Genomic DNA, 109,940 nt, shown 5'->3' with positions numbered 1-109,940 from the left:
GATGATCTACCTGTGCCTCGGCGGGCTCCACATCAAGCTCCCCACGAAAACCTGAGGAGTAGCACGTATGTTCGAATCATGACCACGGCGACGGTGCGAGTGACGGAGGCGGTAGCGAATTTGCGTGCCGCCTTCGACGCGTTCGCCGCCACCGACCTCGAGTCGCTGAGCGGTGCCGAGTTGATCGCCGTCATGGACGAATACGAGATGTTGACCTGCCGGCTTCCCGCTCAGCGGCATCGTCTGCTGACGCAGTTGCAAGCCGAGACCACGGCCCGCGAGATGGGTGCGAAGTCCTGGAACGAGGTGCTGCGGATCCGGTGGCGGCTCTCGACTGCAGAGGCCGACCGGCGGCTGCATGAGGCCGCCGACCTGGGGCCGCGACGGTCGTTGACCGGCGAACCGCTGCCTCCGCTTCTGCCAGTGGTCGCAGTCGCCCAGGCGGCCGGGCTGATCACCGGCGAACACGTCAAGGTGGTACGTGCGGCGGTGCGGGACCTGCCCGGCTCGGTCAGTACCGCCGACCGAGAGAAGTTCGAGGTCGCCCTGGTGCGCGAGGCCGTCGGGGCGGGGCCCAAGGCACTCGCCGAGTCCGCGGCCGACCGGTTGTTCCTGCTCGATCAGGACGGCCCGGTGCCCGACGAGCGTGAGCGGCAACGCAAGCGTGGGGTGATCATCGGCAACCAACGCCGCGACGGGACCACACCGATCACCGGGAACCTCGATCCGGAAGCGATGGCGGTATGGGAACCCCTCTTCGCGAAGTTCGCCGCCCCCGGGATGTGCAACCCCGCCGATGACCGACCATGCACTCTCGGTACGCCCAGCCAGGATCAGATCGACCACGACCACCGCACCCAGGCCCAACGCCGGCACGATGCGATGATCGCCATCGGACGCATCGCCCTGATGTCCAACCCCGGTCAGCTCAACGGCCTACCGGTGGCGGTGATCATCCGCACCACCGTGCAGGAACTGCACTCGCTGGCCGGGATCGGCACCTCCGGCGGCGGCACGAAGATCCCGATCCGCGATGTCATCCGGATGGCCGGGCACGCCTCTCACCACCTGGCCATCTTCGACGGTGCCACCGGCGCGGCCCTGAACTACTTCCGCACTCGGCGCACCGCCAGCGCGGCGCAGCGGATCATGCTGATCGCCCGCGACGGGGGTTGCACCAAACCGTGCTGCACCAAGGGCCCGTACTTCTGCCAGGCACACCATGGAAAAGCCGATTTCGCCCGCGGTGGCAACACCAATGTCGATGACATGACGCTGGCGTGTGGCTGTGACAACCGGATGGTCGACGAGAATGGCGGCTACACGACGAAGTTCAACGCCCGCAACGAATGCGAATGGCATCCACCACCGGCACTGGAGCACGGCCAGGCCCGGGTCAACTACCACCACCGCCCGGAACTCCTCCGGCACCGGCCGCACGACGGTTCGGAATGGGCTGAACGCGTCGGGCAACTGGATCGACTGCTGTTTCCAGCCGAGTACCCGCCCGAGGATGCGTCCGAGGACAGGTGCGATGACGCCGGCTGGCCCGCAGACCCCGGCTGGCATGAAGACGATGGCTGGCATGAAGACGACGGCGACGACCTCACCGAGGAGAGGTTGCTCGAACAGTTCCGCGCAGTCACCGCCGATATCGACTTCTGGGAACTGGTCACCGGCGACCACCACCACGGCGGCACCGGTCTGCGCGGACCGTGACTCACCAGCCGTCGAGGTGGCCCTCGATATTCAGTCCGGCGGCCACCTCGACCAGCGCGGACGCCACGATGGAGGCCGGCACCCGGTCGAGCACCACGAGACCGATTGCCGGCTGGGCGCCGTGCTGCACCATCGGTCGTGCGGAAAATCCCTGCGGCAAGCCGAGAGTCGGCAACCAGGCCGTCGAGGCGATGGTCGCCCGGCCCGAACCGGTGAGATGCGCGTACAGCGCGTCGACCGAATCCGCCTCCACGGCCGGGCGATACTGCACTCCCTCGGCCGCCATGTTGGCGTCCAAGATCCGGCGATTGCGCATGGTGGTGGTCAGTACGCACAACTCCAACCTCGCGGCATCCACCCAGGCCACCTCTGGGGCCGCCACCAACGGATGGTCCGCGGGAGCAAGCAGCACATACCGTTCGCGATACAGCTCCACCGAACGGGTGCCCGGCGGTGCCTCGTCGTCGAGATACGTCAGGCCCGCGTCGATCTCGAAATCGGCCAATCGCCGCGCGATCTCCCGCGACGACAGCGCCTCGATGCGCACCGACGCCGCCGGGTTACGCACCAGGAACTCCGCGGAGATGAACGGGCTGACCGGCACGGCCGTCGGAATGGCCCCGATGCGGGCGGTGACGGTCAACCGACCGCGCATCCGGTCGATATCGGTGAGCATGTCATCGCGTTCGGCCACGATGCGCTGGGCCCAGGCCACCACCCGGCGCCCCTCTTCGGTGAATCCCTCGAAGCGGTGGCCGCGCTGGACGATGACGATGCCGAGGTCCTTCTCCAGCCGGCGGATGGCCACCGACAACGTCGGCTGACTCACGTGGCACCGCGCCGCCGCACGGCCGAAATGCCGCTCGGCGGCCAGCGCCAGCAGGTAGTCCAGATGCTGCAGCTGGATATCGTTACCCATCGATAGCAAGCGTCTATCACTGCATGTGAAATGGCAAATATGATCTGGCCTGCACCGGACGCGGCCGGGTCTAGGTTGGAGTCATGACCGATGTCGACGCCATGTACCACGAGGACGATCTGGTCGTCAGCTCCCCCAAGGACGAGGCCGCCGGCGTCAAGGCGGTGATGGTCAGCATGCATCGAGCCCTTGAGCAGATGGGCCCGCTGCGCACGGCGGCCACCCTGACCAGACTCAACCAGCGGCACGGCTTCGACTGCCCAGGATGCGCCTGGCCCGAGGAGCACGGCGGCCGCAAGGTCGCCGAGTTCTGCGAGAACGGCGCCAAGGCGGTCGCCGAGGAGGCCACCAAGCGGACCGTCACCGCCGACTTCTTCGCCAGGCACACCATCGCCGACCTGTCCGAGAAACCCGAGTACTGGCTGTCCCAGCAGGGCCGACTGACCGAACCGATGGTGTTGCGGCCGGGCGACGAGCATTACCGTCCGATCGGCTGGGACGAGGCCTACCGGCTGATCGCCGACGAGATGCGGGCCCTGGACAGCCCGCACGAAGCGGCGTTCTACACCTCAGGACGCACCAGCAACGAGGCCGCCTTCCTCTACCAGCTCCTGGTCCGCAGCTTCGGCACCAACAACCTGCCCGACTGTTCGAACATGTGCCACGAGTCGTCGGGCACCGCGTTGATCGATTCCATCGGTATCGGCAAGGGCTCGGTCACGGTCGAGGACCTCACCGTCGCCGACCTGATCGTCATCGCGGGCCAGAACCCGGGCACCAACCACCCGCGCATGCTCTCCATTCTGGAGAAGGCAAAGGCCAACGGCGCCAAGATCATCGCCGTCAACCCCCTCCCCGAGGCCGGGCTGATCCGGTTCAAGGATCCGCAGAAGGTGCGCGGCGTGGTGGGCGATGGTGTGCCCATCGCCGACGAGTTCGTGCAGATCCGCCTCGGAGGGGACATGGCACTGTTCGCGGGACTCGGCCGGTTGTTGTTCGAAGCCCAGGATGCGGCCGGTGACAGCGCACAGATCGTCGACCGGGACTTCATCGCCCAGCACACGTCCGGATTCGAGAGCTACGAGCGCCAAACCCGGGCGGTCGATCTGGACACCGTGCTGGCCGCCACGGGTATCGACCGCGCCCAACTCGAGAAGGTGGCCCGCATGATGGCCACCTCCCAGCGCATCATCGTGTGCTGGGCGATGGGTCTGACCCAGCACAAGCACGCCGTACCCTCGATTGCCGAGATCACCAATCTGCTGCTGATGCGCGGCATGATCGGTAAGCCCGGCGCGGGTCTGTGTCCGGTCCGCGGGCATTCCAACGTCCAGGGCGATCGCACCATGGGCATCTGGGAAAAGATGCCCGACTCGTTCCTGGATGCCCTCGACGCCCGTTTCGGCATCGTCAGCCCGCGTGAGCACGGTTATGACACCGTGGATGCCATTCGCGCCATGCGCGACGGCCGGGCCAAGGTGTTCATGGCGATGGGCGGTAACTTCGCCTCGGCCACCCCCGATACCGAGGTCACCGAGCACGCGTTGCGCAATTGCACGCTCACCGTGCAGGTTTCGACCAAACTGAATCGCAGCCACCTCGTGCACGGCCGGACCGCACTGATCCTGCCGTCGCTGGGCCGCACCGACCGCGATATCCAAGCCGGCGGCAAACAGCTTGTGTCGGTCGAGGATTCGATGTCGATGGTGCATCTCTCCCGCGGCAGCCTGCACCCACCCAGTGATCAGGTGCGCAGCGAGGTGTCCATCATCTGCCAGCTCGCCCAGACGCTGTTCGGGCCGGAGCATCCGGTGCCGTGGCGCACTTTCAACGCCGACTACGACACCATCCGCGACGCCATCGCCGCCGTCGTGCCCGGCTGTGAGGACTACAACCGCCGGGTCCGCCAACCGGACGGATTCCAACTCCCGCATCCGCCACGGGATTCCCGCGAGTTCCCGACGATCACCGGCAAGGCCAACTTCGCCACCTACCCGCTGGAATGGGTACCGGTGCCGCCCGGCCGTCTGGTCCTGCAGACCATGCGCAGCCACGACCAGTACAACACCACCATCTACGGTCTCGACGATCGTTACCGCGGCGTGAAGGGTGGCCGCCGAGTGGTGTTCGTCAACCCGGCCGATATCGCCGCCTTCGGCCTGACCGAGGGTGACACGGTCGACCTGGTGTCCGAGTTCGAGGGTCAGGAGCGCAGGGCCGAGTCGTTCCGTGTGGTCGCCTACGCCACTCCGGTCGGCAACGCGGCGGCGTACTACCCGGAGACCAATCCGCTGGTACCGCTGGACCACGTTGCGGCCCGGTCGAATACGCCGGTGTCCAAGGCGATCGTGGTGCGCCTGGAGAAGGTGTGCGTCCCGGCGACGGGAGGCGGCCATGGGTAGGGTCACCACCCGGGTGCGGGCCCAACACGTGACCGCCGGCGGCGCCGGCAATCCAGCCACCGCCGAGCGCGCGGTCGCCCGGCCCGAGACGCTGGCCGTCGAGGAGCCGCTGGAGATCAGGGTGAACGGGACCCCGCTGACGGTCACCATGCGCACACCGGGCTCCGATGTCGAACTGGCGCAGGGATTTCTGCTCACCGAGGGATTGATCGGCCGCCGTGCCGACATCGCCACCGTTCAGTACTGCAGCGGGGCGGGACCGGACGGGCTGAACACCTACAACGTGCTGGACGTGACGCTGGCACCCGGTGTCACGCTGCCGGATGTCGATGTCACCCGCAACTTCTACACGACCTCGTCGTGCGGTGTCTGCGGTAAGGCATCGCTGGAGGCGGTGCGGTTGAGCAGCAAGCATGGCCCCGGCGACGATCCGGTGACCGTCAGCACCGAAATGCTGGCAGCGCTGCCCGACCGGTTGCGCGCACGCCAGAAGGTGTTCGCCGCCACCGGCGGCCTGCACGGGGCGGCGCTGTTCGATACCGACGGCGAGCCGCTGGTGGTCCGCGAGGACATCGGGCGGCACAACGCCGTGGACAAGGTCATCGGCTGGGCGCTGGAAGCCGACCGGGTGCCGTTGACGGGCACCGTCCTGCTGGTCAGCGGTCGCGCCTCGTTCGAGTTGACCCAGAAAGCGGTGATGGCCGGTATCCCGGTGCTGGCCGCGGTGTCGGCCCCCTCCTCGCTGGCGGTGGATCTGGCCAGCCAGTCGGGTCTGACGCTGGTGGCGTTCCTGCGCGGGGATTCGATGAACATCTACACCCGGCCCGACCGGATCGTCTGATTCCGGGCCGCAAGCCCGACACACAAGGAGCCAAACACAAAAGCCCCCGCCGATCCGGCGGGGCCTTTTGTGTACGGCGTGCTAGGCGCTCTTGTCGCGACGTTCGCTGCGCGACGGCTTGCGCGGCACGATGGTCGGCAGCACGTTGTCCTGCACGGTCTCCTTGGTGACGACGACCTTGGCCACGTCATCGCGGCTCGGGATGTCGTACATCGCCGGCTGCAGGACCTCTTCCATGATGGCGCGCAGGCCACGGGCACCGGTGCCGCGGTGGATGGCCTGGTCGGCGATGGCGTCCAGGGCCTCCGGCGTCATCTCCAGTTCCACACCGTCCATCTCGAACAACCGGGTGTACTGCTTGACCAAGGCGTTCTTCGGGGTGGACAGGATCTGGACCAGCGACTCCTTGTCCAGGTTGGTCACCGAGGCGACGACCGGGAGACGGCCGATGAACTCGGGGATCAGACCGAACTTGATCAGGTCCTCGGGCATGACCTCGGCGAAGTGATCCTGGGTGTCGATCTCGGCCTTGGAGTGCACCTCGGCGCCGAAGCCCAGGCCACGCTTGCCGACCCGGTCGGAGACGATCTTCTCCAGGCCCGCGAACGCACCGGCCACGATGAACAGCACGTTGGTGGTGTCGATCTGGATGAACTCCTGGTGGGGGTGCTTGCGACCGCCCTGCGGGGGCACCGAGGCCTGGGTGCCCTCCAGGATCTTCAGCAGCGCCTGCTGCACACCCTCGCCGGAGACGTCGCGGGTGATCGACGGGTTCTCGCTCTTGCGGGCGATCTTGTCGACCTCGTCGATGTAGATGATCCCGGTCTCGGCACGCTTGACGTCATAGTCGGCGGCCTGGATCAGCTTGAGCAGAATGTTCTCGACATCCTCGCCGACATAACCGGCTTCCGTCAGTGCCGTCGCATCCGCGATGGCAAACGGGACGTTGAGCATCTTGGCCAAGGTCTGCGCCAGGTAGGTCTTACCGCAGCCGGTGGGGCCGAGCATGAGGATGTTGGACTTGGCCAACTCCACCGGCTCGGCACGCGAGTCGCGTGACTTCTCCTGCGCCTGGATGCGCTTGTAGTGGTTGTAGACCGCTACCGCGAGCGTCTTCTTGGCGGTGTCCTGACCGATGACGTAGCCCTCGAGGAACTCGCGGATCTCGGCAGGCTTGGGCAACTCATCGAGCTTGACGTCGTCGGCATCGGCCAACTCCTCCTCGATGATCTCGTTGCACAAGTCGATGCACTCGTCGCAGATGTAGACACCGGGCCCTGCGATGAGCTTCTTGACCTGCTTCTGGCTCTTTCCACAGAATGAGCACTTCAGCAGGTCTCCGCCATCTCCAATGCGCGCCATGTGGGAGGGTCCTACTTCCTGTTTGCAATCACTCAAAGGTGGGTTTCACCGGGTGTGAACCCGACGCTACCCGTTCGTTCCGTCACGGTGCGACCGAAGGGCCGAATCGCGTCGGTGGTATTTGTTCGCGTGCAGGAGAACATATCTCTCTTGTTGCCTTGCCACCCGGCGGCACGCGGACCGTGTCCCTGGCGTGTCGCCGTCGTTACTCCGATCGCGGTGGAAACAACCAGGTCGCGCCGTGCAGTGCGCCGCTGTCCACAATACCGTCGGCGGCAACTGGCAAACATCGGCAGTTCGCGGTCAGCGGGGCCCCAGCCCACCCGGACCCACCGGTCCCGGCCCGACAGGGCCCGGTCCCACCGGCCCCGGCCCCACCGGGCCGACGCCCACGGGACCGACCACGCCGCCGACACCTACCGGCCCGGCGGGTCCGACGACGGGGTTCACCCCGTAGGGCAGACACTCCACCACCGCCGGGTTCCAATATGTGCCCACCGGGCACACCGGCTCCTCGGCCTGGCCCACCGCCGGGTTGGCCAGTGTCATCCCCATCGCCGCGGCGATTCCCGCCATGCTCCATGCCAGCTTGTGCGCGCTCTTCACAGCCCACTCCCCTCGGTCTTCCCCGACCTGACGACAGCTTCGCATCACCGACGCGCGAGCGCATCCTTTTTGACGCAGACGTCAAGCAAGATCACCCGGGACAGCACACACCCCGGTCCGCGAGGCGAACCGGGGTGTGCGTGAAAGCTCTGATCAGGCGTTCTGGGCCGAGAGCTTGCGGTACTCCAGCACCGTGTCGATGATGCCGTAATCCTTGGCCTCGGCGGCCGTGAGGATCTTGTCCCGGTCGGTGTCCTTGCGGATGACCGCAGGATCCTTGCCGGTGTGCCGGGCCAGGGTGGAGTCCATCAGGCTGCGCATGCGCTCGATCTCGGCGGCCTGGATCTCCAGATCCGACACCTGACCCTGGATGGCCCCACCGACGGCGGGCTGATGGATCAGCACGCGGGCATTCGGCAGCGCCAGCCGCTTACCGGGGGTACCGGCGGCCAGCAGCACCGCGGCGGCCGAGGCGGCCTGCCCGAGGCAGACCGTCTGGATGTCGGCGCGGACGTACTGCATGGTGTCGTAGATCGCCATCAACGAGGTGAACGAGCCACCCGGGGAGTTGATGTACATGGTGATGTCGCGATCAGGATCGAGCGACTCGAGCACCAGCAACTGGGCCATGATGTCGTTGGCCGAGGCGTCGTCCACCTGCACGCCGAGGAAGATGATGCGCTCCTCGAACAGCTTGTTGTACGGGTTGGACTCCTTGACACCGAAGCTGGAGTGCTCGATGAACGACGGCAGGATGTAGCGCGATTGCATCGGGTTCATTTGATACCTGCTCCTGGTCCCTCGCCGTTGACGCTGACACTGGTGATGATGTGGTCGACGAAACCGTATTCCAGGGCCTCCGAGGAGGTGAACCAGCGGTCGCGATCGGCGTCGGTTTCCACCCGCTCCAGGGACTGACCGGTGAACTGGGCGTTGAGCCGGTTCATTTCCTTCTTGGTCAGTGCGAACTGCTCGGCCTGGATCGCGATGTCGGCGGCGCTACCACCGATACCTGCCGACGGCTGGTGCATCATGATCCGGGCGTGCGGCAGGGCGTACCGCTTACCCTTGGTGCCGGCGGCCAGCAGGAACTGACCCATCGACGCGGCAAGGCCCATCGCGTAGGTCGCGACATCGCACGGAGCCAGCACCATGGTGTCGTAGATGGCCATACCCGCGGTGACCGAGCCACCGGGTGAGTTGATGTAGAGGTGGATGTCCTTGGTGGGGTCCTCCGCGGCCAGCAGCAGAATCTGCGCGCACAACCGGTTGGCGATGTCGTCATCGACCTGGGTTCCCAGGAAGATGATCCGCTCGGCGAGCAGTCGCTCGTATACCGAATCGATGAGGTTGAGCCCCGACGTGCCACCACGCATGTCAGTCACGGCTGGATACCTGCTTTCTTCGAGTTGTCGTACTCGTTCACCGACATTAACGAACGCGCGGCGAAGAGCACGCCCCAACAGGCGCGCTTTCGCTCACAGCGTCACTCCGAGGAGTCGTCGCTCTTCTTGTCGGACTTTTTCTTGGCCTTCTTCTTATCCTTCTTCTCCGCCTTTTCGGCGGCAGCATCCTCGTCGGCAGCGGCCTCGGACTCGGACTCTGCGTCAGCGGCCGGAGCCTCGACAGCCACGTCCTCGGCCACCTCGACCTCGGCGGTCTCCTCGCCACCGGCCGGTCCGAAGAACTCGGCGGTGTCGACCACGTTGCCCTCGGAATCGGTGACCGTGGCGCCCTGCACGACGGCGGCGATGGTCAGGCCGCGGCGGACATCGGCGAACATCGCCGGCAGCTGGTTGTTCTGCTGCAGCACCTGAAGCAGCTGCTGCGGCTCGATGCCGTACTGCCGCGACATCAGCACCAGCCGCTCGGTCAGGTCGGCCTGGCCCACCTGGATGTCGAGCTTGTCGGCGACGGCGTCCATCAGCAGCTGGGTCTTGACGGCCTTCTCGGCCTCGTTGCGGGTGTTCGTGTCGAACTCCTCGCGGCTGCTGCCCTGCTCGGTGAGGCTCTCGTTGAACTTGTCCTCGTCGTGGTCGAGGCCGTGGATGGCGTTGTGCAGGGTGTCGTCGATCTGCGCCTGCACGATGGCCTCGGGCAGCGGCACCTCGACATCGGCGAGCAGCACCTCGAGCGCCTTGTCGCGGATCTGCTCGGCCTGCTGGATGCGCTTGACCCGCTTGACCTGCTCGACGAGGCTCTCCTTGAGCTCGTCGATGGTGTCGAATTCGCTTGCCAGCTGCGCGAACTCGTCGTCTGCCTCGGGCAGCTCGCGCTCCTTGACGGACTTGACGGTGACGGTGACCTCGGCCTCCTGGCCGGCGTGCGGGCCGGCGGCCAGCGTGGTCGTGAAGACCTTGGACTCACCGGTCTTGAGCCCGATGATCGCCTCGTCGAGGCCGTCGATGAGCTGGCCGGAACCGATCTCGTGGGACAGGCCCTCGGTGGCGGCCTCGGGCACCTCGGTGCCGTCGACGGTGGCCGACAGGTCGATGGAGACGAAGTCGCCGTCGGCGGCGGCGCGCTCGACACCGGTCAGGGTGCCGAAGCGGGCACGCAGATTCTGCAGTTCGGTGTCGACCTCGTCATCGGCGATCTCGATCGGGTCGACGGTGATCTTCAGCGCGGTCAGATCGGGCAGCTCGATCTCGGGGCGGATGTCGACCTCGGCGGTGAACACCAGCTCCTCGTTGTCCTCGAGCTTGGTGACCTCGATATCGGGCTGGCCGAGCGGCTGGATCTCCGCGGACGTGACGGCCTCGCTGTAGCGGCTGGGCAGCGCGTCGTTGACGACCTGCTCCAGGACCGCGCCGCGGCCGATGCGAGCCTCGAGCAGCTTGCGGGGGGCCTTGCCGGGACGGAATCCGGGCAGCCGCACCTGGCCGGCCAGCTGCTTGAACGCGCGGTCGAAGTCTGGCTCCAGCTCGGTGAAGGGCACCTCCACGTTGATCCGGACCCGGGTCGGGCTCAACTTTTCGACGGTGCTCTTCACTGCGTTACTCCTCGTAGATGGTTCGGTGTTGCTCGTACGGTCGGGGTGACAGGATTTGAACCTGCGGCCTTCCGCTCCCAAAGCGGATGCGCTACCAAGCTGCGCTACACCCCGTGCCTCTTCGTGCCTGTCTTCGGTCGACACGCACGCACGCCGACCACGCGAGATACTACGGGCATGTGTCGCGACGCCATCAATTGGATTTGATCGCGCCTTCGCTAGTACAGTCTCCGATGCACCGCATGCGGGCGTAGCTCAATGGTAGAGCCCTAGTCTTCCAAACTAGCTACGCGGGTTCGATTCCCGTCGCCCGCTCCATGCAACGCAGGTCAGGGCCATTTCGGAGTTTGCCAGCAAACCCGAGGTGGCCCTGATCCCGCATTTTCCCCGCACAATCACTTTTCAAGGCTGGTTGCTGGCCCACGACTCAAGCACCGCCCGCGTGTCCGGCCCGACTGTGACGCGCTCCACATAGTGCCCCTCGGTCGTCGCCAGCTGCGTGTGCGAGAGCTGACGTTGCGCCGCCTCCACGCCGAGCCCGTCCCGGACCACCGTGGCCACCGTGCGGCGGAAGCTATGCGGTGTCACCCACCGGAGATCCTCATGATCGGCCAGCGCCTCCCGCAGAGCCGACCTGATGTTGGTCAGGGCCACCAGGCCGCCGTCCCGGTTGGCCAGCACCGTGCCCTCCGGGCCGGTCACCGCGTACAGCTCTGTGAGCACCTCGACGCCGAACGTCGGCAAGCTGACGGTGTGTGCTGGAGCGCCGCCTTTGCGTGAGTCCTGGCGATGCAGAGGCTTCCCAGCGACCCTGCCCGAGTCAACCACCGTCCCGGTCACCGTGACGGTTGGCGGCGTGCCGAGCAGGTCGACGTCCTCCCAGCGGATCGCCAGCACCTCCCCCGGCCGCGCCCCGGTGGCCGCGAGCAGCTCCACAAACGCTGGGAGCATCCGCCCGCGCCGCGGCCCCGGCCCCTTGCGGTTGCAGAACGCCGCGACGGCCGCGCGCACCCTCTCGAATTCCATCGTCGTGAGCGCGCGGGCCGGCTTCCGCTCGGCCTTATTGGTCCGGGTCTCCCGGATCGGATTGTGCGCGATCACGTCGAACCTGACGGCCAGCGAGTACATGCCCGAGAGGATGACGCGCATGTAGGTCGCCGGCGCTGGCAGCAGCGCCTTCAGGTAGGCATCCGCTCGGCTCGTCGACAGCTCTCCCACCCTCAACGCGCCGAGCTGACCGTCACCGTGCAGCCGCCAAGTGTCGCGGTAGAGCGTGGCGGTGCGCTCGCCGATGCCGTTCTCTGCGACCTTGGCCGGCAACCACACCTCGAACAGCTCGGTCAGCGTAGTGCGCTGATTGATCGCGCCCGTGGGCTGCCCGGCGGCAAGCTCAGCCTGGATCCGACGTTTCAGCTCCCGCCGCGCATCCTCGGCCGACTTCCGTGACGACGCCTCACGCTCACGCAGCTTTCCATTGTGCAGCCGAACATAGGTTGTGGCACAAAATAACTCGCCGCGTCGTCCCACGGTAATCTTGCCGTGCTCGCCCGGCGCCATCCGCTGCCTAGGCATGATCCCTCAGCACAGCACCGGGAATCCGACCAAGGTCCGCCTCAAGTTGACTGAGCTTGTCCTCAGCGCTGATCAGCTCGTCCATCGACATGCCCCGTTTCTCGGCCTGAGATGCGGTCTCGCCCTTTGCTATTCCTGCCCGCTCGATCATCCTTTCAATGTGGCGGTCTAGCCGCTCGTGACGGTGCCGAACTTCAGCTAACTCCCTGGATTTGAGGAGCAGTCGGGCGCCATCCGAACCACCCGACCTCTCCTCACCCGCAAACCGGCGGACTGCGTCAATCGACGAAATCGACTCACCAGGAACAACTTCCACCATGCCATCCGGAAGCTCCGGATACAGGAGAGCAATCGGCGGCACATCCAGCGCGGCCGCAATGACAATCAGTTCCGCGATGCTCAAGACGCTGCCGCGATGTCCGGAATCTAGCTTCGCAATCACCGTCGGCGACACCCTGTAGCCAAGTTCAGCCGTTCGAGCACTTAGCCATGCCGCCGACTTCCCTCCCCGGGCTTGTTTCATCGCCTTGCCTATGCGCTCAACAAGCTCGCTTGCCCAGCGCTGACCCGAATCTTCATTCGCCATGCGACGAGTATGACGGACTTTCTTGCGTCTGTAGAAGATCGTGTTAGTCTCGTCGCCAAGCGAAGATCAAACCGATAGATCTTCGTTACACGAAGGAATCGAGGGGATGAAAGCAATCGCCGAACCACAACCGGACGACGATGACCGACTCAGTCAACTTTGGCCGGTAGAAGCAGTGATGGCCCGGCTGTCAGTTGGCAAGTCGACCGTCTTCGCACTGATCACGAGCGGGGAGCTGCGCAGCGTCAAGGTGGGTCGACGCCGACTGATTTCCGAGGCCGCCATCCGAGAGTTCATCCAGAAGGTCGACAACGGGGGCAGCGCCGCCTGATGTGGCCACAAGAGACTCACGCCGATCTGGGGCTGGTCGACGACGACCACACCCCGGATATGCGAATGGCGCCGGTTGCAGCCGACGCCATTCCGAACGAACAACCCCCCAGCACATATCGGAAGGAAGTTCAGCACCAATGATGACACAGAGCACGAACACTGACCACGACCTGTTGGCCGAAGTCTCGACCCCGGACGGTGTGACCGCGGGCCCGTGGCGCACCGACAGCCAGGGCCATCTCGAACGTGACTTGTCCGACGGGCGCATCCAGCGCGGAAACGGTGATATCGCCGAAGCGGCGGCTGGCGATGCATGCAGAATCCGCGTCGGCACGGTTACAAGCTGGCACGAAGTGGCAACCCACCTGACGCCCACGCAGAACACTTTCCTGCGTGACTCGGAGTCCCGCGGCGCCGAACCCGAAGATTTGGCAGAATACGCCCGCGGGCTGGCAGAACAGAATGTGCGCGACGCTGCGGTATTCGGCGATCTACCTGTGCCGCCGGATGCCACGGCCGTGTACACGTCCAACCAAATGCCTGACGGTCGATACTCCCGTGATTTCGTCGGAGCTCGACGCAGGATAGGGCTGTTGTGCCTCAGCGTCGAAGGCACCCAGTTCGATGACGGTGCTGTCCGCCGCCGGCTGCATATAGGCTTCGACAGCACCGACGGATCAGAACCCGAGTTTGACAGTCATCAGGTGCATCAGCTGATTTTGGTGCTCGGCCAGCTCGCTAGCGCCATTGAGCAGACGCAATGAGCGCGAAGGAAACTCCCGAGGTCAGTAGAGTCCGACAGCGCGCGTACCGGCTCAACCTGCGACTGATCAAGAGTGGCGAGGCGGTGCAGCTTCGCGACCAGGACGGCACGATAAAGCACAGCGGCAGCCTCGCCAGTGCAGACGCCTACATGGAACGCATCAGGTCATGGCAACGCGGGGGCAGTGTTCCGAAAAGCGTTCCAGTCGAATGGGTCCCATTGATAGACGGATACCTGAAGGAACAAGACGCTGCAGGCTTCTCGCAGAGCACTGTCAAACTACGACGCGAACAGCTCGGCAACATGGCCCGCGAGATCGGCGTTACTCCCGATAACGCCACTCGCCAAACCCTTACAGCGTGGCTCGCCCGGCATCGCGAGTGGAAACCTGAGACCCGCCGCAGCATGTTCAGCACACTCAAGAGCTTCTGCATCTGGGCAAGTGACAACGGGTGGTTTGCGACCAATCCAGCAGCAGAACTTCCGAAAGTGCGATTACCGCCGCCAGCAGCGCGGCCTGCACCCGACGACATATGGCACACATCGATCGCCCGGGCCCGCGGTAACCCCAGGGTCACACTTCTGCTGCGGTTGGCGAGCGAAGTCGGCCTGCGCCGAGCTGAGGCCGCCCGTGTCAGCACAGACGATCTGATGGGCGGCCTCGGCCGAGCGCAACTGCTGGTGCACGGCAAAGGCGGGAAGAAACGCGTCGTTCCGATCAGCGATTCGCTCGCCGCTGCGATCGCAGCAGGCGCTGCTGGACACACAACAGGGGCACCTTCGACCGGCTGGCTGTTCCCCGGGTCCAAACCGGATGCTCACCTGACACCAAAGCAGGTGGGCGACCTCATCCGGACAGTGATGCCCGAGGGCTGGAGTATGCACACTCTGCGGCATCGGTTCGCCACCCGCGCGTACCGCGGCAGTCGCAACATCCGGGCTGTGCAAACGCTTCTCGGACACGCTTCGGTGGCCACGACGGAACGGTACACCGCGGTCGATGACGACGAGGTCCGGGCCGCTATGTTGTCCGCGTCCGACTGGGGGGACGTCTCCGACTCGTGAACGACCAAGAGACCGAGGCGCTGCGCGGAAACCTTGCCGTTGTGACGGCCACATGAGTGGTCAGCTCGTCGGTGAGGTGATTGCTGCGTCGGACAGCCTGCGCGCACGTGGGCTGTCCGAGCGCGGCTTTCACGCACTGATCGCTATCGCAGAGAAGGCAGGCACCGAGAGCCGTCAGGGTTCGGTCCGCTGGGACCACATCCGGGCGGTGCTCTACGGTGCGTCGCAGCGCACCGCCGAGCGTGCTATCGCAGACCTGAAGAACGCCGGGCTGATCCGCGTGGTCAGGGTCGGGTTCAACAACAACCACGGCCGTGCGGCGGCGCCGATATACGAGATCCAGCAAACAACCGATTCCGCCACTCAGGTGTCGGCATCGCTTGCCGACGATACCGACACCCAGATGGCGGAATCGACCCGCACCGATGCCGACACCCAGATGGCGGAATCGCCTGACACCCATACCGATACCCACGAGGCGAACGCCCGATACCGACAAAACGGGGACCGATACCGACAAAACGGGGACCGATACCGACACCCAGATGTCGTACTTGACGTTTCTATTGACGGTTCTATTGACGAAAAGAAGGGGTTACGTTTCAGGGGTACGTCACCAGGCGGCGGCAGCTGCGCGCCGACCGCCGGCGGCTACGACATCGCCGACATGACGATCGAGTGCCCGCACTGCCACGCGCCCGCACACCATCCGTGCAAACAGGAAACCGGCGAACCCAAACAGCTCCCGTGCATGCGACGCTGGCGATCCGAGCGAGTCGCCGCGATATGAGCACCACCACGATCTGCAGGCGCGCCTACGCCGGCGCACTCACCGATGCGTGTCCGCAGTGCAAGGCACCAGCTGGCGAGTACTGCACCCGCCTCGATGACTTCGGGCACCGCCACCTGCGCAGGATTCCGTGCCTGCATCGCATCCATCCGTCGCTCGTCGACGTCGACGAGCACCATGACGAGCCCGTCGACTTCACCGAGCCCCGACGGCCACCGAACGAGGGCGGGAGACTCCCCTGACTCAGCTGACCGCTGTAGAGCGTTTTGAGTGGCTGGATCGTGTTCTCGGGCACTGCGACCTGACCGCGACTCAAAAACTCGTCCTGGTGGCGCTGGAGACCTACACCGACGATCTGGGGATGAACGCGAGGCCTGGAACGTGGACCTTGGCGCAAATATGCCGGGTCGGGCCCCGCGCCGTGGACGGAGCACTGGCCGCCGGCCGCCGCCACCAGCTGATCGAACAGACCGCCCGTGCCAACCCTCGCCGCCACCTGATGGCCGAGTACCAGCTGACGCTCCCACGACCCGCGCCCCCGCGCAGATAGACGAGGTCCAACACGAATAGCCATGCAGATAAAACACTTTTAGACCGCACCGCCACGCGCATTGAAATGGGGTTGCATTTGAGCTGCGACCCCCATGACCAAGGGTGTCGGTTCGACAGACACCCTTCGCGACTCGCCAGCGCGTCGCTTAACAATCCCGCCGCCGTGCTGACCGGCTGGTCTTGGTCGGATCTGAAATCCGACCAAGCCGAACTCTTCGAAAGGGAACGACATGCCTCACGACCCACAAGCACTGACCCACGCTGACTTCCAGCGCGCGGCCACCCTGATCAAGTTCGCCGCCGAGATCGATCGCGCCGGTATCAACTTCGTGTTCAACGAGGCCGGCCGCGAGAACCGCTCAGCGCAGCTGCTGCTGGCCACGATCGACGGCTACCGGGTCATCACCCGCGAGCTGCGCTCCGAGAGCGCGTTGCCCGCGGTCGACGAGATGATCCGCGGCGCGGTCACTACCGCACCGGATCCGGATATGCGCCTGGCCGCCGCGGCGGTCGTCGCCCGCGCCGACAGCGATACCGACGCGCTCAACGCCGTCATGATCAAGGCGAACAAGTCAGGCCGCCCAGCCGAGCTCGTCGCGGCCCTCATGGGGATGTACGCCACCCTGCTGCCCGAGCTGGTCACCGACCACTGCACGGCGAATCTGGCGACCTGGCCGGCCCGCATCGCGGGACACAGCGGCGGCGCGTGATTGATCATGCCGCCGAAATCGCCTATGGTTTCGGGTAGCTCGGTATCCGCAGCACGCCAGGCCCCGCACGTCGCGGCCCACCTGGACAGCCCCGGTCACCATGCACCCGTCAGCGCGTATCCGCCTGTTCACGGTCTGGTGATCCTTTGAGCGAAACACTCACGCATTCAGCTGTTCTCACAGTCGGCGAAGGCCCCACAGTGAGCGGTCTCCTCGTCCCCTACGACCACACCGCCATCCGCGGCTGCTTTGCCCGCACGATCGCTGAGCGGGCGACCAAGGTTCGGCTACTCGCCGACCTCGGCAAGGCACGTCCTGTCGTGCTCGGTGAAGGCGCCCAGCTGCGGGAGACTGACGAAGGCCTGCATGCGACGTTCACTGTGCCCGAGGCGCTTTCCGCGGCCCTCGACACGGCCACCGACTGGCCGGTCACGGTCCGCACCCAACGCGTCGGCGCCAGCGAGTTCAAGCTAATCGACATACGCCTGGGCCTCCCAGGTCAGTCACCGGCCCGCTCCCAACCAGCCGCGAGCACTACCGAACGCCGCATCTCCGCCGATACCGCCCGCCGCCGGTTGGCCCTGCTGGACCTGGAGCGCGCATGAGAACCCTAGTGCGCAACAACCTCTGCCGATCGCTGCCGTTCACCGCGGTCCGCACTGCGGGTGACACCGGTGACGCCGACAACGACGATGGCCGCAACTTCCAGGGCTACGGCGCCATGTTCAACACCCCCACCCGGATCGACTCCTGGGAGGGCACATTCGACGAGCAGATCGCGCCCGGCGCGTTCCGCAAGTCGCTGCGCGAGCTGGCCCCGAAATTCCAATTCGACCACGGCCGGCACTCACTGTTCGGCTCACTGCCCTGCGGAGTGATCACCGACATTCACGAAGACGAACGTGGCCTGTACGTCGCAGCGCGGATGGCCGCGGCCGCGCTGTGGGAACCACTGCGCGAGGCCATCGCCTCCGGCGCCGTCGACGGTATGAGTTTCCGGTTCTCCGTGGTCCGGGAGGAGTGGCGCGACACCAAGGGCAAGCTCGTCCAGCCCGAGGACGTCAAGCGGATCCTGTACAACGGCGAGCAGCCCGAACGCGCACCCCTGCTACGCACCCTCAAAGAGGTCCGCATGGCTGAAGTCGGCCCGGTCGTCTGGCCGGCCTACAGCAGCACCAGCGCAACTCTGCGCGCCCACCAATCTGGCAGCACTATCACCAGCTCCACAGCCCGACGCCGCCTCAAACTGCTCTCCCTGGAAAGGAACTGACTCCACCATGACCATCCGCCTCGAGACCCGCCCCGACGCTCTGGAACGACAGATCGCCGACGCCCGCAAGGAAGCCCGCACGCTGCTCGACCGCGCCGGGGGTGCCGACCTCACCGGCGCCGAGGCCGAACGCTTCGACGAACTCACCGAGCTCATCGAGGCTGGAAACCGTCAACTGGAGGGCATCGATCGCAACTTCGCCGCCATCCGCGACGCTGCGAGCGACCTGCGCTTCTTCCCCGGCAGCACCGGCGGCGGTGACAGCACCCGAGACGACGGAGACCAGCGTGGCCGAGCAGGTGGTGCCCGCCTCCGACACCGCGACCCCTGGGACACCAGCCACCTGACGCGCATGGGTGTGTTCGGCCGCGACGAGGAATCGATCGGCAAGGAGCTGCACGAACGTGCCCTCGACGCTGTCGAGGACATGCCCCAGGCCACCGACAAGGTCCGGGAAGCGGCAACCCGGTTCATTGAGCGCGACGACCCCGACCTTGGCAGTCCGACAGCACAGCTGGTGCTGGCCACCACCAGCCCGCAGTACATGCGGTCGTTCATCAAGATCATCCGCGCCAAGGGCAACATGGCAGCGCTGCGCGCCGAAGACCAGGAGATGCTGGCCCGCGCGATGTCGCTGGTCGACCTCAATGGCGGCTTCGCCGTGCCGTTCCAGCTCGACCCGTCGGTCATCCTGACCGCCGACGGTTCGGTGAATCAGGTCCGTGAGATCGCTCGCGTGGTCCAAGCCACAGGCGACGTCTGGCATGGCCTCTCCTCGACTGGGGTGTTCGGCTCGTGGGACGGTGAAGGCGAAGAGGTCTCCGACGATTCCCCGACGCTGGAACAGCCCGCGATCCCGGTGCACAAGTACCAGGCGTTCGTGCCGCTTTCGCATGAGCTGCAGATGGACGCCCCCGGGCTGGCCGACGACATCGCCCGAATGCTGGCCGACGACAAGGACACCAAGGAATCCATCGCGCACGTCACCGGGACAGGCGTGGGCCAGCCGACCGGCATCATCACCGCGCTGGCCGGAACCGCCTCGGTGAGGCCGGCCATCACGGCCGACACCCTGACCGCTCAGGATGTGTACGACCTCGATAGCGCGCTGCCGCAGCGCTATGCCGCCAACGGTTCCTGGCTGGCGCACCGCAAGACCTACAACGCCTTGCGCCAGTTCGATCAGGGCGGCGGCAACGCACTGTGGGGCCAGCTCGCCGACGGCCGGAAGTCCGAGCTGCTCGGCCGGCCCAACTACATTGCCGAGGCGATGAAGAGCACCATCGCCGCCGGCCAGACCAACCACATGTTGGTGTTCGGAAACTTCCGCAACTACGTCATCGCGGATCGTTTGGGCGCCACCATGTCCTACATCCCCCACCTGTTCGGACCCAACGGTCGTCCCACCGGCAAGTCCGGCTGGCACGCCTGGTTCCGCAGCGGCGCTGACAGCGTGAACGACGCAGCCTTCCGCGTTCTGGATTGCTAACGACTGCAACAGGTGTCGCGGTGGGGTGCGCCTGACGCACCCCACCGTTAGGGCACCGAGTGACTTGTCAGCCATCGAGCCGATAGGAGGTAGCGATCTTGGCGATCCATGTGGACGTCTTTACCCGGCTCAACGAGCGGCGGGTGAGACAGGACGCCAGGACCCTTGTCGACGAGTTCGATAGCGCAGGCGAGCGAGCCGGTAAGAACTTCGGTGAGAACCTTTCCGCCGGCATCGAACGTTCGGCACCACGTGCGGAGCGGGCGGCCGCCCGGATGGAGCGGTCGACTGATCGTGTCGCGGACTCGCTCGGGCGGGTCAACGTCGAGCAGGCGAAATACGATGAGCTGAGCAAGAAGTCGACTGCATCTGATCGGCAAAAGATCCAGCAGGCCGAGGCTTTGGCGAAGGCTCACCGCGCCTACGCGGCTTCCGTCCGGGACGCAGCCAGAGCCACACAAGAGCACCTCCGGATCCAGCGCAGCGCCGAGAGTAGTTCGTCGATTGGTGGCGACGGCCCTGCATCGTCGTTGCGCAATACGACGACCGCCATGGCGGCGCTCGGTGGGGCTGCGCGCTCACCGGCGGCGATCGCGGCCGTCGCGCCGGTTCTGCTGCAGATCGGTAGCGCCGCCGTTGCGGCTACCGGCTCACTGCTAGTGCTGCCGGGCGTTCTCGGTGCGGTCGGTGCGGCGTTCGGTTCGCTGAAGCTGGCTACCTCGGGGTTCTTCGACGCCATCGAGAACGTCAACGACCCAGAGAAGTTCGCCGAGTCGCTGCGATCGCTGTCGCCGAACGCGCAGCAGGCCGCACTCTCGATTCAGTCGTTGATGCCCGCCCTGACCGAGCTGAAGACTGCCACCCAAGATGCGCTGTTCGCCGACATCGGACCCGGGCTCGAACGGCTGACGACGGCCATGCTGCCGCAGATTCAACAGCTCACCACGACTGTCGCAGCGTCGTTCAATCAGATGTTCGACGGTGTCAGCAACACTCTGTTGTCGAATCCCGTTCTCACCGGGCAGATCACGCAGAACTTCGGGCAGGCCTTCCAAAACCTGACTCCGGCCGCGGCTTCACTGACGCAGGCACTGACCTCCCTTATCGCCGTGGGCAGCACCTTCCTGCCCGATCTCGCCCGCGGGGCATCGGAAGCCGCGGCGGGGTTCGCCGACATGATCGAGGAGTCCGCCCGCAGCGGTGAGCTGCAGGCCACGATCCGCGACGGCATCACCATCGTCGGCATGCTGATCGACGCGACCAAGTCGGCCGGCGAGATGTTCGGCGCACTGGCCACCGACGGCGTGGCCGCGATGGCTGACATAAAGCTCAGCGTCGAAGCCGTGTCGACCGTCATCCGGATCGCCAGCGGTGACCTGGAGGCATGGGGTGATGTCTTCCCGACCATCGGCAAGATGGCGGCCGGGACTTTCGCAGACATCGGCAATTCCATTGACACGCACGTGCTCGGGCCACTGCGGTGGGTCGTAGACACGCTCAACGAGCTCCCCGGGGTAAGTCTGCCGGAGATACCGGACTTCCAGTTCACCAACGAGGGCTTCTCGGCTCGTAGCAGTTCACCGATACCGGGAACCAACACCCCCGGCTTCGCCGGCACGCCAGCTCTCGGCGGCGAAGACAACGCTTCTCGACGGCGCCGCGGGCTCGCTCCAGTGGAGACCGGAGAAGAAGCTGCGCGTCGTCGCGTGGCTGGCCTGCCTCCGGCTGGTCGATTCTTGCCGTCCGGACAGCCCGGCGGGTGGTGGCCCGGTCTCGGGGTGAACGGCCAACCGGGTGGCGGGTTCTACACAATCGGCCAAGAGGGATACCGCGCTGGCATGGCGCCGGACTGGCGGACGGCAGGCAGCGGCGGCGGGAGTGGTCCGCGCCTGCCCGACGCCCCGGTGCTGCCCTACGAGCCGCGCACCAGCACCGCGCCCACGGCAGCGTTGTTCTCCGCTGAGAACTCGCTCTACGACGCACAGCACACGCTGGCCGAGAAGCGCGCGCGGCTCACCCAGCTCGAGTCCACCTCCACCGCGACGGCCGAGGACGTCCAGGACGCGCGCAACGATGTCCGAGAGGCCGAGCAGGCCGAGCACGAAGCGCAGCTGCGGTTGAACGAGGCGCGGATGTCTGCGACCGAGAAGGGCATCAAGCAGCTCAACTCGGCTTCCGACCAACTCGGTGACGTCGGCGCGAAACTGGACCGCGACTTCGGACTGTCCCGCGGGCTGCCCGGGCTCGCGGAGAACCTGATCAAGTTCGTGGCCAGTCTGGCTGCGGCGGGCCCGATGGCTCAGCTCGGCGCGATCGCTGCGGCCTCCCCGTCCCAAGGTGGCTACGGCGCGATGGGGATCCTCGGTGCCCAGGGCGCGTTCGGGGATCGATTCACCGGCATCGACCCGCAGCGGATGTACGGCGGCGGCTACGGGCCGTCGGGGATCGGTCCGGCCGCGATCGGTGGCGGCATGGGATATGGGGCCTACCCCGGAGACGCTGCGCTGCTGGCCAACGTGCCGTCAGGTCGCTACACCCAGGAAGAACGCGGGGATCTCACTCAGGGCCTGGCCGACTGTTCCAGTGCCGTTGAGGACCTGGTCAACATGCTCGACGGGCGGCCCACCGGTGGGGCGTCGATGACGACCTACAACGCCGACGAGTGGCTGCAGTCCCGCGGGTTCCTGCCTGGCATGGGCGGACCGGGCGACATGCGCGTCGGGTTCAACCCCGAGCACATGCAGGCCACACTGCCTGGCGGAACGCCCTTCAACTGGGGTTCCAAGGAGGCCGCGGCCCGCGGGGGCGTCGGCGGCACCGGTGCATACGACCCGTCATTCACGTCGCATTACTACCGGCCGGCCACCGGCGGCGTGCCGTCACTGACCCCCCGCCCGGCATTGGCACCGAGCCCGTCACTGTCCACCAGCGGTGTGCCGTCGTCGGCCGCGCTCAACAGCGACCCCGCGCTGACCAACCCGGCACTCACCCCCGATCGTCCCGCCAGTGGCCCTGCGGCCCTGCCGCCTCTCGGATCGGTGCCCAGCAGCGGGGGCCCTCTCAGCACCGGGATGCCGCAGTCCCCGTTCCTCGGGGCACCGGCCGGCCCTGGCGCCGGTGAAGGAGCAGGCGCCACACCAATTGGTGGGCTCGCCCCGCCCGGCGGATCCGGCGGTGGCGGCGCGGTCGGACTTACCGGCGGCGGCGCGATCGGTCTCGGCATGCAGGCCGGCGGCATGGCCCTCGACGTCATGGCGCCAGGTGCCGGGCAGGCCGCGCAAACCGTTGTCAAGCTCGGCTCCCGCGCCATCGAGTTCGGATCTCAGGTGGGCGGCATCGCGGCCAGCGGCGCGATGGAAACCCTTCTGCCGACCGGTGGTTCGGAGCTGGCCAACAACAACTGGGCAACCAAGCTCGCCGGTGGCTTCGCCGGCATGGGCCCGGCGTTGCCGAACACCGCTGGGGGAAAGTCCGCCGCCCAGCTGGCCGGCCAGCCCGGGCAGAACGACCAGAACGCACCGAACGAAACGAACAACAACTACGACGTCAAGATCGACGCTGCCGCAAGGGATTCCGGAGGACTCATGCGCGACTTCGAGTACCACACCACCGCGGCCGCAGCCGCCCCCGGAATGTGAGGCAAGCAGACGATGAACTGCGAGCCGTGCACACTCCACTCCGCTGGCGAAGCACAGCATGCCGACAGAATCGAACAGATCCGCGCTCAGCGGCTCCTACTGGCCGTGCTCAACGGCGTCGACGACGTCGCCGAACTGATCGCCGCCGAGCTGCGTACATGCCAACCCTGCTCGGGACGGCTCGCCAGCATCTACCTCGGACTAAGCATCGCCACCGTTGTCCACATCCACGGCAGCCGCGACGCCGCGGCGCGAGCTATCGAGCACACCCTCGCCGAGGACCTCGACGCACATACCCGACGCAACGGCAGCTGACCTCGTGGTGCGCAACACTTCAATCCTCGACGGCAGCATTCGTTTGCTGATAGCAACGCTATGTTTGCTGGATCGCGCCGGCACCCCCGGGGGGCGGGTCAAGATCGCGGGGAACGCCCAGGCGGCAAGACCCGTCGGGGGCAGTCGTCTTTCGCGGAGAGTCGTTGACCTGCACATGTGCACTCCCGCTTGGGTGACCAACTGTTTGCTGCGTGTTTGCTGGATGGGTTGCTGATGCGGTATGGCGAAGGCTCATAATCGCACGACCTACAACCAAGGTTGCCGCTGTGACGTGTGCGTACAGGCGAACTCCGACTACCGCAAGCAACGCCGCATGCGGAAGAACGGCGACGTTGCTGAACGGAAACCGAAGCGGCTGGCCGTGGTCAAAAATGTGCAACCCGATGTGCACACAAAAGTGCACATTTCCGGCGAGCCCACACCGGACTCGCCAGAGCCCGCCGAATGGTCCGTCGAGGCCGAAGTCCGCGCCCAGCTGGCGGAGCTTTCCGCCACCACCACACGCCGCGGCGAAGTTGCTGCCGCGATCGCGATGGCCCGCCTGCTCGACAACCCACGTGCGATCGCGCAGCACCCCGCCGCCACGGGCCGCCTTGTCGAGATCATCGAGCGTCTACGCAAGGGCTCCGATCGAAAAACCGGCAAGCTCGCCGCCGTTCGCAAGATGACCCGCGGCACGGACGGCGCACCTAACGTTGATGGCCATGGGCAAGCACAGTAGGCACCGAGCCGCGGCCGGCCTGGATCCGCTAGTGGCTCTGCCCGGCGGTGACCAGGCGTTCGAGCTGGTCGACGATGGCCCCGTGTTGGCCGGCACGCTGCGTCAGCTCGCCGGCAGAATCATCGACTGCAACGACTGGGCCGACATCCGATTGAACGCGCAGATCATGGACACGCCCGAAGCCCGCGTCCAGGCCCCCAACGCCGCCGCTACGCTGCGCGAGTTGTTCGACCGCTATCACCCCGTGTGAACGGACTTTCCGGTGGGGATGATGAGAAGGGTTGCGACTTCCTCCTCCTTGCCGGCCTCCCGGAGCTTCTCGGAAACGCTCTGAACCCACGCGGTCACGTTGGCAGCCATGAGTTCCTTCATGGCTGGGTTCTCGATGAGATAGTCGACTGTCGACGCGGTGACGGAGTCGGGAATCGCTGCACGCGCCTGTTCGATCACCTTGGACTGAATCCCCGCGATTACCGGCAGGGCCGTGCAAGCTCGGGAGGCCTCGGCAATTACCGAAGACATGTCGGCCACCGCCGCGGGCGCCACAGCGGTCTTCGATGCCAGCTTGTAGATCAACAGCTGGTTCACCGAAACCCCCTGCTCGGCCGCCTCGATGGCGAGCTTGCGGTGCTGGGCCGGGCTGGTGCGAAACGACAGGTTGCCGCTGTAGCGCCGCTCGGTGAGCGGCTTAGGCGGGGTTTCACCGCTCTTGTCCATGTCGGCGAGGATTCCGTCGACCAGCTCGGCGGCGCCGGCGACGGCCTCAGCCGCGGTGGGTGCCAGCCAGGACAGGCTTGGAAACTCCGCGACGAGGCCGACGTACTCGTCGTCCTCGGCCGACCATTCGGCTCGGTAGGTGTAGTGGTTCGACATGGGCCTTTCCTTCCTATTCGTTGCCGGTGATGGTGTTGAGCTTGTCGATCGCTTCCAGGACCTGTTTGACCTGGTAGGGCTTGGCCTGGCCGTTCTTGTTCTGGATGTTGACGCGCGGGTCGCCGGGCCACGGTGTCTTAAAGACGGCATGGCTGCTGTTCTGTTGCCGCGGCGTCCCGAAGTGGTGGGTGCAGACCTTGAGGAGATCGTTGTAGGCCACGTTGTTCGCGCTCTCGCGCATCTTGGCTTCGATCTTCTCAACACTGGCCATGGAATTATGATAGCACCCGCGATATCATTTGATCCAACAATGTGATAGCACTGACGCTATCAAGTGCATCCGAGGCTCCGCGTCACGTGATCGGCACCGCAGTCCACTCAGGATGTCCACTCCAACGGACGTAGAGCTGATTGGGCAACGGGTGCCCCCAGGTGGGCATCAGCAGCATGTCGTGCCCCTCGTTCGGACGGATGGTTGTGTCCCGCGGAAGATTCCTGTTGACCGGACCCGCTTGCGAAGCGTCGACCTCGACTCCCTCGGCAGTTTCCGTGCCGATGTTTCGCAGTACGTATCGGTTCTCCCTCGGGTTCTCGATCCGCCAACGAACCTCCGTAGGCCGCTCGTGATCCTCAATCTCCGGCTCGACACTGGCGGGATCGTCATCGGACGAGCCCACAGGGGCCGTCGGGCCGACGTCGCCCAATTCCTGCATCTGCCGGCGGACGGCAAGCTCGGCTAGACGGTTCGAGCGTTCAGCGGCTTCTGCGCTCCGCAACGCGGCCTCGGCTGACAACTGCTCCCACCGAAGCGACTTGCGAGACAGAGCCGCGGACCACACTGAAACAAGTAGCGCGACCACCGCGGTCACAGCGGCCCAGACCGCAGGATCAGTCCAATCGATTCCTTCGCCCACCTCGGTGAGGCTACTCAGGTTCACCGACACGGAGTTGCTGGTGCTCCGCAGTTTCCCCGTATAAACGCCCACAACCCTTGGCGATCTTCCACAGACTTTTACAGGCAGTTGATCGACGAAACCTCTTGAACTGCTTGGACTTCCACAGCTTACAGCAACCGTCAGCGGACGCCTCAGCGCCAAACTAGCTACGCGGGTTCGATTCCCGTCGCCCGCTCAGATGCAGACCGGCCCTACCGGCGGAAACGCTGGTAGGGCCTTTTTCGAGGGTACAGCTGCGGGCAGGCGGTCAGCCGTCCAGCTTGGCGGCGAGCTCGGGGCACTCGTACTTCACAGCCACCGTGACGATCGTCGTCAGCGCATCCGGCCGCAGCTGACTGCCCATCTGGATCAGTACATCGACCACGTCCTGGACGGAATCGTTGAAACGGCTCTCGCCCATGATGCAAGCCAGCGACAGCTGGTCGGCAATCGCATCATCCGGCCCGTCGATACCGGCGGCGCGCACCTCGTCCAGGGCCTGCTGCGAGACACCGGGCGTCGGGCTGCCGGTGCTGGGTGTTCTGGTTGACGGCGTCTTCGTGGTGGTCCGCTTCGGCGTGCTCGTGGTGTAGGGCGCGACGTCATCCGGTGCCGTCGCCACCCCGGTGGTGCTGCCACCGCACCCGGCGATCAGGACCGCCCCGGCCACCCCGCACGCCGCAACCGCTGTCTTGCCCATGTTGCCTCCCCCGCCCCGCCCCCGCAGTGCGGCTACCACCGTATCGCCGCCGTGAGCGGTCGGCCGCCGTCATGCGCAAGATGCTTGTCGCGGAACGGTTGTCGAGACGTCGGCCGTAAGCCGATCGTCACCGAACCGCGACGCAACGGCCGCGCGGTCGTCACCTGGGCCATCGGCGCAGGACGTACGGTGGCCGGAGTCATCGGATGCGACTGGAGGTCGAGCTGTGCACCGCTCCCCCGTCGTGTCACCCACCGTGTCCGTGAACGGCATCTGCGTCCAGGATTTCACCGGCGTGCGCGATGCCTTCGAACGGAACTTCAGCGAGCGCGGTGACATCGGTGCCGCGGTCGCGGTCTGGGTCGACGGCGATCTGGTGGTCAACCTCTGGGGTGGCAGCGCCGACGCGGCGGGGACGCGGCCCTGGCGGTCCGACACGTTGGCCAGCATCTACTCCGGGTCCAAGGGTCTGACGAGTACCTGCATCCACCTGCTGGCCGACCGCGGCGAGCTCGACCTGGACGCGCCGGTCGCCCGGTACTGGCCGGAGTTCGGCCAGGCCGGCAAGGAGAACATCACCGTCGCGATGGTGCTGGCCCACCGGTCCGGGGTGATCGGGCCGCGGCATCGGCTGCGTCCGGAACAGACGCTCGACTGGGACGGCGTGTGCGCGCGGATCGCCGGGTCGCCACCGTGGTGGGAACCGGGTACCGCGCAGGGATATCACATGGTGACGTTCGGCTTCATCCTCGGCGAGCTGGTGCGCCGGGTCACCGGGCGCACCCTGGGCAGGTATCTGCGCACCGAGATCGCCGAGCCGCTCGGTATCGACGTGCACGTCGGACTGCCCGCCGCCGAGCACCACCGATGCGCGGAGATGATCAACAAGCCCCACATCCGCGACGTGCTGGCCGGCGGTGGCGCGCCGGGGCAGCCGGCCCGCCTTGACGAACACCCGATGGCCGGGCTCGCCGTGGCCATGGGATTCGTGCCCGACGACGAGCTGGGTTCGACCGATATCGACAGCTGGCGCGCCGCGGAATTCCCGGGCACCAACAGCCACGTCAGCGCGCACGGTCTCGCGACGTTCTACAACGCACTGGCCCAGGAGAAGCTGCTCAGCCGCGAACTGATGGAGCGGGTTCGGGTGTCCCAGGGCGGATTCGACACCGATGTCGTCCTCGGCGCCCGGGTCGCCGACCACGGGTGGGGCCTGGGTTACATGCTCAACCAACGCGGTGTGGCCGGGCCGAACACCGCGATCTTCGGCCACGGCGGTTCCGGTGGGTCGTTCGCCTTCGTCGACCTGGAACACCGCATCGGCTACTCGTATGTGATGAACTATTTCGACGCCACGAAATGCAATGCCGACCCGCGCACGCTGGCGCTGTCCGACGAGGTCTATATCGCGCTCGGCGTGAAAAAGGCCTGACCGCGCCGGACTTCGCCGCGGTCGAGCTTCGCTGTGATCGAGCACAGGAACCCCGATGCGCTGTCGGTACGCTGGGAACATGAACGGCGTACTCGTCATCCTCATCGTGCTCGTCATCGCGGCGATCGCCTTCGTCGTGTTCAACTCGTCGCAGGCCAACGACCGCAAGGCCGCCGAGTCACTGTCCGATGCGAAGGCCGACGCGCGCCGGGTGATCGAACGCCTCGGCGGGCAGGTGCTCAACATCACCGGCAACGACGATGCCTCCAAGCAGGCGATGGCGGACGCCTCCGAGCGGTACACCGCCGCGTCCTCGCAGATCGACCAGGCCACCACCGCCAAGCAGGCCGAGCTGGCCAAGGAGAGCGCCATCGAGGGCCTGTACTACGTGCGCGCCGCGCGCACCGCGATGGGCATGGATCCGGGTCCGGAGCTGGAATCCCTTGCCGGACAACGCACCGCCGGTGCCGTCACCGAGGATCGCCGCGTCGAGTTCGAGGGCAGGCAGATCGAGGCTTCCCCGACACCGTCGGAGCGCACCCCGAATTACTATCCGGGCGGGCGCGTCGCGGGACGTCCGGTGCCCGCGGGCTGGTACTCCGAGCCGTGGTGGAAGCCGGCCCTGGTGGCCGGCGCCTGGGGTCTCGGTTCGGCCATGTTGTTCAGTGCCATGTTCAGCGGGATGTCCGGTGTCGGTTACGACGCGCAGGCGTTCGAATCCGGTTACGGCGACGGGTTCCAGGACGGCCTGGCCCAGGGTGAGCTCGGCGATGGCGGCGGTATGGACCAGAGCGGCTGGGATGGCGGGGACCAGGGCGGCTGGGATTCCGGCGGCTGGGATTCCGGCGGCTGGGACGGCGGGGGCGATTTCGGCGGTGGCGATTTCGGCGGGTTCGACTTCTAGCCGCGACGCGAGATCGTTAGGGTGCTCGTATGAGTCCGAAGACGCATGAGGTGGGGCTGCCGGTCCCACCGCCAGCCCCGTAACTCCAGCATTTATCGGCACGTGTGTTCGCTGCGCGCGTGCGGGTGCCGGCCGTGGTGACGAGATGAATCCCCATACCTCTCACCGTGGAAGCGTCGATGTCTCGTACCCTCTATCTACTTGCCCTGGCCGTATTCGCCATGGGCACTTCGGAATTCATGCTCGCGGGCCTGGTGCCCGATATCGCCGCCGATCTCGGCATCCCGGTCGGCGCAGCCGGTCTGCTGACCTCGCTGTTCGCCGCCGGTATGGTGATCGGCGCACCGGTGATGGCGGCCTGCGCCCGCCGATTCCCGGTCCGCACGAGCCTGACCACCTTTCTGCTGGTCTTCGCGGCCGCTCATGTGGCCGGCGCGGCGACCACCAGCTTCCCCCTGCTGCTGGGTACCCGGGTGCTCGCCGCCCTGGCCAATGCCGGGTTCCTGGCGGTGGGACTGCGGGCGGCCACCGCCTCGGTCGCGGCCGACCGCCGGGGGCATGCGCTGGCGGTCCTGCTCGCCGGTACGACGTTGGCGATGGTGCTCGGCGTGCCCGCAGGGGCACTGCTCGGAATCCTTCTCGGTTGGCGAGCCACGTTCTGGGCGGTGGCACTGTTGTGTGCGCCCGCCCTCATCGGCATCGTCGCCGGGATCCGCAGCGGCCCGCAACCCGAGCCTGAACGGGTCTCGCTGCGCACGGAGTTGGCCCAACTCCGCTCCCCCGCGTTGGCTGCGGTGATGGTGCTCGCCGCCGCCGTGAACGGTGCGACCTTCGCGGCGTTCACGTTCCTGGCGCCCGTGGTGACCGACACGGCCGGGCTGGACCGCTCGTGGATCACCGTGGCGCTCATGCTTTTCGGGATCGGTTCATACCTGGGGGTGCGGCTGGCCGGCCAGTTGTCCGATGACCGGCCCGGCACCGTGATGTTCACCGGCGGACCGCTTTTGGTTCTGGGCTGGGTCTTGCTCGGGACCTGGGCTGGACATCCGTGGGTGCTGCTCGTCCTGGTGTTCGGCCAGGGTGTGCTGTCCTTCGCGGTGGGCACCACGCTGATCACCCGCGTGCTCTATGCCGCGTCCGGAGCACCGACGATGGCCGGTTCGTACGCGACGGCCGCGCTCAACCTCGGCGCGGTGTGCGGGCCCGCCGTAGCCGGGCTGACATTGACCAGCCCCGCCGGCCCCCTCGGGCCGGTGTGGACCGCGGCCGTGTTGTCCACGGCCGGGGTCGTGTGTGCGCTGCTCGCGCCGCACCTGGTGGCCGGGCCTAGAGGCGGCTCTCCAACCGCGCGGTGACACTGGCCTCCTGCAGATCGAGGCGTTCGAGCATGGCGCGCACGGCCTCGTCCTCGATGCGACCGTCTTCGAGCTCGGCGATCAGCGCGGCCCGCTGGGCACCGAGCACCGCCCGGTAAACCGTCGAGAACACCTCGGCCCGTTTGGTGGGCGCACCGGGATCGGGCATCTCGTCGGCGTCCTGCGCGTGCCGGGCGATGACGGCGCGGATCTCGGCGACCAGTTCCTGGTTGATCCCCGCCGGCGGGTGGGCGTGAAAATCGGCAAGCACATCGTCGGCGGCCCGCTGGACCACCTGCTCGGCCTTGATCTCCTCGGCCCGGTCGTCGGCGTGGTCGTCGTTGAATCGCGACAGGTGCAGCCGCCGGATCAGCCATGGCAGCGTCGACCCTTGGATCAGCAGCGTCCCGACGCTGACCACGAACGCGATGGCCTGGATGGTGGCGCGCTCGGGGAAGGGCTCACCGTCGATCGTGGTGGCCGGGATGGCGGCGGCGGCCGCCAGGGTGACCACCCCGCGCATCCCGGTCCAGGAGACCACCACGTTCTCCTGCCAGCTCAGCGAGCGGCGGTCGATCCGGGAGCGCCACTTCGCCAGCGGCCGGTCCCGCGTCGTGCCGCGGCCGGTATCGGGTACCGGGACACTCCATTTCGCCTCGACGTGGCGGGCGAGCTTGCTGCGCCCGAACATCAGGAACACCGACACCGGGCGGATCACCAGGACCAGCACCAGCACGATCGCCGAGGCGATAGCGACCTGTGTCAGTGATTCGTGTGCCTCCTGCAGATCCTGCAGCACGAACCGCAGATGCAGGCCGATGTAGGCGAAGACGAACGCTTCCAGCAGGACGTCGACGGAGTTCCACACGTAGCGTTCCTGCAGTCTGGTCTGATAGCCGGCCGACAATGTCCCGCTGCCGACGACGAACCCGGCCACCACGACCGCCAGCACACCCGAGGCGTGCAGCTCCTCGGCCACGATGAATGCGGCGAACGGGACCACCAGACCCTGCACCGTCTCCAGGCCGGGGTTGGCCAGCCGCCGGCGGATCCACAGGGTGATCCACCCGAGCAGCGCACCGACGACCGGTCCCACCACGGCGCTGTAGGCGAACAGCAGCACCGGATTGTCGATGAACGTGCGGGTACCGGCCACCTGGGCCACCGCGATGCTGAACAACGTCAGCGCGGCGGCATCGTTGATCAGGCTCTCCCCGGTGAGGATCGCCATCACCTTCTTCGGCAGCCCGAGCTTGCGGCCCACGGCGACGGCGGTCACCGCGTCCGGCGGCGCGACGATCGCCCCCAGCACCAGTGCGGTGGCGAAGGTCAGCGGCACCAGCACCAGCCACGCCGACACCGCCGCCACGGTGAACGCGCTGATCACCACCAGGCCCACCCCGAGGCCGAGGATCGGCCGGATGTTGCGCAGGAAGGTCGGGAAGGAGAAGTTCAGTGCCGCCGAATACAGCAAGGGCGGCAGCACCACCGTGAGCAGGATGTGCGAGTCCAGCTCGGGCGGTTCGAAATCCGGCGCGAACGACACGGCAATGCCGACCATCACGATGATCAGGGCGGGTTCCAACCCGCGCCGATGCGCGATGGCGGTCACGACGATGGCCCCGACGACGACGAGAATCAACTCCACCGCAACGATTCTCCCTGCCCGCCGGTGTGTCTGCCGGGCAGGCTCAGCTCTGGCAGGTGGGGCACCAGAACACGTTGCGCGCCTCCAGTTCGGCGGTGCGCACCGGTGTGCCGCACACCCGGCATGGCTCGCCGGTGCGGCGGTAGACGTAGGTGCGCGGCCTGCCCTCGCGATAGGAGGGCGCGCCGCGATCGTGTTCGGGACGGACGACGACGATCTTGCCGCGGCGCACCCCGACCTTCATCAGCGCGACGAGGTCGGTCCACATGTCCTCGAACTCGTCGCCGCCGATATGGGTGCCGGGCCGGTACGGGTCGATCCCGTGGCGGAACAGCAGCTCGCTGCGGTAGACATTGCCGACCCCGGCCATCACCTTCTGATCCATCAGCAGCCCGCCGATGGTGCGGCACGACTTGGTGATTCGCTGCCATGCCAACTCGGGATCGGCATCGGAGCGCAGCGGGTCGGGGCCGAGCCGGGCGAGTACATCATCGACTCCCCCGTCGTCGATCACCTCACACGCCGTCGGTCCACGCAGATCGGTGTAGTGGTCGGCACCGACCATTCGCATCCGCACCGCACCCACCGGCGCGGGCAGTGCGCCGTCCTCGCCGAGCGGTGCCTCGGTGAAGCTGCCGTACAGGCCGAGGTGGACATGCACCACCGCACCGCCGTCGTAATGGTGGAACAGGTGCTTACCCCAGGCATCGGCGGTACGCAGCACCCGGCCGGAGACGGCGGCCGCACCCTCGGTGAAGCGACCCTGCGGGCTGGCCACCACGACCGGGGCCCGGCCGAACCGCTTCTGGTGCAGCCGGGCCAGCCGATGCAGCGTGTGGCCCTCCGGCATCGGTCAGACCGCGATCAGGCCGGAGCTCCGGGTACCGGCGGTGCGACGTGGTCGACCTCGTAGGCGGCCAGGATGTCGATACGACGCTGGTGGCGTTCGGCCTCCGACCAGGGGGTGGCAAGGAAGGCATCGACGATCGCGAGCGCCTCCTCCTCGCTGTGCATGCGGCCACCGAGGCCGATCAGCTGGGCGTTGTTGTGCTCGCGGGCCAGCTTCGCGGTCTCCACGCTCCACGCCAGCGCACAGCGGGCACCGGGCACCTTGTTCGCGGCGATCTGCTCGCCGTTGCCCGATCCGCCGAGCACGATGCCCAGGCTGTCCGGGTCGGCGACCGTCTTGACCGCGGTGTCGATGCAGAACGCCGGATAGTCGTCATCGGCGTCATAGCTGTAGGCGCCGCAGTCGACCGGCTCGTGGCCACTCTTCCTGAGGTGCTCGATGATGGTCTTCTTGAACTCGAACCCGGCATGGTCGGCACCGATGTAGACGCGCATGGCGGTAACCCTACTGACCGGGCTCCGCGGCACCGCTGCCCACCTGCTGCACGGACAGCCCGTCGAGCAGCACGCCCAGCAGGCGTGGTGTGCGTTCGGCCCACTCGTCGGGGTCGACGTGGGCGAGGAACCAGGACAGCAGGATGACATCGCGGGCGTCGACATCAGCGCGCAGAACGCCGGCCTCACGCCCGGCGGCGAGCAGGGCGCCGAGAGCGTCACCGAGTTTGCCCGGCGTGCGCGAGGCGATGTCTCGCCACACCGACGCCTCGACCGCGGCCATCACACCGAACTTCACCCTGGCGTACGCGGCGAGGTGCCCGAACCACTTCCGCAGCGCCGCCACGGGCGGCTGCTGTTCGACCAATGCGTATGCCAACGAGACCAATTCGTCGATCTCGTCGTCGTAGAGCGCGCGCATCAGATCATCTCGGGTGGCGAAATGTCGGTACAGCGTGGCCTGGCCGACACCGGCGGCCCGCGCGACGGCGCTCAGCTTCAGTTCACCGGGTTCGGTGACCAGCCGCCGCGCGGCATCGATGATGGCCGACCGGCTGCGCGCGGCGTCGGTGCGCTCGGCCATGTCCACCCCCCGTCTTGAAAACGGACAACTTGTCCGTTTAACTGGAAACGGACAACTTGTCCGCATCACTTCGGAGGCTAGGCCATGAATTCAATCGCCGACAAGGTCGTGGCGATCACCGGCGCCAGCAGCGGTATCGGCGCCGCCACCGCACGGCGGCTCGCCGGCCGCGGTTGCGCCGTCGCCCTCGGCGCGCGCCGCACCGAGCGGCTCGACGAAGTGGCCGCGGAGCTGCGTGCGGCGGGAGGCCGGGCCGCCGCCGTTGCCGTCGATGTCACCCGAGCCGACGATCTGCAGCGCCTGGTGGCCTCGGCGGTGTCGGAGTTCGGCCGCCTCGACGTCCTGGTCAGCAACGCCGGAATCGGCCCGATCTCACCGCTGACCGATCGGCGTCGTGGCGACTGGGACGCCATGATCGACGTCAACCTGCGCGGTGTGTTGCACGGTATCGACGCCGCCCTACCCGTGTTCGAGGAGCAGGGCCGCGGCCACTTCGTCACCATCGTCTCGACCGCGGGCCTCAAGATCGTGCCGACCATGGCGGTGTATGCCGCCACCAAGAACGCCGTTCGCACCGTACTGGAGGGCCTGCGCCAGGAGTCCACCGACGGGACGCTGAAGACCACGGCCATCTCACCGGGGTATGTGCGCACCGAGTTCGGCGATTCCATCACCGACCCGGACATCCGCGCCGAGATCGACGACGGAATGCAGGCTTTCGCGCTCGATCCCGATGCGATCGCCAGAACCGTCGAGTTCGCGATCGACCAGCCCTGGGAGGTCGAGATCGGAGAACTGGTGATCCGCCCGACCGTCCAGGGTTAGCCGACCGTGATGGCGTCCAGGCGCTCCTTGATGAAATCGGCCGAGGTCACCGGATCCAGGCCCGCGACCCGCCCGATGGGCGGCTCCAGCGGAGTGACCAGCGCGTCGTGATTGGCCTCGTAGAAGTAGATCAGCGATACCAGATCCTCTTCGGGGGCGTGTGGTTGCGGCGGCAGCACGCGATGCCGACCAGAGGGCCAGCGTCGGCCGCTCCAGTACTCCAGCAGGTCCCCGATGTTGACGGTGAGCGCGCCGGGTTCCCACGGCGCATCCTCCCAGCCGGCTTCCTCCGAATACACCTGCAGGCCACCGGCACCGGGTTCACGGTCGAGCACGGTGACCGTGCCGAAATCGGTGTGCGGGCCGATCCGGAACTGGCCCGGTTCCGGCTCACCGACCACGCTGACCGGCGGGTAGTGGTTGATGTTCATCGTCCACGTCGGTGTGCTGGCCAGCGCTGCGAACGGGTTGTCGGACAGGCCGAGAGCTGCCGCGAACAATGCGAGCAGGTCATCGGAGAGCGTGCGCATCGCGGTGGTGTACTCGTCGACAAGGCCCTGCAGCTGCGCCACCTCGGCGGGCCAGACGTTGGGCGCGAACCAGATTCGGTCGATCTCCGGATCCCCGGTCGCGGTCTCCGCGCCCAGGCTGAAGCTCTCCTTCAGATCCGGCGGCGTTTCGGTGCCCTCGGCGTAGGCGTTGGCCTCCGCACCCGGCCCGATCCACCCGTGCCCGCCGACGGGCACCGAATAGCGCTGCTTCACCTCGGTGGGCAGGGCGAAGAACTCGCGGCTGGCGGCGCGCACCCGCGCGGCCAACCCGGGATCGACACCGTGGCCGGTGACGATGATGAAGCCCGCCCGCTGCAGACCCTCGTCCACCTCGGCGGCGAGCGCCCGCGCGTCCGCACCGCCGGCATACCAGCGGGAAAGGTCAACGGTTGCAATGGCACTCATTCAGCCACTCCGATATCTTCGTTCCACAGTTCCGGCCGGGCGGTGATGAACTCCGCCATCATCGACACACACCGCTCGTCTTCCAGCAGCGTCACCTGCACGCCGTTCTCGGCAAGCCAGTCGTGCCCGCCGGAGAAGGTCTTGGCCTCCCCGATGACCACCGCGCCGATGTTGAACTGACGCACCAGACCGCTGCAGTACCAGCAGGGCGAGAGCGTCGTGACCATCACCGTGGACCGGTAGTCGCGTTGCCGCCCGGCATTGCGGAAGGCGTCGGTCTCGCCGTGCACCGACGGGTCGTCGTTCTGGACCCGCCGGTTGTGTCCGCTACCGAGCAACACACCGTCGCGGGTGAACAGGGCCGCGCCGATCGGGATTCCGCCCTCGGCCAATCCTTTTCGCGCCTCCTCGACGGCGACGTCGAGCATCATCTCCGGGGTCACGCAGGCACCCGCTCGGCGGCGATCTTGGCACGGCACAGCACGAGATAGCTGCCCGCGGCCAGCAGGAAGCCCACGAAGAAACCGATATCACCCAGATCGGGCACCGCCCGAACGACAAACCCCACGAACAACTCCTGATTACAGAACAGCAGGAACGAGACCACCAGACCGATCAGGAACGACAGTAGTCCCGGCCAATTCGAATAGGAGTGGTCATAGAGGAATCCATCCACCCGCTGCCCGCGGCGCAGGTACTGGTCGGCGAACACCACGCCGAGCCAGGGACCCACCCAGTAGGCGATGAGCAAAAGGAAGGCCTCATAACTTGCCGCGGCATCGGCCAATGCCCACCACGCCACCAGAAAGCCCGCGATGCCGAAGAAGACCGTCGCCGTCGCCCGGGCGATGTGCACCGGCAGTTTCACGCCGGTGGTGACGAACGCCATCCCGGCCGAATAGACGTTGATGGCGTTGGCGGCCACGGCACCGATCGCGATGGCCAGCAGGGTGGCGGCGGCCAGCGCGCCGGGCAGCGAACTGGTGAAGACGTCGGCCGGATTGTCCGAACTCGCGTTGGTGACGATGGTGACCGACGCCGCCCCGACGATCGCCAGCACCGAACTGGCGAGGAACAGCCCGCTCGCGGCGAGCAGCCCGGTGCGCACCGGCGACACGGTGCTGGGCAGATAGCGGCTGAAATCGGCGGCATAGGGCGTCCAGCCGGCCACATAGCCGAAGGTGGCACCGACCGTCAGCAGAAAACCGCCGATCCCACCGACGCCGCCCTCGACAGCGGGTGCACCCAGGTCGGCCTTGCTCATGATGACAACCGCGGTGATCGCGAAGATGACCGCCAGCACCGGGAACGCCCACCGCTCGAAGGCCTGCACCAGGTTGTGCCCGAAGAAGGCCAACGCGGTCTGCACGATGACCACCAGAACCAGCGCCCACACCGGGGCGATGCCGAACAGTGTCGCCAACGCGAAGGCCGCGCTGATGCTGTTGGTCGCAAACCAGCCGACGCCGGCGGTGATCGCCATCAGCGTCGATGGCACCGCGTTGCCCCGGTATCCGAAGGACAACCGTCCGATGACCATCTGCGGCACCCCGAGCTGCGGGCCGCGCGCGGACAGGAAGAAGTGCGCCACCGCGCCGAGCCCGGCACCGACCACGATGCCCGCGACCGCCTGCCAGAACGTCATGCCGAAGTAGGAGACCGCCAGCACGCCCAGGAAGATGGTGGCGAATTCCAGATTCGGCGACGCCCAGGTCCACAGCAGCTGACTGGGCCTGCCATGGCGATCGGCCTCTGCGATGAACTCGTTGCCACCGGGTTCGACCGCGACGATCCGGTCCCGGTAGCTACCGTCGGTGGTGGGTTCGGCCGCTGTCATTCTGTGCACTTTGACGGCCCGGCCACCGGCGTGCAACCGGAACAACGGAATCTCACACCTACGAATTTCGTTGTCGGACACCTGCCGGACACCCGCGCGCCAACGCGTGTACACCAGCTAATGCGCTGTTGGACAGGTGTTCTGGTGAAAACACGAGCGCGCTAGATTGACCTTCGCAATCGGCAGAGATGGAGACTGGCATGGGCAGCACCACCGCGACCGCACTACGCTCGGCGATCGCGAAACGGGATGTGGCCGCCTGGCTCAGATCGTTCAAGGATCCGGCCGAACGCTCCCATCAGCTCGCCAAGTGCAGCGCCGACGACCTACGGGCCCTCGGCCCGCTGCTCGACTCCGACGGCGCCACCGAGCTGTTCGAGTCGATCGACGACGAGTTGACGGCCTATGTGCTGGCCGCGATGGCCGCCCCTGATGCCGCCTCCCTGGTGGACGCGCTCGACCTCGACCATGCCGCCGATGTGCTGCGCGATATGAAGGACACACCACGCGAGCAGGTCCTGTCGGTGCTGCCCCAGATTCGTGCCGACGTGCTGCGCGGTCTGCTGAGCTGGCCGCCCGATTCGGTGGCCGCGCACATGGTGCCCGAGGCGCTGACCGTCCGCCCCGACATGACGGTCGGCGAGGCCGTCGCGTCGATTCGCGGTGATGCCGCGACGCTGCGCAGCGACTCGCGCACCGGTGCCTATGTGTACGTCACCGACGACGACAACCGGCTGCTCGGCGTCGTCGCGTTCCGTGATCTCGTGCTCTGCGATGCGCAGGACACCGTCGCGGCGCTGACCAACAGCGATGTGCTGTCGGTGTCGCCGCTGACCGATGCAGAGGAGGCCGCCCAGGCCTTGGTGGACTACAACCTGGTCGCGGTGCCGGTGGTCGATGCCGACAACCGACTGCTGGGCATCCTCACCGAGAACACCGCCAACGACATCACCGCCGAGGAGGCCACCGAGGACGCCGAACGCCAGGGCGGCTCGGAACCACTGGAGGTGCCCTACCTGCGGGCCTCACCATGGCTGCTGTGGCGCAAGCGGATCGGCTGGCTGCTGCTGTTGTTCATCGCCGAGGCCTATACCGGCACGGTGCTGCGCCATTTCGAGGAGGAGATGGAGGCCGTCGTCGCACTGGCCTTCTTCATCCCGCTGTTGATCGGCACCGGCGGTAACACCGGAACGCAGATCACCACGACCCTGGTGCGGGCGATGGCCACCGGTCAGGTGCGGCTGCGTGACGTGCCGGCGATCCTGGCCAAGGAGATGTCCACCGGCATGATGATCGCGCTGACCATGGCGCTGGCGGCGCTCATCCGGGCCTGGATGCTCGGTGTCGGGCCGGAGATCACGCTGACGGTCTGCCTGACCGTGGCCGCGATCGTGCTGTGGTCGTCGTTCGTGGCCTCGATACTGCCGCCGGTGCTCAAGAAGTGCCGGGTCGATCCGGCCGTGGTGTCGGCACCGATGATCGCGACCATCGTCGACGGCACCGGGCTGATCATCTACTTCATGATCGCCCACGCCACGCTGTCACAGCTGCAGGGGCTCTAGGGTTCATCCCCCGAGTCGCTTCGCTCCTGCCCGCCGGCGCGGTCAGTCGAACTCCGGCGACTCGTGCCGAGTGCGCTTGAGTTCGAAGAAGTGCGGATAGGACGCGAAGATCACCGAGGCGTCCCACAGCTTCCCGGCCTCCTCCCCGCGCGGGATCCGGGAGAGCACCGGACCGAAGAACGCGACGCCGTTGACGTGGATGGTCGGCGTGCCGACATCGTCACCGACCGCGTCCATGCCCGCGTGGTGACTCTTGCGCAGCGCCTCGTCGTAGGAGTCGGTGGTGGCTGCCTCGGCGAGTTCGGCGGGCAACCCGGCCTGCGCCAACGACTTGGCGATCACGTCGTCGAAGTCCTTGTTGCCCTCGTTGTGGATCAGCGTGCCCATCGCGGTGTAGAGCGGGGACAGCACCTCCGGGCCGTGGGCCTGTTCGGCGGCGATCGCCACCCGCACCGGACCCCAGGCTTTCTTCATCATCTCCTGGTAGTTCTCGGGCAGGTCGCGGCCCTCGTTGAGCACCGCAAGGCTCATCACGTGGAAGTTGACCTCGATATCGCGGACCTTCTGCACCTCGAGAATCCAGCGGGACGTGATCCAGCACCACGGGCACAGTGGGTCGAACCAGAATCCGGCGACATCTTTCTGGGCCATACAGATCGATCCTCTCGATTGCGACAGAGTCCTCTTCTGGACCGCACAACTATTGCCGTCCGGCATATGTTCCCGCCAGGGGACCAGGTCGGTCGACGTACTAAGTTAGGTCCTGTGGCTCTCCCCAATCTGACTCGCGACCAGGCCGCCGAGCGCGCCGCCCTGGTGACCGTGGACAACTACCGCATCGATCTGGATCTCACCTCATCCGGTGAGAGGACCTTCGGGTCGAAGACCACCGTGACGTTCTCCGCGCTGGCCGGCTCGGACACTTACATCGACCTGGCCGCGGCCACCGTGCGCAGCGCGACCCTCAACGGCCACGCCATCGACGTATCCGGGTATGACGAAGCACGCGGTATCGCGCTGACCGGGCTGGCCGAGCACAACGAACTCGTGATCGACGCCGACTGCCTGTACTCCAACACCGGAGAGGGGCTGCACCGGTTCGTCGACCCCGTCGACAACGAGGTGTACCTGTACTCGCAGTTCGAGACCGCCGATGCCAAGCGGATGTTCGCCTGCTTCGACCAACCCGACCTGAAGGCCACCTTCGACGTGACGGTCAAGGCCCCGGAGCACTGGCAGGTGATCTCCAACGGCGCCACCGACTCAGTGGACAACGGTGTGCACACCTTTGTCACCACCCCGCGGATGAGCACCTATCTGGTGGCGCTCATCGCCGGGCCGTACGCCCGCTGGGACGACGTCTACACCGACGACCACGGCGATATCCCGCTGGGCATCTTCTGCCGTGCCTCACTGGCCGAATTCATGGACGCCGAGCGGTTGTTCACCGAGACCAAGCAGGGATTCGGGTTCTACCACCGCAATTTCGGTGAGCCCTACGCGTTCGGCAAGTACGACCAGCTGTTCGTCCCGGAATTCAACGCGGGTGCCATGGAGAACGCCGGCGCGGTGACCTTCCTGGAGGATTATGTCTTCCGGTCCAAGGTCACCCGGTACAGCTACGAGCGCCGCGCCGAGACCGTGCTGCACGAGATGGCGCACATGTGGTTCGGCGATCTGGTCACCATGGCGTGGTGGGATGACCTGTGGCTCAACGAATCATTCGCCACCTTCGCCTCGGTGCTGTGCCAGGCCGAGGCCACCGAGTACACCCAGGCCTGGACGACGTTCGCCAACGTCGAGAAATCCTGGGCCTACCGACAGGACCAGCTGCCCTCCACCCACCCGGTGGCCGCCGACATCCCGGACCTGCACGCGGTCGAGGTCAACTTCGACGGCATCACCTACGCCAAGGGCGCCAGCGTGCTCAAGCAACTGGTGGCATATGTAGGCCTGGAGGCATTTCTCGCCGGGCTGCGCGACTACTTCCGCGACCACAAGTTCGGCAATGCCACCTTCGGTGATCTGCTTGGCGCCCTTGAGAAGTCGTCGGGCCGCGACTTGAGCGGCTGGGGCCGCCAGTGGCTCAAGACCACCGGTCTGAACACCCTGCGCGCCAGCTTCGACGTCGACGACGACGGTGCGTTCACCCGGTTCGCGGTGCACCAGTCCGGTGCCGCACCCGGTGCCGGTGAAACCCGGGTACACCGGCTGGCCGTCGGCATCTACGACGAGGATGACGCGGGCAAGCTCGTGCGCGTGCACCGCGAGGAGCTCGACGTGGAAGGGCCGGCCACCGACGTCCCCGGGTTGGTCGGTGTCGGGCGCGGCAAGTTCATCCTTGTCAACGACGATGACCTGACCTATTGCTCGCTGCGGCTGGACCCGGCATCGCTGCAGACGCTGCTGACCCGCATCGCCGATATCGCCGAGCCGCTGCCCCGCACGCTGGCCTGGTCGGCGGCCTGGGAGATGACCCGCGAGGCCGAGCTGAAGGCCCGCGACTTCGTGACGCTGGTGATCGCCGGTGTGCACGCCGAGACCGAGGTCGGCGTGGCGCAGCGTCTGCTGATGCAGGCGCAGACCGCGTTGGGTTCCTATGCCGATCCGACGTGGGCCAAGGAGAATGGCTGGCCCGCATTCGCCGACGCCCTGCTGGACCTGGCCCGTGAGTCGGCACCCGGTTCGGATCATCAGCTGGCGTTCGTCAACGCGCTGACCACCTCGGTGCTGGCCCCCAATCACGTGGCCGTGCTGTCCACCCTGCTCGACAACGAGCCGGCGGCGGTGAACCTGGCCGGTCTGGTGATCGACACCGATCTGCGCTGGCGCATCGTGACCGCGCTGGCGCGGGCCGGGGTGATCGACGCCGAGGGCGCCGAGACACCGTTCATCGATGCCGAGGCCGAGAACGACCCGACCGCGGCGGGCAAGCGCAATGCGGCGGCCGCCGCCGCGGCCCGCCCGCAGGTGTCGGTGAAGAACGCCGCCTGGCAGCGGGTGATCGAGGACGACACGCTGGCCAACATCACCACCCGCGCCATCGTCGGTGGCTTCGTGCAACCCGGTCAGGCCGAGCTGTTGACGCGGTTCCGCGACCTGTACTTCGCCTCGATCCCCGGGGTGTGGGAGCGGCGGTCCAGCGAGGTCGCCCAGACCGTGGTGATCGGGCTGTACCCGTCCTGGGATATCAGCACCGGCGGGCTGGGTGCCGCGGACGCGTTCCTGTCCGGCCACGATGTGCCGCCCGCGCTGCGCAGGCTGGTACTCGAGGGTCGGGCCGGCGTGGAGCGCGCGCTCAAGGCACGCGCCTTCGACGCGTCCTGACCCCCCGGCGAGCGCGCGTGTCTGCTCCCCGACACGCCGCTCGCCCACCCGGGTTATCGCACGCTCACCGCGCATGATTTCCCGGTGGCCGTCAGCAACTCGCGCAGAGCCCGCGCCGCCCGTCGGCGCACCCGCCGCGTCAAGGCGGTCGTCAACGACCTCACCGCGGCGCAGTGGACGGCCATCCAGGACGCCTGGGGCGGCTGCGCCTACTGCGGGGTGACGGGTCGACCGCTGCAGCGTGATTGCGTCATGGCGATCTCGCGCGGCGGGCGCTACACGATCGAGAACGTGGTGCCCGCCTGCGGCGCATGCAATGCCAGCAAGTGCAATGACGAGGTCACCGGCTGGATGCGGCGCAAGCGGCTCGACGAGCGGCTGTTCCTGGAGCGCTACGTCGCCATCCGCGCACAGCTGGTCTGAGACAGCAATCGGCCCCGGTACCAGTAGGCACCGGGGCCGATCGAACAGCGTGGTCAGGCCGGCGAGATCGCCGCAGACATGACGTTGACGGCGCTGACGAGCGCGTCGATGAGGTTGCCGTCGCGCAGCGATCCGAGCGCCGCGGAGATCCCCAGCGGTGCGGCGGTCTCGGCGCCACGGCCCTTGACCTCGGAGCCATAGACGACCTCGATCGCCTTCTGGTTCGGCGAGACGGCCAGCAGCACCGCGTTGTCGGCGGTCGGCACCTTGGCCAGGATCTCGCGGGCGGTGGCCGCGGTATCGGCACCGAGGTCACCGATGAACACCGCGAACCGTGCCTTGGCGTAACGCGATCCGTACTTCAGTGCGTTGTCAAGGGCGACCAGGTCCTTCACCGAGAACGGGTAGTGCACCGAGAGTTCGCCGGGCTCGGTGACACCGGAGATGCGCCCGCTACTGGTCAGCGCGTAACCGTAGGGCAGGTCGACATCGGTCGTCGTCCTGGCGATCTCGTTGGTATGGCTACCACTTGCCACTTGCGCCACCTCCCACCGTCACGTGATCGCCGTGGCCGCCATGGCCATGGTCGGCAGGCTCGTCTGCGGCCCACAGGATCGGATCGTGGGTCCACTCGTCGCCGAGTTTGTATGACTTCGGGTGCGGTCCCTTGTGGCGGTAGGCCAACGCGGCCAACACCAGAAACAAGACCAGCGGGACCCCACCCAACAGGGAATGGGTAAGTGCTGTGCTCACATGCCAAACCTAGCGCAAGCCTCGGTCACGCCGCGCCTTCACCCAGATATCTCATCCAGGCCGGATCGAGTTCCTTCACCGAGGACAACAGCCGCCAGTGCTGTCCCTTCGGCGGCATCGGTGCGGCACGCAGCGACCAGCCCAGCTCGGAGAGCAACCGATCGGCCTTGCGGTGGTTGCAGGCCGAGCACGCCGCGACGCAATTCTCCCAGGAATGCTCGCCACCTCGGCTGCGCGGAATGACGTGGTCGACGGTGTCGGCCTTACCGCCGCAATAGGCGCACCGGAACCTGTCCCGATGCATCAACGCCGCCCTGGTCATGGGGATACGTGCCCGGTAGGGCACGCGGACGAAGGTCCGCAACCGGATCACCGAGGGCACCACGATGGTGCGGGTGGCGGAGTGGATGACGGGCCCGCTGGGGTCGTCGTGCACGACATCGGCCTTACCGCACATGAGCATGATGACCGCACGCCGCATCGGCAGCGCGGTCAGCGGCTCATAGGTGGAGTTGAGCAGTAGGACCCGACGTCGACCCCACACCGAACCGTGATGGACGGCCGTTGCGATATCGGCAACCTGCAGGGAGCGCGCGCCGGTAGAACCGACCACGGCCGTGGAGCTCTGGTAGCCCGCTCGTCGAGCAGGGCTTTTCGTGCGCTGCGACATTCGTCCTCCGCAGGACAGTCCACCACGATTTGTCATCGCTCGCACGGCAATTTCACCGGTGTTCGCTGGTCAGTCGGGTGAACTTCCGGTGACCAGCCTGTTGGGCGCACCAAGCGGCGGGCTGCGCAGCCTGCGCGAACCGGATCGGGAACAATGGGTGCGGTGACCCAGCCGCAGCATTCGTTCTACGACGACGTCGGTGGCCACGAGACGTTCACCGCGATCGTGGCCAAGTTCTACGAACTGGTGCGCGAGGACGAGATCCTGCTCCCCCTCTATCCCGAGGACGATATCGACGGCGCCGAGGAACGGCTACGGCTGTTCCTCGAGCAGTACTGGGGTGGGCCGCGGACCTACTCCGATCGACGCGGGCATCCTCGGCTACGGATGCGCCACGCACCGTTCCGGATCGGATTCCTGGAGCGCGACGCCTGGCTGCGCTGTATGCACACCGCGGTCGCCTCGATCGACTCACAGACACTGGACGACCGGCACCGCAAGGCGCTGCTGGACTACTTCCAGATGGCCGCCGACTCGATGGTGAACTCGGCATTCTGATGCACCACCCGACATGGTGGTCGCGGGCGGTGTTCTATCAGATCTACCCACGGTCGTTCGCCGACAGCAACGGCGACGGGGTCGGCGACCTCGACGGCATCACCGCCCGGATGGACTACCTGGCCGCGCTCGGCGTACAGGCGCTGTGGCTCAACCCGGTGATGGTCTCGCCGATGGCCGACCACGGATACGACGTGTCCGACCCGCGCGATATCGACCCGCTCTTCGGTGACCTGGCCGCACTGGACGGGTTGGTGGCGGCGGCCCATGACCGCGGTATCCGGGTGACCATGGATCTGGTGCCCAACCACGTCAGCTCGGCACATCCGTGGTTCGTCGAGGCGCTGGCCGATCCGTCCCGGCGCGACCGGTTCATCTTCCGCGACGGCACCGGAGCCGACGGTGCGTCACCGCCCAACAACTGGGTGTCGATCTTCGGCGGTCCGGCCTGGACCCGGGTGCCCGACGGGCAGTGGTACCTGCATCTGTTCGACTCGGCCCAGCCGGATCTGAACTGGGAGCACCCCGAGGTGTTCGCCGATATCGAGGCGACACTGCGGTTCTGGCTGGACCGCGGCGTCGACGGGTTCCGCATCGATGTGGCGCACGGGATGGCCAAACCGGCCGACCTGCCGGACATGGACCTGACCGAGAATCGCTTGCTGCGCAACAAGGCCGACGATCCGCGGTTCGACGATGACGCGGTGCACGATATCCACCGGTTCATCCGCCGGGTGCTCGACGACTATCCGGATGCGGTCACCGTCGGCGAGATCTGGGTGCACGGCAACGAGCAGTTCGCCAAGTACCTGCGGCCCGACGAACTGCACCTGGGCTTCAACTTCCAACTGGTGCAGGCCGATTTCGCCGCCGACGCGGTGCGGACGGCCATCGACAACTCACTCGCCGCGGCCGCACTGGCCGGCGCGCCACCGACCTGGACCTTGTCGAATCACGATGTGGTACGAGAGGTCTCGCGCTACGGCGACGGTGCCGTCGGCCTGGCGAGGGCGCGGGCGATGGCGCTGGTGACGCTGGCGTTGCCGGGTTCGGTGTTCGTCTACAACGGCGCCGAACTGGGCCTGCCGAATGTCGACCTGCCCGACGAGGTGCTCCAGGATCCGGTCTGGGAGCGTTCGGGCCGCAGCGAGCGGGGGCGCGACGGCTGCCGCGTGCCGATACCGTGGAGCGGCTCGCACCCGCCTTACGGGTTCGCCGCGACTGCGGACACCTGGTTGCCGATGCCCGCCGGCTGGGAATCGCTGACCGTGCAGGCGCAGTCCGGTGACCCGTCGTCGACGTTGGAGCTCTACCGACGCGCGATCGAGTTGCGCTCCGCCCGAACGGAGTTCTCCGGTGATGGTGTCGAATGGATTGGGCCTCAGACATTTCGGCGCACCGGCGGACTGATGTGCGTGGTCAACACCGGCGACGCGCCGTTGCCGCTGCCGGCCGGCGAGGTGCTGCTGGCCAGCGGACCCCTCGCCGACGGCGCCCTGCCACCGGACACCGCCGCCTGGGTGGTGTGATTTCGGCGCGCTCGCGATCGGTGAGCGAGCGTCGGCGCGCCGAAATCAGCGCAGCACCAGCGCCGGGTCGCCGAGACGCCGATAGACGCTGCCGAACCGGGCATCGATGCGCAGCCAGGCCGGGTGGGCACGCACCCGCACGATCTCATCGGAGGCCAGCACATCGGCATTTGGCGGAAGGAAACCCATCGCCGTCAGCGCGAACACACAGCGCATCGGGATGCCGACACTGGACTCCCCCTCGCTGACGGCCAGCACCTCCTGGTCCAACAACGACGCGGGCGGGCCGTGCGCGCTGCTGTGTTCCTTGGCCAACGCCGTCCCCCGTTCGGCGAGGTCGAGGATCGCCCAGGCGGGCACATCGTCATAGTGGGCGAAACCGGTGTCCGGCGGCAGCACACCGCGCCACGCCGAATCCATTGCGTAGCCCGGTTCGACGAAACCCGTTGCGTCCATGGCGGGCAACGTCCGTGACAGCGTGTCGGCACCGGCAGACAGATCGGTCGGGCGGACCCGGCCGTCGACCACCCGGCAGGCCAGCACGTCGAAGCCGGTCGACACCCAGGCCACCACCTTGCCGGTGCCGGTGCGTTCCCGGAACCGGATCACCGCCGCGTCGTCGAGGCGCAGCGAGCGGTCGACGAAGGTCGCGAGATCGTCGCGGTGAGAACCGTTGTCGAGCCAGAGGCCGCGCTCGGGTGAGCTCATCTGGTGTGCTGTCTGCTCTTCGCGCAAGCGCTCATCGCCGGAACCGCTCCAGGTACTCACGGTGGTGCGGCAGCAACCGCACCAACTTCTGTTGGGCGATGTTGAACGCCACCAGCTGGGTCTCGGCGATGACGGCCGGTTTGGAGTCCGGATCGGCACCAGCGGAGCGCACCTCATAGCCCAGGGTGAAGTCGACCGTGCGCAGCCGGTTCACCCAGATGGTCACCTGCAGCGGCGAATCCATCAGCCGGACCTGGCCCTTGTACTTGACGTTGACCTCGGCGATCAGCAGGCCGATGGTGTCGATGTCGTTGACGAAGGGCTCGTGCAGGAAGGGCACCCGCGCCTCTTCCAGCAGCGTGACCATGGTGGCGTGATTGACGTGCTGGTACATGTCGATATCCGACCATCGCACAGCCACCGGCGTGACAAAACGTTCAGCCACTTGTCCCCGTTCCCGAAGTCCTTGTCATGCTACGAATTTGGCGGGCCGCCACCGACAGCGTGGCGAGGTCGCGCTGCCCCTCGGACTGGATCTCGTCGAGCGTGCGCTGTGCGCGGTCGACCCGGGAGCTGTTGGTGAACTCCCACTCCTCGATCTTCTGCTCACCGGTCTCGTCCGGCTCGCCGACCGCCAGCACATCGAAGCACAGCGCCCGCAACGAACCGTAGATATCGTCGCGGATGGCCAATCTCGCCAACGAATGCCAGCGATCATCGCGTTCCAGGCCCGAGATCGCGGTCAGCAGACCGTCGATACCCAGGTGATCCATCAACGCGAAATAGGTGTCGGCCACCTCCACGGCGTCCCGGTCGGCGATATCGGCGATGTCGATGACGTCGAGCAGGCTGTACCGGTACAGGCCGTTGGCCACCGTGTAGGCCAGTTCCTTGGACACCCCTTGGGCCTCGAACTCACCGGATTCCTTTGCCACGATGGCCTTGTCGTCACCGCGCAGCCATTGCGGCATCAGCGGGGTCAGCGTGGCCACCTGCTCGGCGAAGCGGTTGATCTCCGCACCGACGGCCAGCGGCTGCGGGCGGTAGTTGACCAGCCAGCGTCCCGCCCGGTCGATGAGCCTGCGCAGATCAAGGGTCATCCGGTCGGTGACGGCGGTAGGCAGTCCACCGATCCCGGCCTCCTTGATATCCCGCCACACCTCGCCGACCTTGAAGATGGCATCGGTGGCGGCGTAGGCGCGCACGGCGTCGACCGGTCCGACGCCGGTGTCCTCGGTCATCCGGTAGGCGTAGGTGATGCCGCTGGTGTCCACCAGATCGTTGACCAGCATGGTGGTCACGATCTCCCGGCGCAGCTGATGCGAGCGGATCTCACCGACGAACCGGTCCCGCAACTCGACCGGGAAGTATTGCGGTATCCGCGCCGCGAACACCTCCTGATCAGGCAGATCGGTGCGCAGCACCTCGTCCTTGAGCGTCAGTTTGACGTGCGCCATCAGGGTGGCCAACTCCGGTGAGGTCAGCCCGATGCCGATCTCGCGGCGGCGCAGGATCTCCTTCTCCGAGGGCAGCGCCTCCAGCTCGCGGTTGAGCCCGCGCTCGGTGACGAACTCACGGATCTGACGGGCGTGCACGGCCAGCAGGCTGGCCGCGTTCGCCCGGCTGGTGCCCATCAGGTCGTTCTGGTCGATATTGTCGGCCAGCACGAGCCGGCCGACCTCGTCGGTCATCGACATCAGCAGCTCGGTGCGCTCGTCGGCACTGACCTTGCCGGTGGTGACCAGGGAGTCGACCAGGATCTTGATGTTGACCTCGTGATCGGAGCAGTCCACCCCGGCCGAGTTGTCCAGCGCGTCGGTGTTGATCCGGCCGCCGGCCAGATCGAATTCGATACGACCGCGCTGTGTCACCCCGAGGTTGCCGCCTTCCCCGACGACCTTGACGCGCAACTGGTTTCCGTTGACGCGCACCGCGTCGTTGGCGCGGTCGCCCACATCGGCGTCGGATTCGGATTCGGCCTTGATATAGGTGCCGATGCCGCCGTTCCAGAACAGGTCCACCGGCGCGAGCAGGATGGCCTTCATCAGGGCGGGCGGGGTCATCTCCTGCACGCCGTCGGGCAGGCCGAGTACCTCCCGCACCTGCGCACTGATCGGGATCGACTTCTGTGCGCGGCTGAACACCCCGCCGCCCTCGCTGATCAGGCGGGTGTCGTAGTCGGCCCAGCTGGACCGCGGCAGCGCGAACATCCGCTCGCGTTCGGCCCACGAGGCCGCCGGATCGGGATCGGGGTCGAGGAAGATGTCCCGGTGGTCGAAGGCCGCGACGAGCCGGATGTGCTTGGACAACAACATACCGTTGCCGAACACGTCACCGCTCATATCGCCGACGCCGACGACGGTGAAGTCCTGGGACTGGGTGTCCACCCCGATCTCACGGAAGTGCCGCTTCACCGATTCCCAGGCACCTCTGGCGGTGATCCCCATCGCCTTGTGGTCGTAGCCGACCGAACCGCCGGAGGCGAAGGCGTCACCGAGCCAGAAACCGTAGGATTTCGCGACATCGTTGGCGATATCGGAGAAGGTCGCGGTGCCCTTGTCCGCGGCGACCACCAGATAGGCGTCGTCGCCGTCGCGGCGTACCACCCCGGCGGGGGTGACCACCTCACCGGTGGACTTGTCGACGTTGTCGGTCAGGTCGAGCAGCCCCGAGATGAACAACCGGTAGCAGGCCACGCCCTCGGCGCGGGTGGCATCCCGGTCGACGGCCGCGTCACCGGTGGGCACCGGCGGCGACTTGACCACGAACCCGCCCTTAGCGCCGACCGGAACGATGACGGCGTTCTTGACCGCCTGCGCCTTGACCAGACCGAGGATCTCGGTGCGGAAATCCTCACGGCGGTCCGACCAGCGCAGCCCGCCACGGGCGACGAAGCCGAACCGCAGGTGCACGCCCTCGACGCGCGGCGAGTAGACGAAGATCTCGAATTTGGGCCTTGGCAACGGCAATTCGTCGATCAGGCCGGGGTTCAGCTTGAACGACAACACATCCTGGGCCCGCGCCGAATCCGGCGATCCGACGAAATAGTTGGTGCGCAGGGTGGCCTGCACCAGACTGGCGAAGGCCCGCAGCACCCGATCGGTGTCCAGGCTGACCAGCGCGTCGATATCGGCCGCGACGGCGGCCGCGGCGGCCTGGGCGTCCAGCGTCCGGCCGGATTCGGCGAGATCGGCCTCCGGGGTGAACAGCGCCTCGAACAGTTCGACCAGCGACCGCGCGGTGCTGGGATTGCCGTTGAGAACCCCCTCGACAAAGGACTGGCTGTACGGAAAACCGGCCTGGCGAAGGTATTTCGCGTAGCCACGCAGGATGGTCACCTGTTGCCAGGTCAGACCGGCGCGCAGCACCAGTTCGTTGAAGTGGTCGATCTCGGCGCGGCCGTGCCAGATCGCGGTGACCGTGTCGGCGAACCGTCGCGCCACATCCTCGATCTGGGAGTCGGGAGTCGACGGGATGGACTGGTGTGGGGACACCCGGAACTGGTAGATCCACACCGGCAACCCGTCGGGGCGGGTGACCATGAAGGGTCGCTCCTCGAGCACCACCACACCCATGCACTGCAGCATCGGCAGCAGCTCCGACAGTGACGCCGAGCGCCCACCCAGGTACCAGGTCAGCCAGTCGACGCGGTCCTGTCCGCCGTCGCGGAACACCAGCTTGACCGAATTGTCCTGCAGTTCCTCGATGATCGCGATGTCATCGATGGCTTCCTTGGGTGTGAACGCCTGCTTGTACACCTCGGGGAAGGCGTTGGCGTAATGCTCGGCCGACCCCTGGCTCAGCGAACCGGATTTGACCGAACCGATCAGCCGGTCCGCCCAGGTGCGCGCCGCCTCGGTCAGCAGCTGCTGGATCCGATCCTCGTTCTGAGCAGAGGTGTCGATATCGGAGCGTTGCACCCCGTCGGGCATCTTGACGGTGAAGTGCACCAGCGCCCAAGGCGATTCGCTTACCCGTGCCGCATAATCGATGCTGGCGCCGCCGAGTTCACGCACCAGGATGTCCTGCATCGACAGCCGCACCGCGGTGGTGTAGCGATCGCGTGGCAGATACACCAGTGCCGAGACGAAATGGCCGAGCTGATCAGCGCGTAGGAACAACAGGGTGCGCCGCAGCGACCCTAGATCGACCACGGCACGCGCCATCTCCATCAGATCCGGAGTGTGCAGCGCGAAGAGCTCGGAGCGCGGGATGGTCTGGATGACGTCGAGCATCAGTTGGCCGGGATGGCTGGGATCCGAATGTGACTGCGCCAGCACCTCATCGACCCGCCGGGAGATCAGCGGGATCTCCAGTACATTGGCATTCATGGCGGCGATGGTGAACAGGCCGACGAACCGATGCTCGATGGCCTGGCTGGACGACGCCCCCGCCGGGTTCTCGCGGACCACCACGATATAGGGATAGGCGCCGTACCGGACGAAACTGGGCATGGTCGCCTGGGCGAGCACCAGCAGGTCCTCGGCGTCGGTCAGCTGGGGCAGCACATCGGTGCGCAACTTGAGCACACCGAGCCGGCTGGCCGGATCGACGGTGGCCGCACCGTGCTGCACGGCGCAACGCTGGTAACCGAGCAGGACGAAGTGGCCGTCGCCGAGCCAATGCAGCAGCGCGGCCACATCACGGCGATCCGGGCCGAGGAAGTGCCCGGCATGGTCGGAGTCCAGCGCATTGGCCAACCCGATCAACGTCGCGTTCAGCGCCGCGGAATCGGCGGCCACCTCACGCGCGTCGGCCAGCACCGAGGGCAGTAGCTCGGTCACCCGCGCGACGGCGTCGGCATCGGCGGAGGCGGCCAGCCGGATGTGCACCCACATCTCGTGCGTACCGTCGACCGCCGTATCGGGATCGCCCGCGGCGGCCAGCTCCACCAGGTCTCCGTCACCGTTGCGGCTGACCCGCAGCACCGGGTTCATCACGCCGACGTAGGCCACGCCGAGCCGATGCAGCAGGACGGTGACCGAGTCCATCAGCATCGCGCTGTGGTCGGTCACGATCTGGATGGCCGGACCGAAACCGGCTGGGTCGTCGGCGGCGTACACCGCCACCAGGGTCTCCCCCGGTGCGCGGCGGCGACCGAGCGTCGCGTGGGCGGTGATCAGCTCCGGGGGCACCGCCGTGGTGGTGGGTCGGGCGATCGGCGCGGTGATCGCGGTATCCGCGGCCGGTGCGTCACCGAAGGGGCCGTGATGGGTCTCGGCATAGGCATCGGACAGCCGCGCCAGAGCATCTCCGTCCAGATGCACCTGTGCGGTCGTTCCGGGGTTCACCGTCATGGGCGAAGGCTCCTCACTGAGACTTCTCGGGACTTCTCGGGGACTTCTCGGTCGTACGCGTTGCCTGGCGCGGCAACCACTCGAGCGACCCTATCGCCCTCGTGCGGCCTTTGGTCGCAGTCCCGCCGGTTCACCCCCTCCTGAACGACGAAATGGTCGCCGGATGTCATCATCCGGCAACCATTTCGTTGTTTTCAGTCTTCGTGACCGAGGTTTTCAGTCGCGAGTCAGCTTGCGGTGCGTGACCCGGTGTGGGCGGGCCGCGTCGGCGCCCAGACGGGCGATCTTGTTCTCCTCGTAGGCGCCGAAGTTGCCCTCGAACCAGTACCACTTCGCCTCGTTGTCGTCATCGCCCTCCCACGCGAGGATGTGGGTGCAGGTCCGGTCCAGGAACCAGCGATCGTGGCTGATGACCACGGCGCAGCCGGGGAAGTTCTCCAACGCGTTCTCCAGCGAGGACAGCGTCTCGACGTCGAGGTCGTTGGTGGGCTCGTCGAGCAGGATCAGGTTGCCGCCCTCTTTCAGGGTGAGCGCGAGGTTCAACCGGTTGCGCTCACCACCGGAGAGCACGCCCGCGGGCTTCTGCTGGTCCGGTCCCTTGAAGCCGAACGCCGACACATACGCCCGCGACGGAATCTCGTTCTGGCCGACCTCGATGTAGTCCAGACCGTCGGAGACGACCTGCCAGACGTTCTTCTTCGGATCGATGCCGGCTCGGCTCTGGTCGACATAGCTGAGCTTGACCGTCTCGCCGACCTTCACGGTGCCGCTGTCGGGCTCTTCGAGGCCGACGATCGTCTTGAACAGCGTCGTCTTACCGACACCGTTCGGACCGATGACGCCGACGATGCCGTTGCGGGGCAAGGTGAAGGACAGGTCCTTGATCAGGATGCGGCCATCAAAACCCTTGTCCAGGTGACTGACCTCGACCACGGTGTTGCCCAGTCGCGGCGGGGCCGGGATCTGGATCTCCTCGAAGTCGAGTTTGCGGGTCTTCTCGGCCTCGGCAGCCATCTCCTCGTAGCGGTCGAGGCGGGCCTTGTTCTTGGCCTGACGGGCCTTGGCACCGGAGCGCACCCAGGCAAGTTCTTCCTTCAACCGCTTCTGCAGCTTCTGGTCCTTCTTGCCCTGCACCTCCAGGCGCTCGGCCTTCTTCTCCAGGTAGGTGGAGTAGTTGCCCTCGTAGGGGTAGGCGCGACCGCGATCGAGTTCCAGGATCCACTCGGCGACATTGTCGAGGAAGTAACGATCGTGGGTGACGGCCAAGATGGCGCCCTTGTAGGCGGCGAGGTGCTGTTCCAGCCACAGCACGCTCTCGGCGTCGAGGTGGTTGGTCGGCTCGTCGAGCAGCAGCAGGTCGGGCTTGCTCAGCAGCAGCTTGCACAGTGCGACGCGGCGCTTCTCCCCACCGGAGAGGTGGGTGACCGGCTCATCGGGCGGCGGGCAGCGCAGCGCATCCATGGCCTGCTCCAGCTGCGAGTCGATATCCCACGCGTCGGCGGCGTCCAGCTCTTCCTGCAGCTGGCCCATCTCCTCCATGAGCTCATCGGTGTAGTCGGTCGCCATCAGCTCGGCGACCTCGTTGTACCGGTTGAGCTTGGCCTTGATGGCGACGCCCGCCTCGACGTTCTCCCGGACCGTCTTGGTCTCGTCGAGCTCGGGCTCCTGCATCAGGATTCCGACCGTCGCCCCGGGCTGGAGGAAGGCGTCGCCATTGTTGGGCTGATCGATGCCGGCCATGATCTTGAGGACGCTGGACTTACCCGCGCCATTGGGCCCGACCACGCCGATCTTGGCGCCCGGGAGGAAGTTCAGGAAGACGTCGTCAAGGATGACCTTGTCGCCGTGCGCCTTGCGCACCTTGCGCATCGTGTAGATGAATTCGGCCATGCCGTCGTCATGCCTTTCGTCTGGCTGCAGATCGCGTAAAACTCGCAACCCATCCTAGGCACCGGCCGAACTCCCGGTTACGCCGACAGGGACAGCCCCTGCTCGGCCGCCGCACCAGGGACCACATCCGGGGCCGCGTCCTCGGTGTCGGCTTCGTCCTGCGATGCCCGGATCCCGACCGAGCGGGTGCGTTCCAGCTTGACGCGGCATCTGCTCAGATCCGGCCCCACCGAGTTGGCGCGGACCTCGACCGAGGACCGGCGGTTACCGTCCTTGTCCTCGTATTCATCGGTGTAGATGTGCCCGAGCACCACCACCGGATCCCCCTTGTAGAGCACGCTGGTGATGCCCTCGGCGACCTTGCCCCAGCAGTTGACGGTGACGAACAGCGAGGTGCCGCTCTCCCAACTGCCATCGGGCATCTTGCGCCGCGAATTGCTGACCACGCGGAAGCGGACGAAGTCCTGGTCACCGACGCGCCTGGCGACGGGGTTGGTGGCGACGGTGCCGACAATGGAAAACGGGGTCTCGAACATGACATGCCTTTCGGTCGTGCGCGGCGCCGGGTTCGCACCGGCCTGTGCACCCATTGACCCGTCGCCGACCGACATCGCAGCGCGGTACGCGCCCGCCGCGGGTGGTGCTGTGGATGAATCCGCAACTGTGGATAACTCCCCGGTTACCGCCCACCAGCCACCGGCCGCGGGGCTTTGCGCGATGATCGACGGTGTGGCAGATGAGGGCACCGCAGTGATCGGACGCGCGCAATGACCATGCCGCAACGTCTGACGGACCGCTATGAGCTGGGCGAACTGCTCGGCTTCGGGGGCATGTCGGAGGTGCACCGGGCGCGCGATATCCGGCTGCATCGCGACGTGGCGATCAAGATCCTGCGGGCCGATCTGGCCCGCGACCCGAACTTCTCCCAACGGTTCCGGCGTGAGGCTCGGCACACCGCGGCACTGAACCATCCGTCGATCGTCGCGGTATACGACACCGGCGAGGCGCAGTCCGCGACCGGCATGTTGCCGTTCCTGGTCATGGAGTACGTCGAAGGCATGACCGTCAGCCAGCTCATCCAGCAGCACGGGACGCTCCCCCCGGCCCAGGCGATGGCCATCATCGACGGGGTCTGCACCGCGTTGGAGTTCAGCCACAGCCGCGGCATCGTGCACCGCGATATCAAGCCGGCCAACATCATGGTCACCCCGAACGGCGCGGTGAAGGTGATGGACTTCGGGATCGCCCGCTCCATGAACGCCACCACCGGTGATCGGCTGACGGCCACCTCGGCGGTCGTCGGCACGGCGGCCTACTTCTCCCCCGAGCAGGCGCGCGGTCAGCAGGTCGACGCCCGCACCGATGTGTACTCGCTCGGCTGCGTGCTCTACGAGATGCTCACCGGGCAGGCACCGTTCACCGGCGACACCCCGTTGTCGGTGGCCTACCAGCACGTCCGGGAACGCCCGGTCGCGCCGTCGAAGCGTCACCCCGGCATCTCCCCCGAGCTCGATGCGGTGGTTCTGACGGCGCTGGCGAAAAAGCCGGGCAAGCGCTACCAGAGCGCCGCCGATCTGCAGGCAGACCTACGCCGGGTCAGTGCCGGCGGAAGTCCGGTGGCCACGACGCCGCAGGCCGACGAGCTCGATCTGCCCGATACGGGTGAGCCCGCCGGGCCACTCACCCTGCAGATGCCCGCGCAGCAGGCCCACGGCAGGTCTCGGCGCTGGGCCATCGGCGGTGCGCTCGCGGCGGTGCTGGCGCTGGTGGTCGGTGGCGTCTACATTGTCGGCGCGATGAACCGGGTCCAGGTGCCCGATGTCACGGGCCTGGACCGTGCGGCGGCGGTGAGCCAACTGCAGGACCGCGGCCTGAATCCCACGGTCGACTCCATGCCCGACGGCACGGTGCAGGCCGGTCAGGTGATCGCCACCGACCCGGCGGCGGGTTCGTCGATCTCCGAGGGCGGAGATATCACGGTCAACGTGTCGACCGGGCCGGAGCAGCGGCGGGTGCCCGATGTCGCGTCGATGTCCTACGAGGATGCCGTGCGGGCGCTGCGGGACGCCGGGTTCGATCGCGTCCGCCGCCAACCGCAGGCCTCCACGGCCGAACAGCTCGACCGGGCCATCGGCACCGAACCCGCCGCCGGCCAGGATTCGGCGACCAGCAACGAGATCGTCATCATGGTCGGGTCGGGACCGTCATCGCGGCAGCTGCCCGATGTGACCGGCCAGACCGTCGAGCAGGCCACCAAGAACCTGAACACCGCCGGTTTCACCACGATCCTGCAGGCCGACACCGACGGGGTGCTGCCCGCCGGTGAGGTGGCGGGCACCGATCCGGCGCCCGGGGCGTCGGTGGCCACCGACGCCCCGATCACGCTCAAGGTTTCCCGCGGGAACCAGTTCCCCATGCCGGACCTGACCGGGCTGTTCTACGGCGATGCCCTGCAGCAGCTGCAGGCGCTCGGGTTCACCGGCCGACTGCTCAAGGGCCCCGATGTGGACGCCGGCGGCGACCGGCGCGCCCGGGTGGTGCGCCAGGACCCGGCACCGCGCGCGGGGGTGAACCGCGACGGGACCATCACGGTGAGCTACGGCAGCTGACGCCGCCAGCAGGTCTTCGCTACCAGGTCTTCGCTACGAAGTCTTGTTGCCGCTGTCGATATCGGCGAGCTTGGCCAGCATGTTGTTGTAGGCCGCCAGCTCGGCGTCCTCGTCGCGGTCGGCGGCCCGATCGAGCCGCTTGGCCACGCGGTTGTCGCTGCGTCGCCACTGGATCAGCAGCGCCAGCATCACCAACACCAACGGCACCTCACCGGCTGCCCAGGCAATACCTCCGCCGAGCTTCTGATCGGCGAGCAGGTCGGGATTCCACGGCAACCGCAGTGAACGGTAGAAGTCGCCTGCGAGCACCGTGTTCATCCCCATCAGGACCACCCCGAAGAAGGCGTGCAGTGGTAGTGAGCCGAACACCATGGCGAGCTTGCCCAGCGGCGGGATCGGTCGCGGGGTGGGGTCCACGCCGATGACCACCCAATAGAACAGGTAACCGCTGAGCAGGAAGTGCAGGTTCATCGCCAGGTGGGCACCGTGGCTGTCAGCCGCGACGTCGAAGATGCCGCCGAAGTACAGGCCGTAGAACCCCGCCACGAAGATCGCGGTCGACACGATCGGGTTCGTGAAGAACTGGGACACCTTGCTGTGCAAGGCGGCCAGCAGCCACTCCCGCGGACCGGGCGGCCGATCCTTGCCAGCGGTGGGCAGCGCGCGCAGCGCCAGCGTCACCGGTGCACCGAGCACCAGGAGCACCGGCACCAACATCGACAACAGCATGTGGGCCGTCATGTGCATGCTGAACATCGCGGGCATGTAGCGGCCCAGGCCCGAGGACGTCGCGAACAGCAGCGCCGCACAGCCCAGCAGCCAGGCGATGGTCCGCCCGACGGGCCAGGCGTCACCGCGTCGGCGCAGCCGCACCACCGCGAGCACGTAGACGGCGGCCGCGATGATCGCCGCGGTGCCGAAGATGAGGTCGAAGCGCCATTCGAACAGGATTCGGGCCAGTGTCGGCGGGCCGGACAGGTCGTACCCGATGGCGACCTCGGTGATCGACGGCAGCCGCACCGGCGGCGGTGGCGGGGTGCGGCCGAGCGCGACCGCGAGCCCGAAGGTGAAACCGAAGATCAGCGATTCGACCAACGCCAGCCGGATCAGCGGGCCGCGCGCGGTGGGGTCGGCCGCCAGCGCGGTGACGCTGCGCCTTCGCTGCAGCCAGCCGAGGACACCGAGGGCCACCAGCGCCGTCATCTTGCCGACGAGCAGCCATCCATAGGTCTGGGTGAAAAGGTCGGACGGTTGGATCCGGACCAGCGCGTTACCGACGCCGGATACCGCCATGGCGAAGAAACACCACACGGCAATCCGGGAGAACCGCCTGGCCGCCAGGTCGGTGTGCTCGCCCCCGCGGAACGCCAGCGCCCACAGCGCCAGCAACCCGCCGGCCCACAGCACTCCGGCGACCAGGTGGATGAGCAGACTGTTGGTGGCGATGTCGTGACTGCCGCCCGAGGACGAGTGTCCGGTCAGCGCCAGCGGCAGCAGGGTGATCAGTGATCCGGCCAGCAGCACCGGCGTCCACGACCAGCGCAGGACCGGGATACTGGCGAGCGTGACGATGGCCGCGAGTAAGGCCGTCCAACGCCAGGTGCCCGCGGTCTCGACCATGCTGGCCACGGTCCAGATGTCGACCGGGTTGAGCCGGTCGACCAACGGGGCGCCGGTGATATCGGAGACGGTCAGCGGCACCAGCAGCGCCGCGCACACCGTCCACGCGCCGGCGGCGACGGTCCCGGTCCGCAACGCCCGGTACCCGGCCACGTCCAACACCCCGCTGCGTTGCGGCGGAACCAGGAATGCAGCCATCAGGAAGGAGCCGACGGCGATGGCGGCCGCGATCTCGCCGGCGGCCCGGACGAACGGGAGCCCGTAGGTGGTGGCGGGGCCGGGGTTGGGCAGCCCGGTGGCGGCCAGCGCGTCGACGAGCGACAGGCCGCCGACACCGGCGGCGACCGCCCCGGCCAGCAATGCGACACCCCACAGCATCGGCCAGACGGTGCGCACGCGCACCGGGGTCGCAACGGTAGTCATGCCGTCAAGGTTAGGCGGGGGTCTCAGCCGGTCGTGGGGCGGCGTGACTCCCGCTCGCGCCGGCGGTACTGGCGGAACGCCGTCTTCTCGACGGTGTTCAGGTCGGCGAGGATTCCGCGGATCTCGGTGAGGAAGGCCTGGCGCCGTTCGGACAGATCGGCCGCACGACGCAGCAGGTTCTGATCGGCGACCACCTGCCGGGCCGTGGCGAACAGCAGAGCCGATACCGATTCGGCGCTGCGCACCCTGCCTTGGGCGACATGCTGGCGTCCGACGCCGAGTGCCAGCTTGGTCAGATCGGGTTCGGAGATCTCGGAGGACGCGTCGCGCAGCACGTCGGCGACGATCTCGTAGGCCTCGAAGAAGGGACGCAACATGGCCGCACCCAACAGTGGCTGCTTGACCCGCAGCAGCTCAAGTATCGACTCGGGGCCCTCAGCGATGCGGTCCTCCCAGCCGTCCACCCAGCTCATCTCCCGGGTGACGTTCTCCCGGAAGGCCACCGAGTCGGCGAAGTAGAACTCGAACTTGAGCAGGTCACGCAGGCGCAGCACCTGTGACCAGAACGCGTCGAGCCAATCGGACTCGGCGGTCGCGGCGTGCGCGAGCGCCAGCTCGATGATCGAGGTCTCCAGGAACGCGTAGATGATCGAGTTGCGGTAGAACGCGGCCTCGTGTTCGTTCTCCGGCGCGATCCGCCACACGGGTTCGCGGCCACCGTCGACCCTGGTGACCGGATGTCCGCCGGAGAGCGCATCCACCGCGGCGCGCACCCCCTCCTTGGTGCGCAACCGCAACACGCTGTTGGTCATCGGGATCTCGCGGCGCTCAAGGTAATCCAGGGCGTCGGCGAAGGTGTGGTGCAGCTGGTCGACGGTCAGCGCCACCCCACGCGCGGCAAGCAGCAGCGCCGAGACCAGACCGGTGGCGTTGACCGGAGTGACCTGCACGATGCGCCAGGCGACCTCGAAGGCCATCTTCTGCATGGCCAGCCGTTTGGCCTCGGGGCTGGTGGCGATGGGGCCGTTGGGCTCGCCGAGATACTGCCGCATCGAGACCGCTTCGGGGAACCGGACGTAGATCTTGCCGTAGTTGCGTTCACCCTGGGCCTTGATGAAGTTGTAGAGCCAGCTGACGCTTTCGGGCGTCTTCTCCCCGCCACGCGCGTACTCGGCGTATTCGGCGGTCTCGTGCAACTGGTCGAAACTGATCGACACGGGTTGCAGCAGGATGTCCTCACTGCGGCCATCGAGATAGGCGTCGGCGACGTAGGACAGCAGACCGAGCTTGGGCGGCAACATCTTTCCGGTCCGCGACCGGGTGCCCTCGATGGACCAGTTGAGGTTGAACCGCTTCTCCACGATGTAGCCGACGAACTGGCGCAGCACGTACTTGTACAGCGGGTCGTCGAGTTTGCGGCGCAGGAAGATGACCCCGGAGTGCCGGAAGATCGGGCCCATGAAGCCGAAGGACAGATTGATCCCGGCGAAGGTGTGCACCGGTGGTAACCGGTTCTCCTGCATGGCGACCGGGACGATGACACCGTCGAGGTAAGAGCGATGGGAGAACAGCAGAACGGCCGGGTGGACCTCCAAGGCCCCACGCATGGCCTCGATCTCGGCGCTGTCGTAGTCGATGTGCGGATCGAAACCACGGCTGAAGATCGCCCGGCCCAGCGTCGGGATCAGGTCTACCGAGAACCGGCTCCAGCCGGTGGAGAGCTCGTCGAGCATCTCCCCGGCCTTCTCGATGGTGGCCCCGGGGATCTGGTCCAATCCCTCCCGGAACCGCGATGAGGCCAGCATCTCCGGCTTCACCAGCCGCGGTGACTTGTATTCGGGGCCGAGCAGCCGCAACTCGACGCGCTCGATGGCCAGAATCGCCCTGCGGATGACGAAGCGGGCGAATTCTCGCGGGTTTTCGGCGGTCGTGGTGTCCTGCCACTGCTGGCGAAGCTCGGAGACCTTGGCCGGTTCACCGGCAACCACCCGCGCGCGGGCCGGGTCTTTGCGCAGGATCCGGCGCTGCAGCAGCTCCGGCGGCCGATACGTGTCGCGCCCGGATATCAGGGCCACCACCTTGGACCGGGTGGGCAATCCTCCGGGCACCCAGAAGATGCGCACCGGCACGACGGATCGGTCCGGGTCTGCCGAGAGCAGTTGGACCAACCGGGCCATCACGGTGGCGGGGGGATCATCGGAATGATCGGGTAACAGCAGCACCTCGACCCGGGCCTCGGGCCGCTCACGCTGCTGCTGGGCCAGCCAGTGGTCGAGCAACTCCTGCTCGGCGGGCGAGCCGACCGCGGCCAACACCAGGGTGTCTCCGGTCGGACTGAAGGTGGCGAAATCCTCAGCGACCGTTTTCACCGGCGTCCTTTCCCGTTGCGGTAGACGGCATGGTCGGGCAGCTCACCGACGGGCCACGCTGCCAGCGTGTCCAGATACAGCTGGCGCACCTCGGCAATCCGCTCGGTCAGGTCGTCGTGGGTCCAGTCGTCGACGGGTATCGGCGGGAAGACGGCGACATCGACCTTGCCCGCGTTGAATGTGCTGGAGTCGCGGGCGGCGACGACCTCGGCGTTGCGGATGACGATCGGCACGATCGGGATGCCCGCGGCCATCGCGATGCGGAACGGTCCCTTCTTGAACGGACCCACCTCGGTGGTGTCCAGCCGGGTGCCCTCCGGCGCGATCAGAATCGAAAGCCCCTTCTTGGCAAGCTCTTCCACCTTGTGCAGGCCCTCCACCGCGGACTGGGTGTCCTCGCGGTCGATGAACGCCGCGTCCATCACCTTGCCGAGCGGGCCCATCAGCGGGTTGCGCTCGAGCTCCTTTTTGCCCACGCCGGTGAAGTCGGTGTTGACCAGACGGCCGGCGATCATCGGGTCGGCCTGGTTGCGGTGATTGAAGATGAACACCGCGGGCCGTTGTTTGGTCAGGTTCTCCTCACCGAGCACATTGAGCCCGATGCCGGTGGTCAGCATCAGCAGCTTGCTCCAGTTGGAGGTGAAGAAGTTGACGCCGACACGTTTGTTGCGTGTCAGCAACCCCAGCCCGATGGCACCGGCGGCCACCGTGGGAATGGTGGCCAGACTGGCCAGGGTGCGGATCTGCGAGATGGGGCTGCTGCCGCTGCGGCTGGTGAACTTGAGGATCGGCCAGCCCCGTTTGGCTGCCACCGCGGCCAGTTTTCCGGCCGGGTTGGTCGGCCGCGGGTTACCGACCAGATACATGAGTGCGACATCCTCGTCGCCGTCGGCGTAGAAGTAGCTCTTCGCGAGATCGACGCCGTTCTCGGCCGAGAACTTCTGTACCGCATGGGCTTTGCCGGGCCCCCAGATGATCGGTTCGGCGACCTCGCCGGTGATCAGTCCGTCGTCGTCGGCGATGAACTTGTTGCTCAAAATGTTGTCGATGCCCAGGAACTTGGCGACGGGCTCGACCTGCACGATCAGCGCGCTGGAACTCAGTACGACGGTGTGTCCGCGGGCCTGGTGGGCACGCACCATCGCGCGCATCTCGGGGTAGATGCGATCACGGACGTGCTGGACGAACAGCCGCTCCCCCAGCTCGTCGAGATCACCGATCGAGTTGCCGCGCAGCATCCGGGCACCCTTGCCGATCAGGTCCTCGAACTCCGAACGGCCGAGTTGGTGGTTGATGCCGGCCTGCACCATCCCGATGAACTCGCCCGCGCTCATCTGCCCGCGGCGCAGCCGATCCTGGGTCATCAGCACACCGGTGAACCCCGCCACCAGCGTGCCGTCCAGATCGAAGAAGGCACCGACCTGCGGCCCCTCGGGGCTGGCCTCGATCTCGGCGACCGTTCCCGGCAGCCGCATCACCTGCGATTCGCCGTCGGCGGAACTCATTGCGCGGCACTCCCATTCGACGGCGCGGTTTCGGACACAGCGAAGGACGCGGCCGCGGCACGGCCGTCCCCACCGAGGGCCAGGACCTCATCGAAGCCCCGGACCAGGCTGCGCTGCCACAGTTGCCCGTCGATGATGGCGGCCCGGTCGTAGCGGGTCGTGATGGTGACGTATCCACCACGCGAGACCAGCACCGCCATCATCGCCACACCTGGCAGCGGGCCAAGTCCGTAGTGCCGCAGCACCTTCGCCCCGGCGATGTAGGTGTCGCCGGGATAGACGGGCACATTGGATGCCTGGACATCGGAGTTCACCACCGACCCGGCGACCGATTCGAGCACGGCGTCGGGCAGGAAGCTGGCTATCGGAGCGATCGAGCCGACCATGTCGATCGCCCGTTCCTCGCGCTTGCTGGTCATCTGCGATCGAATGGCCTTGATCCGGCGTTCGGGGTCGGCGATCCCGATCGGTGCGGCGAGATTGACACCGGCGAAACGGTTTCCGCCGGCCGGGTCGTCGTCGGAGCGTAGATTGACCGGTACAGCCATGGGCAAGGTCTCGATCGGCATGCCCTTGGCTACGTGATAGTGCCGCAAAGCCCCGCACAGACCTGCCAGGTAGGCGTCGTTGATCGACCCGCCGACGGCCTTGGCGGCCTTGTGCAGATCGGCGAACACGATGTCGATCGCCTCGCTGTGCGAGCTCAGGCTGCGCCGCCGCAGCAACGGCGAGTGGTCGGCCACCGGTCGCGATACCCGGGTGGTCGACAGCGCGTAGTCGACGACACCACTGACCGCCGCGGCCGGGTCCTTGACGACGTTGGTGACCGCATGCACCGCGCCGCCGACCAGGCCCAGCACACTGTTGGTGATCTTCATGGGCATCCGATTGAGGCCCAGCTTCATCAGGTCATTGGACGACAGATCCTGCGGAATCGGCAGCGGCGCAAGCTCACCGACCTCGACATCGCGCTCCAGGTTGTAGATGTGGGCGAACATCTCGACGGTGCCCACGCCGTCGGCGACGGCATGACTCAGGTGCAGGATGGTGGCCGCCCGGCCGTCGGTCAGACCCTCGACGAGAGTGGCGCTCCACAGCGGGCGAGTGATGTCCATCGGCGACTGCAGCGCGATCTCGGCGATGTCGAGGACTTCGCGCAGGGTGCCCGGCTCGGGTGCCCGGACCCTGCGGACGTGGAAGTCGAGGTTGAAATCCGGGTCGACCACCCAGCGCGGGGCCGCGGTCGGCAGCGTCGGCATCACCACCTTCTGGCGAAGCCGAAGCACCTTGCGGGAGGCCTGCTCGAACACCGCCCGGAACCGCTCCCAATCGGGAGTCGTGTCAAGCAGTTCGACACCCATGATCCCGGACCGTGTCCGCGGATTGGCCTCACCGCGGTGCAGCAACGTGTCGACGCCGTTCAGTTTCTGGGGCAGCCCCGCCGCATCCAACGGCACTCTGCTCATCGCGCGCACTCTCCTCCTGATAACGCCCCTCGTGCAGCGTCCACGCTAGTCGGCGTCGCGTCGGCGCGACGCCCCTTTCGCTGGGAGCGCGCAACCTCACAGCCTCACGCCGGGACGCGGGTGTTCCCGGGTGGGTCCGGCAGATCGCGGAACGCCGCGGCAGCCAGGATCCGCTTCTGTTGACCGTTCCTCGGCGCCGCGATCCGCAGGTTCACCGAGACACCGTGATCGCTAGGCCGGATGTAGTAGCACTCGTCGGTGTCCGGGCAATAGATGCAGATGACGTCGACGGCGCCCTTGTCGATGGGTACCGAATGCACGCCGTGTCGATCCGCCCAGGTCGACCGCAGGTTCAGCTTGATGACCCCGGCACGCGCACATCGGTACTTCACCTGGACCCTGACGAACACGCCCGCCCGGTAGGCGACCAGGTCGAAGGCCGCATGCTCGGTGGCCGGGAAGAGCATGGTGTACCCCTTGGCCACCAGATCCGAGAACGCCTTCGCGACGCCCAGATCGCCTTTGTCCTTCGTGTGGTGCGAAGCCATCGACCCCTCCTCCTGGGCACCGCCCCACCGGGCTGATGTGCCGGCCGTCGGTTGCTGAAAGGGAATCGATGAGGTGTAAATTACGACTGTCCGATCTGCCCCCGTGGCGCAACGGATAGCGCAGCGGGTTTCTACCCCGTAGGTTGCAGGTTCGAATCCTGTCGGGGGTGCTTTTTCACCATGTGCGGGTCCGCCGGCAACCCGATGTCGTCTGACCCGACCATAACGCGCCCCACCGACACGTCACGCCGAGTCGCTGTCAGTCCGTGGTCGTCTGCAGCTCGTCGAACGCCGCACCCAGGTTCGGCCGGATGGTCAGGACATCGGCCAAGCCGACCAGCTCGAGTGGTCGACGGGTGATCGGCCCATCGGCCACCACCACCAGCGGCACCTCCGGTATCAGCTGCTGATGGGTCTCCACCAGCACCGACATGCCATAGGAGGCCAACAACTCGGTATCGGTCAGGTCCACGATGACGGCCGTCGGTTGTTTCTTCAGCGCGGCAGCGATGACCTGCTGCAACGTCGGCGCGGTCACCATGTCGATGGCTCCGGCGCAGCTGACGACGACCGTCGTGTCATGCCAGGATTCGGAGCAGACACACGGGGACGGGATGGGCTCAAGTCGGTCGGGCATGGACACCTCGCGCAAAAGTCGACTCCGGGCGCAATGTCTCGCGGGGCTACTTCTTAACCAAACAAGCTAGAACGCCGAGTACCACCGAGCCTAACGTAAAGATCCGGTCCCAAACGGGTCGCGGCACCCGAGCGGACGGCAATTCGCCGACCTGGCACGCTGTGCACCGTAGTCGGGGACAGAACGGGGAGGTCTACCCATTTCGCGTCAGAACGCTGATGACGTGACCGTCGAGGGCTTGCTGCCGCCCGGCACCGTCATCGACCTGGACAATTGCGCGCGGGAACCCATCCACATTCCCGGCAGTGTCCAGCCGCGCGGTGTGCTCGCAGTGGTCCGCGAACCCAGTTTCGAGATCCGGCAGATCAGCGCGAACGTCGACGACCTGCTGGGACGTTCCGTCCACGAGGTGCTCAACCAGGATCTGTCGGCTCTCATCGGGATCGATCAGGCCAACCTGATCAGGCAGGCCGCCGCGACATTCGGGGATCTGCGCCAACGCAACCCTCTCGAGCTGACCATGGAGGTCGGCGGACTTACCCGGCCCTTTGACGCGCTGCTGCATCGTGAACCCGGCGGGATCCTGCTCATCGAGATCGAGATGGCGTACGGCGAGCGCCCCTTCTCGTTCCCCAATACCTACCAGGCCGTACGCAACTCGGTGGAGGAGCTGAATCGCGCCGACGGGCTCAGGGCCCTCTACGACACCGCGGCGCAGGCGGTGCGCGAGCTGACCGGATTCGACCGCGTCATGGTGTACCGATACGACCGCGACTACAACGGCGAGGTTGTCGCCGAGAACAAGCGCGAGGATCTCAATTCCTTTCTCGGGCTTCACTATCCGGCCAGCGACATACCCGCTCAAGCACGCGCGATGTACGAGAAGAGTTGGCTGCGCCTGATCTCCGACGTCGACTACACACCGGCACCGCTGGTGCCACCCATGAACCCCGACAGTGGGACACCGGTGGACCTGACCCACGCCACCCTGCGCAGCGTTTCCCCCATTCACATCGAGTACCTGAAGAACATGGGCGTGCGCGCGTCGATGTCGATCTCACTGTTGCGCCACGGACGACTGTGGGGTCTGATCGCCTGTCATCACTACGCCGGGCCGCACCTGCCGCCCTATGGTGCGCGCGCCGCCGCCGAGTTCCTCGGTTCGACATTGTCGCTGCGCATGGTCGACCGGTTCGATGAAGACCAGTTACGCGAACAGCTCGCCGCCCAATCGCTGCTGAGCCATCTGACCGCGGCCACGCACAACGACGCCGAACCTCTGGCCACCACCCTTCTGGGGACTCCCAGCGTGCTCGACCTGCTACCCGCCACCGGCGTCGTGGTCAACGTCGGCGGTGAGTACGGCGCGCTGGGTTCGCCACCGGCTCCCGAGCAGGTCGCGGCCGTCGCGGCGTGGGCTCGCAGCACCGGTGAGGAGATCGCGGTCACCGAAAGCCTGTCACGTGACGTGCCTGCGGTGCCGGTCGATCCAGAGATCGCTGCCGGGGCGTTGGCGCTGAATCTGCCGGAGGACCAGTACGTCATCTGGTTCCGCGACGAGGCCGTCCGCTCAGTCGACTGGGGTGGCGACCCGCACAACAAGGCGATCGCCGTACAGGAGGGTGACCAGATCCGGCTCAGCCCGCGCAAATCCTTCGATCGTTGGCGGGAGGTGGTCGACAAGTGCAGTGAGCCGTGGGCCCCCATCCAACTGGAGTCGGCCGAGGGGTTACGCGCCAACCTGGTCGAGGAGCTCTACCGCCGGACCCGCAGCGCGCTTCGCGTGGCCGAGGTGCTGCAACGCAGCTTGCTACCGGAATCCATCCCGACCGTCGAGGGCTGGGAATTGTCCGCCGACTACCGTCCTGCGGCCGGCGGACGAGTCGGCGGCGACTGGTACGACGCGTTCGAACTCCGCGATGGCCGGCTGGTCGTCCTGCTCGGTGACGTGGCCGGCCACGGCCTTGCCGCGGCGGGAACCATGGCTCAGTTGCGAAATGTACTGCGGGCCAATCTGTTCGCCGGCGCCACGCCCGGAACGGCTATCAGTGATCTGAACTCGTTCAGCGTCCACCTGATGCCCCGCACGTTCGCCACCGTCATCGTCGCCCGGATCGATATCCGCACCGGCCATGTGGAGGCGTCCTCCGCCGGTCATCTCATGCCGTTCATCACCGGGTCGGTTGACGACACGCCCACCGCGGCACCGATCAAACTGTCGCCGCCGATCGGCGTCCGGGGCGCGACCTATGTCACCAGCGAGTTCGACTTGGAGCCCGGCCAGTTCATGGTGATGTTCTCGGACGGGCTGGTGGAACGGCGGACCGCCTCGATAGACGAAGGTCTGCAGCGCTTGTCTACCCAACTCGCGGCGTCCCGGGATCGACGTGCGCCGAGGGTGTCGGCGGCGATGACACCCAACGACACCGACGATGACGTCACCGTCATCATCCTGGGCCGCCGGTGAACAGCCGTGCCGACACACCTTGAGGAGATTGCAATGCCGGTGACCGTGTTCCTCGAACTCCGTTTCCAGCCGGGTGCCGTCGCACGTGCCCGCGACGTCATGGGGCGGGCGCTCCACGACACCCGGGCGTTCGCCGGCAACATCAGCACCGAGGTCCTGATCGACGAGGACGACGAAACGCATTGGGTGATAAGCGAAGTATGGGAGTCAGTCGAGCACGACGAGGCTTACCGAGCGTTTCGCGCCGGCGCCGGCAAGCTCGCCGAGCTGCCGCCACTGTTGAGCGCACCACCGAAGAAGACGCGGTACGTCACGTCCGACATGTGATGCCGATGGCCGCAACGGATGACTACTGGAATCACAACACGGCTTACCATCCGTGGCTGCTCACGCTCGCCCGTCGAGACGGTCATGCACTCGATGTGGGGTGCGGCGATGGCCTGCTGGCGCAGCGCCTTGCCACGGTGTCACGAGCGGTGACCGCGCTGGATCCCGACCAGGCGGCGATTACGCGGGCCCGCGACCGGATCGGAACCGGGACGAGGGTCTCGGTGCAGAACTGCTCATTCGACGATTTCGATTCCGGCGGAGATCGTTTCGACCTGATCACGTTCGTCGCCAGCCTGCATCACATGGATCTGTGCACGACGCTGCAGAGAGCCCGCGGTCTGTTGGCTCCGGGAGGGACCATCGCCGTCGTCGGGCTGAGCGCCAATACCTCGGTCGGTGACTGGCTGATCTCGGCCCTGTGCCTTCCCGCGGTGCGCCTCGGATCACGTTGGCATCGGGAACATCCCGATATCGGCGTGGTCGTCGCCGACCCGCGCGAGTCTCTTACCGAGATTCGACGCGTGGCCTGCGACGTCCTGCCTGGCGTGACGATCCGCCGAGCCCTGTACTACCGGTACCTACTGCGCTGGACGCTGCCCGACTGACCGGTCACCAGTCGTCGGACCGAATACCCGCAGTGGCGTCCGGCATGACGCTGCCGGTGCCCGGCGTCGACAGGGACCAGCCGCCGACTCCCTCACACACCAGGTCGGTGGGCATCGACACCTGCGACGGCACCGGGACGCCCAATCCGGAGATACCCGGCATGTTCAGCTGCGGGGTGGGAAGCATTCCGGTCAGCCCACCGACGCCAGACGGGGCGGCCAGCGAGGGTTGCGGAAGCATTTCGGCCAACACGCCCGTGACACCGGCCAGCGGAGCCATCACCATGCCCGGAAGACCGGACGCGGCGCCGGCCGCCGGGAGGATCGCGCCCGGAATACCGGCGAACGCGGTTCCACCGCCTGCTGCTGCGGCAGGTGCGCCGACACCGACCGCACCGGCCGGGGCAGCCGCCTGGACTGCGGCCACCGCGGGCGCGGTCACCGCCTGTACGGCTCCGAGCCCGCCTGTGCTGGCCATCAGGGGGCCGACAGCGGCGGCGTTCACGCCGCCCGCACCCGCACCACCGGCACCGCCCGCTCCTGCACCAGCCGCGCCGCCACCGGCCGCGCCGCCACCGGCACCACCCGCACCACCGGCCGCACCACCGCCGCCGGCACCACCTGCAGCGCCGCCCGCTCCTGCTCCGCCGGCGCCACCGGCACCTGCTCCGCCGGCACCACCACCAGCGGCACCGCCGCCGCCACCGGCACCACCCGCACCACCGGCCGCACCACCGCCACCGGCACCGCCCGCACCCGCGCCACCAGCACCACCACCAGCGGCGCCACCGCCGCCACCGGCACCACCCGCACCACCGGCCGCACCACCGCCACCGGCACCACCGGCACCGGGGATCGCGACCGCAGCCGCGTCCTCGATCGGTGCACCGGCTGCACGCGCAGCGGCATCGTCGAGGGCCGCGCCGGGCAATCCGCCGGCACCAGGGGCTCCACCTGCGCCCGGCAGACCGGCACCAGGCGCACCTGCTGCGCCCGCGGCATCGACGAGCGCCGCCGCGGGACCTTCACCGTTGAGTCCTGTGCTGGCCAGTAGCGGTCCTACACCCGCACTATCCATCAGGGGGGCGCCACCACCCACGGGAGCACCGCCACCCACCGGGGCGCCACCACCCACGGGAGCACCGCCACCCACCGGGGCGCCACCACCCACGGGAGCGCCACCACCGACCGGAGCGCCACCACCGGCAGCACCACCGGCAGGAGCGCCGCCACCGGCAGCACCACCCGCCGGCGCACCACCACCGGCAGCACCACCCGCCGGCGCACCACCGACTGCAGCCGCCGGAGCACCGGCACCACCGGCGCCCGCACCGCCACCAGCCGCGCCGGCACCACCTGCGCCACCACCGGCCGCGCCCGCGCCACCGGTACCACCGGCAGCCTGCAGAGCCGCACCGGATCCGCCGCCGGTCGCCGCGCCTGCGTCAGCGATCACCGCAGCGGGCGCGCCTCCGACAGCGGCGCCCGGAGCGCCGCCGACCACCGCACCGGGGGCACCGCCCCCTGCGACGCCGGGAACTCCGATACCCGGAACACTGACGCTCGGTATGTCGACATCGATGGGCACCGACAGCTCCACCGGTGGAGACGAGATCTCCGCGGGCGGGCCCGACACCTGCACCGGCGGGGCATGCACCTCGACCGGCGGGGCCGCAACTTCGACAGGGGGTGCGTGCACCTCGACGGGAGGCACCGCTACCTCGACTGGGGGCACCGCCACCTCGACCGGCGGAACCGCGGCGGCGAGTTCAACCGGCGCACCGGTCACCCCACCGCCCTCGATGACTCCGGCAGCGGGGACAGCACCTGCACCGCCGACACCACCACCACCGGTGGCGCCACCACCAGCTGCACCGCCACCGGCCGCACCACCACCGCCAGCGCCACCGCCTGCAGCACCACCACCGGCACCGCCGCCGGCCGCACCACCGCCGCCACCAGCCGCTCCACCGCCAGCGCCGCCACCCGCCGCGCCACCACCACCAGCGCCGCCACCGGCACCACCGGCGTCAGCACCACCGATTGCTGCCGCGGGGGCCGCACCTTCGCCGCCGCCGACCACCGGCGCGACAGCGGCCGCGGGTGCGGCTGCTGCACCGTCGACCACCGCAGCGGCAGGGACCGGCACCTCGATCGCGGGTGGCGGGGCCACCGCGGCGGCATCGACCAGCTCACCCGCGGGAACGCCTGCCGGAGCCGCCACACCGGCTGCCGGATGAATTGCGGCACCACCCGGAACACCACCGGGGGCACCTCCGCCAGCTCCGCCCGCACCAGGGGCTCCGCCACCACCGACCGCGCCCGCGGCGTCGGCAAGCGGAGCGCCACCGGGAACTCCCCCGCCACCGGGCGCCGCACCAGCGGCATCGACGATCGCTGCGCCCGGCGCGCCGCCGGCTCCCGGAACGCCGCCTGCCAACGGAGCACCGGCTCCCGCGGCATCGATCAACGGAGCGCCTGCTGCGACGGGAGCACCGGCCCCACCGGCACCCGCTCCACCGCCAGCTCCGGCACCTGCGCCGCCGGCACCGCCCGCACCACCGGCACCGCCACCGGCCGCGCCGGCACCACCAGCTCCACCGGCACCGCCCGCGCCAGCTCCACCAGCTCCGCCCGCACCAGCACCGGCTCCACCAGCTCCGCCCGCACCAGCACCGGCTCCACCAGCACCGCCACCAGCCGCACCGCCACCACCGGCCGCGCCGGCTCCACCGGTTCCACCTCCGGTCGCACCCGCCGCCGGGAAAGCACCGGCCGCGGTCGCCGGGGGCACGACAACCGGCGCGGCACCGCCGCCGGTGAACGGCGCGGCGATGCCCTGCAACGACTGGCCGAGATCAGGCGGCGATGCGGCGAGGTTCTGCACCATGCCGACACACGGCACGCCGCCGGCGCTCGACTGCAACGCAGGTTGCGCATCGGCCGTCGCTATCAACAACAGCGGCGGCGTGCACAAAGCCGCCGCAGCAAAAATGCTGACAGCCAAACGATTTGACCTACTCACCATGTCATCCCCAAGCGTTTTCAAATTGACGTCGCAGTCAGGGAAGAAGGTAAATGACATCCATGAAACTCACAGGCGCGCCAAACGGGACGGTTACCGTTCCGATGCAAAGGAGATCCGGGCCCGTGACAGAACAACGGCGAAATCCCAGATAACCGTCGAAACGCCGACATACCTGCACGCCGACCCGGCCGTGCCGATCCGTAGCCTTGGCCGCATGACCGACCTCGTCCTCGTCGACATCGCCGATCGCATCGCGACCATCACCGTCAACGATCCCGATCGGCGCAACGCCGTCACCGCCGAGATCTCGGCAGGCCTGCGCGCCGCGGTCGAGGCCGCAGAGGCCGACACCAATGTGCATGCGGTCATCGTCACCGGGGCAGGCAAGGCCTTCTGCGCAGGAGCCGACCTGACCGCACTCGGTGAGGCGGCCGAGGACGGACTGCGCGTCATCTATGACGGCTTCCTGGCCGTGGCCGATTGCTCCCTGCCGACCATCGCCGCGGTCAACGGCGCCGCCGTCGGCGCGGGCCTGAACCTGGCACTCGCCGCAGACGTCCGCATCGCGGGTCCGGCGGCATTGTTCGATCCCCGCTTCCAGAAACTGGGCATCCATCCCGGCGGCGGCGCCACCTGGATGCTGCAGCGCGGCGTAGGACCCCAGGTCGCCCGGGCCGCGTTGCTGTTCGGCAAGCGTTTCGACGCACAGGAGGCGGTGCGGTACGGGCTGGCGCTCGACATCGCCGACGACCCGGTGGCCGCCGCGCGTGAACTGGCTGCCGGTCCGGCCGGTGCACCGCGCGATGTGGTGATGGCGACCAAGGCCTCGATGCGGGCGACCGCCAATCCCGGCGTCGTGGACAGCGACCAGCACGCCATCGCCGTCGACATCGAGATCACCCCGCAGGCGCGCTCCATCGAGTCCCCGGAGTTCCAGAGCCGGTTGTCCGCGGCAAAGCGACGTTAGAGGTCGGCCAGCGCCAGCTCCGGCGCCTCCACCAACTCACGCAGATCGGTCAGGAACGCCGCGGCCTGCGCGCCGTCGATGATCCGGTGGTCGAACGCGCAGCTCAGCTCCATCGTCGCGCGCGCAACCACCGCGCCGTCGACGACCACCGCACGTGGCTTCAGCGAGCCCATCCCGAGGATCGCGGCCTCGGGATAGTTGATCACCGGTACACCCGAATCCAGGCCGAGCGCACCGAAGTTCGACACAGTGAACGTCGACCCCATCAGTTCGGCCGGACGCAATGTCCCGCCGCGCGCCCCGTCGATGACGCGTGCCACCTCGGCGGCGAGCGCGCGGGTGGTGCGCTGCTGCGCATCGGTGACCACGGGAACGAGCAGTCCGCGCGGCGTGGCCACACCCACGCCGAGGTGCACCGAAGAATGCCGGTGGACGCGCGGACCATCGGCGGTGTCCACCCATGTCGCGTTCAGGAGCGGATGTCGGGTCAACACCGATGTCAACAGTCGCAGCGTCAGCGCGAACGACGTGATATCGAGCCGGCGCGAGAGCCCCTGCAGCGCCGTCCCATCGACCACCACAGCGGCATGAGCATCGGGAATCTTGCTCCGCGACAGCGCCATCCGCTTCGCCATCTCGACCTGCACGCCGGAAAGCGGCACCATGTCCGGGGGCGCCGAAGCGGCCAGCACGTCATCACGGGTGACGATGCCGTCGGGGCCGGTCGGCGTCAGCGAGGTCAGCTCGACGCCATTCTCGCGAGCCAACTTTCGGACCGACGGCTTGGCGCGGGCACGACGGGACGTATCCATTCGATCATCGGCGCCGTAGCCCACCAGCACCGGACCGGATCCGGAATTCTCGGCAACACCTATGCGCACCAGGACGGCACCGACGGCAAGCGTCTCCCCCACGGCTCCGCCGAGTTCGACTATCCGGCCGGCGTGCGGGCTCGGGATCTCGACCTCGGCCTTGTTGGTCTCCAACGTGCACAGCACCTGGTTGAGTTCGACGGTGTCGCCCACCGCCACCGACCAGCCGGTGATGGTGGCTTCCTCCAACCCTTCCCCGAGGTCGGGCACCCGGAACTCCCGGGTGCTCATTGCGCCATCACCTTCTCGACGCAGTCCAGCAGCCGATCCACCCCTGGTAACCACAGCTTTTCCAGCCGCGCCGGTGGGTACGGCGTGTCGAATCCGGTGGCCCGCAACACCGGAGCCTCCAGGTCGTAGAACAGCTCCTCGGAGATGCGAGCCGCCAGTTCGGCACCGAAGCCCAGCGTGCGCGGCCCCTCGTGCATGACCACGCACCGGCCGGTGCGCCGCACCGAATCGGAAATGGTGTCGAAGTCCAACGGGTTCAGCGTCCGCAGGTCCACGACCTCGACGTCGACACCTCGATCCGCCGCCGACTCGCCGGCATTGAGGGCGACATCCACCAGACCCCCATAGGTGAGCACCGTGACGTGTTCACCGGGACGCCGGATGGCCGCACGCCCGAAGGGCAGCTCGGCGGACTCGGTGTCGACGATTCCCCTGGTCCAGTACCGCCGCTTCGGCTCCAGGTAGGCGACCGGGTCCGGGCAACTGATCGATTGCCGCAGTAGCCAATACGCATCCGACGGCGTCGAGGGGACCACCACCTTCAAACCGGCGGTGTGCAACCAATAGGTCTCGGTGGACTCCGAATGATGCTCGACCGCGCCTATTCCGCCGAAGGACGGGATGCGCACGGTCACCGGCATGTCGACGTCACCGTGGGTGCGCATCCGATATTTGGCCAGATGACTGACCATTTGGTCGAAGGCCGGGGCGGAGAACCCGTCGAACTGGATTTCCGGCACCGGGACGAACCCACGGATCGCCATCCCTATCGCGATACCGATGATCGCCGACTCGGCCAGCGGCGTGTCGAAACACCGCTGTTCGCCGTATGTTTCGGCCAATCCATCGGTCACCCGGAACACGCCACCGAGTCGGGCGACATCCTCGCCGAACACCAGGACCCGCTCGTCGGCGGCCATCGCGTCGTGCAGTCCCTGATTGACGGCCTGTGCCAGGGTCATGGTCAACAACGACGGCCGGGGTTCGCCGAAGTCGCCCATCGGCGGTCGTTCGATGATCTGGGTCATCTCAGGACTCCTTCCCCAGCTCGATGAGCAACTCCTCGCGTTGGCGGGCCAACTCCGGGGTGATGTCGTGGTAGACGGTGTCGAACACCTCGGCGATATCGGGATCGGGCGCGCCGATCAGCGCCTTCCGCAGGTCCGTGCGCAGCCGCGCCGCCCTGCCGGCAACCCGCTCGGCGAGTCGGTCGGTCAGCACCCCGGTCGCTCGCAGGTACGCGGTGTACCGGGCGATCGGGTCGCGGGCCGCCCAGTCCTGGACGTCCGCGTCGGCGCGGTAGCGGGTGGGGTCGTCGGAGGTGGTGTGCGGCCCCATCCGATAGGTGACCGCCTCGATGAACGTCGGGCCACCACCATCGCGGGCACGCTGGGCGGCCTCGGACATGACGGCGAAGCAGGCCAGCACGTCATTGCCGTCGACGCGGACCGCGGGCATGCCGTAGCCGGCGGCCCGGTCGGCCAGCGAGGTGGCCGCATGCTGGCGGCGCTCCGGCGTCGAGATGGCGAACTGGTTGTTCTGGATGAAGAACACGGTGGGCGCAGCGAACACCGCGGCCAGGTTCAGCGCCTCGTGCGCATCGCCCTCGGAGGTGGCGCCGTCCCCCATGAAAGCCACCGTCACCGAGTCCTCGTCGAGGCGTTGGGCGGCCATCGCGGCACCGACGGCGTGCAATCCGTGGGTGCCGATTTGAATGGAGATCGGCGCGCAACATCTCTCGGTGAACGACAGGCCGCCGTGCCAGGACCCTCGCCACACCGCACCCATCTGTGCGGGTGAGATACCGCGGGTCAGGAACGCGCCGAGCTCGCGGTACTGCGGAAACAGCCAATCGGTCTTGCGCAGGCTTGCCGCCGCACCGATCTGCGCCGCCTCCTGCCCGCGACAGGACGCATAGAGCGCGAGCTCGCCCTGGCGCTGCAGGTTCACGAACTCGGTATCGAGTTCGCGGGTCAGCACCATCAGCTCATAGAGCCAGCTCAGCGTTTCCGGTGGAAGATCGCGTCGATATCGCGTCTCGGCGGTCGGGGCGCCATCGGCACCGACCAGTTGTAGGGGTGCAGAAATGACAGCCATACCGCCTCCTTCAGGGTGGCGGCATGTTCGGCCGCCGTTTCCTCGAGGTGCTCGGCACAGAGGCGGTCGTGCGACCCCTGGTCAGGGGCGCCGGCTAGCTACCGGGGTGGGGCGCAAGCTGGACGATCCGCTCGGCCCGCCGCAGTACCGGGGCATCCACCATTATGCCCTCGAAGGCGAATGCGCCCCGGTGGTTTGCCGCGGCGGCCAGGACGTGTCGCGCCCACTGCACCTGCTCCCCGGTGGGCGCGTAGCCGTCCCGGATCACGCTCACCTGCGTCGGGTGCAGCGCGACCTTGATATCGAAGCCGACGGCGACGGCGTCGTCGGTCTCGCGGCGCAACCCGTCCAGATCCTTGATGTCGATGTACACCGAGTCCAGCGCCAGCTTTCCGTGGGCCTTGGCCGCCAGCAACGACTGGGACCGGACATGTTTGGCGACGTCCCGGTAAGACCCGTCCGCGACACGGTTGGTGGTTCCGCCGAGGGCACCGAACAGGTCCTCCGCACCCCACATGACGCCGATGGTGTTGGCCGCCGCGGCGGTTTCGGTCACCGTCAGCGCGCCCAGCGGGGTCTCGACGATCAGGACTACCTGCAGCGGCGCCAGGGCCATTACCTGTTCGGGTGCCTCACATTTGGGCAACATGACGGTGGTGTAGCCGGTGCGGCCCAGGGCCTGCAAGTCCAGCCGCTGGTCCTCGGTGCCGTGCGGGTTGATCCGGATGACGGTGCGAGCCGGGTCCAGCGGGGTGCCGACGATCGCGTCGCGGGCGGCCGGTTTGTCACCTGCACCGTCCTCGAGGTCGAGGATGACGACATCGGCGGCGGCCGCGGCCTTGGCGAAGCGTTCGGGACGATCGGCCGGGCAGAAGATCCATGCCGGACCATTGTTGGCGAAACTCACCGGTTCTCCTGTGGCCTCTTGCGCACCATGGTCTTTCGCGATGCCGTTGCGACGATGTCACCGTGCTGGTTGCGGCCGACGTGGGCGAAGGTGACGATCCCTTCGCCGGGGCGGCTCTTGGACTCTCGCTTGTCGACGACCTCGGACTCGGCGTACAGCGTGTCACCGTGGAAAAGCGGCTTCGGGAAGGCGATTTCGGAGAATCCGAGGTTGCCGACGATGGTGCCCTGGGTCAGTTGCGCCACCGAGAGACCGACAAGGGTCGACAACGTGAACATGGAGTTGACCAGTCGCTGGTTGAACGGCGGCAGCGCATCGGCGAACGCGGCGTCCAGGTGCAACGCCTGGGTATTCATCGTCAAGGTGGTGAACAGGACGTTGTCGGCCTCGGTGATGGTGCGGCCGGGCCGATGAAGGTACAGCACCCCGGTCTCGAACTCCTCGAACCACAGCCCGCGCTGCTCGACGACCTTTCTGGGTTCCCCGGCCGCCGTCACAGGCCCATCCCCCGCGCGATGAGCATCAGCTGCACTTCGGTTGTGCCCTCGCCGATCTCGAGGATCTTGGAGTCGCGGTAGTGACGGGCCACCGAGTACTCGTTCATGAACCCGTAGCCGCCGAAGATCTGGGTGGCGTCGCGGGCGTTGTCCATGGCCGCCTCGCTGGACACCAGCTTGGCCACCGACGCCGCCTTCTTGAAGGGTTTGCCCGCCAGCATCAGCGCGGCGGCGTCGTAGTACGCGGTGCGCGCGACGTGGGCGCGCGCCTCCATCCTGGCGATCTTGAAGGCGATGGCCTGGTAGCTGCCGATGGCCGCACCGAACGCCTCGCGTTCCTTGGCGTATTTCACGCACTCGTCCACGCAACCCTGGGCGGCGCCGACCGACAGCGCGGCGATCGCGATGCGGCCTTCGTCGAGGATGCTCAGGAAGTTGGCGTACCCGCGGCCGCGTGCGCCGAGCAGATTCTCCTGCGGCACCCGCACGTCGTCGAAGCTCAACGGATGGGTGTCCGAGGCGTTCCAGCCGACCTTGTTGTAGGCCGGTTCGGCGGTGAACCCCGGCGTCGGGACCGGCACCAGGATGGCCGAGATCTCCTTCTTGCCCTCGGTCTCGCCGGTGACGGCCGTGACGGTGACGAGCTTGGTGATATCGGTCCCGGAATTGGTGATGAACTGCTTGGAGCCGTTGATGACCCAGTCCGAACCATCCTCCTTCGCCGTCGTCTTGGTGGCACCGGCATCGCTGCCGCCGCCGGCCTCGGTGAGCCCGAAGGCGCCCAGCGCCTTACCGCTGGCCAGCAGCGGCAGCCACTGCTGCTTCTGCGCCTCGTTGCCGAACCGGTAGACCGGCATGGCGCCGAGGGAGACACCGGCTTCCAGGGTGATGGCCACGCTCTGGTCGACCTTGCCGAGTTCCTCCAGCGCCAGGCACAGGGCGAAGTAGTCGCCGCCCATGCCGCCGTACTCTTCGGGGAACGGGAGTCCGAAGAGTCCCATCTCGGCCATCCCGTCGACGACCTCATAGGGAAAGCTGTGCTCGGCATCGTGTGTGGCGGCCACCGGTGCCACGACGGCCTGCGCGAAGTCACGGACGGTCTTGGCCAGCTGCGCGTAATCGTCGGGCAGCGTGCCGGTGGAAAGGTAATCGGTCATCGTTGGGACTCCTTGCTTGCGGTGATGCGGGCAAGGGGCTGCCCGACCTTGACCTGGTCGCCGACGGCGACGAGTAGCTCGGCAATACCGTCGACGGGTGCTTTGAGCGCGTGTTCCATCTTCATCGCCTCGACGGTGACGACGACCTCCCCGGCGGACACATCGGCGCCGCTGTCGACTCCCACGGCGACCACCGATCCCGGCATGGGGCTGAGCAATTCGGCATCGCCGGCATGCGCGTCGTCAGCGCGCACCGATGCTTCGCGCACTTCGCGCACCAGGATGGTGTGGTCCGGGCCCGCCAGCCAGATATCGGCGCCGTCGGCGGCGACGACGAACTCGGCGCGCACGCCGTCGATTGAGAGGGTGAGCACCCGCCCCGTCAGTGCGGCGCTGATCTGCTGGGCTCCGCCGTGTTCGACGGTGGCCGTGGCAGATTCGGGTACACCGGTCAGGCGGACGTGCTCGACACGCGCCCCCGAGGCCACCCGCGTCACGGTCGGGGCGTGGGCCCCGGTGCGCCAGCCCGAGGGCGCCGACCACAGATCATCGCTGCGGTTCTGCCAGCCCTGCAGCCAACGGAACGTCGCGGCCGCGATCAGGTCTGCGTCATCGGCGTGCGGGGAAACGTACTCCGGCAACCGCCGGTCCAGCAGTCCGGTGTCGAGGCGGCCCGCGCGCACATCGGGATCGGCGAGCAGGAAGCGCAGGAAGTCGATGTTGGTGGTGACGCCGAGGATCGCGGTATCCGATAGCGCACGATCCAGACCACGCAGAGCCGCATCGCGGTCGGGGCCGTGGGCGATCACCTTGGCCAGCATCGGGTCGTAATCGCTGCCCACCACCGTTCCGGCGTAGATCCCCGAATCGACTCGCGTCGTGCCGATTCCCCGGTCATCGCCAGGTTCGACGACCTCGAGCACCGTGCCGCCGGTCGGCAGGAATCCGCTGCCGGGATCCTCGGCGTACACCCTCGCCTCGATGGCGTGCCCGGTGAGCGTGATATCGCTCTGCGTAAGGGGCAGCGGGTCGCCGGCCGCGATACGGATCTGCTGTTCGACCAGGTCGACGCCGGTGACCATCTCGGTCACCGGATGCTCCACCTGCAGGCGGGTGTTCATCTCCATGAAGAAGAACTCGTCTGGACGGTCGGCCGAGACGATGAACTCCACTGTGCCCGCCCCGGTGTAGTCGACGCTGCGTGCGGTGTTACATGCCGCCTCGCCGATCCGGGCCCGGGTCGGCGCATCCAACAGTGGCGACGGGGCCTCCTCGATGACCTTCTGGTGCCGGCGCTGCAGGCTGCATTCGCGCTCGCCGAGGTGGATCACGTTGCCGTGGTTGTCGGCCAGCACCTGGACCTCGATGTGCCGGGGATTCAACACGAACCGTTCCAGGAACAGCGTGTCGTCACCGAAAGCCGAGGCCGCTTCGCGCCGCGCCGAGACCAGGGCCGCCGGTAGTTCGGTGGCATCGTGGACCACCCGCATGCCCTTGCCGCCACCGCCCGCGGACGGTTTGACCAGGACCGGAAAACCGACATCGGGCGCGCCGGCGATCAGCTCATCGTCGGTCAGCCCGGGCCGCGAGATGCCGGGCACCACCGGGACGTCGAACTCCGAGACCGCCGCCTTGGCCGCGATCTTGTCACCCATCGTCTTGATCGCGCGCACCGGTGGGCCGATGAACACGATGCCCGCGGCGTGCAGGGCGGCCGCGAAATCTGCGTTCTCGGCCAGGAATCCGTATCCGGGATGCACGGCCTGCGCACCGGTCCGCCGGGCGGCATCGACGATGGCGTCGATGTTCAGATAGCTCTGCCGGGCCGCGGCCGGACCGATACGCACGCCCGTATCGGCCTCACGGACGTGGCGAGCACCGGCGTCGGCGTCGCTGTAGACCGCCACCGACCGGATGCCCAGCGCGCGCAGCGACCGGATGACGCGGACGGCTATCTCCCCGCGGTTGGCGACCAATACGGTGTGGAAGAGTTCGTTGACCATCTGCATCACATCCTGAAGACGCCGTAGGACACCGGCTCCAACGGAGCCTGTGCGGCCACTGACAGGGCAAGTCCCAGAACCGCTCTGGTGTCGGCGGGGTCTATCACGCCGTCATCCCACAACCGGGCGGTCGAGTAGTACGGATTGCCCTGGTGTTCGTATTGCTCACGAATCGGCGCCTTGAAGGCCTCCTCCTGCTCCGGTGTCATCTCGCCTCGCACCGTGGCCAGCACGGAGGCGGCCTGCTCACCGCCCATGACCGAGATGCGGGCGTTGGGCCACATCCACAGGAAACGCGGCGAGTACGCCCGCCCGCACATCGAGTAGTTGCCCGCACCATAGGACCCACCGATGACCACCGTGAGCTTGGGCACCCGGGCGCATGCGACCGCGGTGACCATCTTCGCGCCGTGCTTGGCGATACCACCGGCCTCGTAATCGCGGCCCACCATGAATCCGGCGATGTTCTGCAGGAACACCAGCGGGGTGTTGCGCTTGTCGCACAGTTCGATGAAATGTGCTCCCTTGACCGCGGATTCGCCGAACAACACGCCGTTGTTGGCGATGATCCCGACGGGGTGACCATGGATGTGGGCGAAGCCGGTGACCAGCGTGGTGCCGTATTCGGCCTTGAACTCGGCGAATTCACCGCCATCGACGATCCGGGTGATCACCTCGTGCACGTCATAGGGCACCCGCGAATCCACCGGGACCACGTCGTAGAGCTCGGTTTGGTCGGCGATCGGATCGACGGCGGGCCGCATCTGCCACGGTGGGTCCTGACGCGGGCCGAAGGTGGACACGATGCGCCGGACGATGCGCAGCGCGTCACGGTCGTCGTTGGCGAGATGATCTGTCACACCGGAGGTCTTGGAGTGCAGGTCTCCGCCGCCGAGTTCCTCTGCGGTGACGACTTCGCCGGTCGCGGCCTTCACCAGGGGTGGGCCGCCCAGGAAGATGGTGCCCTGATTGCGGACGATGACGGCCTCGTCGCTCATCGCCGGGACGTACGCGCCGCCGGCGGTGCAGGATCCCAGTACCGCGGCGATCTGCGGGATGCCCTTGGCGCTCATGGTGGCCTGGTTGAAGAAGATGCGCCCGAAGTGTTCGCGGTCGGGGAACACCTCGTCCTGGCGTGGCAGGAAGGCGCCGCCGGAATCGACGAGATACAGACACGGCAACCGGTTCTGGGCGGCGATCTCCTGGGCGCGCAGGTGCTTCTTGACGGTGATCGGGTAGTAGGTGCCGCCCTTGACGGTGGCGTCGTTGGCCACCACCATGCATTCGCGTCCGCTCACCCGGCCGATACCGGCGATCAGCCCGGCCCCGGGACATTCGTCGTCGTACATGCCATCGGCGGCCAGCGGCGCGATGTCGAGGAACGGACTCCCCGGATCGAGCAGGGTGTCCACCCGGTCTCGGGGTAACAGTTTTCCGCGCCCCACATGCCGATCCCGCGCCTTGTCCGGTCCGCCGCGTGCCGCGGTGGCCAGTTTGGCGCGGAGTTCGGACACCAGCGCGGTGTGCGCTTCACGATGCGTCATCGATGAACCCGTCCATTTGAGTTAATCATGATTAACTCATGGTATGTTAATCGTAATTAACTCAAATGTCTACGTTCGAGATGGATCCGGGGATGCCCACTGAGACTCCGCGCAGCAGAGCCAAATCCGACCGGCGCGATCAATTGATCGCCGCCGCGGAGCGGTTGGTGGCCGAACACGGATACCTGTCGGTCCGATTGGAGGACATCGGCTCGGCGGTCGGTGTCAGCGGGCCGGCGATCTACCGGCATTTCGCCAACAAGGAGGCCCTCCTGGTCGAGCTGCTCGTGGGGATCAGCACCAGATTGCTGGCCGGCGGGCAATCCGTCGTCGCCGAGGCAGCCGGGGCCCGCGAGGCACTGGACAGACTCATCGAGTTCCACCTCGACTTCGCCCTCGGCGAATCCAATCTCATCCGCATCCAGGACCGCGATCTGAGCCACCTCCCACCGGCGGCGGCGCGACAGGTACGGAAAGCGCAGCGTCAGTACGTCGAGATCTGGGTCGACGTACTTCGCCGGATCGACCCCGATATCGACGAGGCCGACGCCCGGGTCATGGCGCACGCTGCATTCGGCCTGCTCAACTCCACTCCGTACAGCCTGAAAGCCCCGAGCACCACCCACCCGTCCAGGCCGGTGCTGCGGGCGATGACGATCGCCGCCTTGACCGCCGCGCACTGAAATCCGTAGCCGCGCGGGTACCGTGGGGCCCATGAGGTGGGCATGACCGAATATCCCCGTCGGGACGAGCCGACCCGTCGGCTCGACGGTGGCCAGTACGGCTATCCCGGGTACTCCGACCCCGCATACGCGGGCCAGAGCCCCTACAGCGCTCGGCCCACCGAGCAGGTCCCGGCCTATCCGGCCTACGGTTATGACCCGTACACCGGTCATTACGGCGGCACACCGCCTCCCCCGCCGCCGGGTACTCCCGAACCCCCGGAGCCGCCGCGCACCCCGCGCTGGTTGTGGGTTGTCGCCGGCATCGCCGTCGTCACCGTCATCGGGTTGGTCATCGCGCTGGTGATCGTCAACAGCAGCCAGCAGCAGACCGTCGTGGCGCCCGTACCGTCGCTGACCGAACCGACCGGCACGCCCGCAGCCCCCACCACCACCCGGCGCCCCACCACGACGACCAGCCCGCGCACCGCCGCACCGGCGCCCAGCACGACACCGTCGACCACCGCGCCGTCGACCCCGGGGACCACCGAAACCGTCGTCTACACCGTCAGCGGACAGGGCCGCGCCATCAACATCACCTACGTCGACAGCGGTGGTGTCCTGCAGACCGAGTTCAACGTGGTGCTGCCGTGGAGCAAAGAGGTGTCACTGCAGGGCCCGGCCAATCAATCGGCCAGCGTCAGCATCATCAACGTCGGCCGCGAGGTCACCTGCTCGATCGACATCGAGGGCGCTCAGGTGCAGCAGCGCACCGGCTCCGGCCTGACGATCTGCAGCCCGCTGCCCTAACGCGCGCTGACGCGCGGCGTCTTGACGCCCAGCATCAGGATCAGGCCGAGCGCGAGCACCACGCACAGCCCGCCCATGCCGGCCCGGTCGGTGCCGAACGCGTCGATGAACAGGAAGAACAGCCACGGCGCGAGCGGGGCGGCGGCCCGGCCGGTGGTCATGTACAACCCGAACGCGACGCCCTCCTTACCTTCGGTGGACATCCGCAGCATCTGGGTGCGCGCCGCCGAGAGCGTCGGGCCGATGAACAGACACAGCAGCAATCCGCACACCCAGAACGCCAGCTGACCCGACAACGTCATCAGCGTCAGCCCGACGATGATCATCAGCGACAGCGCGCCGAGGATCACCGGCTTGGCACCGAACCGGTCGTCGAGCAGCCCGCCGACCACCGCGCCCAGCGCAGCCACCAGGCAGGCGCACACCCCGAACAGCAGCACGCTGGCCGGGGAGATGCCGTACACGTTGACCCCGAGCACCGCGCCGAAGGTGAACACGCCGGTGAGACCGTCGCGGAACACCGCGCTGGCGACCAGGTAGTAGACGACGTTGCGGTCACGGCGCCACTCGCTGCGCACCTCGTGCCACAGCTTGCGGTAGGAGGCGATGATGCCGACCGGCCGATGTGCTGCGTCCGCGGGCGGATTGGGCCCCTTGAGCACCAGCGGCAGCGCGAACACCACGAACCAGGCGGCCGTCAGCAGCATCGCGGCCCGCACGTTCTGGCCGTCATCGGTGGGCAGCCCGAGCAGACCGCCGTCACCGGAGATGAACAGCGCATAGACGATCAGCAGCAGGCCCACGCTGCCGCCGTAACCGACCGCCAGTCCGGCCCCGGAGATGCGTCCCGAGGTTGCCGGCGTGGACAACTGGCTCAGCATCGCGTTGTAGGGCACGGTCGCCAGGTCGTTACAGGCGGCGGTGATGGCCAGCAGCGCCAGCCCGGCCCACAGATACGAGTGGTCGGTGCCGATGAAGCTCATGCCGGCGACCAGCACCACGACCGCCCCGGTGAGCAGCGCCAGAGCGCGACGGCGACGGTGTGGCGCGTCGACCCAGATACCGGTGATCGGCGCGAACAGCGCGACGATCAGGCCGGCCACCGTGAGCGCGCGACCCAGCCAGCTCGACGGGGAGGTGTCCCCCGGCAGACCCTCCCCGACGGCGTTGGTGAGGTAGACGGAGAAGACGAAGGTCACCACGATCGCGTTCACCGCGGTGGCACCGCAGTCGTAGAGAACCCACGATCGGACCTGGGACCGCCGGGCCGTATCGGGCGCCGACCCGGGGCTGCTCATGGCCGTCACCCTAACGGTCCCTACGATTTCTCCCATGCCTGTACCCGCTCCCCATCCCGACGCCCGCGCAGTCGTCACCGGCGCCTCGCAGGGCATCGGTGAGGCCCTCGCCTTCGATCTCGCCGGACGCGGCCACCATCTGATCGTCACCGCGCGCCGCGGTGACGTGCTGACCGACCTCGCCGCACGCATCACCGCACGGCACGGTGTGACGGTCGAGGTGCGTGCGGTCGATCTGGCCGACCCGGCCGCCCGTGAGGTGTTCTGCGCGGAGCTTGCCGAGCGCAACATCTCGATCCTGTGCGCCAACGCCGGCACCGCCACCTTCGGACCGCTGGCCAAGCTCGACCCCGCCGGCGAGAAGGCCCAGGTACAGCTCAACGCCATCGCCGTGCACGATCTGTGCCTGGCCGTGTTGCCGGGCATGCTGGAGCGCCGGGCCGGCGGCATCCTGATCTCCGGGTCGGCGGCTGGCAACTCCCCGATCCCGAACAACGCCACCTACGCGGCCACCAAGGCGTTCGCCAACACCTTCAGCGAGTCGCTGCGCGGTGAGGTCAAGAAGGACGGCATACACGTCACGCTGCTGGCGCCGGGACCGGTGCGCACCGAGCTGCCGGATGTCTCCGAGCAGTCGTTGGTGGAGCGGTTGATCCCGGATTTCCTGTGGATCAACACCGAGTACACCGCCAAGGTCTCACTCGATGCCCTGGAGGCCAACAAGATGCGCATCGTGCCGGGCCTGACGTCCAAGGCGATGTCGGTGGCCAGCGGCTACGCCCCGCGCGCGATCGTCACCCCGATCGTCGGCGCGGTCTACAAGAAACTGGGCGGCGAGTAGCGATTTCGGCGCGCCGGCGCTCGGTCAGCGAGCGCGAGCGCGCCGAAATCACCGCCGCCGACGCCGGCCGGTACCGAAGATGCTGCGGGTGATCTCACGCCCGATCACCGTGCCCGCCGAGCGCATGGCGCTCTTGAACGCCGGGCTGTCCACCACCTTGTCCAGCAGGCTCGGCTCCATCGGGGCCGGCGGCGGGTAATCAGGGATCGCCACCGGATCCGGGTACAACGGCGGCGGCAGATCAGGCACGGTCGCGGTCGGCGGGGGCGGCACCGGGGCGGTCACCGGCGGCGGGGGCGGTGCCAGTCGCGCGGTGAGCAACTCGTAGGCCGACTCGCGGTCGATGGTCTGCCCGTAGGTCGCCTGTAACGGACTGGCCTGCGCCGCCGCCCTGATCGCGTCCGGACCGATGGTGTCCATCAGGGAGCGCGGCGCCCGCATCCGGGTCCAGGCGACCGGGGTGGGGGCACCGTTCTCCGAGAGCACGGTGATGATGGCCTCCCCGATACCCAACGACGTCAGCGCCGACTCCAGGTCGTAGGTCGTGGTCTTGGGATAGGTGCGGACGGTCTTGGACAGCGCCTTCTGATCGTCGGGAGTGAACGCGCGCAACGCGTGCTGCACCCGGGCACCGAGCTGGCTCAGTACGCCGTTGGGTACATCGGTGGGGAGCTGGGTGCAGAAGAAGACGCCGACACCCTTGGAGCGGATCAGTTTCACGGTCTGCTCCACCTGCGCCAGGAATGCCTTGGAGGCGTCGTCGAACAGCAGGTGCGCCTCGTCGAAGAAGAACACCAGTTTCGGCCTGTCCAGGTCGCCCTCCTCGGGCAGCGTCGTGAACAGGTCGGCCAGCACCCACATCAGGAAGGTCGAGAACATGACCGGGCGGGCCGCCTGGTCACCGAGCTCCAGCAGCGTGATGACACCGCGACCCTGCGCGTCGACCCGGATCAGGTCCTTGGGTTCGAGCTCCGGCTCGCCGAAGAAGGTGTCCGCACCCTCGGCCTCCAGGTTGACCAGCGCGCGCAGGATCACCCCGGCCGTCGTGGTCGACACCGCGCCCAGCGCCTTGAGTTCGGGTTTGCCCTCGTCACTGATCAGGTACTGGATGACCGCGCGCAGGTCTTTGAGATCCAGCAGCGCCAGCCCCTTCTGATCGGCGAAGTGGAAGATCAGTCCGAGCGTCGACTCCTGGGTTGCGTTGAGCCCCAGCACCTTCGACAGCAGGATGGGCCCGAAACTGGTGATGGTCGCGCGCACCGGGACACCGATGCCGTCGGTGCCCAGGGACAGGAACTCGACCGGGTGGGCGGCAGGGGCCCAGGCATCGCCGGTGTCGGCGGCGCGTTGCAGGGTCCGGTCGCTGTTGGCGCCCGGCTGCGACAGACCGGACAGGTCGCCTTTGACGTCGGCCATCACCACGGGCACCCCGGCGGCCGAGAGCTGCTCGGCCATCAGCTGCAGCGATTTGGTCTTGCCGGTGCCGGTGGCGCCGGCGACCAGACCGTGCCGGTTCACCATCGCCAGCGGGATGCGGACCGCCGCGCCCGGATCGACCACCCCGTCGACGACGACCGCGCCGAGCTCCAGAGCCTGCCCCTGAGTGGCATAACCTGCGGCGATCTGTTGTGCGGGGGTCTGCTCGGGCTGCACCGTCATGCGGCAGACATTACTGAAGCGCACCCCGTCGGGGCGGGTTCACGCAGCTGATCATCGGCGGTGGGAATACTGTGGATCGCTGTGCGTGAAGAACTGGTGTGGATCGACTGCGAGATGACCGGGCTCGATCTGAAGTCCGACAAGCTCATCGAGATTGCCGCGTTGGTCACCGATGCCGACCTCAACGTCCTCGGCGACGGTATCGACGTGGTGATCCACGCCGAGGCCGAGGACCTGTCCGGCATGGTCGAGGTGGTCGCCAAGATGCATGCGAATTCCGGGCTGGACAAGGAGGTGCTGGCCTCCGACATCGACCTCGCCACCGCCGAGACGATGGTGCTGGACTACATCCGCAGCCATGTGAAGACCGCCAAAACCGCTCCGCTGTGCGGCAATTCGATCGCGACCGATCGCGGTTTCATCGCTCGCGACATGCCGACCCTGGACAACTACCTGCACTACCGGATGATCGACGTCAGCTCGATCAAGGAGCTGTGCCGGCGCTGGTACCCGCGGATCTACTTCGGTCAGCCCGAGAAGGGTCTGGCCCACCGGGCGCTGGCCGATATCCACGAGTCCATCCAGGAGCTCAAGTACTACCGGCGCACCGCGTTCGTGGCCGCGCCCGGGCCCTCGACCAGCGAGATCGCGGCGGTCGCCGCCGAGCTGGGCCCCCGCGGCAGCGCGCCGAACCAAACCGATTCGGTGTAACGACCCTCATGCGGTTAAGATCGTCAGCGCCGCTCACGCGGCAATGGTGGCTGTAGTTCAGTTGGTAGAGCACCAGGTTGTGATCCTGGCTGTCGCGGGTTCGAGTCCCGTCAGCCACCCGGTAACGGGAACGCCGCCCACTCAGGTGGGCGGCGTTTTCGCGTTCGAGGTCCCGATTCGGAGAAAAGCGACGCGTTTCCGCGTTTCCGGCACGCACCCGCAGGATGATCTGGCAGGTGGGGACCTCCAAGACCGTCGCCGGGCTGGCATGCCTGGCACTGCTGGCGGCCGGCTGCGGCACCGCGGTCTCCAGCGGACCCACCGTCGCGCATGACGCACCCACCCGACTGATCGACCGTGACGTGCCGTGGGCACAGGTCGGATCGGGTTGGACACTGGCCACCTGGGCCGAAAGCCCCGACACGACCACACTGACGCTGGTCAGCCCGGCCGGTGACCGGCATCGGATCACCGAACTGGCCGCAAACTATCGGCTCACCGACTGGTCCGGTGACGGCAGGCGCGCGCTGTTCAGCTCCAGCGACTACGACGCGGGCACCTATGGCACCACGACGCTCACCGAACTGGACCTGAGCACCGGCGCCACCACGGTCACCACCATGGAGGGACGCATCGCGGCCCGCTACACCCGGCCCACCGGCAAGGCCCTGTTCGTCACCGACGAGGACCGCAGGACCCTGCGCCGTGTCGACCTGGACGGCGTCGAGCAGCTCTCCTACGCCACCGACCGGCTCGGAGCGGCGGGCAGTTTCAACGGCCACCACCTGGCCAGCATCGACGGCACCCTGCTGGTGCTCGGCGCAGACAAGGGCCTGGCCGTCGTCGGCAACAACGGCCGGTTACGCGACCACCTCGATCTGCCGGGACCGAACACCCACTGCGTACCGGTGCGCTGGTGGAACAGCGGCGCCGTGCTGGCCCGCTGTTCGGACGTGGAGCTGATCGGTAATCAGTTGTGGCAGATCCCGCTGGACGGGTCGACACCGACCGCGCTCACCGCGTTCAGCTCGGGCCGCCGCGATGACTACGGCGATGTGGCGGCCTGGCGGTTGCCCGAGGGCGCGTTCTTCCAGTCGCTGGGCGCGTGCGGAGCCACCTCGCTGGTGCGCCGCGATGCGCTGCTGGCGGTGCCCGGAGTGGACGCCGGCAAATCCGTGGTGGTCGTCGGAGCCAGTGGCGGCACGCTACTGCTCCGGGTCACCGATTCCTGCGGACCGGGTATCGCCCTGATCGCTTATGACACCGCCGCCGGGACCTCCCGGGTGCTGTTGGGTCCCCCGGCCACCACGGGCCGGGTGCCGGCGGCGCTGGCGTTCAGCGACGACCGGTAGCGATGAGTAGTGCCCGCGGCGGCGGTCTACACAACGACACACTTCGTGGAGGGAGACAACATGACCGCCAGACCACCGGTGGTGGACCAGGACACGTGGCGCACGGCGTTGGAGGACCTGCGCCGGCGGGAGAAGGCCGCCACCCGCGAGCTCGACGCCATCGCCGCCGAGCGCCGCAGGCTGCCGATGGTCGAGCTGCCCGAGTACGTCTTGACCGGCGCCGACGGCCCGGTCCGGCTGGCCGACGTGTTCGCCGGGAAGTCACAGCTGATCACCTACCACCACATGTGGAGTGACGGGGCGCAGTGGCAGTGCGGCGGGTGCACGGGTTTCACCTCGCAGTTCACCCGGCTGGATTTCCTGGACAACTACGACGCACGCTTCGTCATCGTCACCAACGGGCCGATCGATGAGGCACTGGCCTACCGGGACAGGGTCGGTAATGCGATGCAGTGGTACTCGGCGGCCGGCACCGGCTTCGGTGCCGATGTGGATGCCGCACCCGGCGAGGGATTCGCGGTGAATGTCTTTATGCGCGATGGGGATAAGGTCTACCGGACCTGGCACACCAACGGCCGCGGCACCGAACAGCTCAGTAGTTCTTTCGCGCTGATCGACCTGTTGCCGTGGGGCAGACAGGAGGAGTGGCTGGACTCCCCCGCGGGTTGGCCGTCGCGTCCGACATACTCCGGATGGTTGGACAGCCCCGATATCGCACGTCTCTACGGAAAGGGTTCCGCGCAGTGAGCACCACCGAGCGTTATGTCGTCACCCGCACCATCCCCGCCGCACCGGACCGCATTTTCGCCGTGCTGTCCGACCCGGGCCGTCACCAGGACACCGAGCCCGGCGATTGGGTGCGCGACGCGGTCAGCCAGCAGCCCATCACCGAGGCCGGGCAGATCTTTGTGGTCAACATGTTCAAGGACTTCGTCGGCGGGCACTACGTGATGCACAACCTGGTGACCGATTTCGAGCACGACCGCCGGATCGGTTGGCGGCCCGGCCGGCTCGACGAATCGGGCGACCATCAGCCCGGCGGGTGGTCGTGGTGTTACGACCTGACCCCCAATGGGGATGGCACCGACGTCACCATCACCTACGACTGGTCGGGCACACCGCAGAGCTTCCGTGACCGGATCGGCAGCATGCCGCCGTTCGGGCCGCAGTACCTCGAACAATCCCTGGCGGCCCTGGAACGCTCAACGGTCTAGGTGCTGGCGTTGCCGGCCTTCCACTGCGGCCACGGGATGTTCCAGTCTCCGAGGCCGTCGGTTCCGGGAAGCACCGAACCGACCGTGCCGACGACCTCGACGATGTCACCACGTTTGGTGTTCTCGTAGAACCACTGCGCATTCGCGGTGCTGACGTTGAGGCAGCCGTGGCTGACATTGCTGTAGCCCTGGCTGCCCACCGACCACGGCGCCCCGTGCACGTAGATACCGCTGTAGGACATCTGCGTGGCGTAATCCACCTCGGTGCGATATCCGTTGGGCGAGTTGACCGGAACGCCGTAGGTCGACGAATCCATCACCAGCTCGGCGAACCGGTCACCGATGATGTAGGTCCCGTTGTTGGTCGGGGTGCTGTCCTTGCCCATCGAGATCGGCATGGTCTTGATCACCTCGCCGTTGCGCCGGACGGTCAGCGTCTTGGTCGAGTCGTCGGCCGTCGCAATCAGCTGGTCGCCGATGGTGAAGTCGGTGCTCGCGTTGTCCTGGCCGAACAATCCGTCACCCAACTGGACGCCGTAGGTGTTGACGGCCACCTCGACCTTGGTGCCGGGCTTCCAGTATTGCGCTGGGCGCCAACGGACTTCGCGATTGTTCAGCCAGTAGAAGGCACCTTCGACCTTGGGCGTCGTGGTGACCTTGATGGCCTGCTCCGCGGCGGACCGGTTGGCGATGTTCTCGTCGAAGCGGATGGCGATCGGCTGTCCGACTCCGACGACCTCGCCCTTGTTGGGCAGCACATAGGGCATGGTCAGGTTCTTCGGCGAGTGCGTCTCGAAGGTCATCTGCGTCGACGCCGCGCCGGCCAGCCCCTGAGAGCTGGCCGTCAGTGTGTAGCTGGCGTTGTAGTCCAGCGGATCGGTGGTCGACCAGGTCAGCCCGTCCTTGCTGAGCTGACCTGCCACCGCCGAGCCGTTCTCGTCGACGAGGTTCACCGACCCGAGCACGCCGCCCTCGGTGCTCACCGTCACCGGCTCTTCGACCGTCACGCCGACGGCACCATCGGTCACCGAAGCGCTCAGCTTGGGCACCAGCAGATCACCGAAGGGGGTGCCCTTGTCGGCGATGGTCCTCGGTTGTTCGGGGGCCTGTTGAGAGCCACAGGCGCTCAGCGCGATTGCGGCCACCAGCCCCACTGCGATCGCGGTCCCCCACGTCCTTGCTCGACGTACGCCCACCCGCGGCGAATCCTGCACCATACTTCTAGCCCCACCTCATGCCACGGACCCGCTGGGTCACAAACTTCCTGGCGATAGTCTAAGGGAACCGCCGACAACCGGCGGTCCGGCGAGGCCGCAAACCGGCTCTGTAATGCGGATTTCACCTCTGCGCGCCGGTGCTGTTATTGTTTCATCCGCGCGCCGTTAGCTCAGTTGGTAGAGCAGCTGACTCTTAATCAGCGGGTCCGGGGTTCGAAACCCTGACGGCGCACCACCGCAAAGGCCCTGCTTCGGCAGGGCCTTTGTCGTTTCGGGGCAAGTTGTTTTGGGGAAAGTCGTTTTAGGGCAAGTCGTAGGCGCACGTCGTCCGGGGCCCCGGGCGCTCAGCGCTCCCCTCGCAGCGCCCGGCTGATCCTGGTCGCCGCGTCGCGGACCTTCGCCCCGAGATCGTCGAAACGTTCGGCGCAGATGCGGCTGGACGGCCCCGATACCGACAGCGCGGCCACCGGTCCGGTGGGCCCCAAGATCGGCGCGCCGAGGGATGAGATGCCGACCGAGAGCCCACCCTCGTTCACCGAGTACCCCCGCTCGCGAATCTCGTTGACCACCGCGCGGATCCGGTCCGGATCGGTGAGGGTGTCCGGCGTCTGGGCCGGCAGCGCTCCGGCCAGGTAGCGATCGAGGTAATCCGGATCGCACGCGGAGAGATAGGCCAGCCCGGTGGCCGACGCGTGCAACGCGATCCGCTCACCGAGCGCCAGGAATGCGCGCAACCGGTGCGGGGTGTCCAGGCGCTCCACCAACACCAGCGAGTCCCCGTCGGGCGCGGCGAGGTGGACCGTCTCGGTCGTCGCCAACTGCAGCTCGTTCATCACCGGCAGCGCGATATCGCGCAGACTCTCCCCGCCGCCGGCGCGGCCGACCACCGCCACCACGCGGTAGGTCAGCTGCCAGCGGGTCGGGGTCGTGTCCGTCGGCCGTAGCCAGCCCACTTCCTGCAGGGTCAGCAGGATCCGCTGGACGGTGCTCTTGGGCAGTTCGACCCGGCGCGCCAGGTCGGACAGGCCCACCGGCTGCGCCTCGGCGACCGCCTCGAGTACCCGAAACGCCGATATGACGCTCTCTGTGGCCAAGGTTGCCTCCCCGGGTTGATGTGAGTTAGGTTACAGCAGTTCGGTCTACCAGACGAACCGTCGGTCCATTCTACGGACCGCTGTCAACGACTGACAACAAAACGACAGCAAAAGCCAACAGGAGGTGCTCGCCGTGACGGCACAACTGGTCGCACTCGGGATATTCATCGCGGTGTTCGCGATCGCCGCCATCCGCAACGTCAACATCGGCATCGTGATGTTCCCCGTCGCCTGCGTGGTGGGACTCTGGCTCGCCGATCTGAGCCTGAACCAGGTCATCGGTGAGTTCCCGCTGAGCATCCTGGTGCTCCTGGTCGGGGTGACCTACTTCTTCGGTATCGCGCACAGCAACGGCACCATCGAGTGGCTCATCCAGGCCTCGCTGGCACGGGTGGGCAACCGCGACGCCCTCTTCCCCGCGGTGTTCTTCGCTCTCACCGCCGTCATCTCGGCCATGGGCGCACCACTCGGCGGCCTGGTGATGGCACCGATGGGCATGAGCATCGCGCACAAACGCGGTATCGACCCCATGTTGATGGCCCTGGCCATGGGCGCCGGCCTGAGCGCCGGCGCGTTCGCGCCCACCAGCCTCTTCGGCATCATCACCTGGGGTACGGCGAACGAGGCCGGTATCGCGCTGAGCCCGCTGCTGCTCTTCGGTGTCGCGCTCGCACTGAACCTCGTGCTGCTCGCGGTGGCCTACGTGATGTTCGGACGCAAGAAGGTCATCACCGCCCAGGCGCCCGCCTTCAGCGAGGCCATGGTCGCCCGCGGTGCGGCCCTGCCCCAGTACGGCGGCTCCACCCTCGATATCGGTGACGGTGACACCCCGGGGGGCGACGACGAGTTGCCCGCCCCCGAACGTCCCACCGGGATGCAGATGTTGACCATCGCCATGATGGTGGTGCTCGTCGGCGCGGTCGTGGTGATGTCACTGATGGGCCTGACACCCGATATCGGCGTGCTCGGCTACGGATTGGGCGCTGTCGCCGCCCTGCTCGACGCCTCCTCGGGCAAGAAGGCGATGAGCCGGATCGACTGGGGTTCGGTGCTTCTGGTCGGCGGCATCATCACCTATGTCGGTGTGCTGACCGAGATGGGTGTGGTCGACATGCTCGGCGAGGGTGCGGTTCATCTCGGCTCACCTCTGGTGGCCGCGGTGCTGCTGTGCGCGGCGGCCGGACTGATCTCGGCCTTCGCCTCCACCACCGGCATGTTGGCCGCCCTTGTGCCGCTGGCCCTTCCGCTGATCGCCGACGGTGGCATCCCCGGCTGGGCGCTGATCTGCGCCATCGGTGTGTGCGCATCGATCGTCGATGTCTCCCCGTTCTCCACCGTCGGGGCCACCTACGTGGCGACCACCGTCGACGAGGACGCCCGGCCCCGGATGACCAAGCTGCTCACCCGGTGGGGCCTGTCGATGGTGGTGGTCGGACCGGTGGTCCTGACCCTCGTGCTCATCGTGCCCGGGATGGTCTTGTCATGACCGCTCCCCTGCTGCGCGCATTGCTCGACGATGGCGTCGCCGACGATGACAAGATGATCACCATCGACGGGCACTCGTTGTCGCGCAGGCGACTTCGTGACATCGCATCGTCCTTCGGCGCCGATCTGCGTGCCGGCGGCCCCGCCCCGGTGGTGGCCGTCGACGCCGAACCGACGCTGCGCACCGTCGTGGCGGTCACCGGCTGTCTGCTCGCCGGCATTCCGGTGGTGCCTGTGCCACCGGACGCCGGACCGGCCGAGGTGAACCACATCCTGGCCGATTCCGCGGCCACCGTGTGGGTCGGCGCTGCGCGCCAGGGTGTCGAGCTGCCCGTCGCCGTGCCCGACCACGACCGGACACCGGCCGCTGAACTGGAACCTGTTGACCCGCAGCAGGTTGCGATCATCCTCTACACCTCCGGAACGACGGGCGCGCCGAAGGGTGTGCTGTTGAGCCACCATGCGATCGCCGCCGGCTTGGACGGGCTGGCGCAGGCCTGGGCGTGGACATCGGCCGATACCGTGGCCCACGGCCTCCCGCTGTTCCACACCCACGGCCTGATCCTCGGCGTGCTGGGATCACTTCACATCGGCTCGCGTCTGGTCCACACCGGCAAACCGACCCCGCAGCGTTACGCCGAGACCGCCGCCACCATGTACTTCGGCGTGCCGACGGTCTGGACCCGCATCACCCGCGACGAGTCGTCCGCCACGGCGCTGTCCTCGGCGCGGCTGCTGGTCAGCGGCAGCGCTCCGTTGCCGGTGCCGGTGTTCGAACGGCTGCGCGAGCTGACCGGGCACGCCCCGGTCGAGCGGTACGGCATGACCGAGACCATGATCACGCTGAGCACCCGCGCCGACGGTGAACGACGCCCGGGCTGGGTGGGCCTGCCGATCACCGGTGCGCAGACACGCCTGCGCGCCGACGACGGCGGCCCGGTCCCCCACGACGGCGAATCGATCGGCCGACTCGAGGTCCGCGGCCCCATGCTGTTCGACGGATACCTCAACCTGCCCGAGATCACGGCATCGTGCTGGACCGAGGACGGTTGGTTCGTCACCGGCGACCTGGCCGCGATCGACGAGCGCGGGTTCCACCGCATCGTGGGTCGGGAATCGGTGGACCTGATCAAATCCGGCGGCTATCGCATCGGCGCCGGGGAGATCGAGACCTCGCTGCTCGCCCTGCCCGAGGTCTCCGAGGTCGCGGTGATCGGCGCACCTGATGACGACCTGGGACAGCGAATCATCGCCTTCGTCGTCACCGACTCCCCGACCGCCGGCGAGGTGCTGGCCGAGGAACTCATCGCCCACGTCGCCGAGGACCTGTCCTGGCACAAGCGTCCCCGCGAGATCCGATTCGTCACCGCCCTGCCACGCAACGCGATGGGCAAAATCCAGAAGAAAGCACTGATGTGAGCACCCAGGCACCTGTCGACCACTACGCCCGCCACCTCGGCATCGTCGTCGAGAATTTCGACAACGGTTCAGCGACCGCGGCGCTGACCGTCGGTCCGGAACACCTGAATCCGCACGGGACCGCACACGGCGCGCTGTTGTTCAGCGTGGTCGGCGCCGCGCTGGCGGCCGCGGCGAACAATTCCACCCACAGCGGCGTGGTCAGCTCGATCCACATCGACTATCTGGCACCCGCGCGCGAAGGAGACGCGTTGGTGGCCTCCGCCTCGGTCGACGAGCGGCTCGCCCGCGAGGACATCTTTGTCGTACGACTCGTGAACGCCGCGGGCGGCACGGTTGCCCGCGCGACCGGCAGGGCCACCCGCCGCGCCAAACATTCCACCCCGTGACGAATATGGTCGATAAAGCACGCGCAACACGACACGCCGTGTAAGAATTCAATCCGTTATCGAATTGCAGTGTCCGCTATATTATTTCCCGCTCCGTAAATAAAAGTGGCTTGATTCGTCGAATTGAATTTCCCGGCCGAATACCGGCCGGTGGCGCAGTGACAGAACCGCCGGGGTACCGGGAAGGAGCGGGATGGTGCGCTCGACTCGAACGCCTACGCGCCCGTTGCTGTTGTCCGTTCTGGCACTGTCCTGCCTGAGCACCGCCGCCTGCGGCATCCGGGTCGAGAACATCGCGGCGCCGGTGCAGCTCCCCGCGGCGACCGGCACGTCGGCGTTGCGCGACCCGGCCGCAAGCGTGATATTGACACCCTGCATTCCGGGTGACGGGCGACCGCATGCCGTTTCCGAAGTCGGCGTGATGCTCCTCGGCAAAGACCTTTATGCCGTCGATTGCGAACACCGCGTCAATTCCGGCACCGTTCCCACAGCGCGTACCGATAAAGACGTCAACGCCGATCTCGCCATCACCGACGAATTGGTCAGCGCGGTATTGGTCGGCACCGGCGGGTTCGGGTATCAACCGGTCATCGGCCTGTCGGGCTGACCTCCGTCGATCCGCCATGATTGCGGACCGTTGCGGCCCGAGTGCACGAAGTTGCCGCACGACGCCGTCATCCACTACGCGCCGAATGTGCTGAGATCCTGCCATCACGTACAGTTGCTGACCTGCGAAGGCACCGAATACTGCGTGATTGGCGGTAAAAACCCAGGTAGTTCGCGCAAAATCCAGCAAACACGGCTACCGCGGTCATGCTAGGCTCAAGTTAGCTGACTGCCGAGAGATCGGGTGTCAGCAAGTGTCGGGGGACGAAACGAGGTATTAGCTGATGCCGAGCGATAGCGCATCAAGGCCGGCGGCCGCCGCATCCGAGGCCGCCGCAGCCACCGTGAGCGCCGTGGATGTCATCAGTTGCAGCCGCCTCGGCCGCACCGCCAATCCGCCGACCAGGTCGATCCTGGACTGGTGGCGGTCACGCCGCAATCGCTACGACGCCGTCAGCGGCGCCTGATCCCGCGGATCACCAGCACCACCACGACCACGCCGACACCGGCCAGCGATACCAGCACCGGCGGCTTCGTCACGAACGCCAGCGCCTTGGCCTTGGCATCATCGGCCAGCCGCTGGGGGTTCGCGCGCACGGCCAGTGAGTCCACCGTCGCCGCCAGTTGATCACGAGCCTGGTCGATGTCCTTCTTGATCGCCTCGGGATCCCGATCAGCCACTGTGTCCTCCATGTCGTCGGCGTACCGAATTACCCTAGAGCAGCCGGAGCCGACCACGTTGCCCCGGTCGCGAAAGAAAGGCACATCCACCCATGGCACAGACCCCTCGGCTGGCAGTCGGCGACAAGGCACCGGACTTCAGCCTTCCCGATGCCGACGGCAACACCGTTGCGTTGTCCGACTTCGCGGGCCGCAAGGTGATCGTGTACTTCTACCCGGCGGCATCCACTCCCGGCTGCACCAAGCAGGCCTGCGATTTCCGGGACAGCCTGGCCGAACTCAACGAGGCGGGTCTGGACGTCGTCGGCATCTCACCCGACAAGCCCGAGAAGCTGGCAAAGTTCCGCGACGCCGAGGGACTGACCTTCCCGCTGCTGTCGGATCCGGACAAGAAGGTGTTGACCGCCTGGGGCGCGTTCGGCGAGAAGAGCATGTACGGCAAGACCGTGCAGGGGGTCATCCGCTCGACGTTCCTCGTCGACGAGAAGGGCGTCATCGAGGTGGCGCAGTACAACGTCAAGGCCACCGGCCACGTGGCCAAGCTGCGCCGCGACCTATCCGTCTAGGGCGCCCAGGGCCTTCAGGAACAGTGCCTCCGACGTCGCGGCGCGCTCCAGCACGCCAAGGTCCAGGCTCTCGTTGATGCTGTGCGCCTGGGTGCCGGGATCCTCCACTCCGGTGACCAGGATCTCGGCATCCGGGAAGGCCGCGGCGAACTCGGCGATGAACGGGATCGACCCACCCATGCCCATATCGATGGGTTCGCGACCCCACGCGGTGCGGAACGCCTGACGGGCCGCTTCGTACACCGGTCCCGTGGCATCGATGGCGTACGGCTGACCGATATCACCGGGAGTCACCGTGACCCGGGCGCCCCACGGCGCGTGCGCCTGCAGGTGTCGGGTCAGCGCGGCGAGGTGTTCGCGGGCGTCCCCGCCGGGGGCCACCCGCATGCTCACCTTTGCCCGGGCGCTGGGCACCAACGTGTTGGACGCCTTGGCGATCGGCGTGGTGTCGATCCCGATCACCGTGATCGCCGGGCGCGCCCACATCCGTTGCACCACCGGACCCGAACCGATCTGCCGCACCCCGTCGAGCAGGCCGGAATCGGCGCGCACCCGTTCGTCGCTGAACTCGACCTCGGCGGCCGCGGCTTCGTACAGTCCCTCGACGGCGACATTGCCCGCATCGTCGTGCAGGCTTGCCAGCAGCCGCACCAACGCGCTGAGCGCGTCCGGCACCACCCCGCCCCACAGCCCGGAATGCAGACCGTGATCCAGCGTCGACACCTCCACGACACAATCGGCGAGCCCGCGCAGCGAAACCGTCAGCGCCGGGATGTCGACCGCCCAGTTGTCGGAGTCGGCGATGATGATGACATCGGCGGCAAGCAGGTCATGATGTGCCGCTAACAACGCCGTCAGAGATGGCGAGCCGGACTCCTCCTCGCCCTCGACGAATACCGTGACCCCCACGGGGAGTTCGTCCCCGAAGGCCCGGATGGCCGCCAGATGTGTTGCGATACCGGCCTTGTCGTCGGCGGTGCCGCGGCCGTAGAGCCGGCCGTTGCGCTCGGTGGGTTCGAACGGCGGCGAGTGCCATTGCGTGGCGTCACCCTCGGGTTGCACATCATGGTGGGCGTACAGCAGCACCGTCGGCGCACCCTCGGGTGCGGGGCGACGGGCGATCACGGCGGGAGCACCGCCTTCGGCAACGATCTGGATATCGTCGAAACCGGCCTGCGACAACAACGTTGCCGTCAGCTCGGCGCTGCGATGCACCTCTGGCCTGCGGGCCGGGTCCGCCCACACCGACTCGATGCGGACCAGATCCTCCAGATCGGCCCGCACCGAGGGCAACAATTCACGGACACGCGCGGCAACATCGGTCATGGCTCAAGGCTAGTCCGCTGCCGTCGCCCCACGAGCGTGCGCAAACTCCCGCCCACGGCGGCGTGTCCGGCAGCAGACACGCACGCTCGCGGGGAACGGGAGATCAGGCCTCGAGGATCGCCACCGCCGCGGCGGTGTCTGCCTCGTGGGTCAGCGACAGGTGGATCGTCACGTCCTTGAGGTGCTCGGCGATGGCACCGGTCAGGCGCACCTTGGGCCGCCCCCACATATCGGTGACCACCTCGATATCGCGGTGGATCCCCTCGGGCAGCATCGGCCGCTTGGAGAACCGCGAGCCCGACCAGGCCTTGATCACGGCCTCCTTGGCCGCCCACCGCGCCGCGAGGTGACGCGCCGCCGACGAACTCTTGTCCGCGGCGTCGCGCCTCTCCCCCGGTGTGAACGTCTCGGCGAAGACCGTTCCCGGCTGGTCGACCTGCTCGGCGAAATCCGGTATCGAGACCAGGTCGATCCCTACTCCAACGATGCCCATTCCGGAAACGGTATCCGACGTCTGTTCGCTCACTTCGCGTAGTGGTTGTCAGCGCCGAGGCGGGCCTCGGGATCGAGCAGCATCGCCGCCTCCTGAGGCTTCTCCGGGCCGTCCCCACCGAAGCGGCGATCGGCAGGCTTCTCGTACAGCGCGGGTCCGCCGGCGATGGCCGACGCCAACCGGTGCTGACCGTCCAGCACGCGGGCGTTGGCCCGGGCCTGGTAATCGGCCCGCTGATCGGCAGGCAGGGCCGCAAGCAGCGCCTGCGGGTGCACCAGCGCCACCAGACCGGACACGTGCCCGAAGCCCAGGCTGGTCACCAGACCGGCCTTGATCGGGAACTTCTCACCCAGGTGCAGCGCCTCGCGCAACCACACGAAGTGCTTGGCATGGTCCAGCTCGCTGTCGACGCAATCCAGGCTGCGGTTCGGCGGGATGACACCGTCACGCAGGATCTGGCACAGGCCCATCATCTGGAAGGCCGCCGCGCCGCCCTTGGCGTGCCCGGTGAGGCTCTTCTGGCTGACCACGAACAGCGGCGCGCCCTTGGACCTGCCCATCGAGGCGGCCAGCCGCTCGTGCAGCTCGGTCTCGTTGGGATCGTTTGCCAGCGTCGAGGTGTCGTGCTTGGAGATCACCGCGATGTCATCGGCACCGACACCCAGCTTGGCCAGTGAACGGGCCAAGCGGGACTGCGTGCCGCCGAGACCGGATGCCAGCGCACCGAGCCCGGGAGCCGGTATCGAGGTGTGCACACCGTCGCCGAAGGAGGAGGCGTAGCCCACCACGGCGAGCACCGGCAGGCCCATCTGCACCGCGAGGTCGCCGCGGGTCAGCAGAATCGTTCCGCCGCCCTGGGATTCGACGAACCCGAGGCGCCGGCGATCGTTGGCGCGGGAGAACTTCGAATCGCTGATCCCCTTGGCGCGCATGACCTCGGTGTCGGCGGTGGCCGACATGTCACCGAAGCCGGTGACGGCCTCCAGCGTCAGGTCGTCATAGCCACCGGCGACCACGAAATCGGCCTTGCCCAGCTTGATCTTGTCGACGCCCTCCTCGACCGACACCGCCGCCGTCGCGCAGGCCGCGACCGGGTGGATCATCGAGCCGTAGCTGCCGATGTAGGACTGCACGACATGGCCGGCGAAGACGTTCGGCAACACCTCCTGCAGGATGTCGTTCGGCTTGCTCTGACCCAGCAGGTTGCCGTGGAACATCCGCTGCATGGACGTGAGCCCACCGATACCGGTGCCCTGCGTGCAGGCCACCAGGCTCGGGTGCACCCAGCGCATCAGCTCGGCCGGGGTGAAGCCCGCGGTCAGGAACGCGTCCACCGTGGTGACCAGGTTCCACAGCGCGAGACGATCGACCGAACTGGCCATGTCCTGGCTCACGCCGTACACGGTCGGGTCGAACCCGGTCGGCACCTGGGCGCCGACGGTGCGCGACATCTTGGCCTTGCGCGGCACCCGGATCTCGGTGCCCGCCTTACGGGTCACCAGCCAGTCACCACTGTCGGGGACCGGCGCGATCACGGTGTGTTCCGGATCGGACTGGGCGAAGCCGCGGGCGTCGCTCTCCGAGGACACCACGAAGCTGAAGTCCTTGTCGAGGAACACCGAAACCAGCAGCGGCGTGGTGTGATCCGCGGTGATGGCACCATCGTCGACGAACTCGCGGATGCCGACCTTGGCCACCACGGCGTCGTGGTAGCGCTCGACCAGTTCGGATTCGTCGACCAGGTCACCGGTCTCGGTGTCGTACCAACCCGGCTTGGGATCGTCTTCCCACTTCACCATTCCGGTGGTCCAGGCCAGCTCCAGGACGCCGGCCGCGGACAGCTCGCCGTCGACCTCCATCTCGAAGCGGGTCCGCGACGAACCGTACGGGCCGAGTTCGGCACCACCGACGATGACGACCATGTCGGCCGGATCGACGTCCAGATCGTCCCAGGCCGGAGCCGGGGCCGCCTGGTAGCCGCGCGGCGGCGAGGGCAGCGCCCGGATGGTCCCGGCCTCGTCCTCGTCGTCCTCGTCGGAGCCGGCCGAGGCCATCTCCTCACGAGCCTTGGCGGCCAGCTCGGCCATGTCGATCTCGATCTCGCCGAGCCCGCCGGTCATGTCGACCTGGATCGGCTCACGCGCGGCGGCGACCTTGGAGTTGATATCGCACAGCGACAACAACATCGAGGCCATCTCTTCGGTCGTGTAGGTGGTCAGACCCGCCTCTTCGACCGCACCGACGATCGCGTCGTTGTGACCCATCAGGCCGGTGCCCTTGGTCCAGCCGATCAACGCGTGCGCCAGCGAAACCCGCTGGCTCCATGAGGATTCGGCCTTCCACCGGGTGACGACGGCGTCGAGGGCCGCCTTGGCCTCGCCGTAGGCGCCGTCCCCGCCGAACATGCCGCGGTTGGGCGAACCCGGCAGCACGACGTGCAGGCGGGAGGCGATATCGCGCTCCGAACCGATGTGCGACAGGCCGGCGATGAGCCGCTGCACGGCCCACAGCAAGACCTTCATCTCCATCTCGGAGCGCGCGCCCGCCTCCGACAGGTCCCCGCTGACCCGCGGTGCGGCGAACGGGAACAGCAGCGTCGGGTTCTGCGCATCCTTGAGGTGGATGGCCTTGGGCCCCAGGTTCTCGGTCTGCTCACTGCCGACCCACTCGACCAATGCGTCGATATCGGCGTAGGAGGCCATGTTGGCGGGCACCACCCACAGCGTCGCATCGAAGCGGGCACTGTCGCGATACAGCTTGCGGTAGAACGCCAACCGGTCATCGTCCAGGCGTGAGGTGGTCGCGATCACGGTCGCACCACCGGCGAGCAGCTGGGACACCACCGACGCGGCGATCGAGCCCTTGGAGGCACCGGTCACGACGGCCACCTCTCCTGCGTAGCCGCCCTTGTCCGGGTTCTCCGCACCGGCGGCAGCCCGGCCGTACAGCGCCGCGTGGACGTTGCGGCCGGCAGCCAGGGCCTTGCCCTGCCACCAGCTGGCCTGCGTGCCGACGACATTGCCCGCACCCTCGAAACGCTCGGACAACCGCTGCCAGTCGGAGTCGATCTCGCTCTCGTCGAGCAGCCACAACCGGGCCAGATCCTCACGGGCGCTTGCCCACCGGTCGTCGAACACGACGGCCTTGCGGGCATCGAACACCGGTGAGACCAGACGCGGCCAGTCCGATCCGAGTTCGGTGGTCACCAGGTCGATCAGATCGGCGTCGCTGACGGTCTCCGGAGCGCTGACCGGGCTGTCGAGCCCCAGCTGGCCAAGGATGGTGCGGGCCGCGTTGGCCAGCACACCGTTGGGTCCGGTGACCTGCTCGGCGAATTCGCCGAGGGCTGCCGAGTCGACGACACCGCCACCGGCGGCGCCGGAGGACGGCAGGCTGACCGGGATGCCCTTGCGCGCACCGACCGCGGTGACTGCGGCATCGATGACCTTGTCGACCGAGGCCGCATCGGCCAGGGCGCCCTCGTGCAGGCCGCCCATGTTGCCACCGCGGACACTGGAGCCCTCGCGGGTGCCCAGCGCAACCTCGGCGGTCACGTGCTTGGCCCAGCCCGGTCCCAGTTCCCATGTCTTGGCGACACGTTCGGCGATGTAGGCCGGACGCTTGCCCGAGGGGCCGAAGACGGTCCGCAGCTGATCGTTGATCGAGTCCGACAGCACCGGGCCGAACGGCTTGTAGGTGCGGGCCAGCTTGGTCACCTGCGCCTTGAGACCGGACAGATCGGCCTCGGCGGCGCCGTCGATGGCACCGAGGTTCAGCTCGGAGCCCAGGTCGACCAGCATCTGGTTGCGGCGCGAGGACGCGCCGTCGGTGATCGACTCGATGGAGTCCAGCGGTTCGATCTGGTCGATGCGCATCTTGGCTGCCAGCGCGATGAGCACCAGCGTGGCATCGGCCGCGTCAAAGGTGATGTCGTCCGGACGCGGTCCACCCGACGGGGCGGCCGAGGGGGCCGGGGCGGCGGCCGGAGCCGCTGCCGCGGGCGCCGACTCGGGAGCCGAGGCAACCGCTGCGATCTCCTCGACCTCGGGCTCGGGATCGGTGTCGGTGGCGAACAGCACCGCGGCGTCACGCTCGGCGTTGAGCACCTCGGTGGTGCTGTGCGAGTACTCCGGCAACTTCAGCGTGTTGGTCGCCAGGCCGGCCACCGTCGGCGCGGTCTTCACACCGATCTCGACGAACCGCTCGACACCGAGGCCACCTGCGGCCTCCTCGATGAACAGCAGGTCCTGGGTCTCGATCCAGCGCACCGGGCTGGCGAACTGCCAGGCCAGCAGCTCGATGACGATCTTGCGCATCAGCTCACGCGGACGCTCGTTACGCCAGGTGTCGTAATCGGCGAGCACCTCGTCCAGCGGCTCGGCGGGCACCAGATCGCGGATCTCCTGGATGAAGTCACGATCCAGGGTGAACGGACGCGGCACCAGGTTCGGGATGTACTTGCCCACCAGCAGTTCCGGATCGGCATCGGTGGGCATCACGCGCTCCAGCGAGCGCCGGAAGTCGGCGACGCCGACACGCAACACCTCGGAGTGGAACGGCACGTCGATACCGGGAACCAGGATGAACGACCGCTTGCCACCGCTGATCTCGCGACGCCGCTCGATCTCCTCCTCCAGGGCCTCCAGGCCGCGGACCGTACCGGCGATGGCGTACTGCGAGCCACGCAGGTTGAAGTTCACGATCTGCAGGAATTCCCCGGTGCGCTCGGAGATCTCGGCGACGAAGGCGGTGACGTCGTCATCGTCGAGGTCGATCTGCGACGGTCGGATCGCGGCCAGCCGGTAGTTGGACCGGCCCTTCTCGTCACGCGGGACGATGTCGTGCATCTTGGAGCCGCGGTGGAACACGACCTCCAGCAGGGCCGGCAGTTCGTAGACGCCCGAGACACAGGCCAGCGCGGTGTATTCACCGACGGAGTGACCACAGGCGATGGCACCTTCGACGAACGCACCCTGCTCGCGCATCTCGGCGACCTGCGCGGCGGCCACGGTGGCCATGGCGACCTGGGTGAACTGCGTCAGGTACAGCACGCCCTCGGGATGGTGGTAGTGCACGCCGGAGGCGATCAGGCTGGTCGGGTTGTCCTTGACCACGTGCAGCACCGAGAAGCCCAGCGTGTCGCGGGTGAACTTGTCGGCGATGTCCCACACCTTGCGGGCGGCCTTGGACCGGGCCCGGACCTCCATGCCCATGCCCTTGTGCTGAATGCCCTGACCGGGGAAGGCGTACACCGTCTTCGGCGCGGCCAGCTGCGCCGAGGCGGCCATCACCAGATCGCCGCCGACCTTGGCGGTCACCTCGATGATCTCCGCGCCGCGGTCGATGCCGACCCGGTCGACACGGAACTCGATCTCGTCGCCCGGCAGCACCATGCCCAGGAAACGGGAGGTCCAGCCCACCAGACGGGCCGGCGGGGTGGCGCGCCCGTCGGTGGCGGTGACGACGTGCTGCGCGGCGGCCGAGAGCCACATGCCGTGCACGATCGGGCCCTTCAGGCCCGCGAGAAGCGCTGCGGCGCGGTCGGTGTGGATCGGGTTGTGGTCACCGGACACCACGGCGAACGCGCTCATATCGGTGGGCGCGGTCATGGTGACGTCACGACGACGGCGACGCGGGGTGTCGGTCGCGTTGTCGGTCATCGCACCACCGGCGCGAATGGGATCTTCCAACTCGACGGCGCCGGTGCGTCCACGGATGGCGAAACGCTCGACCAGACGGGCCAATTCGGCGCCCTGAGCGTCACTGATGATGACCTCGACCGGCACGACACGGCCGACCTCGGTGTCGATGGCGGCCGAAGCCGTTGCGGTGACCGTCAATTCGGCGGCGTCCTTGGGCATCGGCGCCAGCAGGTGGGCGGCGTGATCCAGGTGCACCAGGCTCAGCAGGCCCTCGATGACCGGGAATCCGGCCTCGGTGACCGCGGCGCCGATGGTGGCGAACACCGCGGGCCAGCACTTACCGACCAGGGCGTCCGGAACCAGGGTCAGTCCGGGGGCCAGCGGGGCGCCGAAGGTGGCGGTGACACCGGTGTGGTCGGCGACCTCCTCGGGATCCCAGCCGACGGTGACGGTGGCGGTGTTGTCCACGACGGCCGGCAGCGCGTCGACGCCGTCGACGCCGGCGGCGATGGCGAGCACGGCGCGCATGGCCGCGGCGGCATCCTCGGTGGTGACGACCGGCATACCACCGTTGACGGTGGCGGCGGGCAGCGTGAGCTTGATGTCGATCCAGATGTCACTCAGCGGAACGCTCAGCGTCACACCCTCGTCGGTGAGCTCGAGGCGCGAACCGGTCGACGGGTGTGTCGCGGCGCGGTTCTCGTTGACCTGCCATTCGCCCGGGGCGCCGATCCGGTGCACCGGGTTGATCGCGGTGCGGCCCGCCCACAGCACGTCGGGCGAATCCAGCACCACGGCAATGGGTCCGGTGGCACCGGGATTGGCCTGCCGGCGCGAGACGACGGGCACCGGGGTGGCGCCGGAGGCGACGACCTCGTCGATGGCGGCCTGCTCGAAGCGGTCGAGCAGTTCACCGACGGGCTCGTCGACACGGGTGATACCCGCGACGGCGGCGGTGCCCGGGATGATGCAGACCTGGTCGGCGGTGTAGCGCGCGTCGTGCGCTTGCCACAGCGAGTCGCTGCGCCACCAGCGGCGGACGTCCTTGTCGATGACCGGCACGAAGTTCACCGGCTTGCCCGGCGTCTTGCACAGTGTGACGAAGAACGGGACGTCGGCCGGGTGCAGCTTGAGGGTCTCGGCGTCCGGGTACCGGTTGAGCAACGTGTCGACGGCGGCGGCCGGATGCTCCAGCAGCGCAACACCTTCGGGGCTCTTGGCGAACAGGGTGTCGATCGGGCCGGAATCCTTGGGATGCAGGCGGGCCTCGGCGCGCTTGAGCATCTCCTCGAAGCGGTCGCGCCAGGTGATGTCCAGCCACGGCGAGTCCTCGGACTTGGTGTCCGCGGTCGAGTCGCCATCGCCGATGGCCAACTCCACGTAGCGGTCCAGCCACTGCAGGTAGGTCATGTCGGCGAGGTCACCGAAGTACGGCTTGGCGGTGTCGGCCATCGCGGCGATGATCTCGTCGCGACGCTCGGCCACGGCGTCGGCGTCACCGGCGACCTCGTCGAGCAGCCGACCACAGCGGGAGGCGGTGTTGTCGATCTCGTGGATGTCGGCACCGAGCTGGCTACGCCCGGATGCCATGCCACCCTGGGCCTTTCCGGCGCCCACCCAGACATCGGTGCCCTTGGTGTCGACCAGCAGCTGCTTGACCGCAGGCGAGGTGGTGGCCTCAAGGGTGGCCATCGCGGCGGTGCCGACGAGGATGCCGTCGACCGGCATCAGCGGGAAGCCGTAGGTCTGCGACCACCGGCCGGCCAGGTAGTCGGCGGCCCGCTCGGGGGTGCCGATGCCGCCACCGACGCAGATGGTGATGTTGGACAGCTTGCGCAGGTCGGCGTAGGTGCTCAGGAGCAGATCGTCGAGGTCCTCCCACGAGTGGTGGCCACCGGCGCGGCCACCCTCGATATGGGCGATGACGTCCTTATCGGGCACCTCGGCGGCGATCTTGATGACGGCCTTGATCTGGTCGACGGTGCCCGGCTTGAACACCACGTGGGTGATGCCGATCTCGTTGAGCTCCTCGATCAGCGCGACGGCCTCGTCGAGCTCGGGGATGCCCGCGGTGACCACGACACCGTCGATGGGCGCACCGGACTGGCGCGCCTTCTGCACGATGCGCTTGCCGCCGAGCTGCAGCTTCCAAAGGTAGGGGTCCAGGAACAGCGAGTTGAACTGGATGGCCCGGCCCGGCTCCAAGAGCTCGGCCAGGTCCTCAAGGCGGTCCTCGAAGATCTTTTCGGTGACCTGGCCGCCACCGGCCAGCTCGGCCCAGTGGCCGGCGTTGGCGGCCGCGGCGACGATCTTGGCGTCCACGGTGGTCGGGGTCATCCCCGCCAGCAGGATCGGCGACCGGCCGGTGAGGCGGGTGAACTTGGTGGACAGCTTCACCGACCCGTCGGGCAGGGTGACCGTCGACGGGGCGTAGCTGGTCCACGGGGCGGGCACCTCGGGCACGGCGCCCACGGTGAACAGGCTGCGTTGGCCGGCGCGGGTGGCGGCGGGCACGATGCCGATGCCGAGTCCGCGGATGACCGGCGCGGTCAGCCGGGTGACGGTGTCGGCGGGGCCGAGGTCGATGATCCAGCGGGCGCCCGCGGTGTGCAGCGCCTCGACGTCGGAGACCCAGTCGATCGGGTTGACGAAGATGGACTCGGTCATCGCGTGGGCGAGTTCGGTGTCGATGCCGATCTTGGCGGCCCAACGATCGACCAGCGCGACGCCGTCGGCCAGGCGCGGGGTGTGGAAGCCGACCTCGACCTGGATGGGGTTGAAGACGGGCGCGAACACCGCGCCACCGCGCAGCTTGTTCTTGCGCTCGGCCTCTTCCTTCTCGGTGATCTTCGAGCAGTACAGCTCGAAGCGACCGAGCTGTTCGGGAGTGCCGGTGATGACCACCGAGCGGCGGCCGTTGCGGATCGAGAGCACCGGGGGCAGCACGGTGCGCACGTCGGTGGAGAAATCTTCGAGCAGCTCGGCGATCCGGTCCGGGTCGACGTTGGTCACCGAGACCATCGGCGACTTGTCACCGCGGCCGACCATGCCGCGCCGGCGTGAGACCAGGGAACCGGCGGCACCGATCAGCTGCAGCAGGGCGAGCAGCTCCGCGTCGCGGGTGCCCTTCACCTTCAGCGACTCGACGCCCAAGATGCCCTGGGAGTGGCCGGCCATGGCCACGGGTGGGGTGCCCATCAGGTCGAGCCCCTGCCGGGTCAGGGCGCGGATCGCGGCCATCTGGGTCAGCAGGATGCCGGGGCCGGAGATGGCGGCGGTGGTGAGCTGCTTGGTGTCGGGCAGCGGCTCCTCGGCTGCCAGCGCGCGAACCCACTGCAGCGGCTCGAAGCCGATCGGGCGGACGACGACGAGCTCCCGGGCAACCGGCTCGAGCAGCAGTGCCGCCTCGCCGACCAGTTCGCTCAGCTCGGACTCGATGCCCGCGGAGCTGACCAGCTCCTCCAGGCTCTCCAGCCACGCGCCACCCTGCCCGCCGAATGCGACGGCATACGGCTCGCCGGCATTGAGCAGGTCGACCAGAGCGTGTGCGCCACCCAACGAACCATCCTTCAAGCCGTTCTTACCGGCCGTCACCCTGTCGTGTTCGTTGATCGTCACGTCGTGTTCTCTCCCTCGGTGCAGTCTTTGTCACGCACTCACGCTTGTCGTACCCGTGTGCCGCGCCGTCGCGGCGGGAAGCGAATCGGTCCCCGGCGGTCCGACTCGTCCTGTGGTCTGTGGTCTGTGTGACGATTCAGCTCTGAATCGTCGGCGGGCCGGTGTACGTCCGGGGCTGTCCGGGTATCGATGGAATCCGG

At 67.4% G+C, this 109,940-nt stretch carries 100 protein-coding genes and 5 tRNA genes; 48 read left to right on the top strand and 57 right to left on the bottom strand.

The window, feature by feature from the left end:
• Positions 1-78 precede the first annotated feature (78 nt).
• Positions 79-1,719, top strand: coding sequence for an HNH endonuclease signature motif containing protein (locus G154_RS24485; RefSeq protein WP_019511803.1), 1,641 nt, complete (start codon positions 79-81; stop codon positions 1,717-1,719).
• A gap of 1 nt (position 1,720) precedes the next feature.
• Here the strand turns inward: G154_RS24485 and G154_RS24480 are convergent, their stop codons facing one another.
• Complete coding sequence (locus G154_RS24480) at positions 1,721-2,638, bottom strand: LysR family transcriptional regulator (protein WP_019511802.1); 918 nt, start codon at positions 2,636-2,638, stop codon at positions 1,721-1,723.
• Between the two features lie 83 nt (positions 2,639-2,721).
• Between G154_RS24480 and G154_RS24475 the strand changes: the two genes are divergently transcribed.
• Positions 2,722-5,040: an FdhF/YdeP family oxidoreductase gene (locus G154_RS24475; protein ID WP_019511801.1), complete on the top strand. Its 2,319-nt coding sequence runs from the start codon at positions 2,722-2,724 to the stop codon at positions 5,038-5,040.
• Positions 5,033-5,881, top strand: coding sequence for a formate dehydrogenase accessory sulfurtransferase FdhD (gene fdhD, locus G154_RS24470; protein WP_019511800.1), 849 nt, complete (start codon positions 5,033-5,035; stop codon positions 5,879-5,881). The genes G154_RS24475 and fdhD overlap by 8 nt, the downstream gene beginning before the upstream one ends.
• Positions 5,882-5,962: 81 nt before the next feature.
• Here the strand turns inward: fdhD and clpX are convergent, their stop codons facing one another.
• The 6 genes from clpX to G154_RS24440 form a co-directional block, all read right to left on the bottom strand.
• On the bottom strand, positions 5,963-7,243 hold the full coding sequence (gene clpX, locus G154_RS24465; protein WP_019511799.1) for an ATP-dependent Clp protease ATP-binding subunit ClpX: 1,281 nt from the start codon (positions 7,241-7,243) through the stop codon (positions 5,963-5,965).
• 303 nt (positions 7,244-7,546) lie between these two features.
• Positions 7,547-7,849, bottom strand: a complete 303-nt coding sequence (locus tag G154_RS26905; RefSeq protein WP_019511798.1) for a hypothetical protein — start codon at positions 7,847-7,849, stop codon at positions 7,547-7,549.
• 153 nt (positions 7,850-8,002) lie between these two features.
• Positions 8,003-8,629, bottom strand: a complete 627-nt coding sequence (locus G154_RS24455; protein WP_019511797.1) for an ATP-dependent Clp protease proteolytic subunit — start codon at positions 8,627-8,629, stop codon at positions 8,003-8,005.
• Complete coding sequence (locus G154_RS24450) at positions 8,626-9,225, bottom strand: ATP-dependent Clp protease proteolytic subunit (protein WP_019511796.1); 600 nt, start codon at positions 9,223-9,225, stop codon at positions 8,626-8,628. The genes G154_RS24455 and G154_RS24450 overlap by 4 nt, the downstream gene beginning before the upstream one ends.
• A 110-nt stretch (positions 9,226-9,335) precedes the next feature.
• Positions 9,336-10,841, bottom strand: a complete 1,506-nt coding sequence (gene tig, locus G154_RS24445; RefSeq protein WP_019511795.1) for a trigger factor — start codon at positions 10,839-10,841, stop codon at positions 9,336-9,338.
• A gap of 40 nt (positions 10,842-10,881) precedes the next feature.
• Positions 10,882-10,955 (bottom strand) — tRNA-Pro (locus tag G154_RS24440).
• Positions 10,956-11,085: 130 nt separating this feature from the next.
• Between G154_RS24440 and G154_RS24435 the strand changes: the two genes are divergently transcribed.
• A tRNA-Gly gene (locus G154_RS24435) sits at positions 11,086-11,159 on the top strand.
• Between the two features lie 84 nt (positions 11,160-11,243).
• On the opposite strand, the gene G154_RS24430 is transcribed toward G154_RS24435, so the two are convergent.
• Together G154_RS24430 and G154_RS24425 are read right to left on the bottom strand one after the other, a co-directional pair.
• Positions 11,244-12,413, bottom strand: a complete 1,170-nt coding sequence (locus G154_RS24430; protein WP_019511794.1) for a tyrosine-type recombinase/integrase — start codon at positions 12,411-12,413, stop codon at positions 11,244-11,246.
• Positions 12,406-12,999 carry a hypothetical protein gene (locus G154_RS24425; protein ID WP_023986053.1) on the bottom strand — a complete coding sequence of 198 codons (594 nt, stop codon included), beginning with the start codon at positions 12,997-12,999 and terminating at the stop codon, positions 12,406-12,408. The genes G154_RS24430 and G154_RS24425 overlap by 8 nt, the downstream gene beginning before the upstream one ends.
• A gap of 178 nt (positions 13,000-13,177) precedes the next feature.
• Between G154_RS24425 and G154_RS25700 the strand changes: the two genes are divergently transcribed.
• The 14 genes from G154_RS25700 to G154_RS24360 all read left to right on the top strand — a co-directional run bounded on the left by G154_RS25700 (position 13,178) and on the right by G154_RS24360 (position 24,916).
• The gene (locus G154_RS25700) at positions 13,178-13,330 is read left to right on the top strand and encodes an excisionase family DNA-binding protein (protein WP_200879133.1); all 153 of its coding nucleotides are present in this window, start codon (positions 13,178-13,180) and stop codon (positions 13,328-13,330) included.
• A gap of 139 nt (positions 13,331-13,469) precedes the next feature.
• Positions 13,470-14,096: a hypothetical protein gene (locus G154_RS24420; RefSeq protein WP_019511790.1), complete on the top strand. Its 627-nt coding sequence runs from the start codon at positions 13,470-13,472 to the stop codon at positions 14,094-14,096.
• A complete protein-coding gene (locus tag G154_RS24415; protein WP_045546677.1) occupies positions 14,093-15,160 on the top strand; it encodes a tyrosine-type recombinase/integrase in 1,068 nt (355 codons plus the stop codon). The genes G154_RS24420 and G154_RS24415 overlap by 4 nt, the downstream gene beginning before the upstream one ends.
• A 52-nt stretch (positions 15,161-15,212) precedes the next feature.
• A complete protein-coding gene (locus tag G154_RS24410; RefSeq protein ID WP_019511788.1) occupies positions 15,213-15,950 on the top strand; it encodes a hypothetical protein in 738 nt (245 codons plus the stop codon).
• Positions 15,947-16,192: a hypothetical protein gene (locus G154_RS24405; protein WP_019511787.1), complete on the top strand. Its 246-nt coding sequence runs from the start codon at positions 15,947-15,949 to the stop codon at positions 16,190-16,192. Before G154_RS24410 ends, G154_RS24405 begins: the two co-directional genes overlap by 4 nt.
• A gap of 86 nt (positions 16,193-16,278) precedes the next feature.
• Positions 16,279-16,500, top strand: coding sequence for a hypothetical protein (locus G154_RS24400; RefSeq protein WP_019511786.1), 222 nt, complete (start codon positions 16,279-16,281; stop codon positions 16,498-16,500).
• A gap of 232 nt (positions 16,501-16,732) precedes the next feature.
• Positions 16,733-17,212 carry a hypothetical protein gene (locus G154_RS24395; protein ID WP_019511785.1) on the top strand — a complete coding sequence of 160 codons (480 nt, stop codon included), beginning with the start codon at positions 16,733-16,735 and terminating at the stop codon, positions 17,210-17,212.
• Between the two features lie 200 nt (positions 17,213-17,412).
• On the top strand, positions 17,413-17,817 hold the full coding sequence (locus G154_RS24390; protein WP_019511784.1) for a hypothetical protein: 405 nt from the start codon (positions 17,413-17,415) through the stop codon (positions 17,815-17,817).
• Complete coding sequence (locus G154_RS24385) at positions 17,814-18,482, top strand: HK97 family phage prohead protease (RefSeq protein ID WP_081650094.1); 669 nt, start codon at positions 17,814-17,816, stop codon at positions 18,480-18,482. The genes G154_RS24390 and G154_RS24385 overlap by 4 nt, the downstream gene beginning before the upstream one ends.
• 7 nt (positions 18,483-18,489) lie before the next feature.
• Complete coding sequence (locus tag G154_RS24380) at positions 18,490-19,971, top strand: phage major capsid protein (RefSeq protein ID WP_019511782.1); 1,482 nt, start codon at positions 18,490-18,492, stop codon at positions 19,969-19,971.
• A 98-nt stretch (positions 19,972-20,069) separates the two neighbouring features.
• Entirely contained in the window at positions 20,070-23,609 is a 3,540-nt protein-coding gene (locus G154_RS25695) for a hypothetical protein (RefSeq protein WP_131701354.1), read from the top strand.
• A gap of 12 nt (positions 23,610-23,621) precedes the next feature.
• Positions 23,622-23,924 (top strand): hypothetical protein, encoded by a 303-nt coding sequence (locus G154_RS24370; RefSeq protein WP_019511780.1) that lies wholly within the window; start codon positions 23,622-23,624, stop codon positions 23,922-23,924.
• Positions 23,925-24,165: 241 nt separating this feature from the next.
• Entirely contained in the window at positions 24,166-24,666 is a 501-nt protein-coding gene (locus tag G154_RS27230) for a hypothetical protein (protein ID WP_234713172.1), read from the top strand.
• Positions 24,650-24,916 carry a hypothetical protein gene (locus tag G154_RS24360; protein WP_019511778.1) on the top strand — a complete coding sequence of 89 codons (267 nt, stop codon included), beginning with the start codon at positions 24,650-24,652 and terminating at the stop codon, positions 24,914-24,916. The genes G154_RS27230 and G154_RS24360 overlap by 17 nt, the downstream gene beginning before the upstream one ends.
• Here the strand turns inward: G154_RS24360 and G154_RS27435 are convergent.
• The 4 genes from G154_RS27435 to G154_RS24340 form a co-directional block, all read right to left on the bottom strand.
• Positions 24,904-25,539 carry a type II toxin-antitoxin system HicB family antitoxin gene (locus G154_RS27435; RefSeq protein WP_019511777.1) on the bottom strand — a complete coding sequence of 212 codons (636 nt, stop codon included), beginning with the start codon at positions 25,537-25,539 and terminating at the stop codon, positions 24,904-24,906. The two genes, G154_RS24360 and G154_RS27435, sit on opposite strands and share 13 nt — an antisense overlap.
• Positions 25,540-25,552: 13 nt before the next feature.
• Positions 25,553-25,810 (bottom strand): hypothetical protein, encoded by a 258-nt coding sequence (locus tag G154_RS24350; RefSeq protein ID WP_019511776.1) that lies wholly within the window; start codon positions 25,808-25,810, stop codon positions 25,553-25,555.
• 82 nt (positions 25,811-25,892) lie between these two features.
• Positions 25,893-26,453: a hypothetical protein gene (locus G154_RS25690; protein WP_131701355.1), complete on the bottom strand. Its 561-nt coding sequence runs from the start codon at positions 26,451-26,453 to the stop codon at positions 25,893-25,895.
• 289 nt (positions 26,454-26,742) lie between these two features.
• Complete coding sequence (locus G154_RS24340; RefSeq protein WP_031601615.1) at positions 26,743-27,174, bottom strand: hypothetical protein; 432 nt, start codon at positions 27,172-27,174, stop codon at positions 26,743-26,745.
• A 244-nt stretch (positions 27,175-27,418) separates the two neighbouring features.
• Between G154_RS24340 and G154_RS24335 the strand changes: the two genes are divergently transcribed.
• From G154_RS24335 to G154_RS24325, 3 genes are all read left to right on the top strand, one after another.
• Positions 27,419-28,606 (top strand): serine hydrolase domain-containing protein, encoded by a 1,188-nt coding sequence (locus tag G154_RS24335; protein WP_023986057.1) that lies wholly within the window; start codon positions 27,419-27,421, stop codon positions 28,604-28,606.
• A gap of 79 nt (positions 28,607-28,685) precedes the next feature.
• Positions 28,686-29,510: a DUF1542 domain-containing protein gene (locus G154_RS24330; protein WP_019511772.1), complete on the top strand. Its 825-nt coding sequence runs from the start codon at positions 28,686-28,688 to the stop codon at positions 29,508-29,510.
• 179 nt (positions 29,511-29,689) lie between these two features.
• Positions 29,690-30,865, top strand: coding sequence for a Cmx/CmrA family chloramphenicol efflux MFS transporter (locus G154_RS24325; protein ID WP_023986058.1), 1,176 nt, complete (start codon positions 29,690-29,692; stop codon positions 30,863-30,865).
• On the opposite strand, the gene G154_RS24320 is transcribed toward G154_RS24325, so the two are convergent.
• The 4 genes from G154_RS24320 to G154_RS24305 are packed head-to-tail and all read right to left on the bottom strand — an operon-like array spanning position 30,837 to position 34,440.
• Positions 30,837-32,513 (bottom strand): sodium:proton antiporter, encoded by a 1,677-nt coding sequence (locus G154_RS24320; RefSeq protein ID WP_019511770.1) that lies wholly within the window; start codon positions 32,511-32,513, stop codon positions 30,837-30,839. The two genes, G154_RS24325 and G154_RS24320, sit on opposite strands and share 29 nt — an antisense overlap.
• Before the next feature lie 43 nt (positions 32,514-32,556).
• Positions 32,557-33,363 carry an Fpg/Nei family DNA glycosylase gene (locus G154_RS24315; protein WP_019511769.1) on the bottom strand — a complete coding sequence of 269 codons (807 nt, stop codon included), beginning with the start codon at positions 33,361-33,363 and terminating at the stop codon, positions 32,557-32,559.
• Between the two features lie 14 nt (positions 33,364-33,377).
• Positions 33,378-33,857 (bottom strand): ribose-5-phosphate isomerase, encoded by a 480-nt coding sequence (locus G154_RS24310; RefSeq protein WP_019511768.1) that lies wholly within the window; start codon positions 33,855-33,857, stop codon positions 33,378-33,380.
• 10 nt (positions 33,858-33,867) lie between these two features.
• Positions 33,868-34,440 carry a TetR/AcrR family transcriptional regulator gene (locus tag G154_RS24305; RefSeq protein WP_019511767.1) on the bottom strand — a complete coding sequence of 191 codons (573 nt, stop codon included), beginning with the start codon at positions 34,438-34,440 and terminating at the stop codon, positions 33,868-33,870.
• 84 nt (positions 34,441-34,524) lie between these two features.
• Between G154_RS24305 and G154_RS24300 the strand changes: the two genes are divergently transcribed.
• Positions 34,525-35,265 (top strand): SDR family oxidoreductase, encoded by a 741-nt coding sequence (locus G154_RS24300; protein WP_023986059.1) that lies wholly within the window; start codon positions 34,525-34,527, stop codon positions 35,263-35,265.
• Here G154_RS24300 and G154_RS24295 read toward each other — a convergent pair.
• From G154_RS24295 to G154_RS24285, 3 genes are read right to left on the bottom strand one after another with little or no spacing between them, the layout of a single operon-like run.
• The gene (locus tag G154_RS24295) at positions 35,262-36,221 is read right to left on the bottom strand and encodes an isopenicillin N synthase family oxygenase (protein ID WP_019512163.1); all 960 of its coding nucleotides are present in this window, start codon (positions 36,219-36,221) and stop codon (positions 35,262-35,264) included. The genes G154_RS24300 and G154_RS24295 overlap by 4 nt on opposite strands.
• A complete protein-coding gene (locus G154_RS24290) occupies positions 36,218-36,664 on the bottom strand; it encodes a nucleoside deaminase (protein WP_019512162.1) in 447 nt (148 codons plus the stop codon). The genes G154_RS24295 and G154_RS24290 overlap by 4 nt, the downstream gene beginning before the upstream one ends.
• On the bottom strand, positions 36,661-38,058 hold the full coding sequence (locus G154_RS24285) for a cytosine permease (protein ID WP_019512161.1): 1,398 nt from the start codon (positions 38,056-38,058) through the stop codon (positions 36,661-36,663). Before G154_RS24285 ends, G154_RS24290 begins: the two co-directional genes overlap by 4 nt.
• A 200-nt stretch (positions 38,059-38,258) precedes the next feature.
• Here G154_RS24285 and mgtE point away from each other — a divergent pair, with 200 nt between their 5' ends.
• Complete coding sequence (gene mgtE, locus G154_RS24280) at positions 38,259-39,620, top strand: magnesium transporter (RefSeq protein WP_019512160.1); 1,362 nt, start codon at positions 38,259-38,261, stop codon at positions 39,618-39,620.
• 42 nt (positions 39,621-39,662) lie between these two features.
• Here mgtE and G154_RS24275 read toward each other — a convergent pair whose 3' ends face one another.
• On the bottom strand, positions 39,663-40,271 hold the full coding sequence (locus G154_RS24275) for a DsbA family protein (protein ID WP_019512159.1): 609 nt from the start codon (positions 40,269-40,271) through the stop codon (positions 39,663-39,665).
• 114 nt (positions 40,272-40,385) lie between these two features.
• Here G154_RS24275 and pepN point away from each other — a divergent pair, with 114 nt between their 5' ends.
• Both pepN and G154_RS24265 read left to right on the top strand, forming a co-directional pair.
• Entirely contained in the window at positions 40,386-42,947 is a 2,562-nt protein-coding gene (gene pepN / locus G154_RS24270) for an aminopeptidase N (RefSeq protein WP_019512158.1), read from the top strand.
• A gap of 84 nt (positions 42,948-43,031) precedes the next feature.
• The gene (locus G154_RS24265) at positions 43,032-43,370 is read left to right on the top strand and encodes an HNH endonuclease (RefSeq protein WP_019512157.1); all 339 of its coding nucleotides are present in this window, start codon (positions 43,032-43,034) and stop codon (positions 43,368-43,370) included.
• 53 nt (positions 43,371-43,423) lie between these two features.
• Here the strand turns inward: G154_RS24265 and G154_RS24260 are convergent, their stop codons facing one another.
• From G154_RS24260 to G154_RS24250, 3 genes are read right to left on the bottom strand one after another with little or no spacing between them, the layout of a single operon-like run.
• Positions 43,424-43,906, bottom strand: coding sequence for a DUF5130 domain-containing protein (locus G154_RS24260; RefSeq protein WP_019512156.1), 483 nt, complete (start codon positions 43,904-43,906; stop codon positions 43,424-43,426).
• Positions 43,893-44,123 (bottom strand): hypothetical protein, encoded by a 231-nt coding sequence (locus tag G154_RS24255; RefSeq protein WP_023986060.1) that lies wholly within the window; start codon positions 44,121-44,123, stop codon positions 43,893-43,895. The genes G154_RS24260 and G154_RS24255 overlap by 14 nt, the downstream gene beginning before the upstream one ends.
• Before the next feature lie 25 nt (positions 44,124-44,148).
• The gene (locus G154_RS24250) at positions 44,149-44,793 is read right to left on the bottom strand and encodes an HNH endonuclease (protein ID WP_023986061.1); all 645 of its coding nucleotides are present in this window, start codon (positions 44,791-44,793) and stop codon (positions 44,149-44,151) included.
• Positions 44,794-44,946: 153 nt separating this feature from the next.
• Between G154_RS24250 and G154_RS24245 the strand changes: the two genes are divergently transcribed.
• The gene (locus G154_RS24245; RefSeq protein ID WP_019512153.1) at positions 44,947-45,351 is read left to right on the top strand and encodes a globin; all 405 of its coding nucleotides are present in this window, start codon (positions 44,947-44,949) and stop codon (positions 45,349-45,351) included.
• Complete coding sequence (locus tag G154_RS24240) at positions 45,351-46,880, top strand: glycoside hydrolase family 13 protein (RefSeq protein ID WP_019512152.1); 1,530 nt, start codon at positions 45,351-45,353, stop codon at positions 46,878-46,880. Before G154_RS24245 ends, G154_RS24240 begins: the two co-directional genes overlap by 1 nt.
• 45 nt (positions 46,881-46,925) lie before the next feature.
• Here the strand turns inward: G154_RS24240 and G154_RS24235 are convergent, their stop codons facing one another.
• The 5 genes from G154_RS24235 to ssb all read right to left on the bottom strand — a co-directional run bounded on the left by G154_RS24235 (position 46,926) and on the right by ssb (position 55,311).
• Entirely contained in the window at positions 46,926-47,588 is a 663-nt protein-coding gene (locus G154_RS24235; RefSeq protein WP_019512151.1) for a hypothetical protein, read from the bottom strand.
• A gap of 31 nt (positions 47,589-47,619) precedes the next feature.
• Positions 47,620-48,033 carry a thioesterase family protein gene (locus G154_RS24230; protein WP_019512150.1) on the bottom strand — a complete coding sequence of 138 codons (414 nt, stop codon included), beginning with the start codon at positions 48,031-48,033 and terminating at the stop codon, positions 47,620-47,622.
• Complete coding sequence (locus G154_RS24225; RefSeq protein WP_019512149.1) at positions 48,026-52,885, bottom strand: NAD-glutamate dehydrogenase; 4,860 nt, start codon at positions 52,883-52,885, stop codon at positions 48,026-48,028. Before G154_RS24225 ends, G154_RS24230 begins: the two co-directional genes overlap by 8 nt.
• Before the next feature lie 216 nt (positions 52,886-53,101).
• Positions 53,102-54,775, bottom strand: coding sequence for an energy-dependent translational throttle protein EttA (gene ettA, locus G154_RS24220; RefSeq protein WP_019512148.1), 1,674 nt, complete (start codon positions 54,773-54,775; stop codon positions 53,102-53,104).
• A gap of 77 nt (positions 54,776-54,852) precedes the next feature.
• The gene (gene ssb / locus G154_RS24215; RefSeq protein WP_023986063.1) at positions 54,853-55,311 is read right to left on the bottom strand and encodes a single-stranded DNA-binding protein; all 459 of its coding nucleotides are present in this window, start codon (positions 55,309-55,311) and stop codon (positions 54,853-54,855) included.
• A gap of 231 nt (positions 55,312-55,542) precedes the next feature.
• Between ssb and pknB the strand changes: the two genes are divergently transcribed.
• The gene (gene pknB / locus G154_RS24210; protein ID WP_019512146.1) at positions 55,543-57,384 is read left to right on the top strand and encodes a Stk1 family PASTA domain-containing Ser/Thr kinase; all 1,842 of its coding nucleotides are present in this window, start codon (positions 55,543-55,545) and stop codon (positions 57,382-57,384) included.
• A gap of 33 nt (positions 57,385-57,417) precedes the next feature.
• Here the strand turns inward: pknB and G154_RS24205 are convergent, their stop codons facing one another.
• The 5 genes from G154_RS24205 to G154_RS24185 all read right to left on the bottom strand — a co-directional run bounded on the left by G154_RS24205 (position 57,418) and on the right by G154_RS24185 (position 65,315).
• Complete coding sequence (locus G154_RS24205) at positions 57,418-59,427, bottom strand: cytochrome c oxidase assembly protein (RefSeq protein ID WP_023986064.1); 2,010 nt, start codon at positions 59,425-59,427, stop codon at positions 57,418-57,420.
• A 23-nt stretch (positions 59,428-59,450) separates the two neighbouring features.
• Entirely contained in the window at positions 59,451-61,796 is a 2,346-nt protein-coding gene (locus G154_RS24200) for a glycerol-3-phosphate 1-O-acyltransferase (RefSeq protein ID WP_019512144.1), read from the bottom strand.
• Positions 61,793-63,301, bottom strand: a complete 1,509-nt coding sequence (locus tag G154_RS24195; RefSeq protein WP_019512143.1) for an HAD-IB family hydrolase — start codon at positions 63,299-63,301, stop codon at positions 61,793-61,795. Before G154_RS24195 ends, G154_RS24200 begins: the two co-directional genes overlap by 4 nt.
• Positions 63,298-64,767: a wax ester/triacylglycerol synthase family O-acyltransferase gene (locus tag G154_RS24190; protein ID WP_023986065.1), complete on the bottom strand. Its 1,470-nt coding sequence runs from the start codon at positions 64,765-64,767 to the stop codon at positions 63,298-63,300. The genes G154_RS24195 and G154_RS24190 overlap by 4 nt, the downstream gene beginning before the upstream one ends.
• 104 nt (positions 64,768-64,871) lie before the next feature.
• A complete protein-coding gene (locus G154_RS24185; protein WP_019512141.1) occupies positions 64,872-65,315 on the bottom strand; it encodes a group I intron-associated PD-(D/E)XK endonuclease in 444 nt (147 codons plus the stop codon).
• A gap of 97 nt (positions 65,316-65,412) precedes the next feature.
• On the opposite strand from G154_RS24185, the gene G154_RS24180 reads away from it, so the two are divergent.
• Positions 65,413-65,485, top strand: a tRNA-Arg gene (locus tag G154_RS24180).
• A gap of 89 nt (positions 65,486-65,574) precedes the next feature.
• Here G154_RS24180 and G154_RS24175 read toward each other — a convergent pair.
• A complete protein-coding gene (locus G154_RS24175; protein WP_019512140.1) occupies positions 65,575-65,952 on the bottom strand; it encodes an STAS domain-containing protein in 378 nt (125 codons plus the stop codon).
• A 223-nt stretch (positions 65,953-66,175) separates the two neighbouring features.
• Here G154_RS24175 and G154_RS24170 point away from each other — a divergent pair, with 223 nt between their 5' ends.
• Genes G154_RS24170 through G154_RS24160 form a run of 3 tightly spaced genes read left to right on the top strand, consistent with a single transcriptional unit; the run spans position 66,176 to position 69,354 of the window.
• Complete coding sequence (locus tag G154_RS24170; RefSeq protein ID WP_019512139.1) at positions 66,176-68,419, top strand: SpoIIE family protein phosphatase; 2,244 nt, start codon at positions 66,176-66,178, stop codon at positions 68,417-68,419.
• A gap of 33 nt (positions 68,420-68,452) precedes the next feature.
• Complete coding sequence (locus G154_RS24165; protein WP_019512138.1) at positions 68,453-68,746, top strand: putative quinol monooxygenase; 294 nt, start codon at positions 68,453-68,455, stop codon at positions 68,744-68,746.
• Entirely contained in the window at positions 68,746-69,354 is a 609-nt protein-coding gene (locus tag G154_RS24160; RefSeq protein ID WP_019512137.1) for a bifunctional 2-polyprenyl-6-hydroxyphenol methylase/3-demethylubiquinol 3-O-methyltransferase UbiG, read from the top strand. The genes G154_RS24165 and G154_RS24160 overlap by 1 nt, the downstream gene beginning before the upstream one ends.
• A 4-nt stretch (positions 69,355-69,358) precedes the next feature.
• Here G154_RS24160 and G154_RS26900 read toward each other — a convergent pair whose 3' ends face one another.
• The 6 genes from G154_RS26900 to G154_RS26880 form a co-directional block, all read right to left on the bottom strand.
• Positions 69,359-69,859: a hypothetical protein gene (locus G154_RS26900; RefSeq protein ID WP_019512136.1), complete on the bottom strand. Its 501-nt coding sequence runs from the start codon at positions 69,857-69,859 to the stop codon at positions 69,359-69,361.
• Positions 69,856-70,383 (bottom strand): hypothetical protein, encoded by a 528-nt coding sequence (locus G154_RS26895; protein ID WP_162181514.1) that lies wholly within the window; start codon positions 70,381-70,383, stop codon positions 69,856-69,858. Before G154_RS26895 ends, G154_RS26900 begins: the two co-directional genes overlap by 4 nt.
• A 48-nt stretch (positions 70,384-70,431) precedes the next feature.
• Positions 70,432-70,740 carry a hypothetical protein gene (locus G154_RS26890; protein WP_192817340.1) on the bottom strand — a complete coding sequence of 103 codons (309 nt, stop codon included), beginning with the start codon at positions 70,738-70,740 and terminating at the stop codon, positions 70,432-70,434.
• A gap of 66 nt (positions 70,741-70,806) precedes the next feature.
• Positions 70,807-70,932, bottom strand: coding sequence for a hypothetical protein (locus G154_RS27330; RefSeq protein ID WP_267885091.1), 126 nt, complete (start codon positions 70,930-70,932; stop codon positions 70,807-70,809).
• Between the two features lie 207 nt (positions 70,933-71,139).
• Complete coding sequence (locus G154_RS26885) at positions 71,140-71,817, bottom strand: hypothetical protein (RefSeq protein ID WP_081650093.1); 678 nt, start codon at positions 71,815-71,817, stop codon at positions 71,140-71,142.
• Between the two features lie 3 nt (positions 71,818-71,820).
• On the bottom strand, positions 71,821-72,087 hold the full coding sequence (locus tag G154_RS26880) for a hypothetical protein (protein ID WP_162827413.1): 267 nt from the start codon (positions 72,085-72,087) through the stop codon (positions 71,821-71,823).
• Between the two features lie 509 nt (positions 72,088-72,596).
• Between G154_RS26880 and G154_RS24135 the strand changes: the two genes are divergently transcribed.
• The gene (locus tag G154_RS24135; protein ID WP_019511642.1) at positions 72,597-73,349 is read left to right on the top strand and encodes an enoyl-CoA hydratase; all 753 of its coding nucleotides are present in this window, start codon (positions 72,597-72,599) and stop codon (positions 73,347-73,349) included.
• On the opposite strand, the gene G154_RS24130 is transcribed toward G154_RS24135, so the two are convergent.
• The 8 genes from G154_RS24130 to G154_RS24095 form a co-directional block, all read right to left on the bottom strand.
• Complete coding sequence (locus G154_RS24130; RefSeq protein ID WP_019511641.1) at positions 73,346-74,452, bottom strand: dihydrolipoamide acetyltransferase family protein; 1,107 nt, start codon at positions 74,450-74,452, stop codon at positions 73,346-73,348. The two genes, G154_RS24135 and G154_RS24130, sit on opposite strands and share 4 nt — an antisense overlap.
• Positions 74,449-75,453 (bottom strand): alpha-ketoacid dehydrogenase subunit beta, encoded by a 1,005-nt coding sequence (locus G154_RS24125; protein WP_234713164.1) that lies wholly within the window; start codon positions 75,451-75,453, stop codon positions 74,449-74,451. Before G154_RS24125 ends, G154_RS24130 begins: the two co-directional genes overlap by 4 nt.
• A 28-nt stretch (positions 75,454-75,481) precedes the next feature.
• Positions 75,482-76,549: a pyruvate dehydrogenase (acetyl-transferring) E1 component subunit alpha gene (gene pdhA / locus G154_RS24120; RefSeq protein WP_019511639.1), complete on the bottom strand. Its 1,068-nt coding sequence runs from the start codon at positions 76,547-76,549 to the stop codon at positions 75,482-75,484.
• Between the two features lie 94 nt (positions 76,550-76,643).
• A complete protein-coding gene (locus tag G154_RS24115; RefSeq protein WP_019511638.1) occupies positions 76,644-77,456 on the bottom strand; it encodes a CoA ester lyase in 813 nt (270 codons plus the stop codon).
• Positions 77,453-77,953: a MaoC family dehydratase gene (locus tag G154_RS24110; protein WP_019511637.1), complete on the bottom strand. Its 501-nt coding sequence runs from the start codon at positions 77,951-77,953 to the stop codon at positions 77,453-77,455. Before G154_RS24110 ends, G154_RS24115 begins: the two co-directional genes overlap by 4 nt.
• Positions 77,950-79,110 (bottom strand): acyl-CoA dehydrogenase family protein, encoded by a 1,161-nt coding sequence (locus G154_RS24105; protein WP_019511636.1) that lies wholly within the window; start codon positions 79,108-79,110, stop codon positions 77,950-77,952. The genes G154_RS24110 and G154_RS24105 overlap by 4 nt, the downstream gene beginning before the upstream one ends.
• The gene (locus G154_RS24100; RefSeq protein ID WP_023986071.1) at positions 79,107-81,113 is read right to left on the bottom strand and encodes an acetyl/propionyl/methylcrotonyl-CoA carboxylase subunit alpha; all 2,007 of its coding nucleotides are present in this window, start codon (positions 81,111-81,113) and stop codon (positions 79,107-79,109) included. The genes G154_RS24105 and G154_RS24100 overlap by 4 nt, the downstream gene beginning before the upstream one ends.
• Before the next feature lie 5 nt (positions 81,114-81,118).
• Positions 81,119-82,657, bottom strand: a complete 1,539-nt coding sequence (locus tag G154_RS24095) for a carboxyl transferase domain-containing protein (protein WP_019511634.1) — start codon at positions 82,655-82,657, stop codon at positions 81,119-81,121.
• Positions 82,658-82,749: 92 nt separating this feature from the next.
• On the opposite strand from G154_RS24095, the gene G154_RS24090 reads away from it, so the two are divergent.
• Positions 82,750-83,340, top strand: coding sequence for a TetR/AcrR family transcriptional regulator (locus G154_RS24090; RefSeq protein WP_031601617.1), 591 nt, complete (start codon positions 82,750-82,752; stop codon positions 83,338-83,340).
• A 42-nt stretch (positions 83,341-83,382) separates the two neighbouring features.
• Complete coding sequence (locus G154_RS26610) at positions 83,383-84,129, top strand: MmpS family transport accessory protein (RefSeq protein ID WP_019511632.1); 747 nt, start codon at positions 83,383-83,385, stop codon at positions 84,127-84,129.
• Here G154_RS26610 and G154_RS24080 read toward each other — a convergent pair.
• Positions 84,126-85,427, bottom strand: a complete 1,302-nt coding sequence (locus tag G154_RS24080; protein WP_019511631.1) for an MFS transporter — start codon at positions 85,425-85,427, stop codon at positions 84,126-84,128. The two genes, G154_RS26610 and G154_RS24080, sit on opposite strands and share 4 nt — an antisense overlap.
• Positions 85,428-85,461: 34 nt before the next feature.
• Between G154_RS24080 and cmrA the strand changes: the two genes are divergently transcribed.
• A complete protein-coding gene (gene cmrA / locus G154_RS24075; RefSeq protein WP_019511630.1) occupies positions 85,462-86,268 on the top strand; it encodes a mycolate reductase in 807 nt (268 codons plus the stop codon).
• Positions 86,269-86,316: 48 nt separating this feature from the next.
• Here the strand turns inward: cmrA and G154_RS24070 are convergent, their stop codons facing one another.
• The gene (locus G154_RS24070; RefSeq protein WP_019511629.1) at positions 86,317-87,927 is read right to left on the bottom strand and encodes a helicase HerA-like domain-containing protein; all 1,611 of its coding nucleotides are present in this window, start codon (positions 87,925-87,927) and stop codon (positions 86,317-86,319) included.
• A gap of 81 nt (positions 87,928-88,008) precedes the next feature.
• Here G154_RS24070 and orn point away from each other — a divergent pair, with 81 nt between their 5' ends.
• The 5 genes from orn to G154_RS24045 all read left to right on the top strand — a co-directional run bounded on the left by orn (position 88,009) and on the right by G154_RS24045 (position 91,204).
• On the top strand, positions 88,009-88,638 hold the full coding sequence (orn, locus tag G154_RS24065) for an oligoribonuclease (protein WP_031601619.1): 630 nt from the start codon (positions 88,009-88,011) through the stop codon (positions 88,636-88,638).
• Positions 88,639-88,684: 46 nt separating this feature from the next.
• Positions 88,685-88,757: transfer RNA gene (locus G154_RS24060), tRNA-His, on the top strand.
• Between the two features lie 117 nt (positions 88,758-88,874).
• Positions 88,875-89,990: a hypothetical protein gene (locus G154_RS24055; RefSeq protein ID WP_131701350.1), complete on the top strand. Its 1,116-nt coding sequence runs from the start codon at positions 88,875-88,877 to the stop codon at positions 89,988-89,990.
• A 60-nt stretch (positions 89,991-90,050) separates the two neighbouring features.
• On the top strand, positions 90,051-90,737 hold the full coding sequence (locus G154_RS24050) for a DUF899 family protein (RefSeq protein ID WP_023986072.1): 687 nt from the start codon (positions 90,051-90,053) through the stop codon (positions 90,735-90,737).
• Positions 90,734-91,204, top strand: coding sequence for an SRPBCC family protein (locus G154_RS24045; protein WP_019511625.1), 471 nt, complete (start codon positions 90,734-90,736; stop codon positions 91,202-91,204). Before G154_RS24050 ends, G154_RS24045 begins: the two co-directional genes overlap by 4 nt.
• Here the strand turns inward: G154_RS24045 and G154_RS24040 are convergent.
• Entirely contained in the window at positions 91,201-92,421 is a 1,221-nt protein-coding gene (locus G154_RS24040; RefSeq protein WP_023986073.1) for an Ig-like domain-containing protein, read from the bottom strand. The two genes, G154_RS24045 and G154_RS24040, sit on opposite strands and share 4 nt — an antisense overlap.
• A 159-nt stretch (positions 92,422-92,580) precedes the next feature.
• Between G154_RS24040 and G154_RS24035 the strand changes: the two genes are divergently transcribed.
• Positions 92,581-92,656, top strand: a tRNA-Lys gene (locus tag G154_RS24035).
• Positions 92,657-92,765: 109 nt separating this feature from the next.
• Here the strand turns inward: G154_RS24035 and G154_RS24030 are convergent.
• The gene (locus G154_RS24030) at positions 92,766-93,515 is read right to left on the bottom strand and encodes an IclR family transcriptional regulator (RefSeq protein ID WP_019511623.1); all 750 of its coding nucleotides are present in this window, start codon (positions 93,513-93,515) and stop codon (positions 92,766-92,768) included.
• Between the two features lie 133 nt (positions 93,516-93,648).
• Between G154_RS24030 and G154_RS24025 the strand changes: the two genes are divergently transcribed.
• From G154_RS24025 to G154_RS24005, 5 genes are all read left to right on the top strand, one after another.
• Entirely contained in the window at positions 93,649-95,001 is a 1,353-nt protein-coding gene (locus G154_RS24025) for an SLC13 family permease (protein WP_023986074.1), read from the top strand.
• Positions 94,998-96,419 (top strand): acyl-CoA synthetase, encoded by a 1,422-nt coding sequence (locus tag G154_RS24020; RefSeq protein ID WP_019511621.1) that lies wholly within the window; start codon positions 94,998-95,000, stop codon positions 96,417-96,419. Before G154_RS24025 ends, G154_RS24020 begins: the two co-directional genes overlap by 4 nt.
• The gene (locus G154_RS24015; protein ID WP_019511620.1) at positions 96,416-96,808 is read left to right on the top strand and encodes a PaaI family thioesterase; all 393 of its coding nucleotides are present in this window, start codon (positions 96,416-96,418) and stop codon (positions 96,806-96,808) included. Before G154_RS24020 ends, G154_RS24015 begins: the two co-directional genes overlap by 4 nt.
• Positions 96,809-97,001: 193 nt before the next feature.
• On the top strand, positions 97,002-97,415 hold the full coding sequence (locus G154_RS24010; RefSeq protein WP_131701351.1) for a hypothetical protein: 414 nt from the start codon (positions 97,002-97,004) through the stop codon (positions 97,413-97,415).
• 283 nt (positions 97,416-97,698) lie between these two features.
• Entirely contained in the window at positions 97,699-97,881 is a 183-nt protein-coding gene (locus G154_RS24005) for a hypothetical protein (protein ID WP_019511618.1), read from the top strand.
• Here G154_RS24005 and G154_RS24000 read toward each other — a convergent pair.
• A complete protein-coding gene (locus G154_RS24000; protein WP_023986076.1) occupies positions 97,868-98,095 on the bottom strand; it encodes a DUF3618 domain-containing protein in 228 nt (75 codons plus the stop codon). The two genes, G154_RS24005 and G154_RS24000, sit on opposite strands and share 14 nt — an antisense overlap.
• A 92-nt stretch (positions 98,096-98,187) precedes the next feature.
• Here G154_RS24000 and bcp point away from each other — a divergent pair, with 92 nt between their 5' ends.
• Positions 98,188-98,661, top strand: a complete 474-nt coding sequence (bcp, locus tag G154_RS23995; protein ID WP_019511616.1) for a thioredoxin-dependent thiol peroxidase — start codon at positions 98,188-98,190, stop codon at positions 98,659-98,661.
• On the opposite strand, the gene G154_RS23990 is transcribed toward bcp, so the two are convergent.
• The 3 genes from G154_RS23990 to G154_RS23980 form a co-directional block, all read right to left on the bottom strand.
• Complete coding sequence (locus G154_RS23990; RefSeq protein WP_019511615.1) at positions 98,650-99,987, bottom strand: dipeptidase; 1,338 nt, start codon at positions 99,985-99,987, stop codon at positions 98,650-98,652. The two genes, bcp and G154_RS23990, sit on opposite strands and share 12 nt — an antisense overlap.
• Before the next feature lie 103 nt (positions 99,988-100,090).
• Positions 100,091-100,480, bottom strand: a complete 390-nt coding sequence (locus tag G154_RS23985) for a holo-ACP synthase (protein ID WP_019511614.1) — start codon at positions 100,478-100,480, stop codon at positions 100,091-100,093.
• A gap of 29 nt (positions 100,481-100,509) precedes the next feature.
• Positions 100,510-109,740, bottom strand: coding sequence for a type I polyketide synthase (locus G154_RS23980; protein ID WP_019511613.1), 9,231 nt, complete (start codon positions 109,738-109,740; stop codon positions 100,510-100,512).
• Between the last annotated feature and the right edge of the window lie 200 nt (positions 109,741-109,940).

The sequence above is a fragment of the Mycobacterium sp. VKM Ac-1816D genome, from assembly GCF_000416385.1.
Lineage (GTDB): Bacteria > Actinomycetota > Actinomycetes > Mycobacteriales > Mycobacteriaceae > Mycobacterium > Mycobacterium neoaurum_A.
Note: the sequence above shows the minus strand (reverse complement) of the source record. Positions and strands in the feature narration are given on the sequence as shown.

Coding starts and splice junctions, on each gene's coding strand:
- G154_RS24315 (WP_019511769.1), bottom strand. CDS start 33,363: ATGCCGGAGGGCCACACGCTGCATCGGCTGGCCCGGCTGCACCAGAAG.
- G154_RS24240 (WP_019512152.1), top strand. CDS start 45,351: ATGCACCACCCGACATGGTGGTCGCGGGCGGTGTTCTATCAGATCTAC.
- G154_RS24175 (WP_019512140.1), bottom strand. CDS start 65,952: ATGCCCGACCGACTTGAGCCCATCCCGTCCCCGTGTGTCTGCTCCGAA.
- G154_RS24410 (WP_019511788.1), top strand. CDS start 15,213: ATGAGTGGTCAGCTCGTCGGTGAGGTGATTGCTGCGTCGGACAGCCTG.
- G154_RS24135 (WP_019511642.1), top strand. CDS start 72,597: ATGACCGACCTCGTCCTCGTCGACATCGCCGATCGCATCGCGACCATC.
- G154_RS24165 (WP_019512138.1), top strand. CDS start 68,453: ATGCCGGTGACCGTGTTCCTCGAACTCCGTTTCCAGCCGGGTGCCGTC.
- G154_RS24130 (WP_019511641.1), bottom strand. CDS start 74,452: ATGAGCACCCGGGAGTTCCGGGTGCCCGACCTCGGGGAAGGGTTGGAG.
- G154_RS27435 (WP_019511777.1), bottom strand. CDS start 25,539: ATGTCGAACCACTACACCTACCGAGCCGAATGGTCGGCCGAGGACGAC.
- fdhD (WP_019511800.1), top strand. CDS start 5,033: ATGGGTAGGGTCACCACCCGGGTGCGGGCCCAACACGTGACCGCCGGC.
- G154_RS24160 (WP_019512137.1), top strand. CDS start 68,746: ATGCCGATGGCCGCAACGGATGACTACTGGAATCACAACACGGCTTAC.
- G154_RS24385 (WP_081650094.1), top strand. CDS start 17,814: ATGAGAACCCTAGTGCGCAACAACCTCTGCCGATCGCTGCCGTTCACC.
- G154_RS24245 (WP_019512153.1), top strand. CDS start 44,947: ATGGGTGCGGTGACCCAGCCGCAGCATTCGTTCTACGACGACGTCGGT.
- pdhA (WP_019511639.1), bottom strand. CDS start 76,549: ATGGCTGTCATTTCTGCACCCCTACAACTGGTCGGTGCCGATGGCGCC.
- G154_RS26610 (WP_019511632.1), top strand. CDS start 83,383: ATGACCGAATATCCCCGTCGGGACGAGCCGACCCGTCGGCTCGACGGT.
- cmrA (WP_019511630.1), top strand. CDS start 85,462: ATGCCTGTACCCGCTCCCCATCCCGACGCCCGCGCAGTCGTCACCGGC.
- G154_RS24070 (WP_019511629.1), bottom strand. CDS start 87,927: ATGACGGTGCAGCCCGAGCAGACCCCCGCACAACAGATCGCCGCAGGT.
- G154_RS24370 (WP_019511780.1), top strand. CDS start 23,622: ATGAACTGCGAGCCGTGCACACTCCACTCCGCTGGCGAAGCACAGCAT.
- G154_RS24090 (WP_031601617.1), top strand. CDS start 82,750: ATGCCCACTGAGACTCCGCGCAGCAGAGCCAAATCCGACCGGCGCGAT.
- G154_RS24420 (WP_019511790.1), top strand. CDS start 13,470: ATGATGACACAGAGCACGAACACTGACCACGACCTGTTGGCCGAAGTC.
- G154_RS24380 (WP_019511782.1), top strand. CDS start 18,490: ATGACCATCCGCCTCGAGACCCGCCCCGACGCTCTGGAACGACAGATC.
- G154_RS24010 (WP_131701351.1), top strand. CDS start 97,002: ATGGTGCGCTCGACTCGAACGCCTACGCGCCCGTTGCTGTTGTCCGTT.
- G154_RS25700 (WP_200879133.1), top strand. CDS start 13,178: ATGGCCCGGCTGTCAGTTGGCAAGTCGACCGTCTTCGCACTGATCACG.
- G154_RS24350 (WP_019511776.1), bottom strand. CDS start 25,810: ATGGCCAGTGTTGAGAAGATCGAAGCCAAGATGCGCGAGAGCGCGAAC.
- ssb (WP_023986063.1), bottom strand. CDS start 55,311: ATGTTCGAGACCCCGTTTTCCATTGTCGGCACCGTCGCCACCAACCCC.
- G154_RS24300 (WP_023986059.1), top strand. CDS start 34,525: ATGAATTCAATCGCCGACAAGGTCGTGGCGATCACCGGCGCCAGCAGC.
- G154_RS24185 (WP_019512141.1), bottom strand. CDS start 65,315: ATGGCTTCGCACCACACGAAGGACAAAGGCGATCTGGGCGTCGCGAAG.
- G154_RS24100 (WP_023986071.1), bottom strand. CDS start 81,113: ATGGTCAACGAACTCTTCCACACCGTATTGGTCGCCAACCGCGGGGAG.
- G154_RS23990 (WP_019511615.1), bottom strand. CDS start 99,987: ATGACCGATGTTGCCGCGCGTGTCCGTGAATTGTTGCCCTCGGTGCGG.
- G154_RS24475 (WP_019511801.1), top strand. CDS start 2,722: ATGACCGATGTCGACGCCATGTACCACGAGGACGATCTGGTCGTCAGC.
- G154_RS24430 (WP_019511794.1), bottom strand. CDS start 12,413: ATGCCTAGGCAGCGGATGGCGCCGGGCGAGCACGGCAAGATTACCGTG.
- clpX (WP_019511799.1), bottom strand. CDS start 7,243: ATGGCGCGCATTGGAGATGGCGGAGACCTGCTGAAGTGCTCATTCTGT.
- G154_RS24415 (WP_045546677.1), top strand. CDS start 14,093: ATGAGCGCGAAGGAAACTCCCGAGGTCAGTAGAGTCCGACAGCGCGCG.
- G154_RS27330 (WP_267885091.1), bottom strand. CDS start 70,932: ATGTCGACATACCGAGCGTCAGTGTTCCGGGTATCGGAGTTCCCGGCG.
- G154_RS23985 (WP_019511614.1), bottom strand. CDS start 100,480: ATGGGCATCGTTGGAGTAGGGATCGACCTGGTCTCGATACCGGATTTC.
- G154_RS24040 (WP_023986073.1), bottom strand. CDS start 92,421: ATGGTGCAGGATTCGCCGCGGGTGGGCGTACGTCGAGCAAGGACGTGG.
- G154_RS24295 (WP_019512163.1), bottom strand. CDS start 36,221: ATGAGTGCCATTGCAACCGTTGACCTTTCCCGCTGGTATGCCGGCGGT.
- G154_RS24195 (WP_019512143.1), bottom strand. CDS start 63,301: ATGAGTTCCGCCGACGGCGAATCGCAGGTGATGCGGCTGCCGGGAACG.
- G154_RS24190 (WP_023986065.1), bottom strand. CDS start 64,767: ATGAGCAGAGTGCCGTTGGATGCGGCGGGGCTGCCCCAGAAACTGAAC.
- G154_RS24340 (WP_031601615.1), bottom strand. CDS start 27,174: ATGGGCAAGACAGCGGTTGCGGCGTGCGGGGTGGCCGGGGCGGTCCTG.
- G154_RS24250 (WP_023986061.1), bottom strand. CDS start 44,793: ATGTCGCAGCGCACGAAAAGCCCTGCTCGACGAGCGGGCTACCAGAGC.
- G154_RS24080 (WP_019511631.1), bottom strand. CDS start 85,427: ATGAGCAGCCCCGGGTCGGCGCCCGATACGGCCCGGCGGTCCCAGGTC.
- G154_RS24330 (WP_019511772.1), top strand. CDS start 28,686: ATGAACGGCGTACTCGTCATCCTCATCGTGCTCGTCATCGCGGCGATC.
- G154_RS26885 (WP_081650093.1), bottom strand. CDS start 71,817: ATGCCGCGGGAGCCGGTGCTCCGTTGGCAGGCGGCGTTCCGGGAGCCG.
- G154_RS24480 (WP_019511802.1), bottom strand. CDS start 2,638: ATGGGTAACGATATCCAGCTGCAGCATCTGGACTACCTGCTGGCGCTG.
- bcp (WP_019511616.1), top strand. CDS start 98,188: ATGGCACAGACCCCTCGGCTGGCAGTCGGCGACAAGGCACCGGACTTC.
- mgtE (WP_019512160.1), top strand. CDS start 38,259: ATGGGCAGCACCACCGCGACCGCACTACGCTCGGCGATCGCGAAACGG.
- G154_RS24405 (WP_019511787.1), top strand. CDS start 15,947: ATGAGCACCACCACGATCTGCAGGCGCGCCTACGCCGGCGCACTCACC.
- G154_RS24325 (WP_023986058.1), top strand. CDS start 29,690: ATGTCTCGTACCCTCTATCTACTTGCCCTGGCCGTATTCGCCATGGGC.
- G154_RS24235 (WP_019512151.1), bottom strand. CDS start 47,588: ATGAGCTCACCCGAGCGCGGCCTCTGGCTCGACAACGGTTCTCACCGC.
- G154_RS24395 (WP_019511785.1), top strand. CDS start 16,733: ATGCCTCACGACCCACAAGCACTGACCCACGCTGACTTCCAGCGCGCG.
- G154_RS24275 (WP_019512159.1), bottom strand. CDS start 40,271: ATGGCCCAGAAAGATGTCGCCGGATTCTGGTTCGACCCACTGTGCCCG.
- G154_RS24485 (WP_019511803.1), top strand. CDS start 79: ATGACCACGGCGACGGTGCGAGTGACGGAGGCGGTAGCGAATTTGCGT.
- G154_RS24125 (WP_234713164.1), bottom strand. CDS start 75,453: ATGGGCGACTTCGGCGAACCCCGGCCGTCGTTGTTGACCATGACCCTG.
- G154_RS24020 (WP_019511621.1), top strand. CDS start 94,998: ATGACCGCTCCCCTGCTGCGCGCATTGCTCGACGATGGCGTCGCCGAC.
- G154_RS24455 (WP_019511797.1), bottom strand. CDS start 8,629: ATGAACCCGATGCAATCGCGCTACATCCTGCCGTCGTTCATCGAGCAC.
- G154_RS24425 (WP_023986053.1), bottom strand. CDS start 12,999: ATGGCGAATGAAGATTCGGGTCAGCGCTGGGCAAGCGAGCTTGTTGAG.
- pknB (WP_019512146.1), top strand. CDS start 55,543: ATGACCATGCCGCAACGTCTGACGGACCGCTATGAGCTGGGCGAACTG.
- ettA (WP_019512148.1), bottom strand. CDS start 54,775: ATGGCCGAATTCATCTACACGATGCGCAAGGTGCGCAAGGCGCACGGC.
- G154_RS24105 (WP_019511636.1), bottom strand. CDS start 79,110: ATGACCGATTACCTTTCCACCGGCACGCTGCCCGACGATTACGCGCAG.
- G154_RS24005 (WP_019511618.1), top strand. CDS start 97,699: ATGCCGAGCGATAGCGCATCAAGGCCGGCGGCCGCCGCATCCGAGGCC.
- G154_RS27230 (WP_234713172.1), top strand. CDS start 24,166: ATGGCGAAGGCTCATAATCGCACGACCTACAACCAAGGTTGCCGCTGT.
- G154_RS24205 (WP_023986064.1), bottom strand. CDS start 59,427: ATGACTACCGTTGCGACCCCGGTGCGCGTGCGCACCGTCTGGCCGATG.
- G154_RS24450 (WP_019511796.1), bottom strand. CDS start 9,225: ATGCGTGGTGGCACGTCGGGGCTCAACCTCATCGATTCGGTATACGAG.
- G154_RS24050 (WP_023986072.1), top strand. CDS start 90,051: ATGACCGCCAGACCACCGGTGGTGGACCAGGACACGTGGCGCACGGCG.
- G154_RS24285 (WP_019512161.1), bottom strand. CDS start 38,058: ATGACAGCGGCCGAACCCACCACCGACGGTAGCTACCGGGACCGGATC.
- G154_RS24310 (WP_019511768.1), bottom strand. CDS start 33,857: ATGCGCGTCTACATCGGTGCCGACCATGCCGGGTTCGAGTTCAAGAAG.
- G154_RS24095 (WP_019511634.1), bottom strand. CDS start 82,657: ATGACGCATCGTGAAGCGCACACCGCGCTGGTGTCCGAACTCCGCGCC.
- G154_RS24305 (WP_019511767.1), bottom strand. CDS start 34,440: ATGGCCGAGCGCACCGACGCCGCGCGCAGCCGGTCGGCCATCATCGAT.
- G154_RS24225 (WP_019512149.1), bottom strand. CDS start 52,885: ATGACGGTGAACCCCGGAACGACCGCACAGGTGCATCTGGACGGAGAT.
- G154_RS24360 (WP_019511778.1), top strand. CDS start 24,650: ATGGGCAAGCACAGTAGGCACCGAGCCGCGGCCGGCCTGGATCCGCTA.